Here is a 115,343-nt window from a genome sequence, read left to right as displayed (position 1 = left end):
AGAAAGCGCAAGGGTGGTGGAATCCGACGCCACTCTACGACATGCGGCGGCTGCTGTTTTATTACCGCCTACTGCCGGATGGGCGTTTGCTGTTTGGGGGGCGGGGCGGCACCCGCGATACCCCGACGGAGCGACGGCAGTTGCGCGCTTGGATGACCCGACAGCTCTATCGTCTTTTCCCCGCCTGGGAAGGGGTGGAGATCGAGTATGCCTGGAATGGACTGGTCTGCCTTTCTCGACAGTTTCACCCCCACATCGGCCCTTCGCCGGCGGATCCCAGCCTGTGGTACGGCTTGGCCTATCACGGCAGCGGTGTGGCCACAGCAGTGTGGGCGGGCAAAATGCTGGCCCAGGAGATCGCCGGGATCCCTTCCCAGATGAGCGCTCTGTTTCGCCAGCCGCCCCGCGCTTTCCCTTTGCCCTGGTTACGGCTGCACTATCTGCGGCTGGGGTATCTCTGGTGGCAGTTGACGGATGGATAGCCTCTCCAAGTGTGCGGGGGATCCCTCTGTTCGGCAGAGAAGTCCTGCCCTAGTCTGGTTGTAGTTCGGGTGGAAACCATCGCTTGTCGTTGCTCCTGAGGTATCCAGTGCTGCTCACGTCTTGCCATCGGCCTGCTCCAGATCCGTCTCCTCTCGAAGCCCAATCGGCAGCCTGTCGCCGCCAACGGCTCTCGCAAGCGGGGCAGCGGCTAGGGTTTGCATTGCTGCTCAGCCTACCCACCATGTTTTGGCCTTGGCCCGGATTTGCCCAAATTGCCGGATCCCTTCTCAGCCCTTTGGTGGCGGCTTGGATCCGTTCTGAGGTGCAGAGGGTCGATAACCTGCAGGTACAGATTGCCGGCTCTGACGCCCAGATTTTGAACGGGCAGATCCCTCAGGCCCAGGTGTCGGGAGACAACCTCAGCTATCAAGGCTTTCAGATCAGTCATCTGCGGCTGCAGGGCCAGGATATTCGCCTCAATGTGGGCGAAGCCATCCAAGGACGGAGCCCACTGCGGCTATTGGCCCCTGTGCCGGTGCAGGTGAGCTTGCGCCTTACCGAGGAAGACCTGAACCGCACCCTTCAGGCTCCCCTCATCCAAGCCCAACTGGCCCAGGCCCAGGTGCAGTTGCCCGTTGGGGGCCAAGTGGTGCCCTTTCTCATCCGCCAGCCTCAGGTCACGCTGGAACAGGGTCGGCTGCGCATCCAGGCTAACCTGACCACTCCGGAAGGGGTGGAAGCGCCGGTGACGGTGCTGACCGGCCTAGAAGCCCAAGGCCCCAACCGGTTGCGGCTGGTCAATCCCCTTTGGGTGAGCGAAGGCCAAGAGATCCCCATCCCCGGCCTGGCCGATTTCCCCATTCAGTTGGATCCCGGCGTGCGCATCGACCGCTTGGAGTTGCAGCCCGGCCAAATCCTCTACGAAGGGATCCTGACCATTTACCCAGAAGTCGCAACCGTGCCGCAGGGATAGTTCGCCTGGGCAGGACGGAGACCTTTCCCGTTCAGCAACGGGTGTGATCGGGATCAATCTCAAAGGGTGTGCCTCTGGGCGAGGATCCCTCTAGCAACCGGAGGGAAAGGGATCTTGCTGGCCGTTTGCGTTGGTGCCCCGTCGGGAACCGCACCGTCCACAAGACGAGAGCAGCATCGACTCCCTTCGGTAGCCGGGCAGGAGTGGTGTATTGAGGTGAGATCATGATCCAGCCATCCAACTGCAAACTCGACCCCTGGGTCGCGGTAGCGGTGCGGAGCACTTGCGGCTGGGCGCTGCCCCTGATCTTGTCGGTCGTTTTTTTGGGGGGATGTGCTGGCGACCCGGTTTCTACAGTCCCTCTGGATGGCGCTGCTGTCGGCACGCGGACGGCCACTCCCGAAGGCCGATCCTTTTCCGATATTCAGCCTGGTCGGGAGCCCCGTCTGAAACACCTTTGGGCCAGTTTTGTCATCACTGCTGAGCAACTGCAATCCGCCCGCGAGGCTCCCGTTTCGCTCCATCCGCAGGCCATTCTCCCCTGCACCGACTGCGAGAGCCTCCGATGGCAGCCGGGATCCCCGCCCCCCACTCCCCCTTCCCGCGCTCTGGGCACCTATCGCCCTGATCAGCTCACCTTCTCCTTTCGAGTGCAGCCCCATGAGATTTCCAGCCGTCCAGGACTCCGTGCTGCTATCACGCTCAGCGGCAGCTTTCATCTGGATACCACCACGCCCCTGATTCACCCCGGCGAAGGGGTGCGCCTAAAGGTTCAGCGGGCGCTTTTGGGGGAAGAGGCCCTAGAACCGCTGCCGCCTCCCCAGGACTTCCACACCCAGCAGATCAGCAGAGGCCAGTTCCAGGAGCGCAGTTGGATCCTTCCTGTCTCGCTGCCGGATCCCGATGCCGGTGAAGTTTTGCCGCCGCTGCGGCTGGAGGTTGTCCTTACCTCGCCGATCCCACCTGACTCTGCCCCCTTTCAACGGGGTAGGCCGCTGCCGCCGCCTCCGGGCCGGCTATATCACGGGGCTGCTTGGCCGGGCATTCCCACTTGGGATCAGCTCTTGTCCTACCGCCAGGCCATTGGTCAACCCCCCGCCTGGGCAGCCGTGGATCACCTCTGGGATCCCCGCCAGGACTTTCCACAGCAGTTGGCCAGTCGCCTGCGGGAAAGCGGCTCAGTCCCCTACCTGCGCCTGCGGCTGGATCCGGCCCAACTTTCCGCCTTGGCCAATGGGGATCACGATGAGACCTTGCGCTCTTGGGCCCGCGGGATCCAGCGCTTTGCCACCCCCATCATCCTGGCCGTCGTCGTTGGCGACGGGGATCCCGTTCGCGGTAGCGGTGCGGAGTCCTCCCTGCAACAACGGGCCTACCAACACCTGATGCAAACCCTGCGCTCTGTTCGCGTTAGCGGGACGGAGTCCTCGGCCAATTTGCTCTGGGTGGTGGAGCTGGACGGAGAAGATGCAGAGGCCGTGTCCGCCTGGGCTAACTTCCCTGGGATGGACTGGCTGAGCCTAGCAGGGGATCCCGCCACCTTTGCATCGGTGTATCGTCGCCTCGAAGCCCTCAACCCGAAAGTGCCTGTGGTGATCCGCGGGCCGGCTCCGGGCTCAGCAACCTCTCAACCGCTGCTGGAAGGTCTGGAGGCGCAGCGCTGGCCTCAGGTGATCGGCTGGAGCTGGACTTTAAGCCCGGACGGGATCCCTCCTGCAGCCGCACAAGATTGGCGGCAGCATCTGCAACAGGGGGATCCCCAGATATGGCTGGGGGAAATGCGGGTGCAGCCCCCGCCCAGCCCCCTTCCCTCGCCCAAGCCTTGAGAAAGGACGACCTGTCTGGAAAAACCTCCTGGAAAAGTCGATAATAGGCCAGCCCGTTTTACCCTTTCTGCCGAAATTGTGGCCCTGATCCCCTCATCACCTCCCCTGTCCCGCTTCGCCCAGGCCATCCAGCGGGGGGAATTTCTGCTCACCGCCGAGATCACCCCCCCCAAGGGATCCGACACCAGCACCCTGCTGTCTTTGGCCCAGCAGCTCAAGGGGCGGGTGCATGCCATCAACATCACGGACTCCAACCGAGCCATGGCCCGCATGAGCCCGTTGGCGGCCTCGGTGCTGTTGCATCAGGCGGGTGTTGAACCGATCCTGCAGTTGGCCTGTCGAGATCGCAACCGTCTGGCCCTGCAAGGGGATCTGTTGGGGGCCTCAGCCCTTGGCCTGCGCAATGTGTTGGCCCTCACCGGGGATCCCATCCACATCGGCGATTGCCCCGATGCCCGCGCCGTGTTCGATCTGGAATCGGTGCGCCTGCTGCAGCTTATCCAACGGCTGAACAACGGCCTAGATTGCAATGGCAAACCTCTCCCGGATGGGGGCACGCATCTGTTGGCAGGGGCAGCGGTAGAACCCCAATCGGGCAGCTTTTCCGGCCTGGAGCGGCGCTTCCACCGCAAGCTGGAAAACGGAGCCCAATTTTTCCAAAGCCAGATGGTCACCGACTTCGAGCAGCTGGAGCGCTTCATGGATAAGTTGGGCCGTCCCGCCGGCAAGCCCATCCTGGCTGGCATCTTTTTGCTCAAGTCGGCCAAAAATGCCGAGTTTATCAACCGCAACCTGCCAGGAGTGAAGATCCCAGACGGGATTATCCAGCGGCTGGCCAACGCCGCCCACCCCCTCGAAGAAGGGATCCGCATTGCCGCCGAACAGGTGCGGCAGGCCCGCCAAATCTGCCACGGGGTGCATCTGATGGCCGTCAAAGCCGAGCACCTCATCCCCCGCATCCTGGATGAGGCCGGGATCCCTCCCCTGACCCACTAGCTCAAGACCTGCTCCAGCCCGTAGACCAAACCTTGAAGCTGCAGCACCTTGCGGATCCCCAGGATCACCCCCGGCATAAAAGCTATCCGATCGGTGGTGTCGTGTCTCAAGGTGAGGGTTTGCCCCATCCCACCAAAAATGACCTCCTGATGGGCGATCAACCCCGGCAGACGAACGCTGTGAATGGGAATGTTGGGGCCAGAGAGCCCTCCCCGCGCACCGGGGATCAGCTCTTTTTCTTCCACTGAGGACTCCGTCCCGCTGTCGCGAACGGGCGGGTTAAAGGTTTTGCCCAATTGTCCCAGCCGTTGTGCCGTCTGTAGAGCCGTGCCGCTGGGGGCATCCGCTTTGCGGTTGTGGTGCAGCTCGATGATCTCAACGTGGTCAAAATACTGCGCCGCCTGCAGGGCCATCTGCTGCAGCAAAATCATGCCGATGGCGAAATTGGGCGCGATCAAACAGCCCACACCGGACTTATCCGCCAGATCCCGCAGCCGCTCCACCTGCTCCGGCGTCAGGCCCGTCGTCCCCACCACCGGGCGTACGCCAAAGGCAATGGCCGAGCGAACATGTTCAAAGGCCGACCGAGGATGGGTAAAGTCCACCATTACGCCGCGGCTGCTGCGCTGCGACAACCTCAGCAACTGCCCCGGCAGGTCGTCGGTAATCTCCACCCCCAGGGATCCCAGGCCCAGCACCTCGCCAATATCCGAGCCCAGTTGAGAGCGGGCCACCGCCCCCACCAACCTCATGTCGGGCGTCTGGGCAACGGCTCGCACCACCTCTCGCCCCATTTTGCCCAAGGCCCCCACCACCAAAACCGGGATGGGGGATTGGGCCGCTCCTGGAGTTGCCAACCCCTGAGAGGGGTCTGCACCACTATCGCGATCGACCGGATCAACCGATGTTGTCACCCGCTGCTGCCCTCATCCAAGCTCTACGAAATGACTGCGAAAGCGGGGGATCCCTGCAGATCCATCACAGCTTCACCTCGATATCTACCCCTGCCGGCAGATCCAGCTTCATGAGAGCATCGATGGTTTTGGAAGAGGGGGAATAGATGTCGATAATGCGCCGGTGGGTGCGGGTTTCAAAATGTTCCCGCGAGTCCTTGTCGGTGTGGGGGGAGCGCAGCACACAGTAGATGCGGCGCCGAGTAGGCAAAGGAATCGGGCCAACCGGCACGGCGTCGGTACGACGAGCCGTATCCACGATTTTGTCGCAGGAAGTATCCAGCAGCCGATGATCGTAAGCCTTCAGGCGGATACGAATTTTCTGTTGAGTCAAGGTAGGCATGGCCGGAGAGCAATCCAGAAAAAGGGGGACTCAAAAAAGCTGGCAGGGAAAGTGCTCCGCGCCACTATCGCAACTGAGTTGGTCTGGGGCCGTCGGCACTCAATCCCTGCCAGGAAAAAGCAGCTTACTTCAGGATCTTGGAGACAACACCCGCTCCGACAGTACGGCCACCCTCGCGGATAGCAAAGCGCATCCCCTGCTCAATGGCGATGGGCTGGATCAGCTCCACCGTCATCTTAACGCGGTCACCAGGCATCACCATCTCTGGCTGGGATCCGTCATCAGCCGTGAAGGAAGAGATGGTGCCGGTTACATCGGTGGTGCGCACGTAGAATTGGGGACGATAGCCGGCGAAGAACGGCGTGTGGCGACCTCCTTCTTCTTTCTTGAGGACATACACCTCAGACTCGAAGCTGGTGTGAGGAGTAATGGTCTTGGGCTTGGCCAGCACCATGCCGCGCTCCACTTCGTTCTTCTGAATGCCCCGCAACAGCACACCAACGTTGTCGCCGGCAATCCCTTCGTCGAGGGTTTTCTGGAACATCTCCAGGCCGGTAACGGTGGTAGAGCGAGTTTCTCGCAGGCCCACCAGTTCCACCGTTTCGCCCACCTTGATGCGACCCCGCTCGATCCGGCCCGTGGCCACCGTGCCCCGACCAGTAATCGAGAAGACATCCTCCACAGCCATCAGGAAGGGCTTGTCCACATCCCGCTCAGGCGTGGGAATGTAGGAGTCCACCGCATCCATCAGCTCATAAATTTTGTCCACCCAAGGATCTTCGCCCCGCTGGGTTTTGGGGTTGGCGGTCATTCTTTCTAGGGCTTTCAGCGCCGATCCTCTGATGATGGGAACGTCGTCGCCGGGGAAGTCGTATTTGGAGAGAAGCTCCCGCACTTCCAGCTCCACCAACTCCAGCAGCTCTGGATCGTCCACCATGTCTGCCTTGTTCAGAAAGACCACCAAGCTGGGCACCCCTACCTGACGGGCCAACAGGATGTGCTCCCGTGTTTGGGGCATGGGACCATCAGCTGCAGACACCACCAAGATGGCCCCATCCATCTGAGCCGCGCCTGTGATCATGTTCTTCACGTAGTCGGCGTGGCCGGGACAATCCACGTGGGCGTAGTGACGGTTGGCAGTCTGATACTCGACGTGGGCGGTGTTGATGGTAATGCCGCGAGCTTTTTCCTCTGGCGCTGCGTCGATTTCATCGTACCGCTTGGCTGTAGCCTGGCCCAAAGCGGCCAAGGTGGTGGTGATGGCAGCCGTCAGGGTGGTCTTGCCGTGGTCAACATGGCCGATGGTGCCAACGTTGACATGGGGTTTGGTGCGTTCAAACTTAGCGCGTGCCATGAATCGTCACTTCCTTTTTGGTTTCAGTCAGCTACTCATTTCCTTTGTTTTTGGCAATGATGGCTTCGGCGATACTGCGAGGAACTTCCTCGTAGTGGCTGAACTCCATCGTGAAGGTGCCTCGACCCTGGGTTTTGGAGCGAATGTCGGTGGCATAGCCAAACATCTCCGCCAAGGGAACTTTGGCATTGACTTTGGTAATGCCGCCTTCTGTATTCATCCCCTCCATCTGGCCGCGGCGGGCGTTGATGTCCCCGATGACATCCCCCACAAAGGCTTCAGGGACTTCCACCTCGACCTTCATCATCGGCTCCAGCAGGGTAGGGCTTGCCCTGCGAGCGGCCTCCTTCAGAGCCATCGAACCGGCGATCTTGAAGGCCATTTCGCTGGAGTCCACCTCGTGGTAGGAGCCATCCACCAGGGTGGCGCGGATGTCAATCAGGGGATAGCCCGCCAGCACACCGGATTCGCAGGCTTCTCGGATCCCTTGCTCGGCTGGCCCAATGTATTCTTTGGGCACAACGCCACCCACAATCTTGGAAACGAACTCAAATCCTGTACCTGGCTCCGCCGGCTCTAGGTCGATAACCACATGGCCGTACTGGCCGCGGCCACCACTCTGGCGAACAAACTTGCCTTCCACGCGGCTAACCGGCTTGCGAATGGTTTCGCGGTAGGCCACCTGTGGGTTACCAACATTGGCTTCTACGTTGAACTCCCGCAGCATCCGATCCACCAAGATCTCCAGGTGCAGCTCGCCCATCCCAGAGATGATGGTTTGATTGGTCTCGGGATCCACAGACACGCGGAAGGTGGGATCCTCCTTGGCCAGGGCCTGCAGGGCCTTGGAGAGCTTATCGATATCGGCTTTGGTTTTGGGTTCTACCGCTACTGAGATCACCGGCTCTGGGATAAACAGAGACTCCAGGATCACCGGCGCATTTTCGTCGCAGAGGGTGTCTCCGGTGGTGGTGTCCTTGAGGCCCACCACAGCTCCCAGATCTCCTGCCCGCAGCTCATCCACGTCCAAGCGTTCATCGGCCTTCAGCACCACCAACCGCGAAATTCGCTCCTTCTTGTTCTTGGTGGAGTTGAGCACATAAGTACCTTTGGTCAACACCCCCGAGTAGACGCGAATAAAGGTGAGATCCCCGTACTTATCACTCATCAACTTGAAGGCCAGGGCGGAGAAGGGCTCATCGTCGCTGGCACGGCGGGACACTTCTGAGCCATCTGGCAGCACCCCCTTGATGGCCGGAATATCCACAGGCGAGGGCAGGTAATCCACCACCGCATCCAGCAGCATCTGGACTCCCTTGTTCTTGAAGGCAGAGCCACACAGCATGGGCACAATTTGGCCGCTGATCGTGCCTTTGCGCAGACCCGCCATCAAGTCGGCTTCGCTCAGATCTTCTTCGGCGAAGTACTTTTCCATCAGAGCTTCGTCCGTCTCGGCCACTGCTTCCACCAGCTTGGCCCGATACTCTGCCACGAGATCTTTCATCTCCTCAGGGATGGGGGCCGGACGAATGTCTTTGCCGATCTCATCCATATAAATGCGGGCTTGCATCCGCACCAAGTCAACAACGCCGCAAAACCCGTCTTCGGCACCGATGGGCAGTTGGATGGGCACAGCATTGGCCTTGAGGCGCTCCCGGATCTGGTTGTAAACCTTGAGGAAATTGGCCCCCATGCGATCCATTTTGTTGACGAAGGCAATGCGGGGCACATTGTAACGATTGGCTTGCCGCCAGACGGTCTCAGACTGAGGCTGCACGCCGCCCACCGAGTCAAAGACGGCGATCACCCCATCCAGCACCCGCATGGAGCGCTCAACTTCAATGGTGAAATCGACGTGCCCAGGAGTATCGATGATGTTGATGGTGTACTCCGGTGCGCCGGAGAGGGGCTGGGAAGGATTTGCGGGATCCCGCTTAGTCCAACGGGTGGTGATGGCCGCAGCGGTGATGGTGATGCCCCGCTCCCGCTCCTGGGCCATCCAATCGGTGACCGCAGTTCCGTCGTGAACTTCGCCAATTTTGTGTACCAGACCGGAGTAGAAGAGAATCCGCTCTGTGGTCGTGGTCTTGCCAGCATCGATGTGAGCCGCGATGCCGATGTTTCGGACTCGTTCTAGGGGAACTGTGCGTGCCACGTCAACCTCCCAATCCTCGTCGCCCTGCGACTTGGGCAAACTAAAAAATCCTTTACAATTCTAATCTTTTTTGCCGATTTTTCTCCACCTCGCTGGAACTCGGGCTGGGCAGAACAGGGATCCCAAAAGTCTCCACTGCTCCGCCAGGCTAATTCAGTAGCGGTAGTGGGCAAAGGCTTTGTTGGCCTCGGCCATGCGATGCACCTCTTCTCGCCGCCGAATGGTGCTGCCAGTCTCGTTGGCCGCGTCGATCAGCTCATTGGCCAGCTTGGCGGCCATGGTGCGACCTGGACGGGTGCGCGAAAAGGTCACCAGCCAGCGCAGCGCTAGAGAAGTGCCCCGCTCTCCTCTCACCTCCACAGGCACCTGATAGGTGGCTCCGCCCACCCGGCGGGCTTTTACCTCTACCAATGGGGTGGCGTTGCGAACGGCATTTTCCAGCAAGGGCAGCGGGTCTTGGCCGGTGCGCTCCCGCACGATGTCCAGAGCCTCATAGAGGATCCTGGCAGCCAGGGATGCTTTGCCCCTCAACATCAACTTGCGGATCAGCATGGTAACCAAACGGCTCCCATATTTGGGATCCGGGGGCACATCGCGGCGAGGAGCACGGTTGCGGCGAGACATAGGAACTGGGTTACCTGTTGCAGATGAGAGTGGCGGAAAGATGGCGAGCGGGATACCGAGGGTTAGAGGTTGAGAGCAACATTACTTCTTCTTGCCGGCGGCGGCTGGAGCTTGGCCGGGCTTGGGCCGTTTCGCCCCGTATTTGGAGCGGCCTTGCTTGCGGTCTTTTACCCCAGCAGCATCGAGGGTGCCGCGAATGATGTGATAGCGGACACCGGGCAAATCTTTAACCCGTCCACCGCGAATCATGACCACAGAGTGCTCTTGTAGATTGTGGCCGATGCCGGGAATGTAAGCGGTGACCTCAAAGCCAGAGGTGAGGCGAACGCGAGCCACTTTTCGCAGCGCTGAGTTGGGCTTTTTGGGCGTTGTCGTGTACACTCGAGTGCAAACCCCCCGCCGCTGTGGACAAGCCTTCAGAGCAGGGGACTTGGTTTTGCGAGCGGCAACACTGCGCTCCTCGCGGATCAGTTGCTGAATGGTGGGCATGAGTTGGCAGAGAAGGTCACGACTTAACTTATCCGGCGATATTGAATCCTAGCAAGGCGGGATCCCAGCGTCAACTTGGGGATGGACTGCTGGGCTGTTAGCCTGGCCGAGTCTGAATTTCGGCCTCGTTCCCCCCTTGCCTCAGCTTTTTAGGAGACTCTGCACACCAGAAAGGATCCCTAGCAGACGATGGGCTGGTTAGATTGGTGGATTGTGCCTCCATGTCCGCTTTGCCGGCGCCCTGCCAAGGCCGTGTTCTGTCAAGACTGTCAAAGGCGGTTGCAGGCGGAGCGCCTCGCCACCTGGCCAGTCACCACTGATCCTTGGCCGCTTTATGCTTGGGGGATCCACCGGGGGGCGCTGCGCAGGGCCATCTACTGCCTGAAGTACGAAGGACAACGGCGCATTGGCTCGGTTTTGGGAGAATGGCTGGGATCCCGCTGGGTGGAAAGCCGACAGCCGTCTTCAGGCTCCCGTAGGGCCTATGGCTTGGACTATACGGTGGTGCCCATCCCGCTTCATGCGGAGCGCCTGCGGCAACGGGGCTACAACCAAGCCGCCTTGATCAGCCAAGCCTTTTGCCAGCGGACAGGTCTGAGACATTGGCCTGAGGCTCTGGTGCGGGTGCGGGCCACAGCGGCTCAACATGAGCTCAACCCGCTGCAACGACAGCACAACTTGGCCGGGGCCTTTGCCCTGAAACAAGTTCCGGCCACACCGGTGTTGCTGGTGGATGACATCTACACCACCGGCTCTACTGTGCAAGCCGCCCAGCAGGTATTGGCCGCTGCCGGGATCCGTGTAGCCGGGGTAATCGTTGCCGCTCAAACCCCAAAAGCTGCCTGTCCAGCCTGGCCCGGAACCCTAGCCCCTATCCCGCCTCCAGCAAATTAAAGGCCGTAACAAACATAAAGTCACAAAACTCACGCACCAAGTTCGGATCCCGCCAGCCCTTGCGGGTTTCCTCCCGCAGCACTCCTATGGCCTGTTCGGCAGTCAAGGCGGGTTTGTAGGGGCGAGGAGAGGTCAGAGCGTCGAAAATGTCGATCACCTGAAAGACGCGGGCCAACAGAGGGATCTCTTCGCCTGCCAGTCCATCTGGGTAGCCGCTGCCATCCCAACGCTCGTGGTGGTGGCGGATGATCGGCAGCACATCCTGCATGGTGCGCAAGCCCCGACAAATGTCTTCGCCGATCAACACATGGGATTTCATGATCTCCCATTCTTCCGGGGTATGCTTGCCCTGCTTGCACAAAATCGCATCCGGGATCCCGACTTTGCCGATGTCGTGCAGGTAGCCGCCCCAGCGCAGGGCCTTGATCTGTTGACGAGACAGCCCCAAGTAACGGCCAAACTGTTCCCCCATGGCCACCAAGCGTTCGCAATGGTCACCCGTGGTGGGATCCCGGCTCTCCACAGCGCGGGCAATGGCAAACAACACCCTGGCAGCGTGATCCAGGTCTTCGTTCAAGCGCTTTTGGTGGATGGATGAGCGTACCCGCGCCAGCAGCTCCATGTGATCGAAGGGCTTGGTCAAAATGTCGTCGGCCCCCACCTGCATCCCCATCAGGCGATTGGAGCGGTCGGTCAGGGCAGTGATCAGCACAACGGGGATCAGGCGGGTCAGCTCATTGGCCTTCAGTTGCCGGCAGACATCGAACCCGCTCATGTTCGGCATCAGCACATCCAACAGCACCAAGTCTGGCCGAAGCCGCTCCACAGCCTCCAAAGCCTCTTCGCCGTTGGTGGCCTCGCTCACGCGGAAGTGGGCCGACCGCAACAGCTCACCGATGTAGAGGCGGCTGCTGGCCTGATCGTCCACCACCAAAACATGATCCGCCTCCGCCAGCTTCGGGTTTAGACGGGGAAAGGGGGTGTGAGTCAGGCGGGAGTTCATGGCGGCCAAAATCTAGTCTTGCATCGAGTGCGAGCTTTCCTCCTCAGCCGGATTCGGCGCAACCCCACAGGGGATCCCAGTCCAAACACTTGGCCGTAGGATGCCAACAAACTCAAACGGCATCCCTCAGCCCTCGTATCTAGACACACTCTACACCCAGGTTTTTAAGACTGTACTCCGCAACTTTGCTGAACCTACTGCCCTCTTTGCAGGGCTGCCTGATGGGGATCCACATTGAGAAACACGGTGGCATCGCCCTCGACACGGATGATGCGCAAAGGGGGCAGCGAGTCCGTCGGGTTTTGGATGCGCTCTTGCAGCTTCTCGTAGAACAGCAGATCCGCCAGTTGCGCGTTCTGCGCTGCCGCTTGTCCTTTCAGCTCAATGGCCCGCTGGTTGGCCGCCGCCAAGATCAGCAGCCGCTCGGTCTCTTTTTCCTGAATTTGCGCCCGCACTGCCGCCGTTTGTGCTGTAATCGAGGCCACCTGTTTGCGTTCAATCGAGTCTCTTAAGGCTTGTGGGAAATCGGGGTTGCCCAGAAACAGGCCCTCCACCTGCACCAGAGGCAGGGTTTGGCCATCGCGGTTGACAGTAGGCATCTCTTGGCGAATCAAGTCCAGCGCTCGTTGTTCGATGGCGGCCCGCTGGCTTTTCCGGTAAAAGTCTTCCGAATCGAAAGAGGCAGAGATATCCCGAATTTTGGAGCGCACCACTGGCACCACCACCGTGGAAAGATAGTTCTCGCCGATGTTGGCGTGCAGCTCGTCCAAAGTGGCGAGGTTGGGCTTGAGGGCAATGGCCACATCGATGGCAAAGGCTTGCCCATCGGCGGTGTTCACGGTGATGGCGTTGCTGATGGCATTGGCCGAGGCGGGGTCGTTGGTAAACTCCCAAACGCGGGTGAGCACGGTGTAGGTGATCGGCGTTTCGATCCCTGGGATCCGGAAGATGACCCCCGGCAATTCTACCCGCCCCTTTTGCAGCCCGGAAAAGGTATTGAAAACTACAGTGGCATGTCCGGGCAAAGTGACGTACAGGCAAGCGCGGAGCACTCCCAGGGCCGCCAAGACGGCGATCCCTCCTACGGTTAACCAACCCACTCTGCTTTGGGGTGCTTCTCCTGTTGGATACATGGCGGCTCCTCGTGGAAAGAGGATGAAAAAGTGCTGGTTGCTATTTGGTAACCAGAGTTTCCAGGCTGGACCCCAGTACTGTGGCTTTCACCACCTCTAGATACTTTGGATTCTGGGTGAGGGCCTGTGCTTTGGCTCGCAATTGACCGGCTTCTGCCTCCGCTTGAGAAATGATGGCGCGGGCATCTTGGCGGGCCTGCTCGATCTCAAATTGCTTTTGCGCCAGTTGATTTTCGGCAATGGTTTTTGCCTCAATGGCCGCTACGAAATCAGGATCGAAATCCACATCCCGCAGCAGAAAATCCAAAACCTCGATGCCGTATTCCTTCAGCAGAAGAGCCACCCGTTCGCGGATTTGGCCCTGGAGCAGCGGACGCTCGGTAGAATACAGAGCCTGGGCAGAAAAGCCGCTGGTCTCATTCAGAATGACCGACCGGACGATGGGGGCGATGCGATCCAGGTAATTTTCCCCCAGTTGCGTATAGACCTTGGGGGCGTCCACAATGCGAAACTGCAGCGTCGCCTCAGCCGCAATCTGCTGCCCATCCTGAGAAAGGGCCACCAGCCGCGGCGCGTAGGCAGTCGGGTCGTTGTCCTTCCAGGTGAGGGCCTGCGTTTTTACATCGAAGGTAACCGTGCGCGAGACAAAAGGCGGCACCCAATGGAGACCAGGCTGCAAAGCCATCGGGCTCACCCCCCCTCCCCAGGTGAACACCACCATATTTTCTCCGTTGCCCACCAGTCGCAGCGGCCTGCCCATCGCCACTAGGATCAATACGGCTCCGGCAAGGGTGGCCTTGGGCAACCAGCGACCAACTCGCCTTTCCCAACCTTCTGCTCGCATCTCCCCATCTCCTGCGCATGCAGCCATTCTCGCGGCTGTGGGGAAATGAGGCCGAGAAATCGCCGCTATCTTTTAAGTTTTCTCCAGGGATCCCGCGAGAGATCCCGCGCTTGCTCGCCCACTGTTCTCAACGATGTCGAGAACTCTACAAAGTTCACAAAAGATCACTTCATACTTTGCAAAGACCCGTGACGGACAGGCGAAAAGGGAAGAAGATTAAGACATAATAAAGATTTGGGTTGCCGTTCATGCTGTCCATTCCCGATTACGAGCGGCGGGACATCCAAGTGCCACTCTCGTGCATCCCCGTTGCCGCCCGGGCCTTGATCCGGCAGGGGGTATCCGTCTGCTGGCGGGAAGAAAGCCTGTCTGCCTTGATTCGTCTGGGATCCAAAGGAGCCGCCGACCGAGCCGCCATTCTGCTGGTGGAAATGAGCCTCATGGGCCAACCTGAGGAGCTAAAAAGCTGGCTGGAGATGTGCTGGCAACTGCCCGCTTGTCCCAGGGAACCGCTGCAGGTGTAGGGGTACCCTCTGTGGACGAATGCGGGATCGGCTTCTGTAGCTATTCCTCTGTAGCTACTCTGAACATGTCTAAGACATCCCCCGCCGCCTTGCCCTGCTAGCCTCTCTCCCACTTTGTTTGGGAAGCTGCAAGCTTTTTTGCTCGAATTCTACCGAGTTTGTACCCCAGACTACAGCGCTGCTCAATCCAATTGTGACCTCAAGGTTTGCACTCCCCGCCGCGACCAGCTTACCGCTCCAGACCGATCGGCTACGTAGAGAGGTCGTTGTTTCTGCCGGAACCAGGTGACCACCGTCTCGCCGACAGAGCCAGAGCTAATGCCCGCCTGCACCTGAAAGCGCTCCAGGAGATCCAAAATCAGGGATCCCCCGTCCCACCACAGCCAGTCGATCTGGGCCGGCATCAGTGGGGATCCGGTTAGCTCGGCTTGCACATGGGTGCCGGCAGAGCCCAGCAGCAGCCAATGGGATCCCTCTGTTTCTAAAGTCAACACCAGGGGGTTGGTGTGGATGGCCTGTAGGCTCAACCGCTGCGACACCGGGATCCGGTCGGCAGGCTGCAACACTCGATAGGGGATCCCGGCAGCTTGCACGGCACTAAGGGAACGCAGGTAACTTTCGGAAGCCGCATTAGCCCCTCCCCCATCCCAGAATTGCCCAATCGCGTTGGCGGGACGTACTCCTTTGGAGAAAGCCGACAGCAGGATCTCCCAGCCGCCATTGGCAGAGCCGGCGGAGGTCATGGCCACCGCCCCGTCCAGACGGTGCAAGCCCTGCTGCCGCAAAAAGGGCAACACCGTGCGTTCTGCCAAACGGGGATCCCCGCTGTTGAGCAAGAGGTGGCGCCCTTCCGCTTGAATGGCCAGGATGGGAATTCGTCCACTGGCCAGGGCGGTGATCTGAACGGCTGGCCCCGGCCACATCCTTGGACCCAGGAGGATGGCGGCCATGATCAGGGCTGTGCCCTGCCAGCGGAAGGCCTGTCGCCACCGCGGCCAAAAGGTTAGGGCCACCAGCGCGCCGTAGAGGAGCAAGCACTGGAGCAGAGAAACTCCGCCGGTGTAGTAGGAGCTGAAGGGCCAACCGGCTATCCAGCTCACCCAGTTGATCAAAGGCGTGAGAAGCAGCCCTAGGGGCCTTGCCAGCAGGGATCCCAGCCCTGGAGAGAGTAAAGCCACAAAGGCCACCCCGAACCCCGCCACCAGCAGCGGCAGCAACAGGATCATCAGCAGGGGATTGGCCAGCAGTGAATAGGTGGGGATGCGGCCAAAGATGGCCACCTGCAGCGGCAAAGTCCAGATCTGGGCGGCCAGAGGAACGGCCAAGGCGGTGGCCACTGCCGGGGGCAAAAAGTCCAAGCGGGAAACGATGGGAGCTGTCCCCACCAGCAGGCCCAGGGTGGCGGCGAAGCTGAGCTGGAACCCCAAATCCGTAATCCACATGGGCTGATAGATTAGCAACACCACCGCCACCACCAGCAACGTGCCCAGCGGATTGAGCCTAACTTTTCCCTGCAGGCGCGGCTCCGTCAGCACCACCATGGCTGCTGCCCCCATCAGTGCTGCCCGCAACACCGAAGGGCTGAACCCCGTCAGGGCAATGTAAAGCCCCAGCACTGCCAGAATGATCCCCTGCTGCAGGCGCACCGCCAGCCGGCGCGTCAGGACAAACACCACCCCCACCAACAGCGACACATGAAACCCAGAAGCGGCCAGCGCATGGGCCATGCCGATTTCCCGGAAGGCATCCTGCAAGTCGAAATCCAATTGGGCGGCCCGGGATCCCAGCACCAAGGAAGCCAACAGATTTCCCTGCCGCTCTCCTAGCCCGGCGATGAACGCTTCCCGCACCCGCCGCCGCAACACCCAGCCCCCCCAGCTCTTTTCCCCGGGCTGCGGGATCACCTCGCGAGCGCTGAAGCCGGCAAAAGCCCCCTGGCGCTGCAGGTAGGCTTGAAAATCGAAGCTGCCTGGGTTCAAGGCCGGACTGGGCAGGTACAGGGATCCCGTCAGGCGCACCCGTTGGTTGGGGTGCAGTTCCCCTCCTGGTGGGGCAAAGGACTCTGTCCGAGCAGCGCGAACGGGGCTGGTGGTGACATAGAGCTTGCCGGAGACCGGACGAGCCGTGGAGTTGGCTTCCAACACCTGCTCTGCTCTCAGCCAAAATTGCAGCCGTCCGCTGCGGGTGGGACGGGGTTCCGAGAGGACGGTGCCCACCAAGTTCATCTGCTGCTGGGGGGCCAACAGACTGATATCCGTCGGGCCGGGAAAAGGCTGCCGCCAACCCAGGTAACCCCAAGCCAGACACCCCACCAGACCCATCGCCAGCCAAGTGCGGGCCAGACGCGGTTGCCGCCGGCACAGCAGGGATCCCGCCAGCCCCAACCCCAGAGGGATCCCCCATCCCCATCCGGCAGCCTGAGGCCAAGCCCGCACCAGCAGGCCCAAGATCCAGCCCAACCCCAGCAGATAGGTTCTTTCCATGTGCCGCAGACCCGTCTGCCCCCCACTGTACCGATGTGGTCAAGCGGGATCCATTGCGTTGTCTTAACCTTGCTCACCTGCCGAAAAATCGTATTAAAGGATACTCTTTCTCGACCTTGGCAAAGGGAGTGTAGATTAGGGCTGGTTGCGTCAGCAGGATGTAGTCCTTGGAAGTTTCCAGCGCCGGCATCCTGAAAACGAGCACAAGTTGTCCGTCCCCTTCCCCGCTGGTTCCCCTAACCCTATGCGCATCCGATCCATCCGCGTTCTCAGTGGCCCCAACTACTGGAGTATCCGTCGTCACAAGCTGATCCAAATGCGGCTCGATCTGGAAGACTTGCGGGAGCGGCCCACCAACACCATCCCAGGTTTCAAAGAAAGGTTGGAGGCCCTGTTGCCGGGACTGTGGGAACACCAGTGCTCCCGCGGCTGCTATGGGGGATTCTTGCAACGGGTGGAAGAGGGCACCCTCATGGGCCATGTGGTGGAGCATGTGGCCTTGGAGCTGCAGACCCTGGCCGGCATGAAAGTGGATTTTGGCCGCACCCGCGAAACCTCCACCCCCGGCACCTACAACGTGGTGTTCGAGTATCAGGAGGCAGAGGCCGGGCGCTTTGCAGCCAAAGCTGCAGTCTACCTCTGTCAAGCTTTGGTGGACGGAGAAGACTACCGTCGCGACCTGGAGCTGGACATCCAAGAGTTGCGAGAGATCCGAGAAAATGTCCGCTTCGGCCCCAGCACCCAAGCTTTGCTGGACGAGGCCGCCCTGCGCGGGATCCCCTATCTGCGCCTCAACAAGGGATCCCTGGTGCAACTGGGCTATGGCGTCTATCAAAAGCGCATCGAAGCCACCACCACTGAAAAAACCAGCATCATTGCCGCCGACCTGGCCGCCGACAAACGGGCCACCAAAGAGCTGCTGCAGGACATGGGGATCCCGGTGCCCAAGGGCTATACGGTGCGTCGCCGCAGCGAGCTGGCAGCCACCATCGAGGATGTGGGGGGCTTTCCGGTGGTGATCAAGCCCCTCAACGCCAACCACGGCAAAGGCATCACCGTCAACATCACCAGCCTGGAAGCCGCCGAGATTGCCTACGATGCTGCCAGCCAATACTCCGATGTGGTGTTGGTGGAAAAGCACCTGGTGGGGGATGACTACCGCCTGCTGGTGATCAACAACAAGCTGGTGGCTGTGGCCAAACGGATCCCAGCCTATGTGGTGGGAGATGGCCGTTCCACCATTCAAGAGCTGATCGACGAAGTCAACAGGGATCCGCGACGGGGGTTTGGCCATGAAAACGTGCTGACCCAAATCAGCGTTGACGACATGACCCTGCGCATCCTCGAAAGCAAAGGCTACACCCTGGATACAGTGCTGCCCGAAGGAGAACATTGCACCCTCAAGTCCACGGCCAACCTGAGCACCGGCGGCATTGCCGTCGATTGCACCGATATCATTCACCCCTACAACGCCTTCATCGCCGAACGGGCAGCCCAGATCATCGGCCTGGATGTGGCGGGTATTGACCTCATCTGCCCGGACATTGCCCAGCCCGTCAACGAAACCGGGGGCGGCATTGTCGAGGTGAACGCTTCTCCGGGTTTGCGCATGCACCTGGCCCCCAGCGAAGGGATCCCGCGCAATGTGGCCGAGCCCATCATCGACATGCTCTTCCCCCCCGGCAGCCACACCCGCATCCCCATCCTGGCCGTCACCGGCACCAACGGCAAAACCACCACCACCCGCCTGATCGCCCACATCCTCAAAGGCATCGGCAAGCGGGTCGGCTTTACCACCACCGACGGCGTTTACATCCAAAACCATCAAATTGCCAAGGGAGACATGACCGGCCCCCACAGCGCCCGCCTGGTGCTCAGGGATCCCACCGTGGAAGTAGCAGTGCTGGAAACGGCGCGGGGCGGCATTTTGCGAGAGGGTCTGGGGTTCCCGGAATGCGATATCGGCGTGGTGCTCAACGTAACCTCAGATCACTTGGGGTTAGGGGATATCGAAACCCTGGAAGACATGGCCCGCGTCAAATCCGTCTTGGTGGAAGCGGTACACGAGCGGGGCTACGCCGTCCTGAATGCCGACGATGGCCTGGTGGCAGCCATGGCCGCCAATGTTAAGGCGACGGTGGCCTACTTCAGTATGAACCCGGAAAATCCCCTCACTCAAAAGCACATTGCTTCCGGGGGCACGGCGGCTGTTTATGAAGAGGGCCACATCTCCATTTTGAAACGGGGCTGGAAACTGCGCATCGAAGATGTCAGCAACATTCCCCTCACCCTCTCCGGCAAAGCCAGCTTCATGATCCAAAATGCCCTAGCCGCCACCTTGGCAGCCTTCCTGCACGGGGTTTCCATCGACGACATCCGCATGGCACTGGGCACCTTCACCAGTTCTGTGGCCCAAACCCCTGGTCGCCTCAACTTGTTCGATGTGGGGGGCTACCAAGTGCTGGTGGACTATGCCCACAACCCGGCAGGTTACGAGGCCATTCAAAGTACCCTAGAGCGCTGGGATTGCCAACGAAAAATTGGGGTTATCGGCGGGCCTGGGGATCGGCGCAACAGCGACCTACGAGAGCTGGGAGTCTTGGCAGCGCGCATGTTCGACCGAGCCATTGTCAAAGAAGATGATGACCGGCGAGGACGGGAACCAGGCGAGGTGGCCGCCCTAATCCGGCAGGGTTGGGAACAGGAAAAGGCAGGGGATCGTCTGCAGGAAATCTTGGATGAGGCAACTGCTATCGAAACCGCTCTGGAGAAAGCCGAACCCGGAGACCTGGTGGTGATCTTTCCGGCGGATGTACAGCGCACCATCCAGATCATCACCCGCTTTCAAGACAAGCTCAATCCCAAACCCAGTTACCGTGGCTCCTCCTACAGCATCGGCCCAGATTTGATCTCCCCCAGCCCTGACGTCAAACTGTCTTAGGCTGGCTGCCGACAACTCCAGAGTGCTCTATGGCCTCCATTCCTGGACAGACATCGAGAATTGAGTGGGCGGAGGTGACCCATAAGTCCTCGGCGGCGATATCCTAAGTTTAGGCTGGCGGGGGCGGGTGACTTGTCTTTTGGGAAGCAGCAGGTGTTCGGCTCAGGGGATCCTCGGCTTTTCAGAAGCCTTAACCGTTCTAAAAAAGTCTGAGGGATGGCAGACAGAACTTTGGGGATCCCAAAAGGTCTAAAGACTCCGTCCCGCCGACGCGATGGGAATGTCGTTAGGGTAGTTGTGAATTTGGCAAGGAAAACAGCTCATGGACAGCGCTCTGCTTCAAGCGGCTCGCCAGATTTATCAATTTCATCTGCAGTATCGACCGGAAGTGCTGGAGCAACCCCCGCGGGGAGTAGTCATCCACCGCCGTACCCTGCGAGGGGATCTGATCTTTTCCGAGTTTCCCATTCTGCTGCCCCAGGAAACTTTTATTCCGCTGCAGCAATTGGAGCCGCTGCGGTGAGACACAAGGAGCTACGCTGACAGAGCAGATCCCCCCTTCCTCTTCTGCCTTTGGGAACTCCGTCCCGCCGACGCGAAAGGAATGGCTGCCACGCTCAAGGCTCTCCCCTACTGCGCAACGCTCGCGTGATGTGGCTAAGCAACGCTGATGTGAACAGCACCTGGGAGCTGCACCTACTGGGCTGGGTGCTGGTACTGGTACTGGGGGCCTGTGTGGGCAGCTTCTTGAACGTGGTGGTCTATCGCCTGCCGCAGGGTCTCTCTCTGCTCTATCCTGGATCCCACTGTCCAAGCTGCAAAACACCACTGGGCCCGACGGAGAACATTCCCATCCTGGGCTGGTTGTTGCTGCGCGGTCGTTGCCGCCATTGCGGAGTGCAGATTGGCTGGCGCTACCCTGCTGTCGAGGCGTTGACGATGGGCCTCTTTGCCCTCAGCATCGGAGTTTTGGGGTTTTCTGCCCAAGGGATCCTCACCTGCGTCTTGTTGAGCTGGCTGTTGGCCCTGGCGCTCATCGATCTGGATACCTTTTTGCTACCGGAGGAGCTGACCCGTTCGGGGCTGGTGGCGGGGCTTTTGGCCCGTCTGGCCTTGCCGTGGCTACAGGGATCCGGATCCCTGGCTGCTACGGGTCTGTCACTGGTGGCAGGGATCGCAGGAGCTGTGCTGGGCCTCTGGCTGCTGGAGGGGATTGGCCTCTTGGCCCAGTGGGTCTTGCGGCGGGAGGCCATGGGTGGGGGAGATGGCAAGCTGTTGGCCCTGATCGGCATGTGGTTGGGGTGGCAGGGGGTGACAGTCACCCTGCTGCTGGGCTGCGGGTTTGGCCTGGTGGGCAGCCTGCTGGCTATAGGCTTGGGGCAAGCCCGCCTGGGAAAACCCATCCCCTTTGGCCCCTACCTGGCCTTGGGTGGAGGGGTAGCGGCTCTGGCCGGATCCCAACTGGTGGAGGGCTACCTACGCTGGGCCGGATTGGTGGGGTAGAGGGAACGTCCATTCAACATTGGATACTTCATGTTTCGGGATCTATGACTTCAAACTGATCGGGAAAAAGAATGAGATTAAAATATCGAAAACCTCCTACCAAGCTCAAATCCGGAACCGCTAAATCAACCGCATAGCCTTCAGTGGGATCTGAGTAACATTCCACAATGGATCCCTGAGTTCCAGCAGGAATAGTGGTCTCGCTGAAATACTCCTTGACATCTGCCACAGTTTTGACTCTACTGTATGGCTTGATTCTAGAAGTGGTTTTACTCATCATTGTGTACCTCTAGCCAATTGGTGACCAAACGAGGGATTAAACTTTCCTTATCAACCTGCCACACGGTCACTAAAGTGCCTTTTTTCTGATTGAGGCCCAAAATTTCAATCTTGACTCGATAGCGGCTTCCATAGGGTGTTGGAAACGGATCCCCGGCTAAGGCGCAAGGCAGAGCAGCAGTAACCTGTTGCAGAATGTGAGCAAATCCCACCCTTCTTCCCTCTGGTGTACTGACATCATAGCCAAGCTCTGCAAAGGCAATCCACTTGCCTTGATTTCCAGGATTAGCTGGATTCATAGAGTAATCAACGAACTTGGCAGGATCCACTGCTGCTTCAGAAGCCCTGGGCAAGGATCCGGCCATGGTTGCAGCTTTTGCCGACTTCACGTAAGGTCTAAGGACTCCGTCCCGCTGGCGCGAACAGTAGCCCAGACGTCTCACGCTAACCTGAAACAACCATATTAATTACTCCACCCCTTCGATTCTGTCCTCGATCTCCTGATACAGCTCCTGCAGGCGCTCGATATTGGCCTGGGAAGTCTGCCAATAGCCACGCCCATGCACCTCTAGCAGGGATCCGACAATGCGCCGGAAGGAGTGGGGGTTGAGGTTCATCAAGCGCTGCCGCATGGCCTCATCCTTGATGAAGGTCTCGTTGGTTTCCTCGTAGATCCAGTTGTCCACCGCGCCTGCCGTAGCTGACCAGCCGGAGGTGTTGACCAACCGCTTGGCGATCTCCCGTACCCCTTCGTAGCCGTGCTTGAGCATCCCCTCATACCACTTGGGATTGAGGAGCTTGGTGCGGGCGTCCAGACGGATGGTTTCGCTCAGGGTGCGGATCTGGGCGTTGGGCGTGGTGGTATCCGCCATGTAGGCAGAGGGGGCTTTGCCATCCGGGCGCAGGCTCTGCACCAGCTTGGTGGGATCCGCGTCGAAGTAGTGGCTGACATCGGTCAGGCTGATCTCCGAGGAGTCCAGGTTCTGGAAGGTCACATCCACCGTCTTCAAGCTGGCTTCAAAAAGCTGCCGCATCTGCTGGTTAGGCAGATTCGAGCCAAAGGCAAAGGACTTGCGGGATAGGTACATCTCCCGCAGCTCCCTCTCGTCCTCCCAGGAGCTGTTTTCCACCGCCAGGTTGATGTTGGCGGAGTAGGATCCGGAAGCGTTGGAAAAGACCCGCGTTGCCGCCTGCTCCAACGTCAGCCCCAGTTCTTCTGCCTGCTGCAAGGCGTGCTTGCGCACAAAGTTCAGCTCCGGTGGCTCCACCGCTGCGGCCGCCAGCTTCACCGCCCGGTCGATCAGGTCCATCTGGTTAACAAACAGATCCCGGAACACCCCCGAGCAGTTCACCACCACATCAATGCGGGGCCGGCCCAGTTCCTCTAAGGGGATTAACTCCACCTTGTTCACCCGCCCCAGGGCATCGGGTTTGGGTCGCACCCCCAGCAAACACAGCACCTGCGCCAGGGATTCCCCATAGGTCTTGATGTTGTCGGTGCCCCAGAGCACCACCGAGATGGTCTCCGGGTACTTACCGCCGTTGCTGCTCATCTCGCGGGCCAGCAGCCGTTCCACCACGATCTCCGCAGACTTAATCGCGGCTGCCGTGGGGATGGACTGGGGATCCAAAGCGTGGATGTTGCGCCCTGTCGGCAACACATTGGGGTTGCGGATGGGATCCCCTCCCGGCCCCGGCGAAATGTACTCCCCTTCCAAGGCCCTCAGCAGGGATCCCAGCTCATAATCTGCCGTAATTTGCTTGAAGCACTCTTCCAGGAACTCAAACAAAGGCTTCAAAAGATCCGGATCCACCTGTGGGTAGCCCGCCTCCTTCAGGGCCATTAGCCACGGCGCTTGCCGACCCATGTTGAAGAAGTTGAGCTTGGCCACCCTAGAGACCCGCCCCTGGGCATCGGTCTGCTCCTGCACCAGAGCTGCCACTGCCTTTTGACAAGCTTTGTTGATGCGATCCAGCAGCTCCGTATCCGCCAGGTGCCCCCGATCTCGGTTGCGGTAGATCTCGTCGATGTCCCGGCCCAGGCTTTGGGCAAGAATGCGCGGCAGACCCAGGATCCCTTCTTCCGGGCGGTCGATGCTGGCAATGCTCACCAAGGTGGCAATCGCCTCTTCGGCGGTGGGGGGCGCCCCGATCACGTGCAGGCCACAGGGCAGCAGCCGCGACTCGATCTCCATGAGCTTGGCGTAGATCTTGCCCACCACCGTGTCCCGCTCCTCCAGGCTCAACTGGGCAGCATCCCCCGCAGGAAGATCCACATCCTTATCCAGGTTCACCAGCCGCGCCTTGTCGCAGATGGTGTTAACAATCTGAATGCCGCGCCCCCCTTCCCGCAGGCTTTGGTAAGAGCCGATCAGCTCCCGCAGCTCCTGCAGCCCTTTGTAGAGGCCCGCGTTTTCCGCCGGCGGCGTCAGGTAGCTGATGGTGCAGGCGTAGCCCCGCCGCTTGGCGATGGTGGCTTCGCTGGGGTTGTTGGCCGCGTAGTAGTACAAGTTGGGCAAAGAGCCGATCAAATTATCCGGGTAGCACTCCCCCGACATGCCGATCTGCTTGCCCGGCATAAACTCCAGGGATCCATGGGTGCCAAAGTGCAACACCGCATCCGCCCCCCAAACTTTCTCCAGGTAGGTGTAGTAGGCAGCAAAGCCGTGGTGGGGGCTGGCTGACCTGGAAAAAAGCAGCCGCATGGGATCCCCTTCATAGCCGAAGGTGGGCTGCACCCCGATGAACACATTGCCAAAGTGCTTGCCGTAGATGAGCAGGTTTTGCCCATCGGTATTCAGGTGCCCCGGCGCTGGCCCCCAGTATTGCTCGATGGCTTTCACGTAGGGTGTCAGCGCCTCGTACTCCCGCACCGACAGTTTGGCGGCCACATTCAGCTCCGGGCTGGCGTACTGGGCCTGGGGATCGTGCAGGATGGACTCCATCAGCTCCTGTGGGGTTTTGGGCAGCAAGGACTCCGTCCCGCTGTCGCGAACAGAGCCGAGGTCATAGCCGTTGTTGGCCAGGGCCTGCATCACCCGGTGAATAGAGGCAAACACATCCAAGTAGGCCGCCGTCCCCACATTGCCCTTGTCCGGCGGGAAGCTGAAAACGGTGATGGCGATCTTCTTCTCCAGCTTGGGCTTACGTCGCAGGTTGGCCCACTTAATCGCCCGCGCCGCGATCAACTCAATCCGATCCTGCATGGCATGGGCTTTGCCGGTGGCCGCATCCCGCCCTGAGAGGATGATGGGATCGATGGCCCCGTCCAGCTCGGGAATGGCAATCTGCAAAGCCACCTGCACCGGGTGTAGGCCCAGATCGCTGCTGGCCCATTCTTCCGTCGATTGAAACACCAAGGGCAGCGCCACCATGTAGGGGCGATTCAGCCGTTGCAGCGCTTCCACTGCTTTGGGGTGATCCTGCCGCGCCGGCCCCCCCACCAGGGCAAATCCCGTCAGCGACACCACCACATCCACAACCGGAGTGGTCTTTTGGGCATTCCAGAAAAACTCGTTCACCGGCTTGGAGAAGTCCAGGCCCCCGGCAAACACCGGCACCACTCGCGCCCCGCGCGACTCCAGCTCTTGCACCATGGCCACATAGTGGGCATCATCCCCCGTCACCAAGTGGGTGCGCTGCAGCACCAATCCCACACAGGGGGCCAAGGGATCCTTCACTTCTGCCGGCAAATCCTCACGGGCGTTGTACCAGTCCAAATACTCCGACAGGCTGGCAAACATCTGGGGTGCCAGGGGGTGCCAAATGCCCATCTCCAAATAGGTGACCGGCTCGGCAAACTGCACCTGATCCCGCATCCCCGGCAGGTAGCGATCCGCCAGCATCAGCAAAAAGTTCTCCAGGTTCTCGCGGGATCCGCCCAGCCAGTACTGAAAGCTGAGCATGAAGTTGCGGGCATCCTGCGCCTTGTCGAAGGGCAGATACTTCAGCACCTTGGGCAGCGTCTGCAGCAGCTTCAACATCCCCTCCTGGAAGTTGGATCCCTGCTGGCGCTTGCGCATAAACTGGGCGATGGCGCTCTTGGACTGGCCTAGCTGCGCCATGGAAAAGGATCCCATCTTGTTCAGGCGCATCACTTCCGGCATGGAAGGGAAGACCACCACCGCATCCAGCCGCTCCCGCAGGGGCTGCACCGCCTGCACCACCTTCTGGGCAATGTCTTCGATAAAAATTAGGGATCCAATGAAGACATTGGCCGTTTCCAAATCCCGCTTGAAGGCATCGTAGCCCGCCGGATCCCGCAGCTCCTCCACCAGATAGCCGGCCAGCTCCACCGCCAGCTTGGAGTTGTGGGCGTTGATGCGCTGCACAGCCGCCGTTAGGGCACTCTGATATTGCGGCTCCAACACCACATACACCACCTTCATCAAGCGGCGATCCCCCACCTCGGCAGGGGTAACGTGGCGGGTGATGGGCTTAACCAGAGTAAACATGCGGTCGCTCTCCGTCGTGCAATGCAAAAGATGGGGTGAACTGGGGAAAGGACTCCGTCCCGCTGACGCGATAGGCAGGATCCCCTATTGTCTGTTTCCCGTTCTACCAGAGAAACGGATCCCTGCTGGGGGCATGGCGGCAAGGTCGTAATAATTCGCAATGATCGCTGAGGTACTGTAAAGGGGAAGAGGATCCCTTCCCCAGAGAGCGTCCCCTTCTAAGGATCCAATGGACTTCTCACCCCGCGCCCGCCTTTATTCAGCACATGGGTGTAAATCATGGTGGTTTTGACATCTTTGTGGCCCAACAATTCTTGGACGGTGCGGATGTCGTAGCCGTTTTGCAGGAGATGAGTGGCAAAACTATGGCGGAAGGTGTGGCAACTGACCCGCTTGGGGATCCCGGTTTTTTGGACAGCTTGTTTAATCGCCCGTTGTAATCCAGACTCATGCAAATGATGGCGGCGGGTGATGCCAGTGCGAGGATCCTGAGATAACCTTTCTGCCGGAAAGACATATTGCCAGCTCCACTCCCGCTCCGCATTGGGATACTTGCGCTCCAAAGCAAATGGCAGATAGACTGAGCCGTATCCTTGTTCCAAATCCTGCTGATGTTGTCGCTTTGCCCAGAGCAAGTGTTCTTGCAAAGGTTCCACTAAGGTTTCTGGCAGCATCGTTAACCGGCTCTCCATCCCTTTACTATTGCGAATCACCAGTTGCCGTTGGTTAAAATCCACATCTTTGACCCGGAGCTGCTGGGCTTCCGCCAATCGCAAGCCACTGCCATACAGCACCTGCACCACCAAGCGATGGATCCCGGATAGATGCACAATGATGGCTTTGACCTCCTCAGGGGTTAAGACCGTAGGCAAATAGCGTGACCGTTTGGCTCGCACGGCGTCTAGGTCAAGGTCTAGCTCCAGATGCAGCACTTCTCGGTAAAGGAACAACAGCGCACTGAGAGCCTGGTTTTGGGTGGAAGCGGCAACCTTACCCTCCACCGCCAGGTGAGTGAGAAAGGCGTTGATTTCTTCGCCGCCCATCTCCTTGGGGTGTCGCTTGTTGTGAAACAAGATAAAGCGACGGATCCAGAGAAGATAAGATTTCTCGGTTTGGTAGGAGTAGTGTTTGACCCGGAGGGCATCACTGACTTGCTCCAGGAGCTTTCTGGGTCTAGGTATGGGTGTGTTAATGCTCATTCAGCCAGATAAAAACCCTTTGGAGGTAATTATCGCTCAAAATGTTGACTATACAGACAAATTAGGGTAGCATTACACTAGGCGATGGAAAAGTCTGCTTCTTAGGTGATTATCAACTGATAATCACCTAAGTCATCTAGCTGCAGAAACACATGTTAGGCGTGAGATATCGCCTAGCCAAATGGCAGAAAGGAGAAAATCATGGCGACCATAATTAAGAGTGTGAACAATGAATCCGATACACCCGTAGCCTACTTAGGCAAGCAAGAGACTTTGCCTATTGCGCCAACCGGATGGCGAGCTTGGGGATTCGCCCCAAATGCTAATCACGATTTCGGCTGGGAAATAGAAACGAGAAGAGGTTATCAAGCATTATTGACTAAAGCAGGAGTCTTCTACATCTGGGATAATGGTAGTTGGCTCATTCTCTACCAAAAAGCGGGTTCTACAGAGTCAGTGGTACTGATAGCATTAGAGGGTCCATGGAATCCCCAGATCGAACTCACAGTGAAGAGTGACGGAATGCCATCAGCTAGGCAATTGAGCTAAAGACGAAGCCGCCTAACAATCGTGTCAACCGGAGCGCGGCGAGCGAGTTTCGTATGGTTCCACCCGTGTCACGCGCCGCGCCCGGTTACACGGGTCGTTATGCCGCAAGTCCTCGGTTGGGGCAGTTCCTCAAGGCTGCCTGTTGGTCTTTACAGTTAAATAATTCTGAAGTGCTTGAAAAGAACCGTAATTGCAAGGTTCAAATGTGTATCCATTGATCATGACGACATTCAGTATGTAGACTTAGAAATGAAATCCGAAGAAATTTTAACGGTTGAGCAACGGTTGAACTACACCTTTAAAGACAAGAAGCTGCTCATTCGAGCACTAACTCGTAAGGCATTTGCACAGGAACAAAAGCAGCAAGGGAAAAGCTGTGAGGATCAAGAAGTTTATCGAATTCTTGGCGACGCAGTTCTAAAGGCGATTTTGGTTGAGATGCTTATTCAGCAAGGTTATGATAGCCGCGAGTCTATCACTAACAAAAAGAGCGACCTAGAAAAACGGGAAAATTTGGGGAAGATGTTTGAAGGAATGGGCATTGCGCCATTTATTCGCTTTGGAATCGGAGAGAGAAAACAAGGAATTTCTAGTCAGTCATCAGTTTTAGGAGAAACATTTGAGGCGTTGGTTGCAGCAGTTCATATTGATGCTAGAGACTACGAAAAAACGAAGAAATTTGTTGTCGATCTTTTTAATAAGCCAGTGCTAGAGAGTTCCAAGAATCGAGCATCTGAGCAAAGCTCAGGTCTTGATGAAATCAGTAAGATTTGGATGCTGACTAGGGCCTGTGATAACTGTTTTCAGGTTGATGTGTGTGCCACCATGAGAATGTGTTACTTCGATATAACTGGTGACGATTAGCGCGGCATAACAACCCTGGTGCAGCGGATTGACGAGTACCGCTTGTGATGTGGCAAAGGTTATGGCAACCGCTGACCAGGAACGTTGGGCATCGAAATCATCAAGGAGGAGTTTTGAACGATGAACCAAAGAATCGTGCTAGCGCTCATTGCAATAATTCCTGCCACTTTGACCGCAGGTCTTGGCTATTTTCAAGGTTCAAAATCCACAGACATAAACGAGCCAAAATCAGGTAATTTCATCGATCGTGCTAGCATTTGACACTTGGCAAACGCGATATAAGAAAGACAAGGGCATTTAGTCAAGTAACCTACGGTATCGTTTCTACAGGAGTAGAACAATGGCTGAGCATATCGAAAGTAAAGAAATTAAGGCACTACCCACACTCCCCTATAGCGAGATACGTGCAAAGCTGAAATCCGGCGACATGTTGTTTACATCCGGTGACTACCTGGTTTCGAAAGCTATTCAAAAAATGACCGGCAGCCCTTGGAGCCCTGTGGGCATAGTTTCGCCTGGATGCGATTGACCGCGTATTGCTGCTAGAGAGCGTTGAGGACATGGGAGTTCGATTCGCTCCATTGTCGAAGTATCTCAATGATTACGAAAATGGTAAGCCCTACAAAGGATGCGCAGTGCTTGCGCGCTGCAAAGATGTGACCTCCGAAACCGTCAAGGGGCTCTCGACGTTTGGCATTGACGAACTAACTCGACCTTACGATAAGGATGAGATCGCGAAAATCATGGCGCGCATTACTCTTGGCATAGGAAAGAAGGAACGAGACCGCGTGTACATTTGCTCCGAACTCGTCTATGAGTGCTTCGCGCGCGCAGGGAAGGAGTTCGCATATAACAAAAAAGGGTTTATTAGTCCCGAGGATGTTTGGCTTGATTAGAAGCTATCACTTGTCGGTCGCGTTCTATAGCCCAACCCGGCAGTCCACACGGACGCTGCGCGATAGAGCCGCGCAGCGCCGGTGACTTCTACGTTATGTTGCCAGCGCCAGACTTGTGCCTAGTTAAGGTTGTTGGTGAAGGGGCGCTGGGGTCGGTGGGTAGCCGAGGCGATCGGTACACAAATCCACACAACATAACAAGTCGCTGCACCTGACCCAGTGCTATACTCTGAGCAGTTCCCAAAGCTGTTAGTAGCAGGTGAGCTTAGCCGTTATGTTGCCAGCGCCAGACTTGTGCCTAGTTAAGGTTGTTGGTGAAGGGGCGCTGGGGTCGGTGGGTAGCAGAGGCGATCAGCGCAAAATCTACACAACATAACAAGTCACTGCACCCGACTTGATGCTAATCTTTGAACAGTACCCAAAGCTACTGGCAGCGGGTGAGTTTAGCCGTTATACCGGAGAGCCAGTAGCGCTATGAGAATCATCCTTCTTGGAAACGCAGGTGCTGGTAAAAGCACCCTGTCTAAAAAACTAATCGACAGGCATCCCGCCGCCCGATTGTCGCTAGATGAAGTTGCTTTTCAAGGTGGCGTGGAAAGGCGTCCTCTCCAAGACAGCATTGAGGATGTGAGGCGCTGGATTGCAGATAAGGAGAGCTGGATCATCGAGGGCTGTTACGCCGACATTATCGAGCCTCTGCTGGACTGCTGTGATGAACTGATTTTTCTTAATCCAGGCGTAGATGCCTGCATTGCACATTGTCGCTCAAGACCATGGGAGCCAGAAAAATTTGCCTCACCCCAAGAACAAGATGAAAACCTAGAAAATCTCCTACAGTGGGTTAGCACCTACGAGAGTCGTACGGATGAATATGGACTTAGCAGGCATAGAATACTCTTCGACTCGTTTCATGGCAAAAAGCGTGAACTAAACAATCCCCATGAATACGCGTCGGTATAACCCTGCGCTCCAGAGGGACGCTCCGCCGGCAAAGCCGGCTCCGCGCCCCTGAGCTTCGACGTTAGCCAGCGCGACTTAATCTCAAGTGTAATAATATCCAACATCGAGGAGTTGGAAAGATGAACACAGTGATTACCATTCCTCTGGATGCAGATACAGCGAGACTTTACAGTCAAATTCCTGCTGACCTGCAAAGAAAGTTTCAGTTGTTACTTAACCTTTGGCTGCGCGACCTCATCGTACCACCGCGTCCCCTTCAGGTTGTCATAGATGAAATCAGCCAAAAAGCACAGGAGCGTGGCTTAACTCCTGAGATACTGGAATCTCTGCTGAATGTCAAATGAACCATGCTTTGTTTTTGATACCAATGTTGTTATCAGTGCGCTCCTGTTGAGATGTTCTGTCACTCGTCAAGTCTTTGACAGGGCAACACAGAGAGGCAAATTGCTTATCTCACGTGTGACCGTTGAAGAATTGAGCGATGTCCTGCGGCGCAAAGGATTTGAAAGGTATATAACCGAGGAAGAACGGATGGAGTTCTTGAGCACTTTTGTTAGAGATGGCGTCTTGGTGGAGATTGTAGAGCGCGTGGCGACGTGTCGTGATCCCAAAGACGACAAGTTTCTTGAACTGGCTGTTAATGGCAAGGCAAGATGTGCGTGCCGTTAGATGTACCCAGAGACAAGATGATGAGCAAGCTCAAATGCCCTCATTGCGGGAACCCAGGGATCCCTGTCCTCTGAAAGGTGTGCCTCGGCTCAACTGTGCCTGCGACCTGCAAAGCGTTATGAATCTTTGTTTGAGTCGTAATTGAGAGGAAATAGGTGAGCTATAATTCCTAATGGACTTTTCTTTTCATTGCAGGTTGGGTAATGCAAAAACAGGAAGTCCTTACATTACTGGCAAATCACCAGAACACTCTGAAGGACTTTGGCGTAAAGTCTCTAATGCTCTTTGGTTCAGTAGCAAGGGATGAAGCGCAAACAGACAGTGATATCGATCTGCTAGTAGAGTTTGACCGTCCAGTTGGATTGTTCACTTTTGTACGCTTGAAACGATATCTAGAGGAAATTTTAGAGAGTCCGGTTGATCTAGGTACGCCTGACTCCCTCAAGCCCTATCTGCAAGAATCCGTTCTCCGGGAGGTGGTTCGTGCCTTCTAGAGATTGGCAGAACAGAGTAAGAGACGTGCTAGCTGCGATTGAAGAGATCCGAGAGTTTATAAAAGACATCACGTTCGATGAATTTCAAGTCGATCGAAAGACAGTTGGGGCAGTTTTGTATAATCTTGCAATTATTGGTGAAGCAGTTCGCGGCATTCCACCAGAGGTGGAGGCTTCGCATCCTGAAATTCCATGGGACGAAATGCGGGGAATGCGGAATATTGTGATCCATGAGTATTTTCAAGTGAGTTTGTCCATCATCTGGCAAACGATTCAAGAAGATCTTATTTTATTAGAAACCTCTCTTCGACAATTGATAAACCCTTAAGAGAAATGTATAATGTCGGAAGTAACAGCAGCATTAGACCTCACCTCATGCCCGGCTCCGATCCAGCGCGCCCATTTACTGTGGTGGTTGCCGACAACTTCCACTATGTGGAGAAATATAAAGAGTACGAGTACGGAAAGTTTGAGACCCTCGAAGCCGCAATTGCCGCTTGTAAGCGTATCGTCGACGAGTTTTTGATTGAGGCTTTGCGGCCCAGCATGACTGCTGACGAGCTCTACAGCGAATACACTTCGTTTGGAGACGACCCGTACATCGTTGGCTCGGAGGAGCCGGAAGTTCCCTTCTCAGCCCGTACCTAAGCAAAGGCGCGGTGTCTGGAGTTATGTGGATCCCAATCTGCACAAAACGCTGATGAGGATGAATCCGACAAATTGCCGGAGCAGCATCGGAAATAGAGGCAATTAAGTTAGATGAGGATCCCTCTGGGCCAGGATATATGGTTGTTTCAGACTGCAGGAAAGCAACTTGGGGATCCCAGGTTCCCCTAGTCTGCTTTGGGAGACAGATAAGGGGTATGTTTGTGTTGGCCGGTTAGAGATCGAAGGCAGGGCAAATGTCCCAGACTTATTCGGAATGACTATACCTCTACAGGGGCTGAAGTCGGTGTTGCCAGGGAAAGTCGTATCATTGCTAGATTGAAGTCATGGGATCCCTGACTCTACCCGGTAGAACTGAACTTTATGACTGTCCCTCTGATTCACAACCGTGACGTTCTAGAGAGCCGTCTCAAGGAGATTCCTGCTGAACCCGGCGTATATTTAATGCGAGATGCCACGGATCAGATCCTCTATGTAGGCAAGTCCAAGAAATTGCGCTCTCGAGTGCGATCTTATTTCCGCTTCACCGGCGACCTGTCCCCTCGCATTCAGCGCATGGTAGCTCAGGTTTGCGAGATCGAGTTTATCGTAACCGACAATGAAAGTGAAGCCCTAGCCCTAGAAGATAATCTGATTAAAACCCATCAGCCCCCCTACAATGTTCTTCTCAAGGATGACAAAAAGTATCCCTATTTGTGCATTACCTGGTCGGAGCCTTATCCCCAGCTTTACATCACCCGCCATCGTCGCCTTGATCGGAATCAAGATAAATATTACGGCCCCTACACCGATGTTGGCCTGTTGCGCCATACCCTTGGGTTGGTCAAACGAATTTTTCCCTTGCGCCAACGGCCCAAACCTCTGTACAAAGATCGCGCCTGTTTGAACTACGACATTGGGCGCTGCCCCGGGGTATGCCAAGGCTTGATCAGCCCAGAAGAGTATCGCAAGACGCTGGCTCAAGTGGCCATGATCTTCCAAGGCCAGACAGATGAGCTGATCCAAGAGCTGCAAGAGAAGATGATCCAGGCCGCCGAACAAGAAAATTATGAGGCAGCCGCACGATATCGGGATCAAATTCGTGGTCTGGAACAATTGGGAGAATCCCAGAAGGTTTCTTTGCCCAATTCTACCGCCAGCCGTGATGCTCTGGCCTTAGCCATGAACGATTCGCGAGCTTGCATTCAGTTGTTTCAGGTGCGAGCGGGCAAGTTGGTGGGGCGACTGGGGTTTGTTGCCGAAAATCGGGGCGATGATCCGGCGTTGATTTTGCAGCGGGTTCTACAAGAGCATTATCAATACTGTGATCCGGTGGAAATTCCCTCTGAAATTTTGACCCAGTATGAATTGCCGGATCGGGATTTTCTGGAGTCTTGGCTGAGCCAGAAAAAAGGCCGCAAGGTCAGCCTCATTGCTCCCCAACGGCAGAGCAAAGCTGAGTTGATCGAGTTGGTCGAGCGGAATGCCGAACTGGAGCTAACCCGCGCCCAGCGCCTGGCGGATCGGGATGCTGTGGCCTTGGAGCGCTTGGCAGAGGTCTTGGATTTGCCGGATGTGCCCCGTCGCCTAGAAGCCTACGATATTTCCCACATTCAGGGATCCGATACCGTGGGCAGTCAGGTGGTGTTTATCGATGGCCTGCCTGCCAAACAGCACTACCGCCGCTACAAGATTCGCAACCCTGAGGTGCGCCCCGGTCGTTCTGATGATTTTGCCAGCCATGCGGAAGTGGCCCGGCGTCGCTTCAGCAAAATGACCCCTGAGGATCAGCCGGATTTGGTGCTCATCGACGGGGGCAAGGGGCAGTTGTCGGCAGTCATGGCCGTCTTGGCAGATTTAGGGCTGGATCACCTGCCGGTGATTGCCTTGGCCAAACGAGAAGAAGAGATCTTTCTGCCGGGGGATCCTGTGCCCTTGCGGTTGCCGGCCCAAGATCCGGCTCGCTTGTTGTTGCAACGCCTGCGAGATGAGGCCCACCGATTTGCTCTCGCCTTTCATCGCCAGCAACGGAAAGCGCGTCAACATGCCTCTACGCTGGACGAGATCCCCGGCTTGGGCAAGTATCGGCAAAAGCTGCTGATGGAAGAATTTCGGTCGATTGCCCGCATTCAGGTGGCCTCAGAAGACCAGTTGGCTCAAGTGCCCGGCATTGGCCCGAAGATTGCCCGGCAGATTTACCGCTACTTTCACCCGGAAACTCAGGCGGAATCCCCGGAGACAGCGCAGGTGGAGTAGTTGAGAATCCGCACAGGGATCCCTGCCCTACCGGCAGCCCACGGGGTAACATCCACAGAAACCTAAGCGCCCTTCCTCGCCCGTGATTTTACGGGGTTAGGGGGGAACTTGTAGTGCGGGAAACATCGCTTAAGGCAGAAATGATACATAATCCAAAGGACAGGTGTTCTCAGTGCCCTGGTACTGCTTGCCAATAGGGGATCCTGATGCTGGCCGAACTTGATGTGCTCCTGGAAAATGCCCCCATTGGGATCTTTCGTGTGGATCTGCAGGGACGGTACCGGTTTGCAAATGCCAAGCTTGCCGAGATATACGGCTATACTTCCTCTGCCCATTTGATGCGCCATCTGTCGGATTTTGGCCATCATCTCTATGCTGACGCTGCCGGTCGTCGCCAGTTTTTCCAGGATTTGCTTGCAGGCAAAGTCGGCGATGGGAGAGTGGCGCAAGAGTTTTTGATCCACAGTCGCAAGGGCTTGGACTTGTGGGTGCGAGAACAAATTCAAGTTGTCCGCAATCCAGCAGGGGATCCCCTCTGTTTTGAGGGGTATGTGGAAGATATCACGGCGCGGAAGCAGGCTGAACAAGCGCTTGCAGAGAGCCAACTCCGCTACAAAAGGTTGGTTTGTGCTATCCCACAAGCCTTAATGATCTTTAGCCGAGAAGGCCAATGCCTAGAGCTGATTTCTTCCCCGGAGAATACTTATTTTGCCTCACTCCCAGCAGAGCACCTTCAGGGAAAAGCAGTGCAAGAGCTGTTCGGCTCTGAGGTTAGCGACCAACTGCAGAGGCTGATTGACCGTTGCTTGAGCAGCGGATCCCGGCAAACTCTGGAGTTTCCCCTAACCAACTCAGCAGGGGAGCTCCGTCACCAGGAAGTTTGCGTGGTTCCCCACGGAGCAGATTGCGTGCTTGGCTGCATTCAAGATATCACCGAGCGCAAGCGGCTAGAGCTGACCTTGTTGGAGATTCAACAGCGATTCTGGGGAATTGTGGAGTCCTGCAATTTGGGCATCTCTCTGCTGCCTCTTGAGCCAGAAGCTAGTCCGCATGGCATGAACTCAGCCCTCAAGGATATAACAGGATATTCTGCAGAGGAATTGAAGGCTTTGCCTCTGGAGGCTTGTATCCCAGACTTGGCCGATGTTGAAACTCTAAAAAAACTTTGGCAGGAGTTGGTTGATGGCCGGCGCAGTCATTATGAATGGGAACATCCCTACACCCGTAAGAATGGCCAAATCATCTGGGTAAAGTCTCAGGTTTATGTTGTGAGAGATGAAGAACAAAAGCCTCTGTTTGCCGTTTACTTCCTGGATGATATTAGCGAGCGCCGATCCATCAAATCTGCTCTTGAGGAAATTCAAAACCAATTGCAGGGGATCTTCAACTCCTGTAGCCAAGGGATTGCTCTGATGAGCCTGGATCCTGATCCCCAGTATCTCAGCCTCAACCCGGCAATGGCAGAGATTACGGGGTATAGCGAGGAAGATTGGTCAGCTCTGAAAGCGGAAGATTACACCCCCTATCCTGAAGATCGAGAACGGGGCGAGATACTCTGGAATGAACTGCTTTCCGGGTACACCAACAACTATGAATATGAAAAGGTGATTTGCCGTAAAGATGGCAGAGAGATCTGGGTTCGCTTACAACTCTTCGCGGTGCGAAACGCTCAAAACGAGCCTCTGTTTGCCATCCAATTTCTAGAAGATATTTCCGAGCGAAAAAGGGCCGAAACTCACCTGCGAGAAAGTTTGGCCGATCTGGCCCGCAGCGAAGCACGTTACCGCGCTCTTTACGAAGCGATCCCAGATATGCTTTTGCAAGTGGATCGGCAAGGGCTAGTCTTGTCCTATAAGCCCCCCAGAGGATTTGCATCCGCCTATCCCGATGACCGCTATCTCAACCAATACATTCAAGATCTGTTTCCAGAGCATTGGAAAACCTACTTTGCCCCTTTGCTAGAGAAAGCCTTTCAAACGGGAGAAATTCAGGTTATTGAATATCCGCTTCCTCAAATTTCTCAAGACGCGGCGGAAGCATTGCCGGAATATCGCGAGGCCCGTCTGTTGCCCTTTGGGCCGGATGAGGCCATTGTTTTGGTGCGCGATATCACCCTGCGCAAGCGCCTGGAGCTGGCCCAGCAAACACGAGAAGCTGAATTAACAGCCCTGGTGCAACAGCGAACCCAGCAACTGGAACGCAGTCTGCAGTTTGAATCGATTCTGCGCCGCCTTACCCGTCAGATACGGGCAACTCTGGACGAAAAGCAGATCTTGCAGACGGTTGTGAACGAGCTGGGGAAATTTTTGGGCGTTCTTTTTTGCAATGTCGGCCTTTACGATAGCCGCCGAACCTACTCCCTGATCAGCTATGAATACACGACGCTTTCGACCTCTGGGGTCGGGGCTCGGGTTTGGATGAGAGATTTTCCCCTCTTCTACGAACAGCTATGGCGAGGCTGGTGCTTTCAACTGTGCGCTCGGGATCGCCAACGGGATCCCAACACTCTGCCCCCCTATCTGACTAAGCTGGCCTGCCCCATTGCGGACGATCAGGGCATTCTTGGGGATCTGTGGCTGGCCCGGCCCCCTGAGGAGAGTTTTAGCGATTGGGAAATCGATTTGGCTCAGCAAATGGCGGCCCAGTGTGCGATTGCCCTGCGACAGGCCAGGCTCTACCTCAGCAGCCAGGCTCAGGTGACGGAATTGAAAAAACTCAGCCAAATTAGGGATAACTTCCTGGCCGCCGTCTCCCATGAGCTGCGCACTCCCCTTACCAGCATTAGCCTCTCGGTTCACCTGCTGAAACTGAGCCATCAAGTTTCTCCTCTCACCCCCAAGCAAATCCAGTATCTTGAGGTTCTGGAGCAGGCGTGCGAGCGAGAGATCTCCCTAATTAACGATCTTCTGGATCTACAAACTTTGTTGGGCGATAGGCTTACGCTGCCCTCTGAGAAGGTTAACTTGCCTTTCCTTTTGGCACCTCTTATCAATCGGTTCCAAGACCAGATGCGCAAGCGGCAGCAAACTCTACAAGTTCACTGGGATCCCCACCTGCCCTATCTGCACACCCATCCCCGCCTGTTGGAACGCTTGGTCTGTGAGCTTTTGACCAATGCCCACAAATTCACGCCCGCCGGCGAACACATTGTCCTAGAGGCTGTTGCTTTAGGTTCCGACCGCTGGGAGCTGCGCTTGACCAACACGGGCACCACCATTCCCCTCGAAGAACAAGAACGCATTTTCGAGCAGTTTTATCGCATCCCCCACTCGGATCCCTGGCAGCAGGGGGGAACAGGCTTGGGATTGGCTCTGGCCCAAGCCATTGCCAACCACTTGGGTGGCTCTTTGCAGGTGGAGAGCACCGCCCACCAAACTACCTTTGTTCTTCGCCTGCCTGTAGCCAAATCTTGTTGACGATCCGGCTTGGGTCACTTATGGTGAAACTTACCATATGGGGGCAGGGTGAAGGTAGCGCTGTTGCAGTTGAACTACACTGTTGGCGATCTGAGCGGAAATGCTGAGCGCATCCGTTCAGCGGTTGAGGCAGTGGCGGCGGCGGGAGCAGAGTTGGCCATCACCTCCGAGCTGGCGTTGCTGGGATATCCACCCCGCGATTTGTTGCTCTATCCGGCCCTGGTCGAGAGGGCAAGCCAGGTTTTGCAGCACTTGGCCAGCCGGTTACAGGCCAGCATTCCGGTAGTCGTGGGATCCGTGCAGCCCAATCCTCTGCCTGAGGGTCGGCCCCTTTACAATGCTGCTGCCTGGCTGGAGGGAGGCCAGATCCGCCACTGGTTTCAGAAGTCGCTCTTGCCCACCTACGATGTCTTCGACGAAGATCGCTATTTTGAGCCGGGATCCCAGCCCCAACCCATCGAGTACCGTGGCCGCCGCCTGGGCTTTACCATTTGTGAAGACATTTGGAACGACCGCGATTTTTGGCAGCACCGTCGCTACCACTGGGATCCGGTGGAACAGATGGCCCGCTGCGGTGCCGACCTGCTGATTAACCTCTCGGCCTCCCCCTTCAGCCTGGGCAAACAGAAGTTGCGGGTGGAGATGCTGGGATCCCTGGCCCGCAAGCACGCCCTGCCCATTCTCTACGTCAATCAAGTGGGGGGCAACGACGACCTCATCTTCGATGGGGCCAGTTGTGCCGTGGATCGCCGGGGTCGGGTTGTGGCCCAAGCCGCTGCCTTTCAGCCGGATCAGCTCATCCTGGATGTGGACGAGTTGACGCAGTCTCCCAACCCAGACCAGAGCCCACCGACCGCGGGATCCCGCTGGCCGACCGAGCCGGAAGCTGAGCTGTACGAGGCGTTGGTTTTGGGCACCCGCGATTACGTCAGCAAATGTGGCTTTCGCGAGGTGGTATTGGGCCTGTCGGGAGGGATCGACTCTGCCGTAACTGCTGTGATCGCCGCCGATGCCTTGGGGCCGGAGCGGGTGCTGGGGGTGCTCATGCCCTCTCCCTATTCCAGCCCTGGCAGCCTGACCGACGCCTACCAACTGGCGCAAAACCTGGGGATCCCGACCCTGAAGCTGCCGATTCAGTCCATCATGGAGAGCTACCACCAGCTTTTGGCAGAGCCCTTTGCCGGCCTCCCCCCAGACATCACGGAAGAAAACCTGCAATCTCGCATTCGCGGCACCCTCCTCATGGCCCTTTCCAACAAGTTCGGGCGGCTGCTGCTGACCACAGGCAACAAATCAGAGCTAGCAGTGGGCTACTGCACCATTTACGGGGATATGTCCGGCGGCCTGGCGGTGATTTCCGATGTGCCCAAGACCTGGGTGTACCGCTTGGCTCGCTGGATCAACCGACAGCAGGAGCGGATCCCGCTTGCTACTCTGACCAAGCCCCCCTCAGCGGAATTGCGACCCGGCCAAAAAGATAGCGACAGCTTGCCCCCCTACGATTTGCTGGACAAGATCCTGCAGCGGCACATCGAGCAGCATCAATCCAGCCCCGAGTTGGTGGCTCAAGGGTTCGATCCCGACATCGTGCAGCAGGTGCTGCGGCTGGTTCAAAAAGCCGAGTTCAAGCGACACCAAGCTCCCCCTGGGCTACGCATTACCGATCGCGCCTTCGGCACCGGCTGGCGCATGCCAATCGCCAAGCGGCAGGAAGGGATCATCTAATGGAACTAGTGGGATACCCTCACACCAGCTCCTCCCTCAGAGGGAGAAAGGGAAAGATTCGGCGCTGTCGGAATTGCTTGGAGTAGTTGGTGCCCGCTCAAGCCTTGTTGCCATTCAGAACGGCTACAACTGGTGCAGTCACGCTTCCTGCTCAATACCCTGCTCAATACAATAAAGGGCCTGCAAGCCAGCAGACCCAAGGAAAAGCCAAAAGGCGGTAAGTTGAGGTCTCTTAGATCAGGCCCAGCCAGGAAGCAACGCCTTGGCCCGTCACCGCTTCGATGACAATGGCCAACACAAAGCCAATCATGGCAGCCCGACCGTTGAGGCGCTCGGCATACTCGTTAAAGCCAAACTTGGGCTCAGACAAATTGGGATTAGACATGAGAACCTCCAGGGTAAATGGGAACGACAGGGAGTGGGATCCGTAAAGAACGAAAACGAGAACGGCACTTGACCTTCAGTATAGTTTGCATTTCTTCATGATCGCAAGCAAGGTGGTCACCCGCTGCCGATGGCGGCGATGATCTGCCGCGCCAGGGGAATGGCCGCCTCATAGGCTTTGCCCTGATGCAGGTGCAGCACCAGCGTCCAGTTGGGATCCGGCAGGGGCCAAAAGGCCAGCAACCAGGCTTGAAAATCTTCTGCCCAGAGAATTGGTCGTCCTCGTCGTTGAGGATTGAGGATGGTGCCAGACTTGGCTGCCACTGGGATCCCTTCTGGGGCAATGCCGCGACAGGTGCCCGCTGTTGCCGCCAGGCTCATGCCAGCATGGAGAGCCTCCCAAATCCAAGCCGGTAAAGAGAAAGCAGGCAGGGAGACCTCGCCAGAAAGGGGTACACCTCGGCGGGCAATCACGCCCCCATAAACCAACAGCTCCCAGGGATCTACCGGCCCAGCCAGACCGGTCGCCAAGAGCGGAGCCGGAGTTGTATTCTGCACACTCCCTAGGCCGAAGCGCCGCAGCCACTCCACCAGGGTATCGGCCCCCAGCTCCCAGCCCAACTGGTAAAAATGCACGTTGCAAGAGTGGGCCAGGGCTTGGCGCAAGTTCAAGGTTCCATGTCCACGGGGATCCCAGCAGGGTAGGCGGCCCAACCCCAGTTGCGGCGGCGGATCCCACCAACCCGGACAGTGGATCAAGCGCTCCCCAGAGCTGATCCCAGTCTGCAGAGCAGCGGCGGCAACGGCGCATTTGACGGTTGAGCCAGGGCTGGCCCTGATTCTGGAAGCCTGCTCCGGCTGCCAAACCCTTGTTAAACGACCGGTGTTTAGGTCGAGGACGGCGGCAAAATCGCGCGGATGGGGCAGCCCTGCAGATTTCCCCTGCAAGCCCCAGGTCAAAGCAGAACCCAACAGCCAGGCTCCACAGGTGCGACGGTTCATCTGCTGTTGGCCCCGAAAACCCAGCCAGACAAAAGCGGATCCCTGTTACAAAAATTCGGAAATCGCAGCCTTCTCACGGACTAGGGTAATCTGAGTTCAGGTCAATGGAGATAACCCTCATGGCAATTCAGCGTGGTGCCAAAGTCCGTGTGCTGCGGAAAGAATCCTACTGGTACCGGGATGTGGGAACGGTTGCGGCGGTGGATACCAGCGGCATTCTCTACCCGGTGATCGTCCGCTTTGACAAGATCAACTACTACAACATCAACACCAACAACTTCCGCGAAGATGAACTGGAAGTGTTGGAAGCTCCCAAAGCCAAGGCCAAAGCTGCGGCCAGCTAAGCCAAAGTTCTGATGCCGGGGACTGTGTTCTTGAGCAAGTCGTTCTGTGCCTGAACTGCCGGAAGTTGAAACAGTTCGGCAAGATTTGCAACGCCTCACCTTGGGGCCGCGGATACTTGCGGTGGAGGTGCTCCTGGCCCGCACCATTGCCTACCCTGCAGGGGAGATGTTTGGGCGGAGCTTGATTGGCACCCGTTTTACCCAGTGGCAGCGGCGAGGAAAGTATCTCCTGGGATCCCTGGATTCGAGAGCTGTTCTGGGCGTGCATCTGCGCATGACCGGGCAGTTGCTCTGGGTGCAGGGATCCACCCCTTTATCAGCTCACACTCGTGTTCGTTTGGCCTTCGAGGAAGGGTGGGACTTGCGCTTTGTGGATCAGCGCACCTTTGGCCAGATGTGGCTGGTGCCTGCCGGTGTTGAGCTGGAGGCGGTGATCCCCACCCTGCAGACTTTGGGGCCGGAGCCCTTTTCGCCAGCTTTTTCTGAGGCCTATTTCCAGGCTGCCCTGCAGAAGAGCCGCCGTCTTATTAAAACCGCGCTGCTGGATCAATCGCTGGTAGCCGGGGTGGGCAACATTTACGCCGACGAAGCCCTGTTTCTGAGCGGCATTCACCCTTTGACGCCAGCAGTTCAGCTTTCGGATGTGGCCAAGGCACGCCTGCGAGAAGCTTTGATCGAGGTGTTACGGGCCGGGCTGGAGCAGCGGGGCACCACCTTGCGGGATTACCGGGATCTGCGTGGGCTCAACGGCAACTATCAAGGGCAAGCGTGGGTGTACGGTCGGGAAGGGGATCCCTGTCGCCTCTGTGGCACCCCAATTCAGCGGATGAAGCTGGCAGGTCGGTCGGCCCACTTTTGCCCCCACTGCCAGCCACTCAAAACCCCCCTCTCCCCAGGGGAGAGGGGTTGGGGGTGAGGGGGAGCGCTTGGGCTCCGGAGCAGCTACCATCGCCAGTGCAGGGGATCCGGTGAAAAGAATGGCATGGCTCCGGTTCACAAAGCTCTGGGGTGGGGCGAGTTTGCTCGGCTGGGTGGTCTTCCCAGGGGCTTCGACCTTTGCCCAACTGGAGTTGGATGCCCAACTGGGCCGCTCCCAAATTGTTTTTCCCAGCAAAGATTGCCCCGCCTGCAACCTAACGGGGGCAGAACTGCCGGGAGCTGACCTCAGTGGGGCCAACCTGAAAGAAGCGATCCTCAGACAGGCCAATCTCCAAGCTGCCGACCTCTCCCAAGCGATCCTCAATCTGGCCGATTTGAGAGGGGCCAATCTGAGTGGCTCAGCTCAGGCAGGGGCTTTCTTGTGGGAAGCCGATCTGGCGCAGGCCAACCTGCAGCAGACAGATCTGACGGGTGCCAATCTGCAGGTGGCCAACTTAAGCGGGGCCGACTTGCGTCGAGCCATCCTCACCGGCGCCGACCTCACAGGGGCCAAGTTACACAATGCCGATCTGCGGGGGGCCGACCTGCGAGGCGCTTTTCTGGAGGGGGCGGATCTGACCGGCGCCCTGTACAATGCCCAAACCCGGCTGGATCCCACCTTTGACCCCCAGGCCCGCGGCATGGTCTTGGTGAAGCCATAACCCCCCTCTCCCCAAGGGAGAGGGGCTGGGGGTGAGGGCGCTTTATTTGGGATCCCCCCTTGGGCAGATTAAAACCAGCACCCCCTCGGCTGGGATCCCCTGCCATGACTTCCCCTGTCCGCGTTCTCATTGCCGACGATCATCCCCTCTTCCGGCTGGGGCTGAAGTTTGCCCTGCAAGCCCAAGGATTTGAGGTGGTGGCCGAAGCCGAGACGGGATCCCAGGCCGTCCACCATTGTCGCAGTTGCCCCATCGACGTAGCCATTTTGGATGTGCGCATGCCGGATGGGGATGGGATCGCCGCCTGCCAGCAAATCACCGAGCTGGGCCTGCCGGTGGTGGTGGTGATGATGACCACCTTTCAAGAGCCTGCCCTGATCGAGGCAGCCCGCCGCGCCGGGGCCAAAGGCTACCTTTCCAAAGAGACCGACCCGGCGGAATTGGCCCGCGTCATCCGTCAGATTTTGTCCAACCCCGAACGAGACTGGCTGCCTGCCCGACAGGAGCTGCCCAAGCTCACCCCCCGCGAGCTGTGTGTGCTGCAACTGATGAGCGAGGGCTTGGCCAACAAACAGATTGCCCGCCGTCTGGGCCTAAGCATCGAAACCGTCAAAGAATATGCCAGCACCGCCTACCGCAAGCTGGATGCCAACGACCGCGTCACCGCCCTGCTCAAAGCACAGCAACTGGGGATCCTGTAAGGATGGAGTCCAACCCCCCCTTCCCAGAGGGAGAGGGGCTGGGGGTGAGGGCAGCCTGGCCGGCTCCCCCCCGAGGTGGGGATTTGCGGTGGCCATGATCACCGGCATACTGTTGCTAGCTTGGCATCTTGACAGGGATCCCTGGGGTGCCGCCTTCCCCTTCACGTTGTCCGAGATACGGTATGTCTGCTCCTTCCACGCTGCTGCTCAAGCTCACCCTGCGCTTACTCGGTTCTTTGAAAGCACGGGTAGATCAGCGCAAGATTCGAGAGCGGGGCTTTGTCCTGCCGGTTGCCATTTTGATCGTGCTGGTCTTGAGCTTGGTGACGGTGGGGCTGCTGACCCGCTCCACTCAGCGCAGCATCCAAACCCAGGTGGAACGAGCGGGGCAAACCATTAGCCGACAACTGAATACGGCCATTGACCGGGCTAGAGCTAAGATCGATTACCTAGTTCGGGATCCCCGCCTGCCCAACAGCGCCCCGACGGATGCGCAATTTGCCGCAGCCCTCATCAACGATGGGGCAGGGGGTCTGCTTCCTCGGGATCCCGATGAGCCCTACATCCTCCCCGACGAAACTCAGTTCGTGATCGCCACCAACATTCAGGTGGAGGATCCGCAAAATCCGGGACAAAACTTGAACGTCCGGGTTCAGGCGCCCGCTTGGTGGTTCTTGGCGGATACCGACAACAATGGCATCAATGACTCCGTAACGGTTTATACTATTCTGAACACCCGTCGGGCTGCCGGCAGCGACTTTGAGGCTAACCTGACGGATACCGAGCGGGCGCGGCGGCTGCTGATCCGCAGTGGGCCACTGCAGGGTTCGGCCTTGGCGGGGTGTACCGATTCTCCGGCTGAACAGACGGTCAACCCCAACGTGGGGGATTGGTTCCAGGTTGGCTCTGCGTTGTACAAGCCCTTTCAAGTCTATGCCGTCACCTTGCCTATTGCGGGTGCCGACTCCACCACCCGTGCCATTTCGGCTTTGCAATTTCAGCAGGATCGGCGGAGGGATCTGCTTAACAAATGGGGAGCCTTCAGCCGCGGCGACCTAGAGTATTTCTTCACTCCTGGCTACAACTGGAACGGTGCCATCTACGCGGGGGGCAGCCTCTTTTTCCGTTACGCCAGCAACAATTTGTTCCGAGCTTTCACCATCAGCTCCGAGCAGTCTTGCTTCTACATGCCTGTCGATAACTCTGAAATTACAGCCTTTGGCGAGCTGGTGGCAGGGGCCATCGGCTATGCCGGGCAGGATGCAAGCGACACCCTAATTTTTGATGCCCACCCCGGCGTGGCGGATGTGCCGCCAAGTACGCCCCTTCCCCGCCTGAATAACCTCAATTTCGATTCGGTTCAAAACACCGCAGCTCCTGAGATGGTAGCTCTGGATCCGCTGGAGCTACAGCTTTTTGGTCGCATTCGTACCCGCGGAACCTACGCCCAGGATCCAGCGGGATGGTCAGTCTCTCCAATTAATGTCAAGCGGAATTCAGAGAGTGGCCCACCAGGACGAGTTCAAGCAGGCGGCTTTCAGTCAACGGAAGACCAAGTCTGCCCCCCCTACGTGGACGATGTTTACCGGGCCGACAACCGCTTTGGCCCCAAGGCCAGCTATGACCGCCCACCGGTCAGCCCTGATCCGGCAAGGGGCTGCGATGTGGACACCTTTACTCAAACGTTTGGTGTCAGTGCTGGTGCTCCGATCCCTGGGGATGCTCAGAACAACCAGAGGGAATCTCTAACGCAAGACAACCCACCCCCAGGCGCCCTTTCCGAGGTGGGCTTGGATGGCTATTGGGAGCGGCGGGCCCGTGTGGAAGGTCTGCGGGTGATCGTGGGCCAGCGGCTGGAGCTGACTCGCACAGATTCTTTGCCTTTGCCTTTGGTGCCCACCGGGGATCCCAACGATCCCACCAAGTTGCAGCCCATTTTCATCAGCAACGAGGCGCGGCAACGCCTGACGCTGCGAGATAACCCGGCGGCGGTGCAGGCCACAGCCGTTTACCACCACAGCAACAGAGATGGCCGCTTTCCGATAGCCTGCCTGGCTACGGTGGCCCACCCAGGCTCTCCCTGGAGCTTGCAGCGGGCTTCCACCTTCCCTACCGGCGACCAGCGCACTCAACTGGGCATCAACTTCTTCACCGGGCAGGGCACCAATGTCTGGGAATATGACCCAACCCCGATGCAGGCTCGGCTAGCTCCGGGCACCCCCTTGTGGACGGCCCTCACCAACCTGGCCAATTTTGCCGGCGATCCCGATGGGGCCTATCCGCCGCGTCAAGAGGCGGGCCGCATTCACCCGGATCCGTTTATTACGGCTTTTGGCAACTTCTCCGAGCTGCGGCGGGTTATTGATATCGTCAACCGAGGCACCTCTGTTGACCAATTGAGCCTGGCCGACCAAACCACCCTGCAAACGGCAGGCTGCATGTTGGGCATGCTGGCCGACAACATGCTCCGCATTGAGGCGGCTGCCAATGCCGGGGATCCAGCGGCTCAAACCCTCTGGAACGACATTCAAGCCAGCCGAGCTGGGAACCGAGAGGCGGCCAATCGGTTTTATCTGCCGCTGCGCTACATCTTCCCGACCACCAGTTTCAACCAGACGGATACCCTGGAAACGGAGCGGCGCAGCGCTTACTCCTTCCTTCCGAGCACAGTCAGCTATCAGGCTGTAACCAACTTAAACGAGGTTGCTCTGGAGCCCCGTTCTGGAATTGGCAACTGGGCTTTGCCCCATGCCCCAGCCAATTGCACTGCTGCTGGCCCCAATAGCAACCAATTTGATCTCATTCGGATTGGCAACCAGTGTCATCGCGTGCCCTTCAAAGATTCCGTCTTTTACGATGGCCGCGAGGCGATGGCGGTGCGGGCCCTCAACATCGACCTGGCCCTGCTGACCAACAACGTCAACGGACAGGACAACGGGTTGATCAACAGAGATACTTGGAGAGATACTTGGCTGCCTGCCGGTGTGCAAGAAGGCCGCGAGGGTGGCATTTTCTACGCCTTCCGGGAAGATGCCGTGCGGGAAGATGCCATTGCCCGCCCACCCTTGGGCACTTTTGATAGCTACCTAACCAGCTGGCGCAACAGAAATGCCCGCGGTGACTTGGGCAGCGCTGGCGTTATGAACGCCGGTCAGCCGAATCGAGGCACGGCCAATGGCCAAACGGTCTGGGATCCCCCTGTTTCCGAGCAAGGTCTCAGCCCCAAACCGGTGGACTACTATGCCGATCCGGATCGGCGACCTTACGGCTTCCGCCTGCGCAATGGAGCGGTATTGGCCCGGGGTGGGTTCAGCCTCGATAGGGCGATCTTCGGTCTCTCCTTTGTTTCCGACAACCCCGTTTATATCCAAGGGGACTTTAACCTGCACCAGACGAGGAACGGGGATCGGCTGGAGGAGTTCACAACTCTCCTCAACTTCGGGGCGGATGGCCTCTACAGCAACTTCTACGGGCGGCTGCGATCCAATGAAGACCGGCGCTTTGCCCGGGCGGCGGAGGATCTTTGGCGGCCCAGCGACGTGCTGGGAGACTCGGTAAACATCCTCTCTGCTGATTTCTGCGACGGCAGCCTCGACGATGGCTTTGTGCAGGATGGCACCCTCAATGGCGGCGGCAGCAACTATGTGGCTGGCCAAGACTTCGCCGGTGGACGGGCCTCAGCACCTCGCCGCAGCGACTACTACGGCTGCAGCGGGCCAAACCTAGGAGCCAACACTTCTTTCCTCAACCAAGCGCTGGTGATCCGAGGCAACAACTGGCCGGCTCCGGATCCCGACAGCGCTGGCGTTCTGCGCTTTGACAACACGAACGGGGCCCAGAACCTGGGCGACAATACCAACCAACCGGGTTGGCCGGATGTGTTTGCCCGCGACACCATCTTTGCCCGCCGCAACAGTACCGATGCCAGCTCCGGTCAAGCTGACCGAACCGCAGGGCTGGGCGTGCCCGAAGTGCGGCTCTTGCGGGCACCCGATACGGGCTATGCCAACTTTGGGGTGCGCATCTCGGCTTTGGGCAACCCGGTGCTGGATACCTCCCGCTGGGTGCTGGTGGCTCCGCTGGGACCCTGCCCGGATCCCGGCGGCTCTGGGTTGCTGGCCGAGTATTACAACGGCTGGCTCAGCAGCCCGCAGAACCAGTACGACCGCAACACAGGGTTTGCCGACCCCAATAATCCTCTAGGTCCTGTAGGTCTGCTCCAAACTGCCCAAAACCGCAACCTGCCCTACCTGCGGGCGGTGCGCTGGCCGGATCCGATATTCCCCGTCGACACGGGGAATTGGGAACCGATGCCGGACGCCATCGGCCAGTACAACAACGGCTACACCAGCAGTGCGCCCACGTGTAATCCAAATGGGAGCGGTGGGCAGCGCTGGGCCTGCGTGCGCGATGCTATCAGTAATGCGGATGGCACCGTCAATCCGAGCAGCTTTGCCCGCAGCGGCCCTGGTTTCCCCTGGTGGGGCGGCTTCCAGTACCGGTTCGGCAGGAGCAACGATCTGAATTCCAACTCTCCCTTTAAGCGGCGGCTGTATAATAGCACCCCTGCTTGCAACTCCACGCTGATTGATACTATTTTTCAGCCACCCCTCACCATCCTGCAGCCCCTTTGCCGCCTGTCGGTGCCGATTCTCTCGCCGCCGAATCTTTGGGAGCCTCGGCCACCTTTCAACCCGCCTGATCCCAGTCCTGATCGGCGGGATCGCGGCGACTGGTTCTGGATGCCCAGTTGCGGAGAGCCGGACGGCAACAACGGCCTGCCGAACGCGCCCATCGATGCGGATGATATCGGCTATTCCTATAAGCCTGTCGGCAACCCTCGCATTGGATACAGGCTCCTCCCCAACGGAGAAGGAACTAGCGAGCTCGTATTCAACAACCCCAACCAGTTCAACTTCCTGCGCTCCTGCTGGCGGCGCAGAAGCGGTGGATCCGGCAGCGGCAACAACAACGGCAACGACTTCTTCGTCGTTCGCTGGGTAGGGGAGCTGTATCCCCGTTGGCCTGGCCTACAGAGCTACCGCATTCTCAACGGCGACGACGGCGTGCGGCTGATCATTCGACGGCGGGACGGCTCCGATGCCACTTTCGAGAACCGCGGAGTTTGGAACGGAACTCCCCTCAACCTAGGGCCAAACGCTGCAGGTGCCGAAGCCTGGTTGGATAGCGGCAGCAACGAGTTTGCCTTGAGATTGGAGCTGGAGTGCGCGGATCCATCCCAGCCCTCGCCCTACTTGGTGGAGATCCAAACTTACGAAAATACCGGCAGTGCCTCCCTGCGCTTTGCCACTCGCGATGACAGCGATCTAGAAGACTACGACCTGCGGTACCTGAAGCCGCTGCAGGGGGTGAACAAACCTTGCCAGCCGGATCCAATCGAGGGTAGGAGGCTCGATGAGAATAGAGATCCCTATCAGCGCTCCTGCGCAACCCCCCTTAACTGCGCTCCCCGCTGGACAGACTGGACTCCTGCATGTGACCCCAACATCTGTCAGCAAACCACTATTATCCAAACCAGAACTGCCACCTTGCCTGCCGGTTGCCCTGGCACTCCGCCAACACCGCAAACTCGGAGGATCACCTGCGACCCTCAGTACAACTACGGGCCTTGGTCGGATTGGACGCCTCAGTGTACCCAGCAGCAGCGGTGTAGCGACACCAGCATCACCCAAACCCGCAGCCGCACAGTAACCCCGCTCTGTCGCAGCCAAAGCCCCTTTGTCGAAACTGACCGCCGAACCTTCCCCTGCCGGCCTCCGGAGCCTACCTGCACCTACACAGACTGGACTCCTCAGTGTACGGTGGCCGACGGCGGCCAGACAATAACTCAGAGCCGCACCGTGAACTGCACCTCAAGCTGCGGAACCACCACTACTATAGAAAACCGGCCATTTCCTTGCCCGCGGATTTGCAACTACAGCGAGTGGAGCCCCTGGTCACCCCCAGATTGCAGCCAGGTTCGGGTTGCCTGCGGCCAAACTACAACGGTTACCCAAACTCGAACGCGCAACCTGATTGCCAGCACCAGCAGCCCCACCTGTCCAGCAACCGAGACGCAGACGCAAAATCTCACCTGCCAGGGGCCTCCCTGCGGGCCGAGCGTCTTTGCCCCAGAAACTCCTTCCAAGAGCCCCTTGGGCGAGTGGATGGCAGCCAAGCCCAACACGGTGGAGCTGCGCCCTGTCCACGAAATCCAAGCCGATCCAGAGCCGGAGACGATCGGCGTGAACACGGTGGCCAAGGCTTCTACTGAAGGCGTGACCATTGCTCTGGAGCCGCAGCTCTCGCCGGTGCTGGAGGTGAAGGCGGGAGTGCCCAAGCCGCCCAAGTGGCCCAACCCTGCCGAGGCTCTGCAGGCGGCCTTCAATTGGATGTTTGGTGAGCCCGCCTATGCTGCCCGCGCCGGACTGAGAGGCAATTTGCTCTCCAGCCAGATCGCCAACCCCAGCAAAGAACCCGGCATTCGCCCTGCCGAGAGTGGTGCTTCTCCGATTTCCGGAACTCTTAGCCTAGGCACCGACGACTGGGCGCGGCAACTGCGGCGGCGATTGCTCAATCCCAATGGAACTGTTCGCTGTGACTCAGAAGAAAAGGTCACTCCCACCGACGGTGGCTTCTGGGTGCCGGGGGTATTTCGCCCCAACTTCAACGACCGCTTCAAGTACACCGCCTACACAGCTGCCAGCCGCCCCAGCACGTTGCGCATCAAAGACTGGAACGGAGACGGCCAACTGAACTTCTGGGACAAGAACAGCAACGGCGTTCGCGACTCCGACGAGCCTTGGGATGTTTTGGATCGGGATCCGCTGTTTGGGTTGGATCTGGTTCCTGAGCCTCCCGGCAACCCCATTCAGCTAGAAATTCAGCCGCAGATGGTGCTCAACCCCTATGCCCGAGTCAACAAAAGCGCCGCGACCCAAGCCTACACTCCCGCGTCCAAGTATGCGGACGGATACTACATTAACCACGAGGGCAGTGAAGATATTCGCAATGGCCTCTGCTTCTACGTCAAGCCCAACGGCAACACCATCCAGGTGCAGGTTGATCGGGATGGCGGCAGTGGCAATAAACCGGAGTGGGTGGACGTAGAGCCCTTCACCCTGGATCTGAACAAGCCCACCACCGGCTTTGCCGGCAACAACCCTGTGCTGGGGGTAATCCTGGATGAGGTGACCCGGCGGCCCATTCCCATTCCCCGCTTCCAAGAGCTGGCCTCAGCGGATGTAAACCAGCGCCGCCGCAACGACAACGGCACCCAAAACCGGCAGCTCCAGCCGGCCAGGGAAACGCGGGTAAATGCCATTGCCATCAGCGGTGTGATCCCGTCTCGGCTGAATCAGACAGGCGGGGGCATGCACAACTTCCTGCGGCTCAACGAGCTGTGGAGAGATGTCAACCTCTTCTTCAGCGGCTCGATGATCCAGCTTAACTACAGCACCTACGCCACCGGCCCCTTCCTGCAGCACAGCTTCGAGCCACCCAACTTGGTGCCAGATCCAACCTCTGTGCGGGGCTTCGACTACTACTTCCCACCCAACCGCCGCTTCGGCTACGACGTGGGTCTGCAAATTGCCCGTCGTCCCAGCGCGGTGTCGGCCCGCTTCCAATTCCCCTCCAATACCCGCACCGAGTTCTTGCGAGAGCTGGATCCTCAGGATCCGTATGTGCGGCGGCTGCGCTGTGCCTTGCAACAGCAGCCAGGTGTTCCTCTACAGGCTGCTGCTCAGATTGGAGGCTGCAACGAATTCAACTGATATTGACTTCCCATGCCAGGGGTAGATTCAAGGTAGGCAGATCTGGGCGAGCGCTGGAGGGGATATGAAAAGGTGGCGGCTTTTGCGGCAGCAATTGGAAGCAGAAGGCTTCACGCTCATTGAGGTCTTGGCCTCGGTGGTCATCGTGGCTTTGGCTATGGCCGCTCTTGCTCCTGCTCTCACCCTGATCGCCTACCGGCGGGCCATGACCGAGCGCGTGGAGGTAGCCAATCAACTGGCCCAGGCCGAGGTGGATCGGATCCGCACGCTGGTTGACCTGGAGCTGGCCGCTAACCCAGTTGCCTTTCAGAACCCGGCTCAGTTGGCCCGTCTGCCCAGAGTTGGAGCGAATCCCCTGGCAAGTACCCCAGCACCGGCCACTATGGATACTAACGGGGCCAATTATTCGATTCGCTTGGCTCAAATTCAGTTGCCAGGACGCAACCCTGAAGAATATGTCATTCAAACCTTTCGCAGTGGTGGTGGAGATTGTATTGACCGACGCAACAACACCGTGATTGCGGGGGTTCCCTGCACCTTCCTGATGGGGGTGAGGGTTTACCACCGCTTTTCTTTTGACCCAGCGACCCGACAGGCCCTTCCTGGGTTGCGAACCGAGTCGGTCTCTGCCAACCAGAACTTAGCCAATGCCGATGTTTGGCTATTTCCCATGGCCAGCTCGATTGTAGAAATCAACTTGGCTGCCAATTTGGGCGATGTTTGCCGGGGGATCCTGGCCAGCGTCCAAGCCAGCGGTGGAACCCCAGCCAGCAACTGTGAGGCATTTCCTCTGCCCGGCAGCCCCTAGCTCATTGCCCTGAGGCGGATTGGCAGGATCCCTCTCTGGATTTACAAGATATAAGGTAGTGGTGTTTCCCTATGTTCAAGGTCTTACGCCGGAGGGTTAATCAGAGTGCGGGGTTTACCCTCATCGAGCTTTTGGTGTCGCTGGTGGTAGCCTCGATCTTTCTGCTGGCCACCGGCATGATCGTTATCGAGACGATGCGGCTGGATCGGGAAGAGACGGGCCGCACCCAGGTGCAGGCGGAGCTGACCCAAGCCATGGAATTCATCCAGCAGGATTTGGCGGAGGCTCTTTACATTTACAACGATGCGGAACAGCCCAACGGAGACGGAACGCCAGATCTCATCCAAAGGCTTTACACCCCCGGCTGGATTCGCCGCCCCGATGGGGCCATTCCAGTGGTCGCCTTTTGGAAGCTGAATCCGATCCCACGCGATTGCTATCAAGGCCCTCCGACGTTGCAACAAATCCGAGAAGGCCGAGTAACTTTGAAGGAAAGACCTTCAGGCATTTCCCAATCTGATTGGGAAAACATTCGCAGCCGCCGCAACATCTACACCTTGGTTGTGTATTACTTGCAGCGCAACTACAACAACGCCGGTAACCCAGACGGCAGCACCCCCTGGGAGGGTAATGCGCGCATTGCTAGGTTTGAGTTGCAACCTCTTAATGACACATGCACTGAGCGCAGCCGATTTTTTGTCGAGGATCCGGATCCCTTCCGGGAAGGCTTTCTGGTTTGGCCCTCTGAGCAAGCTAGGGCTCGCCAAACTCCCATTGCTGGGGCAGGCAATCAAGGTAATCGACTGGTAACTCTGGTCTCCAACATCTTCAGCAGCCGGCAGGACAGCCCCCAGGTTGCTCCCCCTTGCCCACAGGGCTATGCCTTTGGAGGAGGCCGACCCAACGGGGTTACCTTCTCGGGGTTGGGGGTCAATCAGAACGATGTGGGTTTTTATGTCTGTGTCCGGCGCGGTGGCTCTGCGAGCCTTCCCCAAGATGTGATTGTGAACATTACAGCAACCGCTATGGAACGCTCCAACCCTGGTTTGTTCCGGCGCTACATTCAAGATGCGACGAGTGTCGATGCGGAACAGGTGTCGCGGTACTTGACGGCGATGCAAACTCAAGTTTTGGCCCGTGGTGTGTTCAATCGTCAAGCCTAGTCAAGCCCATATGACTTGCCCAGAGGGGGGATTCCTGCCTATGCTGGCCTCGGTGAGCGGATCTAGACGGATTGCACCTGCCCAGACAAGGGGCTTTACGCTGATAGAAGTCTTGGCGGTTATTGTCATCATCGGCATCTTGGCTGTGCTGGCCGTTCCCTCTGGGATCAATATCTGGGCCCGGATCCAGCTTGATGATGCGCAAAACAAGGTAGAGCGGGCTTTGCGCACCGCCCGCACCAACGCCAGGGCTTCTCTCTTGGGCCGAGCTTGGGTGGTGGGGGTGGACAATTCAGAGCCAAACGTACCGACTCTGGTTATTCAAGATGAGCAGGGCCTTTGCGATGAACCCACCCCCTGTCAGCGGCTACGCCTGAACAATTTTGTAACTGTAGCCAACACCTTCAATGACGGAAGGGCGGTTTTTGAATCCGATGGCCGGGCCCGTCAACTGGGTCGCTTTGTAGTCAGCAGCACCTACTCTCAGGGAGAAAACCGCTGCGTGGTGGTGATCACCTTGATAGGCACTATCCTCAAGGACAACGACCCGGCTTGTGCAAGTAGAACAGATGCAGAAGAGTAGACAGGCTTGCAACCTTCTTGAAAGAGGGTAGGATGGTCAGGCCGATGTTTTTGGGTAGCGCATGGCCCCTTCTTCCCCAATCCTTCAGGAAAAAACCTTTCCTTGGCAATCTCGTCAGCCTGCTTTGCTGGTGCTGGCGGATGGCACTTCCTTTGCCGGTTGGTCTTTTGGGGCGCCGGGCACGGCGGTGGGCGAGGTGGTGTTTAACACGGGCATGACCGGCTACCAGGAGGTGATCACCGATCCTAGCTACCGGGGGCAGATGGTTACCTTCACCTGTCCGGAGCTGGGAAATACCGGAGTCAATGAGCTGGACGAAGAATCGGCTCGGCCTCAGGTTGCGGGGATCATCGCCCGCAATGTGTCTCGCCTGGCCAGCTCCTGGCGGGCTACATCCACCCTCCCCGAATACCTGCAACGATATGGGATCCCGGCCATTGCTGGGGTAGATACGCGGGCTTTGGCACGGCGGCTGCGCTCTCAGGGGGTGATGAACGGGGCCCTTTCCACGGAGACTTTGGATCCCCAGGTTTTGTTGGAGCGGGTGCGCCAGGCTCCTTCCATGCAGGGGTTGAGCTTGGTGGCGGAAGTTACTACTCCCCAACCCTACGAGTGGCTGGAACCTACCCCCGCCGACTGGGACTATGGGCGCAGCCAAGGGATCCCAGTGCCGGAGCCGCCCCTGCGGGTGGTGGCCTTGGATTTCGGCGTTAAGCGCAACATTCTGCGCCGCCTTACCCGCTATGGCTGTCGGGTGATGGTGTTGCCGGCCAATGCCAGCCCGGAGCAGATTTTGAGTTACAACCCCGATGGGATCTTCCTCTCCAATGGGCCAGGGGATCCCGCCGCTGAGACGACTGCCATCCGCACCACGCAAGCGCTGCTGCAAACCGGGAAGCCCCTATTTGGGATCTGCCTGGGCCATCAGATCCTCAGCTTGGCCCTGGGGGGATCCACCTACAAGCTCAAGTTTGGCCACCGCGGCCTCAACCACCCTTGCGGGTTGGAGAAGCAAGTGGAGATCACCAGCCAGAACCACGGATTTGCGGTGGATGCCGCTTCGATCCCCGCCGATGAGGTCACGATCAGCTACCTCAACTTGAATGACCGTACCGTGGCCGGGATCCGCCACCGTCACCTGCCCCTGTTTTCCGTGCAGTATCACCCGGAAGCCAGCCCCGGCCCTCATGATGCCGATCACCTCTTCCGGGAGTTTGTGGAGCTAATGCTGCAGCACCGAACTTTTTTAGCTACTCAACGCTAACATCTTTCACCTCCTGCCGAAGGCAGGGGATTGGACAGGGACGGGATCCCTCAAGAGAAGCGGTGGTGCCAGACCGTGATGGCAATCGCCAAGGCATCGGCGGCATCATCCGGGCGGGGCAAGCTGGGCAGGTTGAGTTCCCGGGCCACAGCAGCTTGTACAGCCTGCTTGTCGGCGCGTCCGTAGCCCGTCAAACTTTGCTTGACTTGGGCGGGCGTAAACTCCACCGGCAGCAGATGATGCTGGGCCAAGGTGAGCAGGATCACGCCGCGGGCTTGGGCAATGGCAATGGTGTTGCCCATCTTATAGAAAAAAAGTTTTTCCAGCCCCACCTGATGCGGGCGCAGTTGGCGCAGCAACTGGCTCAAATCCTCGTGCAGCGTTTGCAGCCGCTCCGGCATCGAGTGTTGGCTGGGGGTGCTGATCACCCCATAATCCACAGGTTTCAACCCCGCAGATCCCGCCAGAATGCAGCCGAAGCCCATGGTTCCCAGACCTGGATCTAGGCCGAGGATGCGCTGCTCAGGTGGGGGGTCTCCTCTGTCGGCGAGGGACGGGGGGATCTGACAGAGGTTATGACCTGCCGGGTGACTTCGCATGATTGGGATGATCGGCGTGCAAGTAGGTCAGGCCCGAGATCAGGGTGAGAACCACCGCCACCCAAAAACAAGGGATCCCTCCCGGCCACCCCAGAATCAGCAAAGCAATGGCCAGGATTTGGGTTACCGTCTTGGCTTTGCCCCAGAGATTGGCGCCGCGGATCTGGCTCTGGTTGACCCGCCAGCCGGCGATGGCCAGCTCCCGCCCCACCAGCAAAAACACTCCCCAAGCAGGGATCCGCCCCAGCTCCAACAAGCCCAGCAGCGGGGCCAACACCAGCAGCTTATCCACCAAGGGATCCAAAACCTTGCCCACATCCGTTACCAGCCCATAACGGCGGGCCAAATGGCCATCCAGCCAATCGGTTGCTGCCGCCAGCAAAAAAGCCCAGAGGGCCAATCTCTCTCCCCAGGGGGACTGCAGGCTCAGCCCCAGCAGAATAAAAGGGATCCCTGCCAGCCGCAGCAGGGTGACGGCGGTGGGCAGGTTCACCCACTCCAGCTTGGCACTTTGGACGGCGCCGGGATTCTCCACCTCAGATCTGGCCTCAAGGATTAAGGATCAGAACTATCAAGGACTATCGGAATTATTGGTAACGGCCCAAGCGCTCGGTGAGCAGGTGGTAAAACCCCTGGGCATCCACCCCAAAAGCCACCTGGACATTGGCAGGGCGGCCACTGGATCCCCAGCGATCCACCACCGTCCGGCCCAGATTCAAGGAGCTGGCAGTTTCCACCTCGACGTAGCAGGGCTTAAGCTCAAACAACTGCGGCTGCAACAGATAGGCAATCACACAAGGGTCGTGCAACGGCCCTCCCGGTAGCCCGTAGCGTTCTACGTCGACCTTACCGTAAAAGGTGAGCATGTTGGCCACCGTCCGCCCAACGCGGGTGCCCAGGGCGCGGATGCGCTCAATCCGCTCCGGCGTGCTGAGGACCTGTTGGGTGACGTGCAAGCCCAGCATCACCACCTCCGGGATCCCGGCGCTGAGCACGATCTGGGCGGCGTGGGGATCGGTGAGGATGTTGAACTCGGCTGCCGGCGTAACATTCCCCTCAAAGGCGGATCCCCCCATAAACACCAGCCGCCGGATGCGCTCCACAATTCGGGGCTGCTGCACCAGAGCCACCGCCAAGTTGGTCATCGGGCCTAGCAAAGCCAAGGTAACCAGCTCAGGGGCAGCCATCAGCGTCTCGATGAGATAGGTTACCGCATGCTGGGATCCCAAAGGCATCTGGGGCTCCGGCAGATCCGCTCCGTCGATCCCGGTTTTGCCATGCACCTGCTCGGCGGTTTCCAGAGGGCGCAAGAGAGGGCGGGGACAGCCGGCATACACCCCCATCTGGGGTTGACCGGCCAATTCACAGATCTGTCGAGCATTGCGGCTGGTTTTGTCCAAGGAGACATTGCCAGCCACCGTGGTAATGCCCAGCAATTGCAGCTCTTCTGGCGACGCCATAGCCAGCAGCAGAGCCACCGCATCGTCTTGGCCAGGGTCACAGTCGATGATCAGGGGCACCATAGGGATCTCGGCAGCAGCTCACTCACCCCTAGTTTAGGTTTTTCTCCCGCTCTTTTCCTCTGGCCGGTGAGCGCGGATCCCGGTCAGATTTAAGATAGGAAATATATCTTCATCCTTTGTCTTGTTGCCTGACACCCATCCACTGCGCATCAACCTGTTGCTGGATTGGGAGCCGCCAGCAGGAGAGCCCCTAGCTTGCGAGGACTGGCTACCCCCTGAACGCTTTGTTGTCGAGTGTTTTCAGGATCAAGCTACCTTCCTAGAGGCTCTCAGGAGACAAGACGGCCATGTCGATTGCTTGGTGCTCCTGGTGGATCCCACTCGGCTGCAAGAGCTGCACGATCTGGGCAATCAGCTCTGCGCGTGGGGGCTGCTGCTGCCGACGGTGCTGGCGATTGTGCTGGAAGGATCCCACCTGCCAAAGGAAACACCGGAGACGGAAGGAGAGATCCCTGCCACCTCATCTTTGGTGAAAGCATTGCTCAAGCGAGAGCAGTTTTTCTACCACAACGCCACCCTCGTCCGTCCCATTTCGCCACAGGAGCTGAAGGGGCAGGTGCGGGCCGACTGTACCGCTTCGGGATCCCCTTCCGTCTTGGAGCTGCTGGTGGATCGGGCCATCGCCTTGTTTCTGCAGATGTCTCCCACTTGCGGCCTCCCGCAGGGCCCAGTGCATCCCAGCGATCAGCCCTACCTGGCTTACAGCAACCAACAACAACGGCGGCTGGCGGAGAAATTGCGGGAACGGCTGGGCTACGCCGGAGTGTACTATCATCGTGACCCAGAGCTGTTTTACCGTCGCCTCCCGCCCCACGAGCAGCGAGCTTTGATGCAACGGCTGCGCGGCCTTTACCAGGCGATTGTCCTGGAATACTTTCAGTCTCCCGAAACCGCCAATGCCCGCATCGATGAACTGGTGGCCTTGGCCTTTTTTGCCGATATTGGCGCTGCTCAACTGCTGGAGCTGCACATGAACTTGATGGAAGACTTTGCCAAACAATTGAAGCTGGAAGGCCGCAGCGAAGAGATCCTGCTGGATTACCGCCTTACCCTGATCGATGTGATGGCCCACCTGAGCGAAATGTACCGCCGCTCCATTCCCAAACCTGCCCCAAGGGATCCTTAGATATGTCCACTCGCAAAGCCTATGTTCTCAAGCTCTACGTGGCGGGCAACACCCCCAATTCTCTGCGTGCCCTCAGCACCTTGCAAGACATCCTAGAAAAGGAGTTCCGCGGCGTGTACAGCCTGAAGGTGATCGATGTCTTGAAAAATCCGCAACTGGCAGAGGAAGATAAGATCTTGGCAACGCCGACCTTGGCCAAAATCCTGCCGCCACCGGTGCGGAAGATTATTGGCGATCTATCCAACCGCGAGAAAGTGCTCATCGGCCTGGATCTGCTCTACGAAGAATTGGACGAAGAGGCTTGAGACAGGCTGCAGGAGCAAGGAGAGTGGGATGAACCAGTCATTGGGGCCTTCTGAGCCAGAAAAGCCACAAGATAACACCGCAGAGGACTCCACCGAACCAACCCCAGACAACCACCGAGCGGATCTCTCAGAGCTGCGAGGGATCCCCAAAAAACAGACGGGCATCGAGGGCTTTGAGGACATCAGCCACGGTGGGCTGCCCCTGGGACGCACCACCCTGGTCAGCGGCACCTCCGGTACCGGCAAAACCCTGTTTGCCATGCAGTTCCTCTACAACGGCATTGTGAAGTATCAAGAGCCGGGGATCTTCGTCACCTTTGAGGAAACCCCCGCCGATATCATTCGCAATGCCTCCAGCTTTGGCTGGGATCTGCAGGCCCTCATCGACAGGGGCCAACTGTTTATCCTGGATGCCTCCCCCGATCCCGAAGGCTATGAGGTGAGCGGCAACTTTGATTTGTCGGCCCTCATCGAGCGCATTCAGTACGCCATTCGCAAATACAAAGCCAAGCGGGTCTCCATCGACTCGGTGACGGCCATCTTTCAGCAGTACGACCCTGCCGGTGTGGTGCGGCGGGAGCTGTTCCGCCTGACGGCCCGCCTCAAGCAGGCCAACGTCACCACCGTCATGACCACGGAGCGCACCGACGAGTACGGCCCCATCGCCCGCTACGGCGTAGAGGAATTCGTCTCCGATAACGTGGTGATCCTGCGCAACATCCTGGAAGGAGAGAAACGGCGGCGCACCATCGAGATCTTGAAGCTGCGGGGCACCACCCACATGAAGGGGGAATATCCCTTCACCATCACCAATGACGGGATCAACATCTTCCCCCTGGGAGCCATGCAACTGACGCAGCGCTCCTCCAACGTGCGGGTCTCCTCCGGCATCGAGAAGCTGGACGAAATGTGCGGCGGCGGCTTCTTCAAAGACTCGATTATTTTGGCCACCGGCGCCACCGGCACGGGCAAAACCTCGCTGGTGAGCAAATTCCTGGAGCGGGGCTGCCTGGATGGGGAACGCTGCATTCTCTTTGCCTACGAAGAGTCGCGGGCGCAGCTTTCCCGCAACGCCTCCTCCTGGGGCATTGAGCTGGAAGAGTTCGAGCGGCGGGGCCTCCTCAAGATCATTTGCGCCTACCCAGAATCTGCCGGCCTGGAAGACCACCTGCAGAAGATCAAAACCGAGATGATGGCCTTCAAGCCCTCCCGCATGGCCATTGACTCCCTGTCGGCGCTGGCGCGGGGGGTGAGCCAAAATGCCTTCCGCCAGTTTGTAATCGGGGTAACTGGCCTGGCCAAGCAGGAGGAGATCACCGGCTTTTTCACCAACACCACCGACCAATTCATGGGATCCCATTCCATCACCGAATCCCATATTTCCACCATCACCGACACGATCATCCTGCTGCAATACGTGGAGATCCGCGGAGAAATGGCCCGCGCCCTCAACGTCTTCAAAATGCGGGGATCCTGGCACGACAAAGGGATCCGCGAGTACCTCATCTCCAATGCGGGCATCCAAATCCGCGATTCCTTCCGGGGCTACGAGCGCATCATCAGCGGATCCCCGACCCGCATCAATGTGGATGAGAAAAACGAGCTCTCCCGGATTGTGCAAAACGTCCAGGCCCTCGAGGAAGAAGGGTTGTGAGCGGTTACAACAGTTCCGTGAGTGGGCGCGGCAACAGACCCGTTGAGTCAAGCGAATTTCCAACACCGCTCAACACCGCGCAAGCCCTGCACTTGCGGCTGGCAGGGAGGGATCGGCCCAGACAAGGATTTCCCCGCGGCCAATGGCGAACAGTGGTAACCCACCTACAAATTGGGTAGTATGCCTCTAGCAGTAGCGCAAAGGGCGGGGTTTCCCGGCGTGTTTAGTTTTCTTGGTGGTTCCAAAACCCGAACCATGCTTGGGGTGGACATCAACCCCGAGCGCATCGCCGTTGCCCAACTGAAAAAGCAGGGCAATGGTCGCTATCGTCTGGCCCACTACCACAGCGTGGACATGCCAGAAGGGGCGATGGTCGAAGGGCGCATCCTCGATCCGAGCACAGTTGGCTTGATCCTGATGAATTTGCTCAATGAAAACAAAGTGCCCACCAACCTGCCGGCAGCCACAGCAGTGCCCGTAAGGGAGGCCATCGTTCGTCTCATTCGCCTGCCTGCCGACCTACCTGCCGATGAGCTGCGCCGGGTGGTTTTGGAGCAGGAGGCCGAACTTTACATTCCCTATCCGCGGGATCAGGCGGATGTCGACTACCAGCCCTTGGGTCTCGATCTTTCCCAGGATGGCATTGAGCGCATCGAAGTCTTGCTGGTGGCCATCCCCAAAGAGGTGGTGGACAACTATCTAGAGGTGCTGCAGGCGGCTAACTTGCAGGTGCGCTGTGTGGAGCTGGCCAGCTTCTCTCTTATTCGCACCATCCGCGACCAGCTAACCCAGTACGGCCCCCAAGAGGCTGTGTTGCTTAGCTCCATCGGCTACGACAGCAGCGAGATCAGCATTTTGGTGAACGGGATCCCGCAATTTACCCGCACCGTCAACATCGGCACCATCCACATGCGGCAGGTGCTGGCCCAATCCCTGAATCTGCCGGTTAGCCGCACCGGCGACCTGTTGCGAACTCTGAGGTTACCCCTGATCAACCCCACCGATGTTTTGGCCACGGGAGAACAGCCAGCGCCCAGCAATCCCGGTGTAGCAGCAGTAACGCGCGTTGTCTCCGATTTGGCGGATGAACTGAGGCGCTCCATCGACTTCTTTACGAGCACAGAAAGCAGCTCGCCTGTGGTGAAAGTACTGCTGGCCGGAACTGGGGCAAGCATCGGCCAAATCGACGGCTTCTTATCTCAGTCGTTGAGCGTGGCGGTGGAGTTGGCGGATCCCTTTGGCAACATTGTCGTGCCGGATTCAGTGGAACTGCCCCTGGAGGAACGCCCAGCAATGGGAGTGGCCCTGGGGTTGGCGTTACGGGAAGACACCAAGTAGCGGCAGCAGGCAGCGCAAGCTCGCCCAACCGATGAAATAGCGCACAAGGCGGTTAAAGAGATGTACACACCGGAGATCAATTTCCTCAAAGAAAGGCCGGATGTCCTCACCACAGCTCGAACAGGTGGGGGAGCAGTAGTCGCAGCTGAGGCTGCAGAGGGATCCCAGAATTGGATCCCGGCCATTGGCCTGGGGGTTGCTGTTGCTGCTGTAGCGATGGGAGCTTTTTGGTATTTCCAAGACAGCTTTTCCCGCCAGAGAGAAACCTTGAGGGCGGAGCAGGCTCGCCTTGACAGTGAGCTCAGCACAGCCAATGCTGAGTTGTCCCAGCTGCAGAATGCCAATCAAGAGCTGCAAACCATTCGCGCCCAAACGGAAGGGTTCCGCTCCTTTCTGGGATCCGTCCAGCCTTGGTCGGCCATCTTGGAAGAGCTGCGGCGCAAGATCCCCGGCCAGGGGGTATGGATAACCAACATCAGCGCTTCCGGGGATACTGTCAATATCCAAGGAGGGGCGCTGGACTTTCCCCTGGTGAACGACTTTTTGCTCACCCTGCTGGATTCCAACTTTGTTACCAGCGCCGTCCTGAACAGCAGCTCCCGGGTGGACGGCACAGACGTAACCGAGCCCAGCGTTACCTACGGCATAACCGTAACCATCCGTACCCTGGGGGATCCCGACCCAGAATTTACCCGCGAGCTGGAGCAGCGGGGAGCGATAGGCTTGGTTGAAAAGATCAACATTTTGCGTCGAGTGGAGGCGAACTGATGACTGGATCGGTTGAAGGTTTTCCCGACGAACAACTGGTGGTTCCCCCGGCAGGGCCGCCGGTACTGCTGGGCGTGGAGCTGACCCCCATTCGAATTGGTCTTTTAATCGGGATCACAGGGCTAGGCGCGGCGGGGTTTCTGGCCTTCACCCAACTTCGCCCCTTGATCGAGGAGGTACAGGCTTTGGAAAGGGAGGTAGCCAACAAAACCACCCAGTTGCAGGACATAAAGAGCCAGATTGCCAGTTTGCAAGATGTGCCCAATCAGGTCGAGAGAGCTCGCGTGGAGCGGGAACAGATCAGTGCCCTGCTCTCCACCCCCGAGAATGCCGACACGCAACTGCTGGATCTCAACCGGCTGGTGCAGGGGCAGCCCAACAGCGAGCTGCGCAGCTTTAGCCCTTCTCCACTGACTCCAGCGTCTTCGGCCAATCCGGAAGTGCCTGGGATCATCGCTCCCGCCATCCAAGTGCAGACCACCCGTGTCGCTCTGCGTGGCCCCTATACGGAGCTGATCAATCTGATGGGAGATATAGAACGTCTGCGCACGCTGTTCCGGGTGAGCAACATCAGCTTAAATCCTGTTCAAGACACAGGGGAACTGGACGCTGCTTTTGATTTGATTGCCTACATCTACAACAAGGACGTTCCGTTGGGCACTGCTCCTGCACCTGAAGGGCAAGCCCCCCCTGAAGGAGAACAGGCAGCACCCAGCCAATAGCCTAGCTATGCTTCGGCTCAGGGGGAGATCCTGCCAGTGCGGGACCCCTTTTGGGTTTTCAGAAGACGGGAACAATCGCCGGTGCAGCACAGATAGTGTTGCCAAATCGAAGATCTGGGAAAAATTTCTCCCGAAATGGCTACAGGTAGTGGCAAAGTCCGAGATTTCGGCTTTGATTAGGGAAGCACGGGGTGAACGAGGCCAAAGGCACCCGTGGCGAGGCTAAGCAAGAACACGGTTGGGTGAAGGAGTGAGGTGTGAGGATGATGAACCGTCGAGTTGCTTATGGGTGTGCGTTGAGCTTGATCCTGTCTTTACCCTCATTGGCCTTAGAGAGCCGGGTCAATGAGGCAGCCGCTCAGCAGTTGACCTCCGCAAACCCGCAACGCCTCAGCCGCATCACAGATATCCGTTTGCTGCCCAACGGCAACCGCATGAAGTTGGAGATCAGCACGGAAGGGGGCACCCGTCCACAGGTGTTCTTTACCCAGCAGGGACAATCTTGGATCGGGGACATCACCAATGCTCAATTGAGTGGGAGCCAAGGCCGCTATCGTCAAGAGTCTCCCTTGCCGGGGGTGCGTTTCATCGAGGCTAAGCAACTAGGCAATGACAGTGTGCGGATAGAAATAGCCGGCGTGGCCGCAGCTCCCCAAGGCTTGCTGGCTCGGCGCAGCCCGACGCAGTTGGTCTTCGATTTTGAGGGCCTACCCTCTGCCCCACCGGTTCCAGTGGCTGCAGTGCCCAGTCAACCGGTATCCCCAACCCGACCTCAACCCACGGCTCCTACTCCTCAGCCAACAGCTTCTGCCCCTGCCCCCCAGCCGGTCGCTCAAAACCCTGCCCCTCCGCCGACCGCTCAAGCGGCTCCTCCCACACCTGCTGCTCCTGCTGCACCCGTGATTTCTCAGGTGCCTTCTGTGGACCAGCTCAACCAACCCCAACTGCCGCCAGGGGTTGTCAATCCTGATGTTTCTCCGTTTCAAGGTCAAGCAATGGCTCCCCCGGCTGGAGATCTTGCCGTTGGCAGTATTATTCCAGCTCCTCCCCCGGTGGATTTGGGTTCAAATGCCAAGATCACTTTGACCTTAAGAGATGCTCCTGTAGGTGATGTGTTAAGCCTACTGGTGCGTCGAGCTGGGCTTAATGTAGTTCTCAATGATGTGCCTCCGGACTTGACGATTTCCCTAGATGTAGCTGACTCACCTCTACAAGAAACATTTAACTTTATTTTGCGCTTGAAGGAGCTTCAAGCGTCTCGCGTAGGGCAAACAGTTTTCATTGGTACTACACTCCCTGGGGTTGGCCAGCAGATCGTCAGGACGTACAGGCTCAATCAACTGAGAATCGAAGAGACAGAGCAAACTTTCAATTTAACTGCTGCCGGTGCTGCAGGCGGACAGGCAACAGTCGAAATCAATGCCAGACAATTGAGTATCACGCCGAGCGAAATCAGAAGTAGAATTTTGGCCATTCTGGAAGCATCAAATATCCCTTTAGCTCAAGAGTCAGCCATTCAAGCGGATCCAAGAACAAATTCACTGACTATTGTTGCCACACCTACCCAGCATGATGTAATTGCAGCATATCTTGCCCAAATTGATCTAAGAAGTCGGCAGGTCTTAATTAGTGCTAGGTTTATTGAAATCAATCTCAATAACAACTCTAATCTGGGAGTTGCATTAGGCGGTGCTTCTGGCAACTTTGCGCTGGGATCCGGAGACAACACCGTCTTTGGTGGAACTCCTCTTAACCAACCTGCTGGGTCCTCGGTTCCTAATGTTGGCTCGAATCCAGGTCCAGTAGCTGGGGGCTCGCTCGTATTTAATACTTTAAATCGGCTCCAGCAATCTCTCGCGGCTCGTATAGATGCAGCCATTGCTTCAGGAACAGCTAAGATATTGGCCGATCCAAAAGTAGTCGTTGCCAACAACACTGGTGCGTCTATTGTAGTTGGCCAGGAAGTTATTACCAACAGGAGAATACAGACGGATCCTGCAACAGGCCAGACAGCAATTATTTTCGAGAAGGGCAACGCAGGAGTCAACTTGATTATTCAAAATGTTAGGATTGATGACAATGGCTACGTTACGTTGAATCTTCTTCCACAGATTTCGTCTATCGGCGCCCAAATCACTTTAGACGATGGCAGCGTGATTAGCTTATTGAACCAGCGTTCTATTGGATCTTTACAGACCAGACTCAAAGATCGAGAAACACTATTCCTTGCGGGATTGATACAAGAGGAGGATCGGGTATCTGTTGATAAAGTCCCCCTTCTTGCTGAAATCCCCCTGTTGGGTTCTCTCTTTCGTAGACAAACTACAACAAACGATAGACGTGAAGTTGTTGTCTTAATTACCCCGACGATTTTGGAAGACTAAAGGAAGCTCTTCACCGACGAAGGCTGCTTTCCTGTAGCTGAATCAGTTGCATTGCTTTGCTAAAAATGAAAGGACATTTCAATTATTCAACTTTCCCAAAAGAGTAGATTGTGAGGCAAGCTGTGGCTCAATGCTGAGATCAAACTTTTCTTGCCGATTTTGGGTGAGACTGGGATCCCTATTGCTCAGCTTGGGTCTGGCTTGGGTGCTGGCTTCGATTGACGCAGGGTGGTCACAAACCTATCGCCTTTCTCTACCGGTACAGGGTCAGAGCTATTCGCAGCTAGTCGAGCAATCACGTCCTCTGGTTTGGCGAGCTTTGGCGCAACAATTCCAAGCGCAACCGCAGCCGGAGCAGATCACCTTGGAGGTACTGGGACAAGCCGGGGATCGGCAAGCCCCTCTATTTACCGTGCGAATGCCTCGCAGCGTTTGGCAGCAAAACCCCTCCCCCGCTCAATTGGAGCAGCATACCATTTTCTATCCTGATGCGTTGGCTCTTTTACAGCCGCGAGCACCGCTGCAGCAAGCCCAGGTAGAATCTACTGCTCCCTTTGCAAATGGAATTACATTGGTCTCCAGCAATCCTTCCAATGGCCAAAGAGGGATCCCAATTGACCAAAATATCCATCTGCGTTTTGATCGACAGCTTCCAGCCGGAATAACAGGTCTAGCCTTCGGGATCCAGCCCCCTGTGGAGGTGGCCTTTGACATTCAGGGAAACGAGCTGATCTTTCAGCCTTTACAGCTACTCAGCTACAGCACAGATTACAGAATACTCTTGCCTGCAGCCAAAGAGCTGGATTTACAAAAGCCCATAGAATTGACTTTCCGCACCGAGCCTCAGTACAGTTACCAGCGAGATATTAAGCCCTTGCTAGAAGCCAGTTGTGTAGGTTGTCATCAGCAGGCCGGTCGGATGCGGCGCAGCCCTTTAGATAGTTATGCTGCGGTGATGCGTTATGTAACGCCGGGATCGGAAAATAGCGAGTTGCTCAAACCGCGTTGGTTAGCTCGTCATGCTGTCATCCAGCGAGCTGCAGGGATCCGTTTGAATGGGGGGGGAGTGGATGCCCTGAGTTTGTTGTCGCAGGGCAGGGAAGGAGCTGAACCTACGCCCAGGGTTCCTGTGAGTGATCCCCAGGGAGAGTCTCCCGGATCTTTTATCGGACGCAGTGGATCCCCAGAATTGGCCTATATTCGTCGCAACGGCACTGGCATGGATCGCCTAGGTTACTTGAGCGCTGACGAAATTCAAATCTTGCGTACCTGGATTATTCAAGATCAAGCGGCTGAGACCCATCAAAGTTAGCCTGATGGGCTGGAGAGTCTTTACTAGAATGCGTCGTAAAGCCCCTGCTTTGGGCACGGGGATATAAGACGCAGGTTGTCTGAGCAGATTAGGTGTGCTGTACGCATTTTAAGAGTCAAGCTGTGAAAAAGTCGTGAAATGGGCGGCTGTGATCATTCCAGATGAGGTTGAGACACTGTTCAGGTGGTCAGGGATCCCGTCCGGGCGATGAGTGCCAACTCCACCTGATTTTCTTGGGGCTGCCCCAGTTGCACCTCCACATCTCGGCCAAAGAAGCCTTGCATTTTTTTCTGGTAGCTTTCCTGCCATTGTTGGAAGGGAACCTTGGGGGAATCGAACAGAAGCACCAAGGTATACCGGCCATCTCGCAGCTCTTCTCTGTACCCTCTCACCTTGGGCAGATCTGCTTCCAGAGGGCCGCGCAGACCCAGAAACTCCAGGGCATCTTCCAGGTGGGCATTAGCCCCGTAGCTATATTTGGTGATATCGGCGCGGACTTGCTTTTGAATTTCCGTGGCCTGCTGGGCGCGGGCTTGGATCACCTCGAGAGAAGGGGCGGCCAGGGCAGGTACCGGCTTGAGTTCCACTACCTTCATGGTTATCCCTCCCAACAGCAAGGGGATCCCGGCAAACAGGCCGATGAGATTGAGGGTGGGATCGTTGTAGTGGGCAAAGCCCCAAGCCGTGGCGGCAACGCCGGCCAGCAACACGAGAGTGCTCAGGGGGAAGGGCAGTTTTTCAAACATACAGGAGAGGAAGAAAGGCCACCTGAAAACCCAGGCTAGCAGGAAAAGGGCCGGCGGTGGACTTAACCTCCATTGGGATGGATAATCACAGAAATGTCCACCTGGTGTGTTGAGGAGTGGTCTGTGGTTCTGTCCAATCTGTCCAAAATCTCCCGTCATTTGCGCTCGCTGGATCGCAAAGCCCAGGAGCGAGCACCTCTATTTGAGGCCATCCGCCACTATTGCAGCTTGGATAAGGCTCCTTTTCACACGCCAGGCCACAAACAGGGACGTGGGATCCCTGCCGACTTGCGGACCTTTTTGGGAGAGAACGTCTTCCGGGCAGATCTGACCGAGCTTCCAGAGGTGGACAACCTCCACGACCCCGATGGCGTGATCCGAGAGGCCCAGGAGCTGGCGGCAGCAGCTTATGGAGCGGATCGCAGTTGGTTTTTGGTCAACGGTTCCACCTGTGGCGTGGAAACACTGGTGATGGCCGTGTGCGATCCAGGCGACAAGATCTTGTTGCAGCGCAACTGCCACAAATCCGCCATTGCCGGGGTGATCCTCTCCGGGGCCGTACCCGTCTACATCGAGCCCGATTTCGACGCTGAGCTGGGCATCGCCCACGGCATCACCCCAGCTGGCTTGGAGCGGGCCCTAGCAGAACACCCCGACGCCAAGGGAGTTTTGGTGGTCAGCCCCACCTACTACGGGGTTTGCTGCGACCTGGAATCTCTGGCAGCCATCGCCCATGCCCACGGCCTGCCGCTGCTGGTGGATGAGGCCCACGGGCCCCACTTTGGGTTTCATCCGCAATTGCCCATCTCGGCCCTAGAAGCCGGAGCCGATCTGGTGGTGCAGTCCACCCACAAGGTGATCTCCGGCATGACCCAGGCCTCGATGCTGCACCTCAAGGGATCCCGCATTGACCCCAACCGCGTGCGCAACATCCTGCAACTGCTGCAATCGACTAGTCCCAGCTATGTGCTGATGATGTCGCTGGATGTGGCGCGGCGGCAGATGGCCTTAGAAGGGGAAGCCCTGCTGGGCCAAGCCTTGGCTTTGGCAGATCAAGCCCGCGCCCGTCTCAACCGCATCCCCGGCTTGCGCTGTTTTGGCCCAGAGCGTATCGGCTCCACCCCTGGTTTTTTCGATTTCGACCGCACCCGTCTCACGGTAACGGTGACAGAGCTGGGGTTGTTCGGCTTCGACGCTCACGACTGGGTTAACGATCACTTCCACGTGCAGCCGGAGATGTCCACCCTGCACAATGTGGTCTTCATTGTCAGCATCGGCAATACCCAGCGAGACATTGACCGCCTGGTGGAAAGTTTCGCCGCCCTGTCGCAACATTTTCAGGGATCCCGCCCATCCAGAGCGGCAATGGAAAAAATGCAGCGGCTGGCACAACTGCCCCGTCCTTGCTTGCCACCACAACGGCTATCACCCCGGGAGGCTTTTTTTGCTCCCATTCAGCGGGTGCCTTTCCAAGAAGCAGTGGGCCACACCTGCGCCGAAATCATTTCCCCCTATCCGCCTGGGATCCCGATTTTGGTGCCGGGAGAAGAGGTGACTCAAGAGGCGGTGAACTATCTGCTGTTGGTGCATGAGGCAGGCGGCTTTATCAACGGCCCAGAGGATGTGCGCCTGCAGACCCTGAAAGTGGTCAAGGCAAGGACCTAATGCTCTCCTAGCGGGCTTATGGACGGGTTTTTGCCGTTTGCGCTGAGGGGAGCAGCGGTAGGGAGTTTGCCGGGGTGCCGGGGCGGCGGGCTACCTTCACCCGATCCACCCGTGGCCCCTCCATGCGCACCACCTGAAACTCCATCTCTTGGTAGGTGAACTTTTCCCCAGCACGTGGGATCTTCTGCATGTGGTAGATCAAAAAGCCCCCCAGCGTTTGGTAATCCTCGTGCAGGGGCAGGTTGAGGCCACAGCGCTCGTTGATCTCTTCAATATCTAGCTGAGCCTGGATGAGCAAGGTATTTTCGTCAAGTTCTTGGATGTCCGGCTCCTTGGTGTTGGGATCCGGGCCATCGGAGAGCTTGCCGACGATCTCCTCCACCAAGTCTTGAATGGTGATCAGGCCCGCTGTGCCTCCAAACTCATCCACCACCACCACCATCGGCCAGTGGTGCTGCCTCATTTCGGGCAACAGTTCGGCAATCGGCTTGTTCTCCGGCTCAAAGTGGGCCTCGCGGATAAAAGGCGTGATGGGGCTGTGGAGGTCGATGGATCCCTTGGCCAGCTCCCCAATAACTTCCTTGACGTGGATCAGCCCGCGGATGTCATCCAAAGACTCGCCGTAGACCGGGTAACGGGAGTGTCCTGATTCGGCCACCTCGGCCAGCACCTCTTGCACCGTTGCAGTTTCCGGCACAGCGTCGATGCTGGTACGCGGGATCATCACCTCGCTGGCCACCGTCTCGCCAAACTCGAAGATGTTGCTCAACAGCTCTCGCTCTTCCGCCTCAATGTTGCCCGACTCCACCGAGGAAGCGATCAACAGTTGCAGCTCCTCCACCGTCATGGTGCTGTAAAAGGAGCTGGCCTCCGGAATCTGGACTCCCAAAAGCCGCAGCACACACCGAGAGGAAAAGCGGGGCAGCTCTACAAAAGGTCTTAGGATACGGCTGACCAAACGATTGAGCCAGGCCAGTTGCAGCGCAATCGGCTCGGAATAGAGGATGGCCAGAGTCTTGGGGATCAGCTCCCCTACCACGATCTGAAAATAGGTGAGCAGCGAAAACACCACTACCACCGCCACCCCCTGCATAAGGGCCGGATCCACACCCTGAAACCAGTCCAAGCGGCTCAAGGCCAAAAACAGCGTGGGCGAAACTTGGGTGGCTCCAATCCAGCCCAGCAATACACTGGCCAGGGTAATGCCCAACTGGGTGGTGGAGAGGGCATATTCCAGTTGCTCTTGGGCTTTTTGCACAATTGCCGCCTGGCGGTTCCCTTCGCTGGCCAACTGCACCATGCGGGAGCGCCGCGCCGATACCAAGGAAAACTCGACCGCGACAAAAAAAGCGTTGATGACCAGAAGACCGATGACCCAAAGGAGACTAAGAGACGCATCTCCCCACGAAAGCTCGGTGTTGGGGAAAGCAGCCGTCGAGGCTAAAGGGGGGTCGTCCATCAGGGGGAGCAGCAAGACGGATAGACAGCATTCTAGCTCAGACTGACTCGGCCACCTGTCCTCGGCCGGCAGTCGAACTGGTTTCAGCTATCCGTCAACTATCGATGACGCCCTCTCCATGCCCAAAATGCAAAGGATCCCCGGCTTTCGCAGTTCTCATTCATCAAGCAGTAACAGCTACAACCTTTTCCGGCAACGCTCACCCCCGCCTAGGCAAGGGCACCTCCTGAGTGCTAGTCGTCGATATCGACAATGTCACCGGTAGTGGCATCGATCTTGACTTCAATATCGTTGGTAAATTTCACTTCCCAAACTAGGCGCCCATCTTCGCGCTCCAACTCAACTTCTTTAATCACGGCATTGGGCACGGCAGATCGAGCGATCCGAATGGCTTCCTCAATGGGGATACCCAGAGCAAAAGATTGGGCAAAAGCAGTTTTCATGCTCCCACCTACCAGTAGCATCGGGCCGCCGAGGGGCAAAATGCCAAGCAAAAGTAAGGAAGCAATAGAGAGTTTTGCAGGTCTCATTTGCAACTGTTTGAGTAACCCCATCCTTACCCTACCACCCTGGAGTAAAAGAAGCCTTGCCACAAGGAGCACCGTTGCCTTCGCAAGGAGTTCATCCCCCTTGCGTCATAGGGTGTAGTTGCTCGGCCCCTCTTCAGCTACGAACTGTTTGCTTCTCCAATCCAACCCTCTCGGAAACTGACTGGCTGAAGAACACCGCTGTAGGGAAGGAATGCACCTACACCCATCTCGAGTGCTGCTGCCCCAGGCAGAGAAGCAATGTCGGCGTCCTGTGCAGCTCCAAGGTTGGGGCTACCGGCGCTGCATGAATCGGTGATAATATTCCTACCTCTCATTCCTACTGCGGTGAGTGCCGACCATGCCAGATTTTCTGCCCTACGCCTACTTTCAGGGCCAGATTGTCCCTTTTGCCGAGGCGAAGATCTCCATTGCCACCCATGCTCTGCACTACGGGACAGCGGCGTTTGGCGGCTTGCGCGGGATCCCAGACCCGCAAAACCCGGATCAAGTTCTGTTGTTCCGTCTGGATCGCCATTGCCGACGGCTGAGCCAAAGCGCCCGCCTGCTCTGTTTTGATCTCCCCGCTGAACGGATTGAGCAGGTGATTGTGGAGCTGATCCAGAAAAATCGGCCCTCCACTTCTTTCTACATCCGCCCCTTGGTGTACACCTCCGATTTGGGCATTTCACCGCGGCTGCACAACATCGAGAAAGACTTTTTCGTGTACGGGTTAGAATTGGGGGATTATCTCTCGCCGGAGGGGGTCAGTTGCCGCATCAGCTCTTGGGCCCGGCAAGAGGATCGCAGCCTACCATTGCGGGGCAAGATCACCGGCGCCTACATCACTTCCTCTCTGGCCAAGACTGAGGCAGTGCAGTCCGGCTATGACGAGGCTATTTTGATGAACTCACAAGGCAAGGTGAGCGAGGCCTCGGGCATGAACATTTTTATTGTGCGCAACGGCGTGCTGATTACCCCCGGCTTTGACCAAGACATCTTGGAAGGGATCACCCGCGACAGCGTCCTCACTCTGGCCCGCGACCTGGGGATCCCCACCCAAGAGCGGCCCGTTGACAAATCGGAGCTGTTCATCGCCGACGAGGCCTTTTTAACCGGCACTGCTGCCAAGATCACCCCCATTCGCCAGATTGAGCAATACATCATGCCCTCCTCCCGCCCTATCACCGAGCAGTTGCGGCAGAAGCTGACGGCAATCACCGAAAATCGGGATCCCGTCTATGCCCATTGGGTGAAGGTGATCCCTCTGAAAGAAAGCTAGTCCCTAGTCGAGGGGAGAAGCGTCATTATTAAACTGAGCACTCTAGATGGGTAGAGGGGGATCCCTTGCACGAAATTTCCATTACCTGGGCCGACTACCACCGCAAAATCGAGGAGTTGGCCGTCAAAGTCTACGAAAGCGGGTGGGAATTTAACCAAATCGTCTGTATTGCCAAGGGGGGGCTGCGCATCGGCGATACCTTGGCCCGTCTTTTCGACCTGCCCCTGGCTATTCTCTCAGCCTCTTCCTACTCTGGGCCCGGTAACCGCCAGCGGGGGCAACTGACCTTCTCGCGGGATCTAGCCATGACCACCGCCAACCTGGGCAGCCACGTGCTGTTGGTGGACGATCTGGCAGACTCTGGCATGACCCTAAAGCGCTCTGTCCACTGGCTCAAGCACCACTACGGCTTCTACATCGAGGAGATCCGCACCGGCGTACTGTGGTACAAGGCCGCCTCCGTCTATCAACCCGACTACTATGTGGACTATTTGCCGGATAACCCTTGGATCCACCAGCCCTTTGAGCCCTACGAGCAGATGACGCCCCAGCAGCTGATGCAGTTGCTACGCTCTTCCGGTTAGTTGAATTTGCTCAAATTGGCTTGCTCGCGGCGCCTGCAGTGTCTGACGTCAGTTGGACTTCTTGGCATGAGCTGTCTACTTACGATTGCCCACCCCCACTGCAAGCTCTGTTCCCCAGAAAAGTTGAATGACTTGCTCGTACAACAGAAACCACCCAGCCCTGGAAAGCTCCTTGCTCAACACAAGCAAAAGAGCAAAATTCGGATCCAACTTTCTAAACCGATATCATGTCTGCAACTTTTTCCAGATCCAAGGGATGAATTGCAATGATGTTTAGAGCAGAAACTGGGTATTGCTGAGGTCTGACCCTAGTTAGCTTATTCAGGAAACGATTGTACGTATAAAACTCATAGCCTAAAGGCTCCAGTATTTTAGCTGTAGCAGTTCCGGTAACCTTGGAGACATGTTTGTTCTCGAAAATAATGATAGGGTGGCCGGCGGCAAGTAATTCTAGCCCACCGGAGACAACCTGCTCTTCTGCACCTTCTGCATCAATCTTGATGAGATCAATCTGGGGTTCACCTCTCGAGCGCCAGACAGAGTTCAGAGTAATGAGATTTACAACCTTTCCATCATTCGATACTTGTTCCGGCCTTTGCTTTGAATCGCCGATAGAGTTGAATACACTAGCTCTTTCTTCTTGTAACTGAACAGTGCCTTCATGATCCCCAGCGGCGGCTTCTATGAGGAAGACAACATCCTCTAGGGAGCTGGCACTTATTGTCTTTCGCATACACTGAAGACAGGAAGTTGTAGGCTCAATTGCGATCACACTACCTGTAGGGCCTACCCGATGTGCAGCAAGGAAAGTATATACTCCAACATTTGCCCCTACATCGATTACGTTCATCCCTGGTCTTAAAAAGTGCTTGCAGAAGCTAATCTCGTCCTCAAACCATTCTCCTTGAGTAAGTAGGACGCGGGTGACGATACTCGAGAACGAAGGCTCGAGGGAGAATCTGCAATTTTCGTAGTCAAAATAGAGATCGGGCTGCGCAGGGAAAGAGGCTGTTTGCACTCGAGACACAACCTCCCACAGTGCAATTTCCCTAACTAGGCTTGCTTGGCGATGAGTTGGATCAAGGCTAAGTATATGGTTAATTGGTATTAGCCCTTCTATCTTTTTCTGCGAGAGAAGCTCAATCGCTACTGCCAGAGCTGCTTGTTCATCATCTGGATCTATCGAATAAGTTAGGTTCCAAAATCGCATGGCTTCTGGGCTGTATACGACCCCAATATGAGTAGCTATCCATCTGGCTAAATAATAGAGGTAACTGTGTTTCGTGTAAGCATTTGGGCGGGCAGAAACTTCGCTTTCAACCCAGATGGGGAGATCTATCGCTTTGGAAGGACGTAAACCTGCCGCTTCTGTGCACAGAAATTCTAGTAGAGCGTAGGCATCTTCAAAGGCGCGAGGACGATCGCCCAGTACCAGTAGAGCATGTATTCGATTTAGCCAGCAGGGAACATGGCGGGGATCCTTAGCCAAACTTCTTCGCCACAGGGATAGTGCCTCTTCCCAAGCAGATTGACGTGTTGAGACTGAAGCATCAGCACTTAGGGATCGAATGAGCTCGATCCCAGCTTGGTTCCATTCATCTGGAGTTGAGTACAAGTCGTTGGGGTGAAACGTATAAGTTTCGTGGGATTTACCTTCTAGAATATGGAAGAAGGCAGCTTCCATGCTGCGAGCATGTTCTCTTGGATCCCAAATCACCGACCAACGACGGGAATCCCTGATATTCCTCTTGATCTGGTTAATCCACTTTGGATCATGGCCCAGTTGGATCCCACGTTGGATAAACTCTTCTACTGACCAAGTGATACAATCTTCAAGACCGATATTTTTTAGCAGACTGTAGCTCATTCGGCCGTAGTAATGGCGACCTACTAAGGTAAGAACTGGCACACCCATGTAGAGAGCTTCCATAGTGTGGGTTGCACCTGTGTAGGGAAAGGTATCGAGAACAAGATCCACCAAAGCTAGTTGGCCCCGGTGCTCTTCCACGCTGCTTGCTTGAGCTAGAAAACGGACGCGATCCAAAACATCCAATTCCTTAGCTCTTTCCTGGTAACGCCTGATAACTGTGGCAATTTCCCCTGAGCCTTTGACAATTAGGATACCGTTAGGTACGGCTTTTAGAATCTGCAGGTGAGCATCAATGCATTCAAGGGTGCGCTTGTAGGCACTGGCCGCAGTTAGAAGAACAATATCTTGCGGATCGATTCTCAGCTTAGCTCTGAAATCTATCTTATCAGCGGGCAGGACGTCCAGATAGTCCACAGCACAGTAGCTAGGCAGGCGGATAATTTTTTCATGGTAATCGGCCTGTGCATCTTCAGGAAGGACATAGGGATCGGCGAAAAAGTAATCAAATTCTGGCAAACCGACAGCATCTCCGCCAAGCCAACCAATTTGGATAGGAGCGGCCCGCAAAGCTGCTACGATGCTGGCATCGTGACTGGTAAGGGAGTCCATAAAAACCATGATATCGATGCGATCCTCACGCGCTTGAGCAGCTACTTGAGGCGGCTTGGTTTCTCCTGGAAAAAAGCGAAAATGGAGATTTTCGTGAGAGCGAAACTTTTGATACATATTGTCATGACTGGCCATATCTTCATTTTTCCACCCCTGGTAGTAGTAGTAGACAACGTCCAGAAGATCGCGAGATAGGTTCCTGAGAGTAGCCTCACTGAGAAAGCCAACCGAATGTCGCTGAAAGCAGTTACCCAGAAAGCCTACTCGCAACTTGCGCTCAGCTCTACCGGATCTGCAGTAATCTTGCTGGTTTCTCTGCCAATATTCCGACCAAAGAAAGTCTCGCTGAGAAGCCATTAAGCTTAGGCAGTCGTTAAAGATTCTACCACCAATCTGCTGGTAACGACGAATCAGAGAACGATCATCAGTTAGATAGCTCCAGCAAAAGCAAACTCGAAACAGGATGGCTTTAGCAATCGTTAGACTCTCGAGTAGATTTTCATCGTTAATTCTTAGTGATCCTAAGTCGGCTTCCCTCGATAAAATTAAGTCTATAATTTTCTGGATAACAAGGTTTATCCGTTCTGGCTGGGCAGCATGGATCAACTTTTCCATCGATTCTGATAGAAGGGATAGACGAAGAGTAAAGTTCTCTTGCACCTGTGAGCTCTCGGCCGCCGTGATGAGAGCTTCTCCTAAAATGGAATAGCCATCACTGGTAGAGTTCTGGAAGAAGGCGCGGGCTGCCCTCTGAAAAAAGTCACCGATTAAGTCCTCTATCGTCCACAAACCTTCATAGCGCTTCGCCTGCTCGGGATCCACCGCATTGGCTAGCTGGGCCAGCAAAGCAGCAAATCCAGATCTTTGTTCCTCCGGAAGAAAGACTTGTAAAGTTGTGGCCACCTCAAAAAACAAGCTCAGGTAGCCATCGTCCCATAGCCGCGCGAGCAATTCAGTAAGGAGTGGCTCCTGAGTAATATCGAGGCTCTTCTCGCCGCCTAGGCTCTCCAGTAGGGCTTGCCCATAAAAGCCAACTGCCAGCTCATCCCGAGCTTGCAGGGCCCGCATCAGCAAAACTTGGGTGTTGTCCCGCCGGCTTGGATCCAGCTCAAAGGCCATCTCCCGCAGCTTTAGACAAGCCTGAAGACGCTGCTGCGGCTCCTGCGTGGGGCTATTTTCTAGACGGCCTGCGAGGGATAGTAACAAATCCAAGACTTTCTCCTGGGACAGGATCCCTGTTCTCACCAGAGGCGTGTAGAGCTGGTAAGCAAGGCTCAGCTGGCCAGCAGCCAAGGCCTGCTCCAGCGCTGACAAGGTAATTGCCTCTGGCTCAGAGGGGGAAGCCAAATCATTGGCTGAGGAGAGGTCAAAGAAACCCCACAGGAACTCCCGCCAATCCTTTGCGTCTTGCTCTCGGTAAAAAGCAACCAACCACTCCGCAAAGGTATCGGGAGACTGCTGAAACAGTTGCTTGGCTTCCAGGATCCGGGCTTGCAGCGCAGGGTTCATAGGTTGAAGGAAGAGTGCTAGTCTCAATCTGCCATGCTGAGGCCGGCTCAGCTAAACCACTGACCTGTGTCAGGCTCATCTGGCAAAAATCCGCAATTGCGCCAGGGAGCAGGCTGTTATGAGTCGCCCTTGAGCGGGGTAAGTTAGCACTAGCAGGTGAGCTGCACAGTTAACTCTCTAGTTTGCTAAAGGATCTGGTACTCATGAGCGCAAAGTCTCGTCAGTCTCTGTTGCGGGCCAAACTGGCTCAGCAAATTCTCTCCAAAGCCAAGGGCTTCACCCTGATTGAGCTGTTGGTGGTGATTGTAATTGTGGGTGTGCTGTCTGCAGTGGCAATCCCGCAGTTCTTAAACCAAGTGCGCCGCTCCCGCACTGCTGAAGCTCAAGCAGCTCTCACGGCAGTGGGTCGTGGTTCTGAAGTCTATCGCCTAGATGTTGGCGTGTACCCGGACAGCTACACCAGAATTAAGTTCGGATGTCCTACCACTAGTGGGGCTGATTCCTGCGGCGCTAGGGGCGATAAGTTTATGAATGATCCCTGGAGCGCCCCCAATTACCAAACACCAGTGGCCAGCGATATTACTAGTACTGCGCCTCAGGGGATGCGCTGGAACACCACTGCTGTCTCGGGTGCAAGCCGCTACGTTAACGCTTCTGGTCAACCTATTCAGTGCACCATTGGGCTGGGATCACAGGAGGCAGCTGTGACTTCTCTGTCTACCTTTGTTGGTAAGAGCTGCAACGTCTTTGACTAGTTTCTATCTCTACTTTATGTACTCCGTGGCTCCCTGTGGGGAGCTTTTTTATTTCAGTTGCTCCAGTCTCCCTCAAGAGTAGGCAAGGGCTCTAGGCTAAACCAGTGAACTAGAGCGAGGACAGTAACTGTGATGGGTAGGAGATGCGAGTAAGAATACCCTTTTCGATGAGGTTCTGGTTGGTTTCAGGACTGCTGTAAAGTATGAACTCTTGATAAAGAGCTGCCATGCAAGTTCTATCTCCTGAGCAATAAGCGTCCCGTGAGGCCAAGTGAAAGGGAACCCGAATAGGATTAGACTTTGAGCGCCACCAGTAGTCAGGAAAGTTTCCCAGTTGAGCATACTTTTTATAGTAGTTTTGAAAGCCGCAGTTTAAGTAGTGCAAAATAGAGGGGAATGATGTTACCAAGGTATGACATTCTGGAATATCAAAGCTATGTACGCTATTGGGTAAGAGAGTGGGATGGATCCGAGCTGCTGACTTTCCATTTTGATAAGCTAAAAAGTATTGACTCTTGCCGGAAACTCTCTGAAACTCAGTACAGAGTCCTGGCTCTAAGGCAGCAGGGTTTTTCTTAAATAGAGTGACATCGCGAAAATAGTCCTCGACTTCAAATACTTCAGGAGCTGCTTCGTGGTTTAGGAACGTAACCTGGAATATATCGTCGCTTACTTGATCAAACCAATCCAAAGCCATCATCTGGCCAGGATAAAAAAGCTCATCTCCATCAATATGAAGAATCCAGTCCATGCCCTGATCCAGGGCAAGTTGTATAGCAGTTTCTACGTTAAGGATCTGGCGAGCCATGACCTCATAGCCAACATGAGGGCCATATTTTGGGTAGAGAACATTCCCCAATGCTTGTTGGACTTGCAAAGCTTCATCGTTGGGAATAGCCGTTACATCGGAAAACTGAAGTGCCACCTGAATAGCGGGATCCTCTGGATCGTCAAAGAAGATATAAATATGGGCAATTCCAAGGGCAAGGTGATAGCGAATGAACGACTCCAAGCACACGCCTGGATCCCGAACAGTGGTAATTATGCAAACTCTGGCCATGGTGGAGCTGCAAGCCTTTAGGTGAATTGCTTGGCTCCTAGCCAAGTATTGATAGTGAAGCGGCTATCGGCAAAGGCTTGGCTAGGGCTAAATACCGGCAGGATCTCATGTAGGCAACTGCTGGAGAAGAAGACGATGCTGTTATTTGTAGGAGTTACCTCATCGTATGCTCCGTGCAGGAGTGGCGGATGAGGTTTTTGCCTTTGGGTATCGTAAATTCGTAGTTCACCTCCTCGATAAGGCTTTGGCTCTTTGTGAAAGTAATACACGCAGCTCACCTGGCGGAAGGCAGTTTGTGGGTAGGAGTTATCGGTGTGGGCGGTAAAGAAGCAGCCATCATGGCTGGCAATCATCTCCATCTCAAAGATTTGAATGTCAAAGTTCTCAATGCCTAGCTCAGCAAAAATCTGGGGAGCAACAGCCGCAATTTTTTCTCGCAGCAGGGATCCATGCTCCTGAAAGTAAGCGAAGTCCAGCCTCAGGGAGCGGCGAAATTTTAGTGACTCTGCCTCGGTGTTGCTCTTGCTGTAGCTCTTGGAAGGGATAAACTTGTCTTGGTGGGTAATGGCATGTTGGAGAATGGCTTGGTTGAGCTCTTGAGGCAGGAAGTTATCCAGCTTGATGTATTTACAGGGGTAAAACCGGTTGGGTTCTGAGGGATCCGGCTGGGTAAAAGTCAGGAATACCGGGTTAGCTGCCAGCAGTGATCCAGGGCCAATTGCTTGGATGTGAGCGAGATCCTGCTCGGTTAACCCTTTGTGCTGGGGATCCCAAGTGAGGAGATGGATCCCTTGGCCTAGATTGGGCAAAACCTTCTGCAGATGAAAACTGGGATCTATCCCCATCAAATCTAGGTTGGCTTGGGCTATGGCTCCGTAGCGGCAATGGTTGACCAAGTATAGGGCTGAGTCGGCCAAGTAATCCCGCAGTAGCAAAGACTGAAGCAGACAGGTACGGTAGTCCGTGAGTTCAGTCCAGAAACAAACGCCAATCTGGGTCTCTGGGAAACATTGACCGAGATCTGCCAAAAGGGCAGGAATGGGGCCTTCTAGGAGTAGAACCCGTTCTTCTAATCCCAACTGAGAAATTTGGGTTTGGATATCTTCTGTGCTGATTGACTTTTCGGATGAGCTCTGTAGGGGATTCCGTAGAATCACTGCTAACTTTTCAGGATAGCGAAGCATTGCCTGCAGAATAGCTGCGGACTCTTCCCAGCCAATCTGGCAGAAGATTTGCTGGCTAGGAAGGCAGGCTAAAGCCCAATCTAAGAGCTGGGTGAGACTCTGAGCTTGCTCCAGTTCTAGGAGAAGATCCTGAGCAAGGTCTTGGCAATCCATGGGGAGGGATCCCTGACGTCTGCTCTAGCTTAATGTACCCGGATCCACCCCCAGTTCTCACAACTTTTAGGCCAGGCGCTCAGCCCTTTGCTGCTCCAGTTCAGCCTTGGCAGGCATCAGTTCCCCAGCGGCAGTGGCCCACAGAATCCAGGTGGCCTCCTACCCTCCCACTTCGCTGGGTACAGCCTCAAAACCTCGCTCGGCATGGGTGGTGGAGATGAGCAAGTCCATCTGGCACGTGTGCCGTCAGCTTTCCATGGGTATGCCATTGTCGTAGGAGAGCTCGTCTTGGGTAGGGGCCATCCAGGCAGGTAAACTGGATTCGGCTCTTGCAGACAGGGATCCATGGGGTTGCTTATAACCTATGCTCGGCTTATCGTTTTCCAGGGCAACAGAGATCCCTTGTTGTTGTGTCCAATCCTAGTAGCCTGTAGGAGCTAGAAGAACCTGCCGCTCAACTTGGGGAGTCGAGAAATGCAAGACATCAAGGCCAATGCTCCGCGAATTCTCCTCAATTGGCCAACTCCGCCAGACTATATCCCGCCCCCGCAGCTTTCAGATCGGCAGGTCAGTCTTTGCCCCAAGAGGAGAGCCAAGGGCTTTGGACTAAACTTTGTCAATCTCTCTAAGGAATTGGTGGAGTGCCCAGAGGGAGACTATGACCTCTATGACTTTGTGCAGCAGTCTGAGCAAATTACAAATAAGGAGTTTGACCTAGTTATTGTTTGGACTTCCAGCTTTGACCAGAGTAATCCCCTAAATACAAGGAAGTTTAAATGCCCCACACTCTTGCTAGCTGGAGACACCCACCACTGGGAGTTTCCCATCAACCATCTCTTGGCCTACTGGGCTACTGAAGGCTTTGATTACGTCGCTACTGCCTATAACTTCCAGCATTTGCACTGGTTTGCCGCAGCAGGCGCTGAGAATCTTGCCTGGTTGCCTCTTATCTCCATGCGCACTGTTACCCACGATTGGGTGGAAGATAGAGAAAATCAAGTGGTCTTTATCGGCCAACAGGGATCCCGCCATCCCAGGCGTTGCCGGCTGGTTCAAGCCATAAAGAATGCAGATTTGCCCATCCTCATCAAAACAGCCAACCGCCAAGAGGCAGCCAAATGGTTTGCCCATTCTCTGATTTCCTTTAACTGCAGCCAAAATGGGGATCTGAACTTAAGGAACTTGGAAGTGATTTCCGCGGGGGGCTTTCTGCTTACTGACCAGCTCTCCTTCGCCTCAGGATTGGACGAACTTTTGGCGCCCGGCACCTACTGCGACACCTACAACTCCGAAGCCCAACTCCTGGAGAAAATCCGCTACTACCTAGACCATCCCCAGGAGGCCATTCAAATTGCCCGCCGCGCTTACCACACTTTCGACCAACACTGGCATCCCCGCCACCGCATTCAGAACCTGCTGGACTGGGTGTTTGGGGGAGAGCTGCCGGAGCCCTTTCGTTACTCGCCCCGCTCTGATGTGCGCTACTTTGTCAGCACGGCCAGCTCTGCCTGGATAGACACACGACTAGGAATCTACGAGCCCATTCAAGAGCTGCATCGCGTGCAGGAGCGACTGAGGGTATTTGTTGGCCGAGGCTGTCCTGGGGTGATAGCCGCGGACTTGCTGGACTTGCCGCGGCTGGAGCTGTACGTGGAAGAGGGGTTTGGGGATCCCTGTGGTCTGCTGCAGCAGAAGGGAGTGCCCGAGCGAATTCACGAGGTGAGAGGGGAGCCAGCCAGTTGGCCTAGTTTTGATGCTGTGGTGTGCACAGCTGAGGACTTGCAGCGGCTGGGGCGGCCTGTGAGGGCTAACTTTGCTTTTGTCTTGGCAGAGGACCACCAACTTCTTTTGGCCAATGCCAGTAAGTTAATGGAAGCAGTGTTGCCTGGCTTTGACTTTGGCAAACTCAGGTTTTCGGTAAGGCTCTACCCAGACACCGTTTTTTACGAGAGGACGTATCTTAACTTTCCTGTGTTTCTGTCTAGTCAGGTGCAGACGGTTATCGACATCGGAGCTGGGGTAGGCCTTGGTAGCGTTTGTTTTCGGGGTTTCTGCCCTGAGGCGGCCATTCATTGTTTTGAGGTGGATCCCTTGGCCTTGCACCTGCTGCAGCAGAATGCTCTTGGCCTGGGCAACTGCTTTGTGCATCCAGTGGGGCTGGCGGGGCAGAATAGCTGCAGAACTTGTCGGCTCTGGCCGGAGGATCCTCAAGCGAAGTGGGGAGTGGAGCAGCTGCTCCCTTTCCGGGAAGCCAGGGCAGCCCTCAAGGAGTTGGGTTTGGAGCCCATCGATGTGCTCAGGGTGGCTACAGGTGGAGATGAGGTGGAGGTGTTGACCAGCTTGCAAGAGCAGCTCAAAGACATCAAGGTGATTTACGTGGAGTTTACTTCTGAGCAAGACCGCAAGCAGATTGACCAGATGTTGGATCCCTCTCATCTCCTCTGGCAGGAGGAAGTTTCTCAGGGTAACTACGGGTGCTTATGTTATCTGAATAGATGCATATTCTACGAAAGCAGTGGTAATCTTTAGAAGGCAATCTTTAGGAAGCTCTGAGACTGATGAATCCTCGAGTTCTACTAGTTTGGATGACTCCACCTGATTATATCCCACCTCTCACTCTTTCAGAGCGTCAAGTAACTCTATGTCCGAAAGGAAAGATTAGAAGACAGATATTCGATTTTTTTAGTGTTCCAAAAAGCTTAGTTGAGTGTCCTGACAAAGACTTTGACCTCTATGAATTTGTCCAGTATTCAGATCAAGTCGAAGACAAAGAATTTGACTTGGTGGTTGTCTGGACATCGAGTGTTGATCTGACTAGTCCTTTCAACACGAAAAAATTTGGCTGCCCAACTGTCTTGCTAGCCGGAGATACGCATCATCATGAGCTCCCTATCACCCACCTTCTAACTTACTGGGCCACTGAAGCCTTTGATTATATTGCCACCGCCTATGACCGACAGCACCTCCACTGGTTCGCAGCAGCAGGAGTTCAAAGGCTAGCTTGGCTGCCTTTCATTTCCGCTTGTCTCACCAGCTCCAGTTGGATAGAAAAGAAAGAAATTAGAGTTGCGTTTGTGGGTAACCTTATTAACTCTTATCATTACAGACGTCTTAAGTTGATCATGTCCTTGAAAAAACTGGGTCTACCTCTACTTATAAAGACTCGAGTCCACAATCCTCAACTATTTGGTGGCTCGTTAATCTCTTTCAACTGCAGCCTGAACGGGGATCTGAACTTAAGGAACTTGGAAGTGATTTCTGCGGGGGGCTTTCTGCTCACCGACCAGCTCTCCTTCGCCTCAGGATTGGACGAACTTTTGGCGCCCGGCACCTACTGCGACACCTACAACTCCGAAGCCCAACTCCTGGAGAAAATCCGCTACTACCTAGACCATCCCCAGGAGGCCATTCAAATTGCCCGCCGCGCTTACCACACTTTCGACCAACACTGGCATCCCCGCCACCGCATTCAGAACCTGCTGGACTGGGTGTTTGGGGGAGAGCTGCCGGAGCCCTTTCGTTACTCGCCCCGCTCTGATGTGCGCTACTTTGTCAGCACGGCCAGCTCTGCCTGGATAGACACACGACTAGGAATCTACGAGCCCATTCAAGAGCTGCATCGCGTGCAGGAGCGACTGAGGGTATTTGTTGGCCGAGGCTGTCCTGGGGTGATAGCCGCGGACTTGCTGGACTTGCCGCGGCTGGAGCTGTACGTGGAAGAGGGGTTTGGGGATCCCTGTGGTCTGCTGCAGCAGAAGGGAGTGCCCGAGCGAATTCACGAGGTGAGAGGGGAGCCAGCCAGTTGGCCTAGTTTTGATGCTGTGGTGTGCACAGCTGAGGACTTGCAGCGGCTGGGGCGGCCTGTGAGGGCTAACTTTGCTTTTGTCTTGGCAGAGGACCACCAACTTCTTTTGGCCAATGCCAGTAAGTTAATGGAAGCAGTGTTGCCTGGCTTTGACTTTGGCAAACTCAGGTTTTCGGTAAGGCTCTACCCAGACACCGTTTTTTACGAGAGGACGTATCTTAACTTTCCTGTGTTTCTGTCTAGTCAGGTGCAGACGGTTATCGACATCGGAGCTGGGGTAGGCCTTGGTAGCGTTTGTTTTCGGGGTTTCTGCCCTGAGGCGGCCATTCATTGTTTTGAGGTGGATCCCTTGGCCTTGCACCTGCTGCAGCAGAATGCTCTTGGCCTGGGCAACTGCTTTGTGCATCCAGTGGGGCTGGCGGGGCAGAATAGCTGCAGAACTTGTCGGCTCTGGCCGGAGGATCCTCAAGCGAAGTGGGGAGTGGAGCAGCTGCTCCCTTTCCGGGAAGCCAGGGCAGCCCTCAAGGAGTTGGGTTTGGAGCCCATCGATGTGCTCAGGGTGGCTACAGGTGGAGATGAGGTGGAGGTGTTGACCAGCTTGCAAGAGCAGCTCAAAGACATCAAGGTGATTTACGTGGAGTTTACTTCTGAGCAAGACCGCAAGCAGATTGACCAGATGTTGGATCCCTCTCATCTCCTCTGGCAGGGAGAAGTTGTAGCAGGCCAAAGAGGAGTCCTTTGCTATCTAAGCAGGGCTTGCTTTGTCGACAACAATTCAAGCCTTGGAGGAGAGACTTAAGGTTATGAACTCAACCATTATCGTTACGGCTGCTGACAGCAAGTTTTTTGAATTGGTTCAGGGGACTATTCTCTCCATCCGAGAGAAACCTCAGGGGCACTCTGTAGATATTGGATTCTTGGATGTAGGCTGTACACCGGAGCAGTTGCAATGGATAGGTCAGTACGTTGACCACATCGTTGAGCCAGGTTGGAACTATGATATTCCCGACATTGATAGACAACCCAAGTATCTCAAGGCACTAGTTTGTAGGCCTTTCCTTCCTGAATACTTTCCAGGCTATGAAGTTTATATTTGGATTGATGCAGATGCTTGGGTGCAAGACTGGTCTGCAATTGAGCTTCTTACCCTGGGAGCAATATACAAAAACCTTGCAGTTGTTCCTGAGTTGCTAAATACTCTCTTCGATCCCTATCCATTTTCGCATCAAGCTTTTCACCTCTCGGGATACATCAAGTACTTTGGAGATGTATATAACCACATATACATAAGACCAATTCTAAATGATGGTGTATTCTCTGGAAGTAATTCCGGTATTCACTGGGTAGCATGGAAAAACAGACTGAGCCAAGCTATCTCTATGAGCCTCGATCTACTCTCATCTCCAGATCAGTATTCTCTAAACGTGGCTATTCATAATGACTTAGGGATAGATAACGTTCAAATTTTACCATTGTTTTGTAACTGGACAGTTCATAGTAAACTACCTCTATGGGATCCAAAAAGAAAGCTCTGGGTTGAGCCTTGGAAGCCTTACATCCCTTTAGGGATTCTACACATTACCTATAAAGCTAAGGATAGAAAAACTCATGTAGCTCATACTACCGATGGCTTCAAAGTTGAAGCCAGTCTTTGGTATCCTAGAAGCCATTCTTCTCCAATCAGAAGGTATGACTATGTATCAGCTAATCAAAAGAAAATATATCTCGACTACAACTTCCCTCTAATGACTGCTATCGATCCAGGGCCTCATCCCTGGCCTTATCTACGGAAAGAAGTTCCTCACCTTTGTACTGCGGATTTGCGTCAACCTACTATCGGCTTTGTTAGTCGAGACGAGGCTCATATTCTGTACAATACTGCCCTTAAGCTACAAGGAAAAAACGCCCTAGAGATCGGCTGTTGGCTAGGTTGGTCAACTGCGCACCTGGCGGCAGGAGGAGTTATTCTCGATGTGGTAGATCCTGCTCTGGCCGATCCCCAGATTTATGGAAGTGCGGATCAATCTCTTCGCTCGGCTGGAGTTCGCTCTAATGTCAATCTCTACCCTGGCTATAGCCCAGGGAAGGTGGAGGAGATTGCCCAGCAAGAGGATTGTCGCTGGTCTCTGATTTTCATCGATGGGAATCATGACTCGCCAGCCCCCTTGCAGGATGCTCAAGTGGCAGAGCGCTATGCTGCTGAGGATGCCTTGATTCTGTTTCATGATCTAGCCTCGCCGGATGTGGCTGAAGGTTTGAATTACTTGAGAGACAGGGGCTGGAACACGATGATTTACCAGACCATGCAAATTATGGGAGTGGCCTGGCGAGGCAATGTCAAGCCCGTTGAGCATATTCCAGACCCTGCTGTGAATTGGACATTGCCAGAGCACCTCAAGGACTATCCGGTCTGTAACCTTGAGTTGTCTAGGGTGCTAGAGAAAGTTAAATCTTTTACCTTGCTGGGCTTTGAGCGTCTTTGGAGCCTTTATTCACTGGCTAAGCAGGTTTGTGAAGAAGACATTCCTGGGAACTTTGTAGAATGTGGTGTTTGCAGGGGTGGAAGCTCAGCTTTGCTGGCCTGGGTGATTAAGAACTACAGCCGTCGACCTCGCAAGCTATATGCTTTCGATACCTTCTCAGGTATGCCTGATCCAACAGAGGTGGATCGAGATTATCGAGGAGTTGCTGCCAACGATACGGGTTTTGGATCCGGTGCCTTAGCAGCACCCATTTCGGAGAACTTAGAGGTGATTGCCAGGGAACTAGGGGTCTGGGATCTAATTGTTCCTGTGCCAGGGCTGTTTGCTGACACCTTGCCTACCTATCGAGAGCAAGTGAGCGAGGTTGCTCTGCTGCATGCAGATGCTGACTGGTATCGGTCAACGATGGATATTTTGCGTCATCTCTATCATCAAGTTCATCCCAGAGGGTTTATCCAGGTCGATGACTATCAAGACTGGCAAGGATGCGCAAAGGCTGTCCATGACTTTGAGCAGGAAGTTGGAGTTTTCTTTCGGCTGCACAGTGTAGCTGAGCCCTATGGTTGGAAGATCGATAGCTTAGAGCTGCAAGAATGGCCTAGTCCCGCGTGGTTAAGTCCTTCAGAAAACCTGGTAGTGATTAGAGTTAGAGATAGCCTAACAGAAACCTCCAAACCACAAGGGATCCGCCTGAGCAAGATCAACGTGGGCCTTTTCCCCTACTGGGAAATGGAGACAGAGCAGCTTATCCAAGAACTGGAGGGCTTGCTGGAGCCAATTCTGCGCAGTCCTCAGCCAGAAGACTATGCTCTGATCTTCCTAGGGGATCCGGATCCGCAACTGGCCAATCAAACTCTGGAGATAGCTGCAGGCAACATAGCTCTCAGGCTCATGGAAGAGGGGTTAGAGCTCAGTAGAGAGCCGTTCTGTTCAGTGGTAGCTGGCTTGAACCCCTATCAATGGGAGAGACTTATTCCCCAACTCAACTATCGCTATCTCTTGAAGCGGGAGCGCTTTCCCAAGGGATTACGGCCTGCTATTCAAAAGCTACCTGTGTTGCTGTTGGCCTCCTAGGGATCCATCTGTTGTCTTGAGTTACTTGGCTGTCTACAGGGCGTCTGGATCTACCCCTAGCTCTCGTAGCTTCCGGGCCAGGCGCCCTGCCCGTTGTTCGGCCTGCTCAGCCCTTTGCCGCTCCAGTTCGGCCTCGGTGGGTACCAGTTCCCCAGCAGCAGTGGCCCAGCGAATCCAGGTGGCCTCGATGTCCCGAAACCTGCCCTCCCACTTCACTAGGTACAATCCCAAAACCTCGCTCGGCAAGCAACCCTCTGCATCCTCTTGAATTGGCTCATAGCGGCCGCCCCTTAGCCGAAACCCCGCCCAGTCTTCTGGATCAAACGGGTCAAACCAAAAGTACTCCGGCACCCGGATAATCTGCTCATAAAGTTGCTTTTTGCTTGTTTTATCCTCCTGGGCAGTGCTGGGAGAAAGAAGCTCAATCACCACGTCCGGCCCTTTGCCCTGCTCCCAAATCACCCAGCTTTTGCGCTCGCCTTTAGGCACGCCCAACACCACAAAATAATCCGGCCCTTTGAAATTGCGGCCGCTGGTCTGCTCCAAGCTGTAGTAGAGAAACATATTGCCACCGACAAAGCCATCAGGGCGCTGCTGCAACCAGGTTTGGGTAGTGGAGATGAGCAAGTCCATCTGGCACCTGTGCCGCCAGCTTTCCATAGGTTCGCTGTCGTCGTAGGGGAGCTCGTCTTGGGTGGGGGGCAACTCGGGTAGATAAACCGGATCCAGCACCTCAGTAATTGGGTTCGGGTTAGTCATTGCCAGTTCTCCTCTCTTTACCCTTACAAGGTATCGGGATCCACCCCCAGCTCCCGCAGCTTCTGGGCCAGGCGCTCTGCTCGCTGTCGCTCTTGCTCAGCACGTTGGCGCTCGATTCTCTCAGCTTCTTCAGGAGTAGGCACCAGCTCCCCATTGGGGAAAAAGTAGCGCAGTTGTTGGTTATGGATCCCCAGATACAGCTCCAGCATCTCGCTCCAGCGCCAGCCCTGCTCCGTTGGCTCAATCTCCTCGTACTTCTCCCCCCTCAGTCGCAAACCCATAAACTCCTGCGTCTCCGGAGAATAGTAAAAGTACTCCGGTGTCCTGAAAATCCTTTCGTAAAGCTCCCGCTTCTCACCCCGATCCACTTTGGCAGTCGATTCCGAAAGCAGCTCGATGATCAAGTCCGGGTATTTGCCACCTTCTTCCCACACCACCCAAGAAGGGCGGGGGCGGTTTTCTACCCCTTTGACCAAAAACAGATCTGGCCCGCGGAAGTCTTTATTTTTGAGTTGCTCTCGGCTGTAGTAGACGGTGAGGTTCCAGGCGAGGAAGTAGTCGTTGCGGTCTTGCCAGAGGCGGGCGAGGCAGCTGACCAGAATCAAAAGCTGCAGGGCATGCAGGGAGTGTTCCATTTCGGGTTCATCGCTGAGCAGCCCCTGGGCCGAGGGCATGAGCTCCGCCAGTTGCTGGCGGGTGAGGGGAGTAATCTTTTCCTCGGCTTTCTCTTGGAGTTTTTCTTGGGCCAGCATTTTTGCACTCGGGGCAAGTGAATTAGCTGTAGGCTAACCCATCGATAGAACCGCCGGCAGGTGCTCTGCTTCAGGCTGACAGGGTGATAACAGGAGCGTTCTACTAACTGAAAGGCATAATAAGAGATGTAAACTTCTCCTTTTGTCCGCATGTCTTTCTGGAAACTTTTGGTGGTGATAGCGGTGCTGCTTTTCGGCTTGGCAAGCGGGATCCCCACCTTACAAGCGGCCACCCTGGGTGGATCCCCCTACAATCGCGCCCAACAGGAAGTTGTGATTGCAGCTAGCCCAGACCAGGTGTTAAAAGCGGCTGAGCAAGCCTTTCAAGTTTGGAAGCGGGGGGAACTGGTCTCTGTGGATGCTGAGGCGATGGAAGTGAAGGGGATCTCCCGCACCAACTTTTTTAAGTTCGTGGACGATCTAACGGTTTCGCTGTCGCCAATAGAAGGGGATCCTGGCCATACTCGTCTACACATTACTTCCGAAGGCCGTGTTGGGGAATATGATTTCGGCGGCAACCGGCGCAACATCAACGAGTACCTGAACACTTTGCGGTCGTTGCTGGAGCAGAGCTAGGGCCGACAGGACAAGGCGGGAGACTTATGTGGATCCACGTCTTTTGCCGTCTCTTATGATTCCTCGTTCTGTTCCAGCTTGGCCACACGAGCTTCCAGCTTGCGCAAGGTACGTTGCAGCTCAGGCAAATGCCGTTGGACTGCCATGCTCTTGCGCCATTCGGAAATGGGTTGATGGGGGTAGCCTGCCACCGTTTGACCGGCGGGGATATCGCTGGTGACGCCTGTTTGGGCGGCCACACGCACGCCATCGCCGATGTGAAGATGCCCGGCCAAGCCACATTGCCCGGCCAAGATGACGTGGTGGCCCAACTGGGTGCTGCCGGCAATGCCCACCTGAGCCACGATCAGGCAGTGGGATCCGGTGCGCACGCCGTGGCCAATTTGCACCAGATTGTCGATCTTGGTGCCGCGGCCAATACGGGTCTCGCCAACGGCGGCCCGGTCGATGGTGGTGTTGCTGCCTACCTCCACGTTGTCTTCCAGCACCACTCGGCCCGCCTGCAGCATGCGCCGCCAGGAGCCATCCGCCAGGGGAATGTGCCCAAAGCCGTCGTCGCCAATGACAGCGCCGCTGTGGATGAGGCAATCATCCCCAATCTCCGTGCGCTCGTGAATAACGCAGTTGGCGAAAAGCTGACACCGGGATCCAATCCGCACGTGGGGATAGATGGTGACATTGGGGTGAATTTGGGTGTGGTCGCCAATTTTCACTCCCTCCATCACCACTGCGTGCGGCCCGATGGCCACCCCCTCCCCCAGCTCGACGCTGGGATCGATCACAGCGGTGGGGTGGATGCCAACGGGCAGGCGGTAGGGTTGGTAGAACAGCTCAATGGCCTGGGCAAAGAGCAGACGGGGATCCCTGCCCCGCAAGCAGGCAATGGAACAGGGCAAAGCCAGCCCTTCCTCCACGATGACGGCGCTGGCCTGGGTTTGCTCCAAGAGAGGTAGGTAGCGGGCCTCGCTGAGAAAGCTCAACTCTCCCGGACGCGCCTCCGCCAGGCTGGCGACGCCGTGAATTTCCAGGGTGGGATCCCCCTCGTAGGCACATCCCAACTTTTGGGCAATCTCCTGTAGCTGCATTGGAGTTGACATCCTCTACGATTGCGGCAGCCGCACGTCCATCACGGTGCCGCGCAAGTTGTAGTCAAAGGTCTCTAGCTCTAGGGGAACGCCAATTTTGACGCGATTGTTGCCCAGGACGATGCCATTCTCGGTGCGCTGGCCCCGCCCCCGCAACGTAAATACCAGGTCGAGGCGATAGGCTTCGGGATCGGGCAAGTTCTGCACCCGCCCATCGGGGAAAACCACTGGCACCGTGCGGCTGACATTTTCCACTCGCACCACCTCCACCTGGCCGTAGGGCTGGTTGCGGATGATCAGGTCAGCCTTCTGCCCCGCCTGAAAAGGTTCCATAGAGCGGCTGCTGACCCCGCGCACAATCATGTCCACTTCCACCGGCAGCGTGGGGCCACCTCCCACCTGGACTACACTGCCCGCCTGCCGACCCGGAAAAAACAAGACGGCAACAATGGCCACCACCACAATTGCCAGGGCTCCCAGATCCAAGAGGCTGACTTTTCCCAAAAGCCGCCCCTGTTCGTCAATGACCCGCATATCACCTCTCCTCGCACACCCTGTTTTGATTCTAGGCAGGTTTGCTCCCCAAGTGGCTTTCCCGCTCTAGGGGATCCAAGCCAGCGTGCTGCTGCCCAGCGGTAGGCGGCGTTCCCGCCAGCGGTGCGAACCCCTTGGTCCGTCAGGAGTGGGCAGCCCATCCTGCAAATCCACCAGCCACACTTGCGAGGCCATGATGGCTTGCCCGCTACGGCTGAGGGGAGCCAAGGGATCATCCGGCACTCCCGGGAAGGGTTCCAAGAGCGTGTAGGCCAGCATGCGTCCATCCGGGGAAATGCTGAAGTCCAGATCGATGGGATAGTCGGCTCGAGCTACCTCTACGACGTTGCCTGCTTCCCCCTGGGTGGTGTTGCCAGTGCCGAGGGTTATCGCCAGCAAGCGGGGCGACTCGGTGTAGCTGGGGAAGTCCATCGCGACCTCGCCAACAGAATCATGCTCCGCACCGCCAATGTGAGAGACCTCACTGACCAAGGCGTAGAAGATGGGCGCCCGCGGGGAAAAAGCCCCTTTCAGGATGGATCCCTGGGTTCTCAAAATCTCCTCGCTGTTGCCGGTATTGCTGACGATGGAGAGGCTGCGGGTGTAGTCGGGATTGAAGCGCAGCAAAGCCCCGAAAGCCCCATCGGGGCGGATGGCTAAGGTTTGGCCGAACTGGGCTAGAAAGCTCTCCGCTGCCGCCCGTGGATGCAAGGGTACGATCCCCACCCCCTGTCCCTGCGAGATGAGCAGGCTGCTCTCATCGGGGCTAATGAAAAAATCTCCCCCCACCGCCGTATCCAGCTCTAGACGTTCAAAGGGATCCCGGCTCGTTTTCTGGATCCACAGCTCCGTCTGGACGGCAGCCATGGGATCCCGTTGCAGCGGGATCCGCTCTGCCACCACCAATTCCCCCGTCGGCGAGACTTGGAAGCGCAGGTTTTGGTAACCCTGATGATCCAGCAGCAACTGCGAAGACTGATCCTCCAGATCCAGTCGGTACAGATCCTGGTGCTGTGGGTGGGTAGCCGTGGCGAAATAGTACACGAAGCGGCCATCGGCACTGGGCTGCATTTGGGTTACCTTGAGCCCAGCCGGAGTCAGCAGGGTAGTGGATCCCGTCTCCAAATTGAACAGAAACAGTCGCCCTCGCTGGGCAGGTTCGGTGCTGATCCCCAGCAACTGCCGATCCGGCGTGCGGAATTCCCCCTCAAAGGGCTGGGCCATGGGCTGGCCCCGTTCATCCACGGCTGCCTGCAGGCGCACCCGGTAGGTCTGGCCGTAAGGGGCTGGTTCTGTCAGCGTCCAAAAAAAGCGGCGACCCAGCTTGCGCATTCGGCCTGGCAGAGGGGGCTGGATCTCCAAATGCTCTTCAACACTGACGGGATCCATCGGGCGGTTGAAGGTGAGCACCATCTGCACTTCTTGCGCCCCCACCCGTTGCTGTTGCCAGTTAAAGTCCCGCACGTAAGGAGCTGTGTGGTTGCCCAACACCACCAGGATCACCCCGATGGCCAGGTTGCAGAGGGTAATCCGGGCAACCCAGCGATCCAGAGGCTGTGGGAACCACCGCGTCAGGGTTGCGCGCCAGTAAGATCCCGACCGGGCAGACATCTGACTCATAGGTTACAAACAACAGACAGGTATGGGCAGCCAGAACTTGGGGAGCTGCCTATTGCAGCATCAAAAAAAGAAAGTCTTCTAGGTTGGTTAGGAAGGTCAGCACCTCAGCGGTTGTTCGTTCTTCATCTGAGGATCCCAACTGGACGGCCTGTTGAATCAGCTCTCGAACCGGCGTTGGCCCTTGAAGCAGTGGCGCCAACCAGCTCACTTTCTCGGCAGGGATGCTGATCCGCCCGTGGGTGGCCCCTGTCCACTGCATTTCGTAGGGCCGCTTCTCTTGCAGGGCTTTGCTGTACTCCTGGCGAAAGCGGGGGTTGTCCATCAACAGGGGATTGAATTGTACGGATCCCGACAGCCAATCTTCGTCACTCCAAGGCAGCACCGGCGAAGAGCCGGCATGCTCCGCCCAAAAGTCGATGAGGCGATGGACAGGGCGAAGGAGTTCATACAGATGCAGCCGCTCCATGATGCTGAGGGTTGCCAACCGCTGCCGCACAAACTCAGGCACCTCTTTAAACAAAGACTCCACCGACCAGTCGGGCCTATCCACCAAGCTCAAAAAGCTCAACCCCGCCTGCTGCAACATGCGAAACAGGTCGGGGATCGTGAACCCCTTGTCGTTGGAGAGTAGGTAATTATTCATAATGGCCGCATCTTCGGCATAGTTGGCCGGGTTCCAGAACACCGCCTGGGCCACTTCTTCCCGAAGGGATCCCATAAACTCCCGCACATTTTGCGCCCCTACAGCCGGTGGAACGTCAAATTGGCCCACTTTTTGAAAGGCTTCCTGCAAGCGGAAAAACACCTGCCGTTGGTAGCGGCTGTGGAGATTGGCCCGGATGATGCCATCGGGCTTGAGGACATTTTTCATGGCCCGCAGGCCCTCGGTGGGATCCTCCAGCAAATACAAAACATCATTGAGGCTGATGAAATCGAATTGGATCCCCAGGCGATCCAGCTCCAGCAGATTGAGGACATAAAATTCGGCATCTGCGAAGCCGTGGTGGCGCAGGCGTTCCTCGGTAAGCTTGACCGAAGCCGGAGACAGATCACAGGCAACAATCTGGGCCCCTGGATTGGCCTCGGCCATCATCAACGTTTCCCAGCCGGAGCCACAGCCGGCATTCAACAAAACCTTGCCCTCTGGCGGGACGATAGCATGGGTGCGCAGGTACTGAGCCGTGGTGTAGCTCATCTTAAACATCTCCGGCAAGGCATTGCGAGCCGTCTGCGAGAGGGGCACATTAGGGTAGGGCAGAGCCTCGTAAAGGCTCAAGGCTCGTTCCGAAGCGGAGAGGGCAGAGCTGGCCATAGGCAGGGGAAAGGCTCAACGGTTCAATTTATGATTGAGTGTAGCCCTGGTCGCGACAGCCTTGGGGATCCGCGAAGAACTTGCCATGACTGCTGCTTCCCTGCCCCGTCGCCGCTCTCGCTTCTCCCTGGCAGGCACTCTGGCCGCCGTTGGGGGAGCGTTTCTGTTTGGGATCCTGGTGGTGCGGCTGCAATTGCCGATGCTGGAGCGGATCAATCTGGGAGAATTGGAAAATGCCGAGGCCCGCAAAAACCGCAACATTGCCCTGGCCAATACGCTGGGGTGGCTGGGCTACCGCAACTTGGGGGCTTCCTGGCTGTGGCTGGAGCTGATCCAGTACTACGGGGATGCACCGGCTCGCACCCTGACTGGCTATGGCCTGGCCTACGACTACTTCGATCACATGCTGCGGCTGGATCCCCATTTCCTCTTGGGCTACCGGCTCTCCAGTTTGGTGTTGGCCTATCGGGCTGGCCAGCCGGAAAAAGCCGTCGAGATTTTGGATCGCGGCCTGCAGCAACTTAACCCCCAAAACAACCCTGATGCCTGGCGACTCTACGTGGATCGCGCCCTACTTAACTTTATGTTTCTGGGGGATGCGGAAGCGGGCCGCAATGACTACTACCAAGCCGCTGCCTGGCGAGAGCAGGTGGGCCTGCCTGGAGATGAATTTCGCCAGTTGGGGGATAACATCGCCCGCAGTCCTCTCAGCCGCCGTGTCCAATTCGATGTTTGGCTGAGCGTGTTTAACTCCACCACCGACCGGGATACCCGCCTGTACGTCCTGGAACAACTGGTCCAGTTGGGTACGGTGCTGCAAACGCTGCCTACGGGGGAGATCGAGATCCTGCCCCCTCCTCTGCCCGACTTCCCCGACGAAGAACCCTATCGCTTGCGCCTGTGATTTGATCCGGGGGACAAAGATTGCGCCTTAGGGCTGTGACGTTGCCCCAAAAGGTGAGCTAAACTCTAACCCAAATTAAGCCAACCCAACGGGCCGACTCTTCAAGAGCCGCAGCTTTCCGCTGGAAAAGTTTGCCTCTCTCACGTGGAGAGTAGCTGGCCCTGCTGACTTTGCAATGAGAAATTGCAATGCGAAAACAGTGGCCAGCCCCGTAGCAAGTCCTGGAGACGGTCTGGGGTTCCGGTTGGTTCCCGAAACTTCCCTATCTTATTATTTCTTAACTTTTGTTCTTGTTCTGCACAATAGGAGTGACCCCCATGACCTCAAGAACTTCCCTTCTGATGACTGTGGCTGTCCTTTCGGGCAGTTGGCTTGTTCTTCCGGCGGCAGCACAATCTTCCGGGACGGCCCGGGTGCGGTCGGTGGTGGATGGGGATACCTTCTGGGCGGACTTGAACGGCAGGCCAACCCGTTTCCGTCTGGCCTATGTGGATGCGCCGGAGCTGACCCAAGGGCGCTGGGGGCGGCTATCCCAAGAGGCTCTGCAAAACTTGCTCCCGACGGGATCCCTGGTGCAGGTGGATACCCTCTATGTCACACCGGAAGGGCTTCACATTGCCCAGGTGTACAACGCCGATGGTTTGGTGAATTTGGAGATGTTGCGCCAGGGTCAGGCGGTGGTTTATGAGCGCTTTTTGCACGGGGCCAATCGGCAGCGCTACTTAGAAGCTCAAGAGGGGGCCCAAGCGGCGCGGTTAGGCTTCTGGCAGCAGCGCAATCTGGTGATGCCTTGGGAGTTTCGGGAGACGGCCACACAAACCTCGGCCTTTGCAGGGGTCAATGTTTTGGATGGTTCTTTGATTCGTGAAAATCCGGCGGCAGCTGCGGGTGTGGGGATTGCTACCGCAGTGGTGGTGGTGGGTCTGAGCAAAGTGCTGTGGAGAAAGCCCAGCCGACAAAGGGTGAGCATCCGGCAGATGGAGCGGGATCTGAAACAATTGCAGCGCAGCCTCACCACAACCCTGGCCAGTCGCAAGCAACTGGAACGGCGGTACGACGAAATTTTGCAAAAGGCCGAAGATTGGTTTGTCAGAGCTGAGAAAGCCAGCCAACAGAACCAAGATGACCTTGCCCGCGAGGCTTTGGTCCGGCGCAACCAGCACATGAGCGCGGCAGAAGCGGTTCGCAAATCTTTGGATGAAGTTGAAGCACAGGTGGCAACCCTTCGCGAAGGCATTTCCCGCCTGGAAAGCCAGATCTCGATGGCCAAGCTGGAGCGGGAGATGAACAACTGACGCCAACGCGATCCAGCCCAACTCTTCCTTGGGAAAGGGGATCCCCGGATCCCCACAGTCGGGCTAAGGCAAGGACGGGGGCAGACTTTGCAGGATGGTGCGGACGACTGTGGCCGAGTTGAGCGCCGCCGTTTGAAAAAAACTCAAGAAATCCGTATCGTCCCCTGCATCGCTGACCGAGCGCACCAGCAAACAAGGGATCCCGGCTTCTTGCGCTACTCGCACCACGGCTGCCCCCTCCATCTCCACAACCAAAGCGCCGGTGCGTTCTCGGATTTGTCGGCGTAGGTCTGCGTCGGCCACAAACACATCGCCGGTGGCCACCAAGCCTTGATGAATGACGGGATCCCGGCCTTGTAGGGGGTGGAGAGGGATCCGCTCGGGATGGGCCACAATCAGGTCGTAGAGAGCGCTATCGGCTTCTGCCAAGGGGTGGCGCAGCTCTGGGATAAAGTCGATCCCCAAGACAAAGCCCTCGGGTCGTCCGGTGCCAAAGTCGTGCTCGATCGCCGCATGGGCCAGCACCACATCTCCCATGTGCAGGTGATCGGCCAAGGCCCCGGCCACACCGGTAAAAATGATCCCCTGCAAAGGGAAATGGGCCACCAACAGAGCCGCCGTGGTTGCCGCCCGCACCTTGCCCACTCCGCCTTGTACCACCACCACCGATTGCCCGAGCAGGGATCCCCGGTAGAACTGTCGCCCCAGATGGGTATGGATGGAGCAGGTTTCCATCGCCTCGGTAAGCATGGCCACTTCCTCGGGCAGGGCTCCGAGAATGCCGATGGCCTTCTGGGGGGGATGAGATGGAGATTCCATAGAGCTTTCCTCAGGTTCTGCAGAAGAGTTTTGAACAGGTTCTCCCTCCAGCTTGCGAGGGGGGGGATCGCTTGCCCTCACCTGTCCGGCCACTTAGTGAACCATTGCCAACGGTTTCATTCTCGCCTGAGTTGAGGATCCCAAAGCGATGACCGGATAGGTCGGAGTCTTAGGCGGTATAGCGGTATAGTTGAGGTGGTTGGATAGGGAATAGGGGGAAGACCATGGTCTACAGTGAGCCGCTCATGAGCACCTTTAACCCTTCGCCAGAGGTTTTTCCAGAGCCCCTTCGCTGCGTTGAGGTTGTCTCGGCGGTGGTTTCCAGCCTCAAGGAGGATGCCGCCTACGAGAACCACGAGCAAGGTCACACCTGGAAATTCACCTACGGCACGGCAGAAGTGTTCGTCCATCTGAGCGGCGAATCCCCAGAAGACACTCTTTTGGTATGGTCTCCCGTTCTCTCTCTGCCGGTGGCAGAACCGGCCAAGCTGATGCAGAAGCTCCTGGAGAAGAATTGGAGCGACACCCTAGAGGCGCGCTTTTGCATCTGGAACAACCAGGTGGTGCTGAACCACTACCGCACCTTGGAAGGGATCACAGCGGGCGAAATTTCCCGGGCCATCACCATTGTGGCCAGCTTGGCCGATGAATATGATGAGCCCCTCCAGGCGGAGTTCCCCAAAGTTTAAGGTCTGGCTTTGCCAGGATGGGATCCCAGGGATACTGGCTCCCCTACCGCGTGGCCTCTGGGGCCCGGCAAATGGAGCAGGATGCCTGGCTTCTGCAGCGGCTGCGCCATGACCCTCACCCCTGCCTGCGCTTTTATGGCTGGGATCAGCTTACCCTCTCGCTGGGACGGCACCAGGTTTGGCCAGATCCCCTGCCAGGGATCCCGATTGTGCGCCGACCCACGGGGGGAAGGGCGGTGCTCCATCAGGCGGCTGAGGATGCAGCAGAGCTGACCTACAGCTTGGTGTTGCCCCTTTCTTACTTGCAAGCCAGGTTGCCCAGTTTGCAGCGGGCCTGGGTGTACGACTTCTGTTGCCGCTTTTGGGTGCAGGGGTTGGCGGAGCTGGGCATTGCCATAGATGAGCCCGCTTTTGCTCACGGCCGAAGCCACCGGGATCCCGGCTACCGCAACAAGACCAGTTGCTTTGCCTCCCGTACCCGTGCTGACTTGAGCTGGCAGGGCAAAAAGCTGATGGGCAACGCCCAACTGTGGCAACCTTGGGGGATCCTGCAACAGGGATCCCTCCTATTGCAACCCAATCTAGAGCTGTGGGAACGGTATCTGCCCGGCTCGCAGGTGATTGGTATCTACGACATTTGCCCCACGGCGCCAGGGATCCCTGCTTTGATCGAACATTTTCTCCAGGCCGCCCGGGAGTGCTTTGAAGTGGAATGGCAAGAAGAAGCCTGGCTCCCTTGGCCGGACTGAGGGCCGGTTGCTGTTAACAATTACTAGCAACAAGAAGCGGCTTGTCTCAACCGTTCCCCAACTCCCCTCTCTCCCTGGGAAAAGGACTGCCAGTCTAGCCGAGACAGCTGTGCTAGAACCTAGGCAGCGCTCAGCCAGGTAAGCCATGCCGAAAGTTTGGGCGGCAGTTTTGCTAGTTGTATCCCTGCTGCCGCAGCCCGCTTGGGCCATTACCCTTGAACAAGTGCCCAACCCCCGCCGTCAGTATGGAGGGTGGGTTTCCGATACCGCCAACATCCTCAGCAGCAGCACCGAAAACGAGCTCAACCGTCTTATCACTCAGCTTGAGCAGCGCACCAGTGCCGAGATGGCAGTGGTTACCGTGCCGAATACTCAGGGATATGCAACACCAAAAGACTTCACCACGCAGCTATTTAACTACTGGGGGATCGGCAAGGCAGGCCAAAACAACGGGGTTTTGTTTCTCATCTCGGTGGGGGATCGGCGGGTGGAAATTGAAACAGGCACCGGCTTGACCACCATCCTCCCCAACAGCCGAGTCCAGCAGATTATCGACCGCCAGATCCTGCCCAAGTTTCGCGATGGGGATTTCGATGGCGGCACTCTGGCGGGGGTGCGGCAGTTGACCTCGGTGTTGCAGGGCCAGCCCGTTGCAAATGTTCCTGCGGCAGCTTCTGGAGTTACCACCTCAACGATTGCAACTTCTTCTGGGGCAGTGGCCCAGGGCATTGATTCTTCCCTGGTGGAAGGGATCCTGCTGCTGCTGGGGATCATCATTTTGGGACTGGGGTGGCAGCGCTCTCGCATGCCCGTCTCTCTGAGGGCCGAGCGAGGGGGAAGACAAGTCCTCTCTCTGACACCCAGAGATCAAGGAACAGGTGCTGCGCTCTCGTCGGTTCAGAGCGGCCCCATTCGTCTCTTCCTCTATTCGGGATCCCTCTGCCTTGGCCTGTTCTTGGGGTTGTCCAGCGGCACTTGGCTGGGGTTCGCTTTGCCGGTTGTGGCTGCTTTGGCCACTGACGGCACCTTGGGCCTGAAGCGTGGGATCCCTTTTCAGCCGGTGGTTTGTCAAGCATGTGGCCGACCCATGCGCCCAATCCAGCCCGAAGTTCTTAATAAGCGCCTCTACCAGCCGGATCGCCTAGCCAAAAGCAGTGGCAGAGCGCAGTACTACGGCTGGTTTTGCCCAGCCTGCCAGGGGGTTGCCGTAGTTGTTCGCGAAAGCCCGTCCTACCGCGACCATTACTGCCCTAGGTGTCGAGCTCTCACTTTGGATCTCTCCACGGAGATCCTTGTGGAGGCTACCTATTCCCAGAGCGGTTTGAAGCGGGAAATCTTTAGCTGCCCTTTGTGCTCCTACCGCACTGAGCGAGAGGTGGTCATCCCCAAGCTCAGCCACACAAGCGATCGCGACACAAGGGATTGGCACACAAGCGATCGCGACACAAGCGATTGGCACACAAACGATAGCAGCAGAGATTCAGACTTCGGTGGCGGTAGCAGCATAGGTGGCGGAGCGGGCGGCAGTTGGTGAGACCCAACTCTAGAGATTTCTCTATCGATCTGAAAATAGAGATTTCTCTATCGATCTGAAAAAGGAGTCGGGCTTCTCTTAAATCCGCCAGGACAGTACAGTGGTAAGGGAGCAGCAATAGAAACTGGCTAAGGACGGATCTCTCATGACCCTCGGAGAAGGCGTACAACTGGTTACGTTTGTGGTGCTATCGGCGATGGCCATTGGCTTCGCGCTAGGCGTGGTTTGGGCCCCCAGCATTGTCTACTCCGGTTTTCTGCTAGGGGGGGTTTTCTTGAGTATGGCCGGGTTGTATCTCCTGTTGAATGCCGATTTTGTGGCCGCAGCGCAAGTCCTCATCTACGTCGGTGCCGTCAACGTGCTGATCCTGTTTGCCATCATGTTGGTGAATCGGCGCTACACCTTTGCCCCCCTGAAGCTGGGCTGGCTGCGCAACGGAGTGACGGCAGTCGTGTGCTTGGGGTTGTTTGCCCTTCTGACGGCGATGGCCCTGAATACCCCCTGGCAGTTAGAGCCAATCCAACCCATGAGCAGTGTTTTGGTGATGGGTGGGCATTTCTTCAGGGAGTATCTGTTGCCTTTCGAGCTGGCCTCTGTCCTGCTGTTGATGGCTCTGATCGGTGCTATTGTGCTGGCGCGTCGAGAGTTTGTCATTCCCCAAGCTGGAGAAGGGGATCTGAGCTTGCTGGAGCGGGCCCGACCCCAGCTTGAATCGGAGTCGGAACGGCAAGCAGAGCTGGTGAGCACCCGTTGAAGCTACCTGCTCTCGATCACAAAATCCAGAGTTTTCCCAGTGCCCTTCTCATTGCGTATCTACTGGAGCCTATCGCGATGTTGCAACTGCAGTTTTTCTTGGTGGTGGCAGCGGTTCTTTTTTGTATTGGCATCTACGGCCTGATCGTCAGCCGCAATGCGATTCGCGTGCTGATGTCGATTGAGCTGATGCTCAATGCGGTGAATCTGAACTTTATGGCTTTCTCCAACTTTGTCGATTCAGCTATGATTCGTGGCCAAGTGTTCTCGGTGTTTGTCATCACCGTGGCGGCTGCTGAGGCTGCTGTGGGCTTGGCCATCGTGTTGGGGATCTATCGCAATCGCGCCACTATTGATATGGAGAGCTTTAACTTGCTCAAGTGGTAGACTTTTTCGATTGTTTAGTTTGTATCAAGGCAAGGCTGGCTAATTCAAGTGAAGGCCAGAATGCCTGAGTAGAGCAAAGCTCCCAAAACAGGCAGGAAAACCAGCAGACCCAGCCAGCGGGATTTATTCAGGCGGGGTGGAATGGCAAAGATCACCCAGATACCGAAGATCAAGTTGACTAGGGGAATGAAGAAGAGGATCACCCACCAGCCGGGTTTACCAGCAGCTCGACACATCACCCAGATGTTAGCAATCGGGATCCAAGCTAACCAAGCATTCGGCACGTTTAGCTTCTCTCCAATCACCATTAAGGTGTAGCTAAAGAAGGCGTAAAGGGCAACGGCAATCAGCCCTGGTAAAAGCTCATCCATCGTGACCCTCCCACATATTTTTTTGATATTTGCGAATGTCAACTCACTTGTCTCCAGCGTCTCTTTGGTGTCAGAGACAACCCTCGAATCTATACAGCTATAAGGCCAAACCGCAAGAAAACCAACTTTCCAAAGCTGTTCAGGAGCTACTCTGATCCCGCCCACAAAGTTAGCCAAAAGGGATCCCGTTGTCCAGACTTATCTGTCAAGTTTCATCAAGAATACAGATCTGACGAATAATCTCTCAAGCACGGGGGGGCAACGGCGGGCATTGGATCCCGGGAACCAGGGATTCCAGCAAGCCGCTACAGGCATCCCAGAGCAGCTCGATTACATAATGGAATCCAGCCTCACCCCCGTAGTAGGGATCCGGAACTTCCTCATCAGAATGGGAGCGGCAATAGCTGCACATCAGGCGCACTTTCTCGGCATATTTTCCCTGGGGATCCAAGCTGAGAATGTCGCGGTAATTTTGTCGATCCATGGCCAGGATCAGGTCGAACTCGCGCAGGTCGGCGGGTTGGATCTGGCGGGCTTTGCCCTGCAGCTCCAGGCCATAGCGTTGGGCTGCTTGTCGCATGCGCCGATCTGGGGGGCTGCCGATGTGATAGGCTGCCGTACCTGCTGAGTCGCAGAGAATCGCTTCCGAAAGGCCGCTGCTGCGCAAAAGGTGATTGGTGATGCCTTCAGCGGTGGGAGAACGACAGATGTTGCCCAGACAGACGAACAGAAGCTTTTGGCTCATGACAATCTCAACAGCAGTAGAGAACTCCTCTCACCTTATAACAATGCCCATCTAATCTAATGGTTCTTTGGTCTGAGCATAATAGTTCTTCGTTCTGAGCGCAGAAGAGCACAGACGGCAACGAACGGTGTTTGCGAGCCAGTCTCATCTGCCACTGACGGGAACAGAGCGGATCCCATGTGCTGGCCCACCACGGGATGTATTCGCTCACAGCAGCAGGGTGGAGTCCTCCCTCATTTTCCACCAAGTTTCCCACCAAGAGCCGCTGCAATGATCTAACAGCAGCTATTGGGAAGCCTGTCGCTTTGAGCATCACAGGTCTAATCGAACCGACAAGGGATCCCCAGGCACTGCTGCAATAGCTTCAGGTACTCTTGTCCATCCATGAGAAAGGCGCCGAAACGGGCCAGATGCGGGTTCATCAACTGAGCGTCGAAGAGGCGAAAGCCCCGCTCTCGCAAGTGCTCCACCAACTTCACCAGGGCCACCTTCGAGCCGTTGGGAATGCGGTAGAACATGGACTCGCCGATAAATGCCGCCCCAAGGGCAATACCCAGGATCCCGCCTGCCAAGGTCTCTCCCTGCCAGGTTTCAAAGCTGTGGGCAAAGCCGGCCTGGCGCAGAGCTGCGTAAATCTGCTTCAGCTCAGGGCTAATCCAGGTTTGGGGACGAGCGGCACAGCCCTCTACCACCTGCTCAAAAGCGCAGTTCAGCCGCACCTGAAAGCGACCGCTGCGCACCAAGGGCCGCAACGAACGGGGGCAGTGAAATCGCTCATCGAGGGGGATCACCGCGTGCTGGTCGGTGCTGTACCAAGCCAGGGATCCCGTCTCTTCGTCGGCCATCAGAAAGTAGCCTTGGGCATAGCCTGACAGAATGGTGGCCAGATCCACCTGCATCGCCTCAGTTGCGCTCCTCAAGATTGCCATTCTGGAGAGAGACTGGCAAAGTCTCCCCCATTAGCCCTGGGGTGGCAATCCACACAGCCGCTCACCCGCACAGGAGTGGGAAACTCCACTTGCAGATGCAGGGCACGGAAATAGCGAGAATCTGCCAAGCGATAGGGCACCTGTTCCCCCTGTCGCAGGGGCCGGGAGTTGGGCCGCAAATAGCCCCAGGCCAGTTGTAAAGCCACACCGCTCAGGGGCTGGATCTGCTGGCCATAGTGGTTGGGATCCTGCAGCAGCCGTCGCCAGGTTTCGGTGGGCAACACTTGGGCGGGCAACGCCACATGGCAACCACCACAACTGCGCACATATTGAGCCTGCTCCAGTTGGGCTTGAGTCAGGCTCTGCTGCGCTTGTGCCCCCAGGTTCTGGGCCGATCCCGCCAGCAGGGATCCCATAAACCCGGCCAGGATGACTACCATGCTGCAAATCCAAAACCGCCGGCGTCGTCCTTGCAAAGGAGCCATGCTCTCACACCCAATGCCCATGCTTTCCCACTCTAGATCAGGTGGTTGCCGGCGACAGCGGGACGGAGTCCATAAGATCCGGCCTCAATTGTTGGGATCGGCTGGGTCTACGCTCAATGGCGCGGGTGCGCTCGTCAAAGCGGTCTAGGGCTTCTCGAAAATACTGGCCCAGCATTGCTTGACCTTCTCGAATTTCGGCAATCAACACCTCGTGATTCTGAACAACTCGGTTCAAAGCTTCCAAACCTTGGGACAGGCTGGCTGCGGTTTGAATCGACAAGCTTTCCTGCTCAGGGGTCATCTTGCTCTTGCTCCTGGGGATCGCCCTTGCGGTGGGATAGTTCATAATAGCGGGGCTGCAGACTTTCCCACCAAACGCTCATGAACTCGCCCAGCTTACTCTGGCCGGATCCCGACGGGATCCCAGCGCCCTCTCAACCGGGGATCCTCGGCATTTTGGCTTCCGGCAATGGCAGCAATTTCGAGGCTATTGCTCAAGCCATTGAGGCTGGGGAACTGCAGGCCCAGATTGCTGTGGTCATCACCAACAACCCCAAAGCCTACGTGCGGCAGCGGGCCCAAAAGCGAGGGATCCCTTGCGTTTTGCTCGACCACCGAGACTACCCCCGTCGCGAAGATCTGGACGCCGCCATTGTCCAGGTGCTCTGGCAGCATCACGTGGAATGGGTGATCATGGCCGGGTGGATGCGCCTGGTTACCCAGGTGTTGTTGTCTGCCTACCCGGATCGCGTCTTGAACCTGCATCCCAGCCTGCTGCCCAGTTTCAAGGGCCTGCGTGCCGTTGAACAAGCCCTGAAGTGCGGTGTGAAAATCGCCGGCTGCACCGTTCATCGGGTCACCCTGGAAATGGACAGTGGCCCCATCGTGGCCCAAGCAGCCGTGCCGGTTCTGCCCGAAGATACCGTGGAATCCCTTTACCGGCGCATCCAGGCCCAGGAGCACCGCCTCTACCCGCTGGCCATCCGCCTCTGCCTGGCAGAGGGATCCCTGCTACCCAAGTCTTCGGGGAAGCTACACAATTGAGGTTAAGTCCAGCGCTGGCATGTTCTATGGCCGAGATCCCGCCTCTCCTCGTCTTCGACAGCCCCGTGATCCTGGCCGGTCGTCTGGCTCTATGGCAGGAGTGGGCACGGTTTGGGGTGTGTGTGCTGCCACAGGCAGTGATGGCCGAGTTGGAACGCCTGACCCGGCAGGCCATTGATCCCCAGGAAGAATCGACAGCCCGCGAGTTTTTGCGCCACTGGCCCAGCCTGGGGTTTGCCGTCTCAGAAGCCCGTGCCTTGGTGGGTGGCGCCGGTGCCGGCGATCAGTCCATGAGGGTACGCTTGGAAGAAGCGATTGCCGAATGCGCCTATGCCCTGGCCCAGCAGCAGCCGGGAACGCTGGTGGTTTTGGTCAGCAACGACCGGCCTTTGGTGGGGCGAATTCAGGATCTGGGTCTCAACAACCTCTGTGCCATCTCCTTGGCGGAGCTGAACCGGTGGATGCGTCAGCAGCAGCGCCCTCAGGCCGTGGTTATGGCTTTAAACCGGTTGCCGGGGCCGGCCATTCCCGCCGCCAAGTTGGCATCCTCTACCCTCCCTCCACCTGCCCGTCCCTTGAGTTCCTCTCCAGCTTCCGGGAACCCCCCCGCCCAGGCGCGGCAGCGGTCTGGAGCTGCTCAGGTGGGGCCGAGCACAGCCCGCCTCTGGCCCTTTTTGAAAAGCCTACAGAATGCCCTTGCGTTGTTGCTGGCCCTGGTTTTCCTCTCGGCAACCGGGTTGCTGGCCTGGCGTTTGCTCGATCCGGAAGGAAGCGAAGGGATCTGGCGGCGGCTACCTCTCTCTCGGATCCCTTGGATTCGGGATCTGTAGTCCTCAAAGCTACTGCTCAGCAATCGTGACGTTAAAGCCCTTGCTTTTCAGGGTTTCCGCATGGTAGCGGGCATATTCCAGTTGTTCAAATGCTGCCAACTGCACAAACTTCTGGCCATCCACATCTTTCACAAAGGCCCCATGGGAGACTTGTCGAGCGCGTGCCAAGCTCTCTGCCCCTGAGTAGGTGGTGAGCACTAAGAAGGTTCCCTCGCCGCGGTTCGGCCCCAGGGAGTCTATGTTGTTTTCGCTTAGGGGCACCACGTTCAGGGATCCCACAGAGGTAGGCGGTGAAGGTTGGGACGGGCGCTCCAGGCTGGCTGCCAACTGCTCCACCGTTTGCAAGCTGGGGGGAGAGGGTTCCTTGGAAGCCAAGGCCAAGTCGGTCTGCAGGCTGTCCAGCAGGTTAGGAACGCCTTGAAGAGGATCCACCTGTACGTCCTTCAAGTCCGGGGTGGCCGTCAAGCCCAGCGCCAGCCGATCCGGATCCAAGCCACCGGAATAGAACTCCTCTCCCACCTGCCCTTCCACCGGTTCCACTGGGATCAAGGGCAACTGGGCCAGATCCACCTGGGCAGGGATCCCTTCTTCCGCCCTGCTGGCAGCACTTTGGGGCAGGGACAGTTCTTCCGGCCAGATCAGCCAGCGCACCCCAAAGCCGATCCCCGCGCAGGAGAGCACCCACAGCAGCAAGACCCAGAGGGGCGAAAAGGATCCCCGTGGCATCTCTTCCTCTTCCAGGTCTTCCACCACCTCTTGAAGGAGCACAGGCGAGGAGCGCTGCACAGAGCCGGTATTCCTAAGCTGACCTGCTCGCGGCGGCGGGACAGAGTCCATGCGCTGCAAACGCTGCCAGAGGCGAAATCGCTCCAGTTCTTTCAGCACATCCAAATGCAGGTGGCTCAGCGCTTCCTGAAGAGCAGGTTGAGGAACTTGATGTGAATGGGACTGCTGTGCCGGAGACAGGGGTTGGGTAGGGTCTGGGGGAAGCGGAGAAGGACTCATAGACAGCCCACACTCAACTTGATGTAAAGTCGGAGAGCAAACAATGCCGATCCACTGTTACAGCCGGAAACAGCCTAACAGGAGAACCCACCTTGGGAACAAGGATTGCCAGCGCCCCATACCTTGCCATAAACCACCATGCCACAGGGCTATGGCAGTCTTCTAGGGCTTTGCCTCCAGATAGAGGGCACGCACATCTGCCGGCAGGTTCTGAAGCAAGATCTGGCGGGCAGAGGCAACGATGGCATCCACATCTTCTGGAGCAAGGTAGTATCCGTCAGCCTTGAGTTGGTCGGCAATGCGAACCGGTGACCAGCCAAAGCGATCCCGCAGCAGCAGAATGAAGCGCAGATCCCCCGGCAAGGTATCCAAACCAGCAGTCAAATAACAGGCCAGTGCCGGTGAAAGAGAGGACTTCGCCCCGCCTCTGGTGGAGTCGAGACTGCAAGAAGCTTGAGGGTGGGTGGGGATCCCATCCAAGGATTGGATCAGCTCACGGGTTTGCTCCGCCAGCCAGGGTCGCAGCACAGGATCCCCTTCTCCCACAAGGCTGTGGACATCTAGGCGCTGCAGGCGCGGGTAAAGCCGCAACCAAACCTGCTCTCGACAGGCAGCCCATTGCTCTGGCGGCAGATGCTCGGCAAGGATCCCGTCCACCCACTTGCAGTAGCGGCAAAACAGGCCGATGAAGTAGCGGGCCACCTCCGGCTGCCGTTGAAAGGCCCGCAGCAACTCCAGATCGCTGTAATGGGCTACCCCCCGCACAAGAGGAGCATCGCATTCCGGCCAAAAGGCGGTAGCTTCGGGCATGAGAATCTCTCCCGCAGGAAAATCCTTAGCTATTCTCCAGGATCTCCCGGCAGGCGGATAACAACTGCTCCTGCTCCGGCAGGGTGCGCAGGCCAATGCGCAGGTAGCGATCTCCCAGCTCGGGAAAACTCAGGCAATCCCGCACCAGAATCCGGTGCTGCCGCAACAGCTTTTCCTGAATCTGGACGGCAGAGCCAGGGCAGCGCACCAACACGAAGTTGGCTTGACCAGGCCAGGGATCCCAGCCGGGCAGCGCTTGCAAACCCCTGAGCAAATGCTCTCGGGCCACGGGCAGCCAGGCGAAGGTGCGCCGGCGAAAGTCTTCATCGGCCAAAGCTGCCGCCACTGCCACTCCCGCCAATCCGTTGACGCTCCAGGGATCCCGCCACTGCCGCCAGCGCTGCCAGTGATCCGGGTGCCCCACCGCAAAGCCAATGCGCAAGCCGGGCAGGGTGAAAAACTTGGTGAGGGAACGGATGACGATGGTGTTGGGATGAGCCGCCAGGTAGGGGATCAAAGTTTGGCTGCGGGGCATTGCCGACGAGCTGGAGTTTGAGCTCAGGGTGGGCTCCCCCGGCAAAAAGTCCATAAAAGCCTCGTCCACCACCACCTGGTTGAACTGGGGCAGGAGAGGCAGGATGTCTTGCTGCGGGATGAGCTGGCCCGTCGGGTTGTGGGGGTTGTTCAGCCAGAGCACTCGGCTCCCCTTGCCTGCCGCCGGAAGCGGCTCCTGGAGAAAGGCGAAACTAGGGGATCCCTGGCCGGGGAAAAAAGGCAGTGGCTTGATGGTCGCCCCTGCCGCCCGCAGAGCCCGTGCATACTCCCCAAAGGCAGGCTGGGGCAGCCATACTTCCCGCCCTTGCGCATCCCGGGCCGCCCAGGTGAGCAACTCCGCTGCCCCATTGCCCACAAAAATCCACTCGGGATCGACAGCCCAATGGTTGGCTAAACAGATGCGCAACTCCCGATAGTCGGGATCCGGGTAACGGCTGACAACAACCGGATCTGCTGCGGACAGCACCTGACCCAGAGCTTGCAAGACCGACTGCGGCGGGCCCAGCGGGTTCAAGCTGGCCGAAAAATCGAGAATTGCATCAGGAGAGCAGCCGGCGATCGCTGCTCCCCAAGCTCGATTGCCACCGTGTCGAGGCCGCTCCACGCCTTACCCAGCAGCCGAGTCCCAACCCGGCGAAATTAAGACTTCCCCCCTGCTACTGCATCGCGGAACGACTTGCCCGCCGTAAAAGCTGGGACAATGCTTTCTGGGATCACCATCTTTTGGTTGGTTTTCGGGTTGCGACCTTCCCGCTCTTTGCGCTTGCGAGCCTCAAAGGAGCCGAAGCCCACCAGGGTCACCTTCCCCTTGGGTTCACCGTTTTCATCGCGGGATGCGACCTCTTCGACGATGATCTCCAGTGCTGCCGAAATGACAGCCTCCGCTTCTTTTTTGGTTACATTGGCGCGATGAGCGACGGCATCAACAAGTTCTGCCTTGTTCATCCTGATCTCCTTCTGAGTTAGGCAATAGAGTTAGAGCGTTCTCCGGATCGCAGACTCGCTCAGGCGTTGCAGAGCGGCCACGGCCCAGAGTGTTCTCAGTGTGTGGGAGCGGGGCTTGCCCTGCAATGCGCCAAGGCGCCACTGGCGCGAATGGCAGGATTGTGGCAGTTGAGCTCCAAATCACTGACATATTCTACAGCTAAGTTAGGGCAGAAGCCTGCTGGGCAAGGGGTTTTAGGGGATCTTAACGCAATTTTCTGGGAGACAAGAGACTGCATATACCCAGTTGGCTCGGATCCGACAGAAAGCTAGGGCTCACGACTCGGGTCGGAAGTAGGCCCGCATCACCTCTCGAAAGATGGGAGCGGCCCGTGATCCACCCCCACCGCCGCTGTTTTCCAGAAAGACCACGACCACCAATTCGGGCCGGTCGTAGGGAGCATAGCCAACATACCAAGCGTGGGATCGCCGCGGCGGATCCTCTGCGGTGCCGGTTTTACCAGCCGTTGGGGGAAATCCTGGCCCCAGGTTGGCGTTGCCGCCAGTGCCGTAAACCACGACATCTCGCAGCCCCTGCTGCAGGATCTCCAGGGTGGCAGGGGAGAGCCCCACCTTCTGACGCAGCGGTACGGGACTGTCAGGGATCACCTGGTGGGAGAGCAAAGGTCGCACCCGCCAGCCCCCATTGGCCACGGCTGCCGTTACCACTGCCATCTGCAGCGGCGTAGCGGTGATAAATCCCTGGCCGATGGACATGTTCACCGTGTCGCCCACATACCAGGGCTCGCGCCAGTGGCGCTGTTTCCACTCAGCATCGGGCACCAGGCCAGCAGCCTCCCCTTTGAGGCCGATCCCGGTCAGTTGCCCCAGCCCGAAGCGGCGCGACCATTCTTGCAAGGGGGCAGCCTTGGTGCCGAGAGCGATTTGGTAGAAAAAGGTGTCGCTGCTGTAGGCCATCGCCTGCCGGTAGTTCAGCCGTCCGAAGCCGGCGCGGTTCCAGTCCCAGAAGCGCCACCCCCCCACCTGGATGTAGGGGCCAGTCTGCAGCACGGTGTTGGGGGGAAAGGCACCCGACTCGATCCCGGCAGCGGTGGTGATGATTTTGTAGGTGCTGGCGGGGGGATAGGGCCGCATCCCGCGGTTGAGGAAGGGAAAGTCCTGCCGTTGCAGGCTGTCCCACTGGGCTTGGGTCATGCGGCTGGAAAAGAGGTTGGGATCAAAGGTGGGGTAGCTAGCCATGGCCAGGATCGACCCATCGCGGGGATCCATGGCGATCACCGCTCCTTTGCGTTCGCCCAGCGCCCGCTCTGCCGCCTGCTGCAGGCGCACATCCAAAGTGAGCTGCAGGGTGTTGCCCGGTTGGGGCGCTTGTTCTCCCAGCACCCGCAGCACTTCCCCCATAGCGTCCACCTCCACCTGTCGCCCTCCCCATTGGCCGCGCAGATGGCTCTCAAACAATTCCTCCACTCCCATCAGGCCGACAATATCCCCCAGGCGATAGCTGGGATCCGCCCGCAGTTGTTCCTGCGAGATCTCGCCGGTATAGCCCAGCAGATGAGCGGCCAAGTCGCCGTGGGGATAAAACCGCACCGTCTCCGCCTCCACCATCACCCCCGGCAGCTCGCGGCTCATCTCCTCCAGTTGAATGACCACCTGGGGGCTGGCGTTGCGCAGGATGCGCACGGGAAAAGGGGAACGATATCCAGCCTGTTCTAGCTTTTGGGCGATCTCCTCAGGGGCGATGTTCAAGTAGTCTGCCAACTTGGGGATCATCTCCTGCCAGCGCTGCCGAGACTGCACCAGAGGCCAGAGGAAGACCGAGTGGGACAATCGGCTGCCCGCCAGCAATACACCGTTGCGATCCACAATGCGCCCGCGTTCTGGCGGCTGGGGCAGCAGGCGAATGCGGTTGGTATCGGCCAACTGGCGGTAATACTGGGTGCGCGCCAACTGCAGGTAGGCCAGACGGGATCCTAGCCCTCCAAACAGCAGCAGGCTGGCCAGCAAGAGCAAGACAACGGCCCGATAGCCTTGCCCCACCGTTTTGGTCGGCAGGGATCCCAGCCAACGAGGACTACCGCCGTCCGGCGGGGGTGGGGGAAGCACCCGGCGAGGGGCAGGCGGTCTGGAATGGGGGGAGAACAGGGCTTGCGGATCCCGTCCTGCCAAGGTGTGGGGGCTTCGCGCGGCGTTGCTGACGGGGTAGAGTTTGGCCATGAAATTGCCAGAAGAATTGCAACCGATACACCCAAAATCAAGAGGAGATGCCCGCTCTTGGGCGGGCCCTCTCAGCATCCATCCAGTATCCCTGGCTCTGGCAAGCCTCGTCCAGGAGTGGCAGCGTGGATAGAGCAGAACAACAGCGGCTACGCCAGGCTGCCTGGCTGATGGTGGGCAATGGCCTGCGCCTGGGGTTGTCTGGGGCCTATTTCATCCTCTTGGCGCGGCTGTTGGGGCCGGAAGCCTTCGGGGTTTTCTCCGCCATCTTGGCCTGCAGCAACCTGGCCGCCCCGTTTGGCTATTTGGGCCAATCGGAACTGCTGATCCAGCGCCTCAGCCGGCAGGGATCCCTGACTTGCACCCAGGGGGTTGGCCCCAGCTTATGGCTGGCGGGATTGGGCTGTGGGGGGATGGCGCTGGTGTTGTGGCCCCTCTTGAGCGTTTGGCTGGCCGGGACGCCGGCAGCGGTGGTGGGGGTATTGCTCTTGAGCGATCTGCTGTTCGTCGCAGTGCCAGAGGTGTACAGAGGGATCCTGGTTGGGCGAGAGCAGGTTGCCGGCGTGGCCCTCATCGACACCGGCATGGCGCTGGGGCGATTGGGGGCAGTATTGCTGGCGGTGGCCTTGGGCTGGGGATCCCTGGCACAATGGGCCATTCTGTACAGCCTGATGGTGTTGGTCGTGCTGCTGCTGATTGCGGGGGGGATGGGACGGTGGAGCGAGCCTTCTCTCCCCTTGGCCCTGAGCTGGAGAGATCTGCGGGAACGGCTGACAGCGGGCTGGGACTTTGCGGTGGGGCTGGCCGCGGTGAAAACCTTCACCGATTTGGACAAGCTGCTCTTGCCCCGTTTGGCCTCAGCAGCAGCGGGGGGTCTTTACAGCGCTGCCTACCGGGTGATCAACTTCTCGCAAACGCCGATGATTGCTCTGCTCACCAGCCATTTTGCCGAGCTGTGCCGCCAAGGCCAAAAAGGACTCCCACAAGGCTGGCGCTACGCCTGTCACCTTTCCCCTTGGGTGGTGGGCTACGGCAGTTTGGCCGCCCTGGGGCTGGCGCTGGGATCCTACGGGATCCCCTGGGTGCTGGGATCGGCTTACCGGGAAACGGCCCTCATCCTGCGTTGGCTCAGCCCGGTCATTTTGCTAGAGGGGATCCACCTTTTGCTGTCTCACCTGCTCACCGGGGCAGGGTTGCAAAAGCCCCGCAGCCGTCTGCAACTGATGGCTCTGGGGCTGAATGGGCTTTTGAATGCGGTTTGGATCCCAAGGTGGGGTTGGCAGGGGGCGGCCCTAGCGACCTTGCTGTCGGAGATGGCCTTGGTGCTGGCTTTGCTGCTGTTGATTGGGGGGCGATTGCACGCTCTGCAGAGATCTGGGCCTAGGGAGCCTTAACAATTTTGTAGGTGGCTTTGGCATCGGGGCCAAAGGTGATCACATCCCCCGACTTGAGCTGGTGGGTGGTCAATTTCTGGCCGTTGATCAACAAGCCATTGGTGCTGGGGCGACCTTCCAGATCCCCATCCAAAATGCGGTAGCAATATTCTCCCTCTCGCTCGGCGGGAATCCGCAGCAGCATGGCGTGGTAGCGGGAGGCATACTGAGAGTTGAGACAGATGTCGTTCGCCAAGTCCCGACCGATGAAGTATTTGGCGGATCCCAGCACCTGGGTACGGCGGCCATCTCGGTCTTCCACGATCAAGATGTGCTGGTGGGTACCGGAAGGAGAAGGCACAGATTCAACCATACTTCCGCTGTCAATACCAGTGTTTAACCGTACCTCAAACTATACCGAAGTTTAGCCTTCTTCCTGCTATCGCTGGGTCTGCAGAATCGCTCATCCAGCGCCCCAGAACTCTCGACCGATCCAGTGGGCTAGCGAGGAACATTCTGGAGCAATGAGCCGACCCATCCGGGGAAGAGGGTGTAAGCTCCTACCGCCCATTGGGCCATGCCCACCACCACCTCTGACTTGGACTGGCGAGCAGCATCCCAAATGGCTTCGGCAACTTCTTCCGGCTGGCTGACCCAAAAACTCTCCAGCGCCTGTTGCATTTGCTCACGGGCTTTGCCACCTGAGGTTTGGGCTTGGCTGTCGGGAGAGGACGCTGGCCCCACCTCAAAAATGGCTCGCTTGAGGAAATTGCTGCTGACGATGCCCGGATGGACGCCAATTACCTGGATCCCTTGGGGTTGCAGTTCCAGACGCAGCGCTTCTGTCAGCCCACTGACCGCGTACTTGCTGGCACAATAGGCGCTCATCTGGGGCAGGGGCATTTTGCCGCCAATGGATCCCACGTTGATGATCTGGCCTTTTTTGCGCTTCAACATGTCGGGGAGCACGGCTCGGATGGTGTGGAGGTAGCCCCAAAAGTTGACCGCCATCAAAGCCTGCCAGTGTTCCAGGGTAGTTTGCAAAAAAGGGCCACTCATGCAGATGCCGGCGTTGTTGATCAGGCAATCGATGCGGCCATAGCGTTCCAGAGTTCTCTCCACCAGGTTTTGCACCTGTTCTGGCTGCGTGACATCGGTGGGAACGGCCAAGACCTCGGCGTTGAGGCTTTGCTCTAGGTCGATGGCAGTTTGCTTCAGGGTTTCGGCAGTGCGGGCAGCCAGCGCCAATCGGTAACCCCCACGGGCAAAGGTAAAGGCAGTAGCTCTGCCGATGCCTTCAGAAGCGCCTGTAATTAAAACAACATCGGCCATCCTGCTTCTCCGTAAATCTGGACTGGGATCCCTCTACCTGTTGTAGCTTCTCCGAGAGTTAGGGATCCCTGCTTGGCTGAGGGCTTAAGATACTGAACGATAGCGAAGATAAGGTTTATGGCCTCTACCTACTCATTTGATATCGTCAGTGATTTCGATCGGCAGGAACTGGTGAACGCTGTGGATCAAGCCCGACGGGAGATCAAACAGCGCTACGACCTCAAGGATACTCAGACGGAAATTGAGCTGGAGGAGGGATCCCTGACCATCACCACCGCCAACGACATGGCCCTCAACTCCATTCGGGATCTGCTCCTCACCAAAGCGGCCAAGCGGGGTCTATCCCTGAAGATCTTCGACTTCCAACCCCCAGAGAGCGCCGGCGGCAACCGAGTGCGCCAGGTGGTTCACCTGAAAAAGGGCATTGATGCCACACTGGCCAAACAGATCGCCAAGCAAATCCGCGACAACTTTAAGAAAGTGCAGCCTGCCATTCAAGGGGATCTGGTGCGCGTTTCCGGCAAGGATAAAGACGAGCTGCAGGCGGTCATTCAAATGCTTAGGCAGCAGGACTACCCGGTGGCGCTGCAATTTGTCAATTATCGATAGGGACCCTCTGGGCTTCCGTCTCTTTACCCTCGATTTCTCCCAAGATAGGGATCTCAGGGTTCGCGAAATGTCTGGTTTGTAGTCGTTTCAGGTGAGGGTGAGACGACTGGGCCATTGAGAAAAGCCTTTGGCCGCGTGTATTATTGCTCCGCAACGCTGATGCGACGACGCGACTAACGTTTTAGGTGGGGGTACAGTGTCCTAGGTTGTGTTGATCTTTTATTTGAGCCAAAAGAGAGCACTGACGAGATAGAGAAAACTCAAGAAGTTCCTGGCCAATTTGTCAAAACGAGAACAT

99 protein-coding genes (1 of these 99 running past the window's edge) are annotated in these 115,343 nt (G+C 57.0%); 56 read left to right on the top strand and 43 right to left on the bottom strand.

Annotation, left to right across the window (positions count from 1 at the left end; translation table 11 throughout):
- The 4 genes from NW816_RS04120 to NW816_RS04105 form a co-directional block, all read left to right on the top strand.
- Window positions 1-482: the 3' portion of an NAD(P)/FAD-dependent oxidoreductase gene (locus tag NW816_RS04120; RefSeq protein WP_414408330.1), read on the top strand. Its footprint begins 967 nt before the window's first position; 482 of the gene's 1,449 nt are visible here — the last part of the coding sequence; its start codon lies off the left edge, out of view; it ends in the stop codon at window positions 480-482.
- 107 nt (window positions 483-589) lie between these two features.
- Window positions 590-1,456 (top strand): DUF2993 domain-containing protein, encoded by an 867-nt coding sequence (locus NW816_RS04115; RefSeq protein ID WP_414408329.1) that lies wholly within the window; start codon window positions 590-592, stop codon window positions 1,454-1,456.
- Between the two features lie 224 nt (window positions 1,457-1,680).
- The gene (locus NW816_RS04110) at window positions 1,681-3,282 is read left to right on the top strand and encodes a hypothetical protein (RefSeq protein ID WP_414408328.1); all 1,602 of its coding nucleotides are present in this window, start codon (window positions 1,681-1,683) and stop codon (window positions 3,280-3,282) included.
- A gap of 78 nt (window positions 3,283-3,360) precedes the next feature.
- Window positions 3,361-4,278: a methylenetetrahydrofolate reductase gene (locus NW816_RS04105; protein WP_414408327.1), complete on the top strand. Its 918-nt coding sequence runs from the start codon at window positions 3,361-3,363 to the stop codon at window positions 4,276-4,278.
- Here NW816_RS04105 and dapB read toward each other — a convergent pair.
- From dapB to rpsL, 6 genes are all read right to left on the bottom strand, one after another.
- Entirely contained in the window at window positions 4,275-5,135 is an 861-nt protein-coding gene (gene dapB, locus NW816_RS04100) for a 4-hydroxy-tetrahydrodipicolinate reductase (RefSeq protein ID WP_414408347.1), read from the bottom strand. The genes NW816_RS04105 and dapB overlap by 4 nt on opposite strands.
- A 121-nt stretch (window positions 5,136-5,256) precedes the next feature.
- Window positions 5,257-5,574, bottom strand: coding sequence for a 30S ribosomal protein S10 (rpsJ, locus tag NW816_RS04095; RefSeq protein WP_414328725.1), 318 nt, complete (start codon window positions 5,572-5,574; stop codon window positions 5,257-5,259).
- Window positions 5,575-5,698: 124 nt separating this feature from the next.
- Window positions 5,699-6,928, bottom strand: coding sequence for an elongation factor Tu (gene tuf, locus NW816_RS04090; RefSeq protein WP_414343112.1), 1,230 nt, complete (start codon window positions 6,926-6,928; stop codon window positions 5,699-5,701).
- Window positions 6,929-6,959: 31 nt separating this feature from the next.
- Window positions 6,960-9,083 (bottom strand): elongation factor G, encoded by a 2,124-nt coding sequence (gene fusA, locus NW816_RS04085; RefSeq protein WP_414408326.1) that lies wholly within the window; start codon window positions 9,081-9,083, stop codon window positions 6,960-6,962.
- A 153-nt stretch (window positions 9,084-9,236) separates the two neighbouring features.
- A complete protein-coding gene (gene rpsG / locus NW816_RS04080; protein WP_414408325.1) occupies window positions 9,237-9,707 on the bottom strand; it encodes a 30S ribosomal protein S7 in 471 nt (156 codons plus the stop codon).
- Window positions 9,708-9,788: 81 nt separating this feature from the next.
- Window positions 9,789-10,196, bottom strand: a complete 408-nt coding sequence (gene rpsL / locus NW816_RS04075; protein WP_011432553.1) for a 30S ribosomal protein S12 — start codon at window positions 10,194-10,196, stop codon at window positions 9,789-9,791.
- Window positions 10,197-10,385: 189 nt separating this feature from the next.
- Between rpsL and NW816_RS04070 the strand changes: the two genes are divergently transcribed.
- Window positions 10,386-11,090 (top strand): ComF family protein, encoded by a 705-nt coding sequence (locus NW816_RS04070; protein ID WP_414408324.1) that lies wholly within the window; start codon window positions 10,386-10,388, stop codon window positions 11,088-11,090.
- Here the strand turns inward: NW816_RS04070 and NW816_RS04065 are convergent.
- The 3 genes from NW816_RS04065 to NW816_RS04055 all read right to left on the bottom strand — a co-directional run bounded on the left by NW816_RS04065 (window position 11,068) and on the right by NW816_RS04055 (window position 14,070).
- Window positions 11,068-12,093, bottom strand: a complete 1,026-nt coding sequence (locus NW816_RS04065; RefSeq protein ID WP_414408323.1) for an HD-GYP domain-containing protein — start codon at window positions 12,091-12,093, stop codon at window positions 11,068-11,070. The genes NW816_RS04070 and NW816_RS04065 overlap by 23 nt on opposite strands.
- Window positions 12,094-12,287: 194 nt before the next feature.
- Window positions 12,288-13,226, bottom strand: coding sequence for a prohibitin family protein (locus NW816_RS04060; protein WP_414408322.1), 939 nt, complete (start codon window positions 13,224-13,226; stop codon window positions 12,288-12,290).
- Between the two features lie 40 nt (window positions 13,227-13,266).
- The gene (locus NW816_RS04055) at window positions 13,267-14,070 is read right to left on the bottom strand and encodes a prohibitin family protein (RefSeq protein WP_414381088.1); all 804 of its coding nucleotides are present in this window, start codon (window positions 14,068-14,070) and stop codon (window positions 13,267-13,269) included.
- Window positions 14,071-14,318: 248 nt separating this feature from the next.
- Here NW816_RS04055 and NW816_RS04050 point away from each other — a divergent pair, with 248 nt between their 5' ends.
- Window positions 14,319-14,594, top strand: coding sequence for a hypothetical protein (locus tag NW816_RS04050; RefSeq protein WP_238376900.1), 276 nt, complete (start codon window positions 14,319-14,321; stop codon window positions 14,592-14,594).
- Window positions 14,595-14,776: 182 nt separating this feature from the next.
- On the opposite strand, the gene NW816_RS04045 is transcribed toward NW816_RS04050, so the two are convergent.
- Window positions 14,777-17,077, bottom strand: coding sequence for a ComEC/Rec2 family competence protein (locus tag NW816_RS04045; RefSeq protein WP_414408321.1), 2,301 nt, complete (start codon window positions 17,075-17,077; stop codon window positions 14,777-14,779).
- A 244-nt stretch (window positions 17,078-17,321) separates the two neighbouring features.
- Here NW816_RS04045 and cphA point away from each other — a divergent pair, with 244 nt between their 5' ends.
- From cphA to NW816_RS04030, 3 genes are all read left to right on the top strand, one after another.
- Entirely contained in the window at window positions 17,322-20,018 is a 2,697-nt protein-coding gene (gene cphA / locus NW816_RS04040) for a cyanophycin synthetase (RefSeq protein ID WP_414408320.1), read from the top strand.
- 322 nt (window positions 20,019-20,340) lie between these two features.
- On the top strand, window positions 20,341-20,541 hold the full coding sequence (locus NW816_RS04035) for a hypothetical protein (protein ID WP_011432545.1): 201 nt from the start codon (window positions 20,341-20,343) through the stop codon (window positions 20,539-20,541).
- Between the two features lie 149 nt (window positions 20,542-20,690).
- Window positions 20,691-21,521 (top strand): prepilin peptidase, encoded by an 831-nt coding sequence (locus NW816_RS04030; protein ID WP_414408319.1) that lies wholly within the window; start codon window positions 20,691-20,693, stop codon window positions 21,519-21,521.
- A gap of 269 nt (window positions 21,522-21,790) precedes the next feature.
- Here the strand turns inward: NW816_RS04030 and NW816_RS04025 are convergent, their stop codons facing one another.
- The 3 genes from NW816_RS04025 to NW816_RS04015 form a co-directional block, all read right to left on the bottom strand.
- On the bottom strand, window positions 21,791-22,165 hold the full coding sequence (locus NW816_RS04025) for a DUF6883 domain-containing protein (protein WP_414330567.1): 375 nt from the start codon (window positions 22,163-22,165) through the stop codon (window positions 21,791-21,793).
- Between the two features lie 102 nt (window positions 22,166-22,267).
- A complete protein-coding gene (locus NW816_RS04020) occupies window positions 22,268-26,254 on the bottom strand; it encodes a magnesium chelatase subunit H (RefSeq protein ID WP_414408318.1) in 3,987 nt (1,328 codons plus the stop codon).
- Window positions 26,255-26,472: 218 nt separating this feature from the next.
- Entirely contained in the window at window positions 26,473-27,453 is a 981-nt protein-coding gene (locus tag NW816_RS04015; RefSeq protein ID WP_414343089.1) for an integron integrase, read from the bottom strand.
- Between the two features lie 201 nt (window positions 27,454-27,654).
- Between NW816_RS04015 and NW816_RS04010 the strand changes: the two genes are divergently transcribed.
- The 11 genes from NW816_RS04010 to NW816_RS03960 all read left to right on the top strand — a co-directional run bounded on the left by NW816_RS04010 (window position 27,655) and on the right by NW816_RS03960 (window position 39,927).
- Window positions 27,655-28,002 carry a hypothetical protein gene (locus NW816_RS04010; protein ID WP_414408317.1) on the top strand — a complete coding sequence of 116 codons (348 nt, stop codon included), beginning with the start codon at window positions 27,655-27,657 and terminating at the stop codon, window positions 28,000-28,002.
- A gap of 249 nt (window positions 28,003-28,251) precedes the next feature.
- Window positions 28,252-28,866 (top strand): ribonuclease III domain-containing protein, encoded by a 615-nt coding sequence (locus NW816_RS04005; RefSeq protein WP_009555841.1) that lies wholly within the window; start codon window positions 28,252-28,254, stop codon window positions 28,864-28,866.
- 1,370 nt (window positions 28,867-30,236) lie between these two features.
- Window positions 30,237-30,722 carry an AAA family ATPase gene (locus NW816_RS04000; protein WP_414408316.1) on the top strand — a complete coding sequence of 162 codons (486 nt, stop codon included), beginning with the start codon at window positions 30,237-30,239 and terminating at the stop codon, window positions 30,720-30,722.
- 119 nt (window positions 30,723-30,841) lie between these two features.
- A complete protein-coding gene (locus NW816_RS03995; protein ID WP_414408315.1) occupies window positions 30,842-31,066 on the top strand; it encodes a hypothetical protein in 225 nt (74 codons plus the stop codon).
- Window positions 31,056-31,391 carry a putative toxin-antitoxin system toxin component, PIN family gene (locus NW816_RS03990; protein ID WP_414329508.1) on the top strand — a complete coding sequence of 112 codons (336 nt, stop codon included), beginning with the start codon at window positions 31,056-31,058 and terminating at the stop codon, window positions 31,389-31,391. Before NW816_RS03995 ends, NW816_RS03990 begins: the two co-directional genes overlap by 11 nt.
- Window positions 31,392-31,594: 203 nt before the next feature.
- Window positions 31,595-31,885 (top strand): nucleotidyltransferase family protein, encoded by a 291-nt coding sequence (locus tag NW816_RS03985; protein ID WP_414329506.1) that lies wholly within the window; start codon window positions 31,595-31,597, stop codon window positions 31,883-31,885.
- Window positions 31,875-32,213: a DUF86 domain-containing protein gene (locus NW816_RS03980; RefSeq protein WP_414343083.1), complete on the top strand. Its 339-nt coding sequence runs from the start codon at window positions 31,875-31,877 to the stop codon at window positions 32,211-32,213. The genes NW816_RS03985 and NW816_RS03980 overlap by 11 nt, the downstream gene beginning before the upstream one ends.
- A gap of 47 nt (window positions 32,214-32,260) precedes the next feature.
- Entirely contained in the window at window positions 32,261-32,533 is a 273-nt protein-coding gene (locus NW816_RS03975) for a hypothetical protein (RefSeq protein ID WP_414347213.1), read from the top strand.
- 381 nt (window positions 32,534-32,914) lie between these two features.
- Window positions 32,915-34,786, top strand: coding sequence for an excinuclease ABC subunit UvrC (gene uvrC, locus NW816_RS03970; protein ID WP_414408314.1), 1,872 nt, complete (start codon window positions 32,915-32,917; stop codon window positions 34,784-34,786).
- A gap of 206 nt (window positions 34,787-34,992) precedes the next feature.
- On the top strand, window positions 34,993-38,202 hold the full coding sequence (locus NW816_RS03965) for a PAS domain S-box protein (protein ID WP_414408313.1): 3,210 nt from the start codon (window positions 34,993-34,995) through the stop codon (window positions 38,200-38,202).
- 48 nt (window positions 38,203-38,250) lie between these two features.
- Window positions 38,251-39,927: an NAD+ synthase gene (locus NW816_RS03960; RefSeq protein WP_414408312.1), complete on the top strand. Its 1,677-nt coding sequence runs from the start codon at window positions 38,251-38,253 to the stop codon at window positions 39,925-39,927.
- Between the two features lie 232 nt (window positions 39,928-40,159).
- Here NW816_RS03960 and NW816_RS03955 read toward each other — a convergent pair whose 3' ends face one another.
- Entirely contained in the window at window positions 40,160-40,312 is a 153-nt protein-coding gene (locus tag NW816_RS03955; protein ID WP_011429120.1) for a chlorophyll a/b-binding protein, read from the bottom strand.
- A 116-nt stretch (window positions 40,313-40,428) separates the two neighbouring features.
- Window positions 40,429-41,313: a penicillin-binding transpeptidase domain-containing protein gene (locus tag NW816_RS03950; protein WP_414373217.1), complete on the bottom strand. Its 885-nt coding sequence runs from the start codon at window positions 41,311-41,313 to the stop codon at window positions 40,429-40,431.
- A 119-nt stretch (window positions 41,314-41,432) separates the two neighbouring features.
- Here NW816_RS03950 and NW816_RS03945 point away from each other — a divergent pair, with 119 nt between their 5' ends.
- From NW816_RS03945 to carA, 9 genes are all read left to right on the top strand, one after another.
- On the top strand, window positions 41,433-41,657 hold the full coding sequence (locus NW816_RS03945; RefSeq protein WP_011432873.1) for a photosystem I reaction center subunit IV: 225 nt from the start codon (window positions 41,433-41,435) through the stop codon (window positions 41,655-41,657).
- 46 nt (window positions 41,658-41,703) lie between these two features.
- The gene (locus NW816_RS03940) at window positions 41,704-42,573 is read left to right on the top strand and encodes a DNA-formamidopyrimidine glycosylase (RefSeq protein WP_414408311.1); all 870 of its coding nucleotides are present in this window, start codon (window positions 41,704-41,706) and stop codon (window positions 42,571-42,573) included.
- A gap of 61 nt (window positions 42,574-42,634) precedes the next feature.
- Complete coding sequence (locus NW816_RS03935; protein ID WP_414408310.1) at window positions 42,635-43,237, top strand: pentapeptide repeat-containing protein; 603 nt, start codon at window positions 42,635-42,637, stop codon at window positions 43,235-43,237.
- Window positions 43,238-43,341: 104 nt separating this feature from the next.
- Window positions 43,342-43,938: a response regulator gene (locus NW816_RS03930; protein ID WP_414408309.1), complete on the top strand. Its 597-nt coding sequence runs from the start codon at window positions 43,342-43,344 to the stop codon at window positions 43,936-43,938.
- 182 nt (window positions 43,939-44,120) lie between these two features.
- Window positions 44,121-51,713 (top strand): hormogonium polysaccharide biosynthesis protein HpsA, encoded by a 7,593-nt coding sequence (hpsA, locus tag NW816_RS03925; RefSeq protein ID WP_414408308.1) that lies wholly within the window; start codon window positions 44,121-44,123, stop codon window positions 51,711-51,713.
- Window positions 51,714-51,777: 64 nt separating this feature from the next.
- Window positions 51,778-52,521, top strand: coding sequence for a prepilin-type N-terminal cleavage/methylation domain-containing protein (locus tag NW816_RS03920; RefSeq protein WP_414408307.1), 744 nt, complete (start codon window positions 51,778-51,780; stop codon window positions 52,519-52,521).
- Window positions 52,522-52,592: 71 nt separating this feature from the next.
- Complete coding sequence (locus NW816_RS03915; protein ID WP_414408306.1) at window positions 52,593-53,684, top strand: type II secretion system protein J; 1,092 nt, start codon at window positions 52,593-52,595, stop codon at window positions 53,682-53,684.
- Window positions 53,685-53,724: 40 nt separating this feature from the next.
- On the top strand, window positions 53,725-54,267 hold the full coding sequence (locus NW816_RS03910; RefSeq protein WP_414408305.1) for a Tfp pilus assembly protein FimT/FimU: 543 nt from the start codon (window positions 53,725-53,727) through the stop codon (window positions 54,265-54,267).
- A gap of 61 nt (window positions 54,268-54,328) precedes the next feature.
- Entirely contained in the window at window positions 54,329-55,531 is a 1,203-nt protein-coding gene (gene carA / locus NW816_RS03905; protein ID WP_414408304.1) for a glutamine-hydrolyzing carbamoyl-phosphate synthase small subunit, read from the top strand.
- A gap of 50 nt (window positions 55,532-55,581) precedes the next feature.
- Here the strand turns inward: carA and ruvC are convergent, their stop codons facing one another.
- The 3 genes from ruvC to NW816_RS03890 all read right to left on the bottom strand — a co-directional run bounded on the left by ruvC (window position 55,582) and on the right by NW816_RS03890 (window position 57,653).
- The gene (gene ruvC / locus NW816_RS03900; protein ID WP_414408303.1) at window positions 55,582-56,130 is read right to left on the bottom strand and encodes a crossover junction endodeoxyribonuclease RuvC; all 549 of its coding nucleotides are present in this window, start codon (window positions 56,128-56,130) and stop codon (window positions 55,582-55,584) included.
- Window positions 56,105-56,623, bottom strand: a complete 519-nt coding sequence (gene pgsA / locus NW816_RS03895) for a CDP-diacylglycerol--glycerol-3-phosphate 3-phosphatidyltransferase (RefSeq protein WP_414408346.1) — start codon at window positions 56,621-56,623, stop codon at window positions 56,105-56,107. The genes ruvC and pgsA overlap by 26 nt, the downstream gene beginning before the upstream one ends.
- A 94-nt stretch (window positions 56,624-56,717) precedes the next feature.
- Window positions 56,718-57,653: a nucleoside hydrolase gene (locus tag NW816_RS03890; protein ID WP_414408302.1), complete on the bottom strand. Its 936-nt coding sequence runs from the start codon at window positions 57,651-57,653 to the stop codon at window positions 56,718-56,720.
- A gap of 121 nt (window positions 57,654-57,774) precedes the next feature.
- On the opposite strand from NW816_RS03890, the gene NW816_RS03885 reads away from it, so the two are divergent.
- The 8 genes from NW816_RS03885 to NW816_RS03850 all read left to right on the top strand — a co-directional run bounded on the left by NW816_RS03885 (window position 57,775) and on the right by NW816_RS03850 (window position 67,262).
- Complete coding sequence (locus NW816_RS03885) at window positions 57,775-58,779, top strand: circadian clock protein KaiA (protein ID WP_414408301.1); 1,005 nt, start codon at window positions 57,775-57,777, stop codon at window positions 58,777-58,779.
- A 2-nt stretch (window positions 58,780-58,781) separates the two neighbouring features.
- Window positions 58,782-59,084 carry a circadian clock protein KaiB gene (gene kaiB / locus NW816_RS03880; protein WP_011430723.1) on the top strand — a complete coding sequence of 101 codons (303 nt, stop codon included), beginning with the start codon at window positions 58,782-58,784 and terminating at the stop codon, window positions 59,082-59,084.
- A 28-nt stretch (window positions 59,085-59,112) separates the two neighbouring features.
- Complete coding sequence (gene kaiC / locus NW816_RS03875) at window positions 59,113-60,738, top strand: circadian clock protein KaiC (protein WP_414357428.1); 1,626 nt, start codon at window positions 59,113-59,115, stop codon at window positions 60,736-60,738.
- Between the two features lie 219 nt (window positions 60,739-60,957).
- Window positions 60,958-62,076 carry a type IV pilus biogenesis protein PilM gene (pilM, locus tag NW816_RS03870; RefSeq protein ID WP_414408300.1) on the top strand — a complete coding sequence of 373 codons (1,119 nt, stop codon included), beginning with the start codon at window positions 60,958-60,960 and terminating at the stop codon, window positions 62,074-62,076.
- Window positions 62,077-62,136: 60 nt separating this feature from the next.
- Complete coding sequence (locus NW816_RS03865; RefSeq protein ID WP_414408299.1) at window positions 62,137-62,844, top strand: PilN domain-containing protein; 708 nt, start codon at window positions 62,137-62,139, stop codon at window positions 62,842-62,844.
- On the top strand, window positions 62,844-63,566 hold the full coding sequence (locus NW816_RS03860; RefSeq protein ID WP_414329096.1) for a hypothetical protein: 723 nt from the start codon (window positions 62,844-62,846) through the stop codon (window positions 63,564-63,566). Before NW816_RS03865 ends, NW816_RS03860 begins: the two co-directional genes overlap by 1 nt.
- A gap of 263 nt (window positions 63,567-63,829) precedes the next feature.
- Entirely contained in the window at window positions 63,830-65,950 is a 2,121-nt protein-coding gene (locus tag NW816_RS03855) for an AMIN domain-containing protein (protein WP_414408298.1), read from the top strand.
- 130 nt (window positions 65,951-66,080) lie between these two features.
- Window positions 66,081-67,262 carry an Ig-like domain-containing protein gene (locus tag NW816_RS03850; protein WP_414408297.1) on the top strand — a complete coding sequence of 394 codons (1,182 nt, stop codon included), beginning with the start codon at window positions 66,081-66,083 and terminating at the stop codon, window positions 67,260-67,262.
- Between the two features lie 179 nt (window positions 67,263-67,441).
- Here NW816_RS03850 and NW816_RS03845 read toward each other — a convergent pair whose 3' ends face one another.
- Window positions 67,442-68,008 carry a DUF2854 domain-containing protein gene (locus NW816_RS03845; protein ID WP_414408296.1) on the bottom strand — a complete coding sequence of 189 codons (567 nt, stop codon included), beginning with the start codon at window positions 68,006-68,008 and terminating at the stop codon, window positions 67,442-67,444.
- A gap of 123 nt (window positions 68,009-68,131) precedes the next feature.
- Between NW816_RS03845 and NW816_RS03840 the strand changes: the two genes are divergently transcribed.
- The gene (locus NW816_RS03840) at window positions 68,132-69,673 is read left to right on the top strand and encodes an aminotransferase class I/II-fold pyridoxal phosphate-dependent enzyme (protein ID WP_414408295.1); all 1,542 of its coding nucleotides are present in this window, start codon (window positions 68,132-68,134) and stop codon (window positions 69,671-69,673) included.
- 16 nt (window positions 69,674-69,689) lie between these two features.
- On the opposite strand, the gene NW816_RS03835 is transcribed toward NW816_RS03840, so the two are convergent.
- Together NW816_RS03835 and NW816_RS03830 are read right to left on the bottom strand one after the other, a co-directional pair.
- A complete protein-coding gene (locus NW816_RS03835; RefSeq protein ID WP_414408294.1) occupies window positions 69,690-71,132 on the bottom strand; it encodes a hemolysin family protein in 1,443 nt (480 codons plus the stop codon).
- A gap of 233 nt (window positions 71,133-71,365) precedes the next feature.
- A complete protein-coding gene (locus NW816_RS03830; RefSeq protein WP_414408293.1) occupies window positions 71,366-71,686 on the bottom strand; it encodes a PepSY domain-containing protein in 321 nt (106 codons plus the stop codon).
- 334 nt (window positions 71,687-72,020) lie between these two features.
- On the opposite strand from NW816_RS03830, the gene NW816_RS03825 reads away from it, so the two are divergent.
- Both NW816_RS03825 and NW816_RS03820 read left to right on the top strand, forming a co-directional pair.
- Window positions 72,021-72,941 carry a branched-chain amino acid transaminase gene (locus NW816_RS03825; RefSeq protein WP_414408292.1) on the top strand — a complete coding sequence of 307 codons (921 nt, stop codon included), beginning with the start codon at window positions 72,021-72,023 and terminating at the stop codon, window positions 72,939-72,941.
- 65 nt (window positions 72,942-73,006) lie between these two features.
- Window positions 73,007-73,525, top strand: a complete 519-nt coding sequence (locus NW816_RS03820) for a phosphoribosyltransferase (RefSeq protein ID WP_414329088.1) — start codon at window positions 73,007-73,009, stop codon at window positions 73,523-73,525.
- A gap of 214 nt (window positions 73,526-73,739) precedes the next feature.
- Here the strand turns inward: NW816_RS03820 and NW816_RS03815 are convergent, their stop codons facing one another.
- Window positions 73,740-77,435 (bottom strand): FkbM family methyltransferase, encoded by a 3,696-nt coding sequence (locus tag NW816_RS03815; protein ID WP_414408291.1) that lies wholly within the window; start codon window positions 77,433-77,435, stop codon window positions 73,740-73,742.
- Between the two features lie 281 nt (window positions 77,436-77,716).
- On the opposite strand from NW816_RS03815, the gene NW816_RS03810 reads away from it, so the two are divergent.
- The gene (locus tag NW816_RS03810) at window positions 77,717-78,268 is read left to right on the top strand and encodes a type IV pilin protein (protein WP_414408290.1); all 552 of its coding nucleotides are present in this window, start codon (window positions 77,717-77,719) and stop codon (window positions 78,266-78,268) included.
- A gap of 109 nt (window positions 78,269-78,377) precedes the next feature.
- On the opposite strand, the gene NW816_RS03805 is transcribed toward NW816_RS03810, so the two are convergent.
- Both NW816_RS03805 and NW816_RS03800 read right to left on the bottom strand, forming a co-directional pair.
- Window positions 78,378-79,328, bottom strand: a complete 951-nt coding sequence (locus NW816_RS03805; RefSeq protein ID WP_414408289.1) for a glycosyltransferase family 2 protein — start codon at window positions 79,326-79,328, stop codon at window positions 78,378-78,380.
- Window positions 79,329-79,345: 17 nt separating this feature from the next.
- Window positions 79,346-80,245: a 2OG-Fe(II) oxygenase gene (locus NW816_RS03800; protein ID WP_414408288.1), complete on the bottom strand. Its 900-nt coding sequence runs from the start codon at window positions 80,243-80,245 to the stop codon at window positions 79,346-79,348.
- 894 nt (window positions 80,246-81,139) lie between these two features.
- Here NW816_RS03800 and NW816_RS03795 point away from each other — a divergent pair.
- The 3 genes from NW816_RS03795 to NW816_RS03785 are packed head-to-tail and all read left to right on the top strand — an operon-like array spanning window position 81,140 to window position 88,027.
- Window positions 81,140-83,194, top strand: coding sequence for a glycosyltransferase (locus tag NW816_RS03795; protein ID WP_414408287.1), 2,055 nt, complete (start codon window positions 81,140-81,142; stop codon window positions 83,192-83,194).
- A 29-nt stretch (window positions 83,195-83,223) separates the two neighbouring features.
- Entirely contained in the window at window positions 83,224-85,269 is a 2,046-nt protein-coding gene (locus tag NW816_RS03790; RefSeq protein ID WP_414408286.1) for a glycosyltransferase, read from the top strand.
- A gap of 4 nt (window positions 85,270-85,273) precedes the next feature.
- Window positions 85,274-88,027, top strand: a complete 2,754-nt coding sequence (locus NW816_RS03785; RefSeq protein WP_414408285.1) for a TylF/MycF/NovP-related O-methyltransferase — start codon at window positions 85,274-85,276, stop codon at window positions 88,025-88,027.
- A gap of 33 nt (window positions 88,028-88,060) precedes the next feature.
- Here NW816_RS03785 and NW816_RS03780 read toward each other — a convergent pair whose 3' ends face one another.
- Both NW816_RS03780 and NW816_RS03775 read right to left on the bottom strand, forming a co-directional pair.
- Window positions 88,061-88,786, bottom strand: coding sequence for a Uma2 family endonuclease (locus NW816_RS03780; protein WP_414408284.1), 726 nt, complete (start codon window positions 88,784-88,786; stop codon window positions 88,061-88,063).
- Between the two features lie 23 nt (window positions 88,787-88,809).
- Complete coding sequence (locus NW816_RS03775; protein WP_414342578.1) at window positions 88,810-89,496, bottom strand: Uma2 family endonuclease; 687 nt, start codon at window positions 89,494-89,496, stop codon at window positions 88,810-88,812.
- Window positions 89,497-89,688: 192 nt separating this feature from the next.
- On the opposite strand from NW816_RS03775, the gene NW816_RS03770 reads away from it, so the two are divergent.
- Window positions 89,689-90,114, top strand: coding sequence for a DUF1499 domain-containing protein (locus NW816_RS03770; RefSeq protein WP_414342567.1), 426 nt, complete (start codon window positions 89,689-89,691; stop codon window positions 90,112-90,114).
- Between the two features lie 53 nt (window positions 90,115-90,167).
- Here the strand turns inward: NW816_RS03770 and lpxD are convergent, their stop codons facing one another.
- The 4 genes from lpxD to NW816_RS03750 all read right to left on the bottom strand — a co-directional run bounded on the left by lpxD (window position 90,168) and on the right by NW816_RS03750 (window position 94,665).
- Complete coding sequence (lpxD, locus tag NW816_RS03765; RefSeq protein ID WP_414408345.1) at window positions 90,168-91,199, bottom strand: UDP-3-O-(3-hydroxymyristoyl)glucosamine N-acyltransferase; 1,032 nt, start codon at window positions 91,197-91,199, stop codon at window positions 90,168-90,170.
- A gap of 15 nt (window positions 91,200-91,214) precedes the next feature.
- Complete coding sequence (locus NW816_RS03760; protein WP_414408283.1) at window positions 91,215-91,733, bottom strand: DUF4330 domain-containing protein; 519 nt, start codon at window positions 91,731-91,733, stop codon at window positions 91,215-91,217.
- Window positions 91,734-91,799: 66 nt separating this feature from the next.
- Window positions 91,800-93,344 carry a hypothetical protein gene (locus tag NW816_RS03755; RefSeq protein ID WP_414408282.1) on the bottom strand — a complete coding sequence of 515 codons (1,545 nt, stop codon included), beginning with the start codon at window positions 93,342-93,344 and terminating at the stop codon, window positions 91,800-91,802.
- A 58-nt stretch (window positions 93,345-93,402) separates the two neighbouring features.
- The gene (locus tag NW816_RS03750; protein ID WP_414408281.1) at window positions 93,403-94,665 is read right to left on the bottom strand and encodes a class I SAM-dependent methyltransferase; all 1,263 of its coding nucleotides are present in this window, start codon (window positions 94,663-94,665) and stop codon (window positions 93,403-93,405) included.
- 85 nt (window positions 94,666-94,750) lie between these two features.
- On the opposite strand from NW816_RS03750, the gene NW816_RS03745 reads away from it, so the two are divergent.
- Complete coding sequence (locus tag NW816_RS03745; RefSeq protein WP_414408280.1) at window positions 94,751-95,569, top strand: hypothetical protein; 819 nt, start codon at window positions 94,751-94,753, stop codon at window positions 95,567-95,569.
- 317 nt (window positions 95,570-95,886) lie between these two features.
- Entirely contained in the window at window positions 95,887-96,864 is a 978-nt protein-coding gene (locus tag NW816_RS03740; RefSeq protein ID WP_414408279.1) for a PspA/IM30 family protein, read from the top strand.
- 63 nt (window positions 96,865-96,927) lie between these two features.
- Here the strand turns inward: NW816_RS03740 and NW816_RS03735 are convergent, their stop codons facing one another.
- Complete coding sequence (locus NW816_RS03735; RefSeq protein WP_414408278.1) at window positions 96,928-97,683, bottom strand: 5'-methylthioadenosine/adenosylhomocysteine nucleosidase; 756 nt, start codon at window positions 97,681-97,683, stop codon at window positions 96,928-96,930.
- A 224-nt stretch (window positions 97,684-97,907) separates the two neighbouring features.
- Between NW816_RS03735 and NW816_RS03730 the strand changes: the two genes are divergently transcribed.
- From NW816_RS03730 to nuoK, 5 genes are all read left to right on the top strand, one after another.
- Entirely contained in the window at window positions 97,908-98,372 is a 465-nt protein-coding gene (locus NW816_RS03730) for a YbjN domain-containing protein (protein WP_414328810.1), read from the top strand.
- 17 nt (window positions 98,373-98,389) lie between these two features.
- Window positions 98,390-99,121 carry a lipoyl protein ligase domain-containing protein gene (locus NW816_RS03725; RefSeq protein ID WP_011432905.1) on the top strand — a complete coding sequence of 244 codons (732 nt, stop codon included), beginning with the start codon at window positions 98,390-98,392 and terminating at the stop codon, window positions 99,119-99,121.
- A 145-nt stretch (window positions 99,122-99,266) separates the two neighbouring features.
- Window positions 99,267-100,655, top strand: a complete 1,389-nt coding sequence (locus tag NW816_RS03720) for a TPM domain-containing protein (RefSeq protein ID WP_414408277.1) — start codon at window positions 99,267-99,269, stop codon at window positions 100,653-100,655.
- A 145-nt stretch (window positions 100,656-100,800) separates the two neighbouring features.
- Window positions 100,801-101,409: an NADH-quinone oxidoreductase subunit J gene (locus tag NW816_RS03715; protein WP_414408276.1), complete on the top strand. Its 609-nt coding sequence runs from the start codon at window positions 100,801-100,803 to the stop codon at window positions 101,407-101,409.
- 80 nt (window positions 101,410-101,489) lie between these two features.
- Window positions 101,490-101,795: an NADH-quinone oxidoreductase subunit NuoK gene (nuoK, locus tag NW816_RS03710; protein WP_041437244.1), complete on the top strand. Its 306-nt coding sequence runs from the start codon at window positions 101,490-101,492 to the stop codon at window positions 101,793-101,795.
- Between the two features lie 44 nt (window positions 101,796-101,839).
- On the opposite strand, the gene NW816_RS03705 is transcribed toward nuoK, so the two are convergent.
- From NW816_RS03705 to NW816_RS03685, 5 genes are all read right to left on the bottom strand, one after another.
- On the bottom strand, window positions 101,840-102,166 hold the full coding sequence (locus tag NW816_RS03705) for a DUF5684 domain-containing protein (RefSeq protein ID WP_011432901.1): 327 nt from the start codon (window positions 102,164-102,166) through the stop codon (window positions 101,840-101,842).
- A 244-nt stretch (window positions 102,167-102,410) separates the two neighbouring features.
- A complete protein-coding gene (locus NW816_RS03700) occupies window positions 102,411-102,911 on the bottom strand; it encodes a low molecular weight protein-tyrosine-phosphatase (protein ID WP_414408275.1) in 501 nt (166 codons plus the stop codon).
- A 320-nt stretch (window positions 102,912-103,231) separates the two neighbouring features.
- Window positions 103,232-103,810: a leucyl/phenylalanyl-tRNA--protein transferase gene (gene aat, locus NW816_RS03695; RefSeq protein WP_414408344.1), complete on the bottom strand. Its 579-nt coding sequence runs from the start codon at window positions 103,808-103,810 to the stop codon at window positions 103,232-103,234.
- A 17-nt stretch (window positions 103,811-103,827) separates the two neighbouring features.
- A complete protein-coding gene (locus NW816_RS03690; protein WP_414408274.1) occupies window positions 103,828-104,325 on the bottom strand; it encodes a hypothetical protein in 498 nt (165 codons plus the stop codon).
- A gap of 37 nt (window positions 104,326-104,362) precedes the next feature.
- Entirely contained in the window at window positions 104,363-104,626 is a 264-nt protein-coding gene (locus NW816_RS03685; protein WP_414391119.1) for a hypothetical protein, read from the bottom strand.
- An 80-nt stretch (window positions 104,627-104,706) separates the two neighbouring features.
- Here NW816_RS03685 and purN point away from each other — a divergent pair, with 80 nt between their 5' ends.
- The gene (purN, locus tag NW816_RS03680) at window positions 104,707-105,369 is read left to right on the top strand and encodes a phosphoribosylglycinamide formyltransferase (RefSeq protein WP_414408273.1); all 663 of its coding nucleotides are present in this window, start codon (window positions 104,707-104,709) and stop codon (window positions 105,367-105,369) included.
- A gap of 26 nt (window positions 105,370-105,395) precedes the next feature.
- Window positions 105,396-106,199, top strand: a complete 804-nt coding sequence (locus tag NW816_RS03675; protein WP_414408272.1) for a PIN domain-containing protein — start codon at window positions 105,396-105,398, stop codon at window positions 106,197-106,199.
- Window positions 106,200-106,208: 9 nt separating this feature from the next.
- Here the strand turns inward: NW816_RS03675 and NW816_RS03670 are convergent, their stop codons facing one another.
- The 5 genes from NW816_RS03670 to mrdA all read right to left on the bottom strand — a co-directional run bounded on the left by NW816_RS03670 (window position 106,209) and on the right by mrdA (window position 111,731).
- Complete coding sequence (locus tag NW816_RS03670) at window positions 106,209-107,204, bottom strand: hypothetical protein (protein ID WP_414408271.1); 996 nt, start codon at window positions 107,202-107,204, stop codon at window positions 106,209-106,211.
- Between the two features lie 162 nt (window positions 107,205-107,366).
- Window positions 107,367-108,014, bottom strand: coding sequence for a hypothetical protein (locus NW816_RS03665; protein WP_414408270.1), 648 nt, complete (start codon window positions 108,012-108,014; stop codon window positions 107,367-107,369).
- Window positions 108,015-108,039: 25 nt separating this feature from the next.
- Window positions 108,040-109,173: a threonine-phosphate decarboxylase CobD gene (cobD, locus tag NW816_RS03660; RefSeq protein ID WP_414408269.1), complete on the bottom strand. Its 1,134-nt coding sequence runs from the start codon at window positions 109,171-109,173 to the stop codon at window positions 108,040-108,042.
- Window positions 109,174-109,208: 35 nt separating this feature from the next.
- Window positions 109,209-109,514, bottom strand: a complete 306-nt coding sequence (locus NW816_RS03655) for an HU family DNA-binding protein (RefSeq protein WP_414347234.1) — start codon at window positions 109,512-109,514, stop codon at window positions 109,209-109,211.
- A gap of 315 nt (window positions 109,515-109,829) precedes the next feature.
- Window positions 109,830-111,731 carry a penicillin-binding protein 2 gene (gene mrdA, locus NW816_RS03650; RefSeq protein ID WP_414408268.1) on the bottom strand — a complete coding sequence of 634 codons (1,902 nt, stop codon included), beginning with the start codon at window positions 111,729-111,731 and terminating at the stop codon, window positions 109,830-109,832.
- A gap of 125 nt (window positions 111,732-111,856) precedes the next feature.
- Between mrdA and NW816_RS03645 the strand changes: the two genes are divergently transcribed.
- Window positions 111,857-113,125 (top strand): lipopolysaccharide biosynthesis protein, encoded by a 1,269-nt coding sequence (locus tag NW816_RS03645; RefSeq protein ID WP_414408267.1) that lies wholly within the window; start codon window positions 111,857-111,859, stop codon window positions 113,123-113,125.
- Here NW816_RS03645 and NW816_RS03640 read toward each other — a convergent pair.
- Window positions 113,112-113,477, bottom strand: coding sequence for an FHA domain-containing protein (locus NW816_RS03640; RefSeq protein ID WP_011432528.1), 366 nt, complete (start codon window positions 113,475-113,477; stop codon window positions 113,112-113,114). The two genes, NW816_RS03645 and NW816_RS03640, sit on opposite strands and share 14 nt — an antisense overlap.
- Window positions 113,478-113,605: 128 nt before the next feature.
- Window positions 113,606-114,436 (bottom strand): SDR family oxidoreductase, encoded by an 831-nt coding sequence (locus tag NW816_RS03635; RefSeq protein WP_414408266.1) that lies wholly within the window; start codon window positions 114,434-114,436, stop codon window positions 113,606-113,608.
- A 117-nt stretch (window positions 114,437-114,553) separates the two neighbouring features.
- Here NW816_RS03635 and NW816_RS03630 point away from each other — a divergent pair, with 117 nt between their 5' ends.
- Window positions 114,554-115,045, top strand: a complete 492-nt coding sequence (locus NW816_RS03630; protein WP_011432526.1) for a YajQ family cyclic di-GMP-binding protein — start codon at window positions 114,554-114,556, stop codon at window positions 115,043-115,045.
- Window positions 115,046-115,343 lie beyond the last annotated feature (298 nt).

Source organism: Synechococcus sp. W55.1 (genome assembly GCF_047461655.1).
In the GTDB taxonomy this organism is placed as follows: domain Bacteria; phylum Cyanobacteriota; class Cyanobacteriia; order Thermostichales; family Thermostichaceae; genus Thermostichus.
The sequence above is the reverse complement of the archived record's forward strand: the minus strand, read 5'-3'. Positions and strand labels throughout refer to the sequence as shown.

Excerpts from the sequence above, each read along its gene's own strand:
- NW816_RS04110 (WP_414408328.1), top strand. The coding sequence starts at position 1,681 with ATGATCCAGCCATCCAACTGCAAACTCGACCCCTGGGTCGCGGTAGCG.
- rpsJ (WP_414328725.1), bottom strand. The coding sequence starts at position 5,574 with ATGCCTACCTTGACTCAACAGAAAATTCGTATCCGCCTGAAGGCTTAC.
- tuf (WP_414343112.1), bottom strand. The coding sequence starts at position 6,928 with ATGGCACGCGCTAAGTTTGAACGCACCAAACCCCATGTCAACGTTGGC.
- rpsG (WP_414408325.1), bottom strand. The coding sequence starts at position 9,707 with ATGTCTCGCCGCAACCGTGCTCCTCGCCGCGATGTGCCCCCGGATCCC.
- rpsL (WP_011432553.1), bottom strand. The coding sequence starts at position 10,196 with ATGCCCACCATTCAGCAACTGATCCGCGAGGAGCGCAGTGTTGCCGCT.
- NW816_RS04070 (WP_414408324.1), top strand. The coding sequence starts at position 10,386 with ATGGGCTGGTTAGATTGGTGGATTGTGCCTCCATGTCCGCTTTGCCGG.
- NW816_RS04065 (WP_414408323.1), bottom strand. The coding sequence starts at position 12,093 with ATGAACTCCCGCCTGACTCACACCCCCTTTCCCCGTCTAAACCCGAAG.
- NW816_RS04060 (WP_414408322.1), bottom strand. The coding sequence starts at position 13,226 with ATGTATCCAACAGGAGAAGCACCCCAAAGCAGAGTGGGTTGGTTAACC.
- NW816_RS04055 (WP_414381088.1), bottom strand. The coding sequence starts at position 14,070 with ATGCGAGCAGAAGGTTGGGAAAGGCGAGTTGGTCGCTGGTTGCCCAAG.
- NW816_RS04050 (WP_238376900.1), top strand. The coding sequence starts at position 14,319 with ATGCTGTCCATTCCCGATTACGAGCGGCGGGACATCCAAGTGCCACTC.
- NW816_RS04045 (WP_414408321.1), bottom strand. The coding sequence starts at position 17,077 with ATGGAAAGAACCTATCTGCTGGGGTTGGGCTGGATCTTGGGCCTGCTG.
- cphA (WP_414408320.1), top strand. The coding sequence starts at position 17,322 with ATGCGCATCCGATCCATCCGCGTTCTCAGTGGCCCCAACTACTGGAGT.
- NW816_RS04035 (WP_011432545.1), top strand. The coding sequence starts at position 20,341 with ATGGACAGCGCTCTGCTTCAAGCGGCTCGCCAGATTTATCAATTTCAT.
- NW816_RS04025 (WP_414330567.1), bottom strand. The coding sequence starts at position 22,165 with ATGGCCGGATCCTTGCCCAGGGCTTCTGAAGCAGCAGTGGATCCTGCC.
- NW816_RS04020 (WP_414408318.1), bottom strand. The coding sequence starts at position 26,254 with ATGTTTACTCTGGTTAAGCCCATCACCCGCCACGTTACCCCTGCCGAG.
- NW816_RS04015 (WP_414343089.1), bottom strand. The coding sequence starts at position 27,453 with ATGAGCATTAACACACCCATACCTAGACCCAGAAAGCTCCTGGAGCAA.
- NW816_RS04010 (WP_414408317.1), top strand. The coding sequence starts at position 27,655 with ATGGCGACCATAATTAAGAGTGTGAACAATGAATCCGATACACCCGTA.
- NW816_RS04005 (WP_009555841.1), top strand. The coding sequence starts at position 28,252 with ATGAAATCCGAAGAAATTTTAACGGTTGAGCAACGGTTGAACTACACC.
- NW816_RS04000 (WP_414408316.1), top strand. The coding sequence starts at position 30,237 with ATGAGAATCATCCTTCTTGGAAACGCAGGTGCTGGTAAAAGCACCCTG.
- NW816_RS03995 (WP_414408315.1), top strand. The coding sequence starts at position 30,842 with ATGAACACAGTGATTACCATTCCTCTGGATGCAGATACAGCGAGACTT.
- NW816_RS03990 (WP_414329508.1), top strand. The coding sequence starts at position 31,056 with ATGTCAAATGAACCATGCTTTGTTTTTGATACCAATGTTGTTATCAGT.
- NW816_RS03985 (WP_414329506.1), top strand. The coding sequence starts at position 31,595 with ATGCAAAAACAGGAAGTCCTTACATTACTGGCAAATCACCAGAACACT.
- NW816_RS03975 (WP_414347213.1), top strand. The coding sequence starts at position 32,261 with ATGCCCGGCTCCGATCCAGCGCGCCCATTTACTGTGGTGGTTGCCGAC.
- uvrC (WP_414408314.1), top strand. The coding sequence starts at position 32,915 with ATGACTGTCCCTCTGATTCACAACCGTGACGTTCTAGAGAGCCGTCTC.
- NW816_RS03965 (WP_414408313.1), top strand. The coding sequence starts at position 34,993 with ATGCTGGCCGAACTTGATGTGCTCCTGGAAAATGCCCCCATTGGGATC.
- NW816_RS03955 (WP_011429120.1), bottom strand. The coding sequence starts at position 40,312 with ATGTCTAATCCCAATTTGTCTGAGCCCAAGTTTGGCTTTAACGAGTAT.
- NW816_RS03950 (WP_414373217.1), bottom strand. The coding sequence starts at position 41,313 with ATGAACCGTCGCACCTGTGGAGCCTGGCTGTTGGGTTCTGCTTTGACC.
- NW816_RS03945 (WP_011432873.1), top strand. The coding sequence starts at position 41,433 with ATGGCAATTCAGCGTGGTGCCAAAGTCCGTGTGCTGCGGAAAGAATCC.
- NW816_RS03935 (WP_414408310.1), top strand. The coding sequence starts at position 42,635 with ATGGCATGGCTCCGGTTCACAAAGCTCTGGGGTGGGGCGAGTTTGCTC.
- NW816_RS03930 (WP_414408309.1), top strand. The coding sequence starts at position 43,342 with ATGACTTCCCCTGTCCGCGTTCTCATTGCCGACGATCATCCCCTCTTC.
- hpsA (WP_414408308.1), top strand. The coding sequence starts at position 44,121 with ATGTCTGCTCCTTCCACGCTGCTGCTCAAGCTCACCCTGCGCTTACTC.
- NW816_RS03920 (WP_414408307.1), top strand. The coding sequence starts at position 51,778 with ATGAAAAGGTGGCGGCTTTTGCGGCAGCAATTGGAAGCAGAAGGCTTC.
- NW816_RS03915 (WP_414408306.1), top strand. The coding sequence starts at position 52,593 with ATGTTCAAGGTCTTACGCCGGAGGGTTAATCAGAGTGCGGGGTTTACC.
- NW816_RS03910 (WP_414408305.1), top strand. The coding sequence starts at position 53,725 with ATGCTGGCCTCGGTGAGCGGATCTAGACGGATTGCACCTGCCCAGACA.
- carA (WP_414408304.1), top strand. The coding sequence starts at position 54,329 with ATGGCCCCTTCTTCCCCAATCCTTCAGGAAAAAACCTTTCCTTGGCAA.
- ruvC (WP_414408303.1), bottom strand. The coding sequence starts at position 56,130 with ATGCGAAGTCACCCGGCAGGTCATAACCTCTGTCAGATCCCCCCGTCC.
- NW816_RS03890 (WP_414408302.1), bottom strand. The coding sequence starts at position 57,653 with ATGGTGCCCCTGATCATCGACTGTGACCCTGGCCAAGACGATGCGGTG.
- kaiB (WP_011430723.1), top strand. The coding sequence starts at position 58,782 with ATGTCCACTCGCAAAGCCTATGTTCTCAAGCTCTACGTGGCGGGCAAC.
- kaiC (WP_414357428.1), top strand. The coding sequence starts at position 59,113 with ATGAACCAGTCATTGGGGCCTTCTGAGCCAGAAAAGCCACAAGATAAC.
- NW816_RS03865 (WP_414408299.1), top strand. The coding sequence starts at position 62,137 with ATGTACACACCGGAGATCAATTTCCTCAAAGAAAGGCCGGATGTCCTC.
- NW816_RS03860 (WP_414329096.1), top strand. The coding sequence starts at position 62,844 with ATGACTGGATCGGTTGAAGGTTTTCCCGACGAACAACTGGTGGTTCCC.
- NW816_RS03855 (WP_414408298.1), top strand. The coding sequence starts at position 63,830 with ATGATGAACCGTCGAGTTGCTTATGGGTGTGCGTTGAGCTTGATCCTG.
- NW816_RS03850 (WP_414408297.1), top strand. The coding sequence starts at position 66,081 with ATGCTGAGATCAAACTTTTCTTGCCGATTTTGGGTGAGACTGGGATCC.
- NW816_RS03845 (WP_414408296.1), bottom strand. The coding sequence starts at position 68,008 with ATGTTTGAAAAACTGCCCTTCCCCCTGAGCACTCTCGTGTTGCTGGCC.
- NW816_RS03835 (WP_414408294.1), bottom strand. The coding sequence starts at position 71,132 with ATGGACGACCCCCCTTTAGCCTCGACGGCTGCTTTCCCCAACACCGAG.
- NW816_RS03830 (WP_414408293.1), bottom strand. The coding sequence starts at position 71,686 with ATGGGGTTACTCAAACAGTTGCAAATGAGACCTGCAAAACTCTCTATT.
- NW816_RS03825 (WP_414408292.1), top strand. The coding sequence starts at position 72,021 with ATGCCAGATTTTCTGCCCTACGCCTACTTTCAGGGCCAGATTGTCCCT.
- NW816_RS03810 (WP_414408290.1), top strand. The coding sequence starts at position 77,717 with ATGAGCGCAAAGTCTCGTCAGTCTCTGTTGCGGGCCAAACTGGCTCAG.
- NW816_RS03805 (WP_414408289.1), bottom strand. The coding sequence starts at position 79,328 with ATGGCCAGAGTTTGCATAATTACCACTGTTCGGGATCCAGGCGTGTGC.
- NW816_RS03795 (WP_414408287.1), top strand. The coding sequence starts at position 81,140 with ATGCAAGACATCAAGGCCAATGCTCCGCGAATTCTCCTCAATTGGCCA.
- NW816_RS03790 (WP_414408286.1), top strand. The coding sequence starts at position 83,224 with ATGAATCCTCGAGTTCTACTAGTTTGGATGACTCCACCTGATTATATC.
- NW816_RS03785 (WP_414408285.1), top strand. The coding sequence starts at position 85,274 with ATGAACTCAACCATTATCGTTACGGCTGCTGACAGCAAGTTTTTTGAA.
- NW816_RS03780 (WP_414408284.1), bottom strand. The coding sequence starts at position 88,786 with ATGACTAACCCGAACCCAATTACTGAGGTGCTGGATCCGGTTTATCTA.
- NW816_RS03770 (WP_414342567.1), top strand. The coding sequence starts at position 89,689 with ATGTCTTTCTGGAAACTTTTGGTGGTGATAGCGGTGCTGCTTTTCGGC.
- lpxD (WP_414408345.1), bottom strand. The coding sequence starts at position 91,199 with ATGCAGCTACAGGAGATTGCCCAAAAGTTGGGATGTGCCTACGAGGGG.
- NW816_RS03760 (WP_414408283.1), bottom strand. The coding sequence starts at position 91,733 with ATGCGGGTCATTGACGAACAGGGGCGGCTTTTGGGAAAAGTCAGCCTC.
- NW816_RS03755 (WP_414408282.1), bottom strand. The coding sequence starts at position 93,344 with ATGTCTGCCCGGTCGGGATCTTACTGGCGCGCAACCCTGACGCGGTGG.
- NW816_RS03750 (WP_414408281.1), bottom strand. The coding sequence starts at position 94,665 with ATGGCCAGCTCTGCCCTCTCCGCTTCGGAACGAGCCTTGAGCCTTTAC.
- NW816_RS03745 (WP_414408280.1), top strand. The coding sequence starts at position 94,751 with ATGACTGCTGCTTCCCTGCCCCGTCGCCGCTCTCGCTTCTCCCTGGCA.
- NW816_RS03740 (WP_414408279.1), top strand. The coding sequence starts at position 95,887 with ATGACCTCAAGAACTTCCCTTCTGATGACTGTGGCTGTCCTTTCGGGC.
- NW816_RS03735 (WP_414408278.1), bottom strand. The coding sequence starts at position 97,683 with ATGGAATCTCCATCTCATCCCCCCCAGAAGGCCATCGGCATTCTCGGA.
- NW816_RS03730 (WP_414328810.1), top strand. The coding sequence starts at position 97,908 with ATGGTCTACAGTGAGCCGCTCATGAGCACCTTTAACCCTTCGCCAGAG.
- NW816_RS03725 (WP_011432905.1), top strand. The coding sequence starts at position 98,390 with ATGGGATCCCAGGGATACTGGCTCCCCTACCGCGTGGCCTCTGGGGCC.
- NW816_RS03720 (WP_414408277.1), top strand. The coding sequence starts at position 99,267 with ATGCCGAAAGTTTGGGCGGCAGTTTTGCTAGTTGTATCCCTGCTGCCG.
- NW816_RS03715 (WP_414408276.1), top strand. The coding sequence starts at position 100,801 with ATGACCCTCGGAGAAGGCGTACAACTGGTTACGTTTGTGGTGCTATCG.
- NW816_RS03705 (WP_011432901.1), bottom strand. The coding sequence starts at position 102,166 with ATGGATGAGCTTTTACCAGGGCTGATTGCCGTTGCCCTTTACGCCTTC.
- NW816_RS03700 (WP_414408275.1), bottom strand. The coding sequence starts at position 102,911 with ATGAGCCAAAAGCTTCTGTTCGTCTGTCTGGGCAACATCTGTCGTTCT.
- aat (WP_414408344.1), bottom strand. The coding sequence starts at position 103,810 with ATGCAGGTGGATCTGGCCACCATTCTGTCAGGCTATGCCCAAGGCTAC.
- NW816_RS03690 (WP_414408274.1), bottom strand. The coding sequence starts at position 104,325 with ATGGCTCCTTTGCAAGGACGACGCCGGCGGTTTTGGATTTGCAGCATG.
- NW816_RS03685 (WP_414391119.1), bottom strand. The coding sequence starts at position 104,626 with ATGACCCCTGAGCAGGAAAGCTTGTCGATTCAAACCGCAGCCAGCCTG.
- purN (WP_414408273.1), top strand. The coding sequence starts at position 104,707 with ATGAACTCGCCCAGCTTACTCTGGCCGGATCCCGACGGGATCCCAGCG.
- NW816_RS03675 (WP_414408272.1), top strand. The coding sequence starts at position 105,396 with ATGGCCGAGATCCCGCCTCTCCTCGTCTTCGACAGCCCCGTGATCCTG.
- NW816_RS03670 (WP_414408271.1), bottom strand. The coding sequence starts at position 107,204 with ATGAGTCCTTCTCCGCTTCCCCCAGACCCTACCCAACCCCTGTCTCCG.
- NW816_RS03665 (WP_414408270.1), bottom strand. The coding sequence starts at position 108,014 with ATGCCCGAAGCTACCGCCTTTTGGCCGGAATGCGATGCTCCTCTTGTG.
- NW816_RS03655 (WP_414347234.1), bottom strand. The coding sequence starts at position 109,514 with ATGAACAAGGCAGAACTTGTTGATGCCGTCGCTCATCGCGCCAATGTA.
- mrdA (WP_414408268.1), bottom strand. The coding sequence starts at position 111,731 with ATGGCCAAACTCTACCCCGTCAGCAACGCCGCGCGAAGCCCCCACACC.
- NW816_RS03640 (WP_011432528.1), bottom strand. The coding sequence starts at position 113,477 with ATGGTTGAATCTGTGCCTTCTCCTTCCGGTACCCACCAGCACATCTTG.
- NW816_RS03635 (WP_414408266.1), bottom strand. The coding sequence starts at position 114,436 with ATGGCCGATGTTGTTTTAATTACAGGCGCTTCTGAAGGCATCGGCAGA.
- NW816_RS03630 (WP_011432526.1), top strand. The coding sequence starts at position 114,554 with ATGGCCTCTACCTACTCATTTGATATCGTCAGTGATTTCGATCGGCAG.